95 protein-coding genes, 4 tRNA genes and 5 pseudogenes are annotated in these 115331 nt (G+C 36.0%); 67 read left to right on the top strand and 37 right to left on the bottom strand.

The window, feature by feature from the left end; translation table 11 throughout:
* A pseudogene (locus ACFIJZ_RS04455) lies at nt 1-189 on the top strand (XRE family transcriptional regulator); the annotation flags it as partial.
* Between the two features lie 100 nt (nt 190-289).
* Here ACFIJZ_RS04455 and ACFIJZ_RS04450 read toward each other — a convergent pair.
* Nucleotides 290-365: transfer RNA gene (locus ACFIJZ_RS04450), tRNA-Val, on the bottom strand.
* A gap of 173 nt (nt 366-538) precedes the next feature.
* Here ACFIJZ_RS04450 and ACFIJZ_RS04445 point away from each other — a divergent pair.
* The 24 genes and pseudogenes from ACFIJZ_RS04445 to ACFIJZ_RS04330 all read left to right on the top strand — a co-directional run bounded on the left by ACFIJZ_RS04445 (nt 539) and on the right by ACFIJZ_RS04330 (nt 28825).
* Nucleotides 539-615: transfer RNA gene (locus ACFIJZ_RS04445), tRNA-Asp, on the top strand.
* 298 nt (nt 616-913) lie between these two features.
* A complete protein-coding gene (locus ACFIJZ_RS04440; protein WP_005773599.1) occupies nt 914-1279 on the top strand; it encodes an NADH-quinone oxidoreductase subunit A in 366 nt (121 codons plus the stop codon).
* Nucleotides 1270-1851 carry an NADH-quinone oxidoreductase subunit B family protein gene (locus ACFIJZ_RS04435; RefSeq protein WP_273791282.1) on the top strand — a complete coding sequence of 194 codons (582 nt, stop codon included), beginning with the start codon at nt 1270-1272 and terminating at the stop codon, nt 1849-1851. The genes ACFIJZ_RS04440 and ACFIJZ_RS04435 overlap by 10 nt, the downstream gene beginning before the upstream one ends.
* A gap of 14 nt (nt 1852-1865) precedes the next feature.
* A complete protein-coding gene (locus tag ACFIJZ_RS04430) occupies nt 1866-2477 on the top strand; it encodes an NADH-quinone oxidoreductase subunit C (RefSeq protein WP_273791281.1) in 612 nt (203 codons plus the stop codon).
* 121 nt (nt 2478-2598) lie between these two features.
* The gene (locus tag ACFIJZ_RS04425) at nt 2599-3789 is read left to right on the top strand and encodes an NADH-quinone oxidoreductase subunit D (protein ID WP_273791280.1); all 1191 of its coding nucleotides are present in this window, start codon (nt 2599-2601) and stop codon (nt 3787-3789) included.
* A pseudogene (nuoE, locus tag ACFIJZ_RS04420) lies at nt 3789-4461 on the top strand (NADH-quinone oxidoreductase subunit NuoE). The gene ACFIJZ_RS04425 and the pseudogene nuoE overlap by 1 nt, the downstream one beginning before the upstream one ends.
* Nucleotides 4462-4606: 145 nt before the next feature.
* A complete protein-coding gene (gene nuoF / locus ACFIJZ_RS04415; protein WP_375631156.1) occupies nt 4607-5911 on the top strand; it encodes an NADH-quinone oxidoreductase subunit NuoF in 1305 nt (434 codons plus the stop codon).
* 68 nt (nt 5912-5979) lie between these two features.
* A complete protein-coding gene (nuoG, locus tag ACFIJZ_RS04410; RefSeq protein ID WP_375631155.1) occupies nt 5980-8049 on the top strand; it encodes an NADH-quinone oxidoreductase subunit NuoG in 2070 nt (689 codons plus the stop codon).
* Nucleotides 8050-8076: 27 nt separating this feature from the next.
* Nucleotides 8077-9123, top strand: a complete 1047-nt coding sequence (gene nuoH / locus ACFIJZ_RS04405) for an NADH-quinone oxidoreductase subunit NuoH (RefSeq protein ID WP_375631158.1) — start codon at nt 8077-8079, stop codon at nt 9121-9123.
* Nucleotides 9124-9137: 14 nt separating this feature from the next.
* Entirely contained in the window at nt 9138-9629 is a 492-nt protein-coding gene (gene nuoI, locus ACFIJZ_RS04400) for an NADH-quinone oxidoreductase subunit NuoI (RefSeq protein WP_273723184.1), read from the top strand.
* A 94-nt stretch (nt 9630-9723) separates the two neighbouring features.
* Complete coding sequence (locus ACFIJZ_RS04395) at nt 9724-10344, top strand: NADH-quinone oxidoreductase subunit J (protein ID WP_273791276.1); 621 nt, start codon at nt 9724-9726, stop codon at nt 10342-10344.
* 13 nt (nt 10345-10357) lie between these two features.
* The gene (gene nuoK / locus ACFIJZ_RS04390) at nt 10358-10666 is read left to right on the top strand and encodes an NADH-quinone oxidoreductase subunit NuoK (protein ID WP_273791275.1); all 309 of its coding nucleotides are present in this window, start codon (nt 10358-10360) and stop codon (nt 10664-10666) included.
* 6 nt (nt 10667-10672) lie between these two features.
* A complete protein-coding gene (nuoL, locus tag ACFIJZ_RS04385) occupies nt 10673-12637 on the top strand; it encodes an NADH-quinone oxidoreductase subunit L (RefSeq protein ID WP_375631157.1) in 1965 nt (654 codons plus the stop codon).
* A complete protein-coding gene (locus tag ACFIJZ_RS04380) occupies nt 12637-14106 on the top strand; it encodes an NADH-quinone oxidoreductase subunit M (RefSeq protein WP_273791287.1) in 1470 nt (489 codons plus the stop codon). The genes nuoL and ACFIJZ_RS04380 overlap by 1 nt, the downstream gene beginning before the upstream one ends.
* A 17-nt stretch (nt 14107-14123) precedes the next feature.
* On the top strand, nt 14124-15578 hold the full coding sequence (gene nuoN, locus ACFIJZ_RS04375) for an NADH-quinone oxidoreductase subunit NuoN (RefSeq protein WP_375631154.1): 1455 nt from the start codon (nt 14124-14126) through the stop codon (nt 15576-15578).
* Complete coding sequence (locus tag ACFIJZ_RS04370; RefSeq protein ID WP_375631153.1) at nt 15578-16387, top strand: biotin--[acetyl-CoA-carboxylase] ligase; 810 nt, start codon at nt 15578-15580, stop codon at nt 16385-16387. The genes nuoN and ACFIJZ_RS04370 overlap by 1 nt, the downstream gene beginning before the upstream one ends.
* Before the next feature lie 45 nt (nt 16388-16432).
* A complete protein-coding gene (locus ACFIJZ_RS04365; RefSeq protein WP_273791272.1) occupies nt 16433-18109 on the top strand; it encodes a ribonuclease J in 1677 nt (558 codons plus the stop codon).
* A gap of 202 nt (nt 18110-18311) precedes the next feature.
* A complete protein-coding gene (gene proS / locus ACFIJZ_RS04360; RefSeq protein WP_375631152.1) occupies nt 18312-19637 on the top strand; it encodes a proline--tRNA ligase in 1326 nt (441 codons plus the stop codon).
* 11 nt (nt 19638-19648) lie between these two features.
* The gene (locus tag ACFIJZ_RS04355; protein ID WP_273791270.1) at nt 19649-20917 is read left to right on the top strand and encodes a lipoprotein-releasing ABC transporter permease subunit; all 1269 of its coding nucleotides are present in this window, start codon (nt 19649-19651) and stop codon (nt 20915-20917) included.
* Nucleotides 20917-21597, top strand: coding sequence for an ABC transporter ATP-binding protein (locus ACFIJZ_RS04350; protein WP_273791269.1), 681 nt, complete (start codon nt 20917-20919; stop codon nt 21595-21597). The genes ACFIJZ_RS04355 and ACFIJZ_RS04350 overlap by 1 nt, the downstream gene beginning before the upstream one ends.
* Nucleotides 21598-21662: 65 nt before the next feature.
* Complete coding sequence (locus tag ACFIJZ_RS04345) at nt 21663-21950, top strand: succinate dehydrogenase assembly factor 2 (protein WP_273791268.1); 288 nt, start codon at nt 21663-21665, stop codon at nt 21948-21950.
* A gap of 5 nt (nt 21951-21955) precedes the next feature.
* Nucleotides 21956-25456: a transcription-repair coupling factor gene (mfd, locus tag ACFIJZ_RS04340; RefSeq protein ID WP_375631151.1), complete on the top strand. Its 3501-nt coding sequence runs from the start codon at nt 21956-21958 to the stop codon at nt 25454-25456.
* A 261-nt stretch (nt 25457-25717) separates the two neighbouring features.
* Entirely contained in the window at nt 25718-26557 is an 840-nt protein-coding gene (locus ACFIJZ_RS04335; RefSeq protein WP_375631150.1) for a hypothetical protein, read from the top strand.
* Nucleotides 26558-28213: 1656 nt separating this feature from the next.
* Entirely contained in the window at nt 28214-28825 is a 612-nt protein-coding gene (locus ACFIJZ_RS04330) for an invasion associated locus B family protein (RefSeq protein ID WP_273791265.1), read from the top strand.
* Nucleotides 28826-28912: 87 nt separating this feature from the next.
* Here ACFIJZ_RS04330 and ACFIJZ_RS04325 read toward each other — a convergent pair whose 3' ends face one another.
* Complete coding sequence (locus tag ACFIJZ_RS04325; RefSeq protein WP_375631149.1) at nt 28913-31540, bottom strand: Rne/Rng family ribonuclease; 2628 nt, start codon at nt 31538-31540, stop codon at nt 28913-28915.
* Between the two features lie 586 nt (nt 31541-32126).
* On the opposite strand from ACFIJZ_RS04325, the gene ACFIJZ_RS04320 reads away from it, so the two are divergent.
* The 3 genes from ACFIJZ_RS04320 (at nt 32127) to prfB (ending at nt 37289) form a co-directional block, all read left to right on the top strand.
* Nucleotides 32127-33356 (top strand): N-acetylmuramoyl-L-alanine amidase, encoded by a 1230-nt coding sequence (locus ACFIJZ_RS04320; RefSeq protein WP_273791263.1) that lies wholly within the window; start codon nt 32127-32129, stop codon nt 33354-33356.
* Between the two features lie 168 nt (nt 33357-33524).
* Complete coding sequence (locus ACFIJZ_RS04315; protein WP_375631148.1) at nt 33525-35990, top strand: penicillin-binding protein 1A; 2466 nt, start codon at nt 33525-33527, stop codon at nt 35988-35990.
* Between the two features lie 170 nt (nt 35991-36160).
* Nucleotides 36161-37289, top strand: a protein-coding gene (gene prfB / locus ACFIJZ_RS04310) for a peptide chain release factor 2 (RefSeq protein ID WP_375631147.1) whose coding sequence is annotated in 2 segments (ribosomal slippage) — nt 36161-36229 and nt 36231-37289 — 1128 coding nt in all. Because the reading frame shifts where the segments join, the coding sequence is not laid out codon by codon here.
* 340 nt (nt 37290-37629) lie between these two features.
* Here prfB and ACFIJZ_RS04305 read toward each other — a convergent pair.
* From ACFIJZ_RS04305 to ACFIJZ_RS04295, 3 genes are all read right to left on the bottom strand, one after another.
* A complete protein-coding gene (locus ACFIJZ_RS04305) occupies nt 37630-38115 on the bottom strand; it encodes a peroxiredoxin (protein ID WP_273791260.1) in 486 nt (161 codons plus the stop codon).
* A gap of 179 nt (nt 38116-38294) precedes the next feature.
* Nucleotides 38295-39548: a tyrosine--tRNA ligase gene (tyrS, locus tag ACFIJZ_RS04300; RefSeq protein WP_375631146.1), complete on the bottom strand. Its 1254-nt coding sequence runs from the start codon at nt 39546-39548 to the stop codon at nt 38295-38297.
* A gap of 321 nt (nt 39549-39869) precedes the next feature.
* Nucleotides 39870-40550 carry an alpha/beta hydrolase gene (locus tag ACFIJZ_RS04295; RefSeq protein ID WP_273791258.1) on the bottom strand — a complete coding sequence of 227 codons (681 nt, stop codon included), beginning with the start codon at nt 40548-40550 and terminating at the stop codon, nt 39870-39872.
* A gap of 161 nt (nt 40551-40711) precedes the next feature.
* On the opposite strand from ACFIJZ_RS04295, the gene ACFIJZ_RS04290 reads away from it, so the two are divergent.
* From ACFIJZ_RS04290 to ACFIJZ_RS04250, 9 genes are all read left to right on the top strand, one after another.
* Complete coding sequence (locus ACFIJZ_RS04290; protein WP_375631145.1) at nt 40712-41887, top strand: cysteine desulfurase family protein; 1176 nt, start codon at nt 40712-40714, stop codon at nt 41885-41887.
* A gap of 138 nt (nt 41888-42025) precedes the next feature.
* Nucleotides 42026-43537, top strand: a complete 1512-nt coding sequence (gene sufB / locus ACFIJZ_RS04285; RefSeq protein WP_375631144.1) for a Fe-S cluster assembly protein SufB — start codon at nt 42026-42028, stop codon at nt 43535-43537.
* Nucleotides 43538-43697: 160 nt separating this feature from the next.
* Complete coding sequence (sufC, locus tag ACFIJZ_RS04280) at nt 43698-44453, top strand: Fe-S cluster assembly ATPase SufC (protein WP_273791255.1); 756 nt, start codon at nt 43698-43700, stop codon at nt 44451-44453.
* Nucleotides 44454-44464: 11 nt separating this feature from the next.
* Nucleotides 44465-45727: a Fe-S cluster assembly protein SufD gene (sufD, locus tag ACFIJZ_RS04275; RefSeq protein ID WP_375631143.1), complete on the top strand. Its 1263-nt coding sequence runs from the start codon at nt 44465-44467 to the stop codon at nt 45725-45727.
* A 10-nt stretch (nt 45728-45737) separates the two neighbouring features.
* Nucleotides 45738-46982 (top strand): cysteine desulfurase, encoded by a 1245-nt coding sequence (locus ACFIJZ_RS04270; protein ID WP_273791254.1) that lies wholly within the window; start codon nt 45738-45740, stop codon nt 46980-46982.
* Nucleotides 46975-47376 (top strand): SUF system Fe-S cluster assembly protein, encoded by a 402-nt coding sequence (locus ACFIJZ_RS04265; protein ID WP_273791253.1) that lies wholly within the window; start codon nt 46975-46977, stop codon nt 47374-47376. The genes ACFIJZ_RS04270 and ACFIJZ_RS04265 overlap by 8 nt, the downstream gene beginning before the upstream one ends.
* 85 nt (nt 47377-47461) lie before the next feature.
* Nucleotides 47462-49102, top strand: coding sequence for a site-specific DNA-methyltransferase (locus tag ACFIJZ_RS04260; RefSeq protein ID WP_375631142.1), 1641 nt, complete (start codon nt 47462-47464; stop codon nt 49100-49102).
* Between the two features lie 22 nt (nt 49103-49124).
* Nucleotides 49125-51875, top strand: coding sequence for a DEAD/DEAH box helicase (locus ACFIJZ_RS04255; RefSeq protein WP_375631141.1), 2751 nt, complete (start codon nt 49125-49127; stop codon nt 51873-51875).
* Between the two features lie 376 nt (nt 51876-52251).
* Nucleotides 52252-53190: a COG2958 family protein gene (locus tag ACFIJZ_RS04250; RefSeq protein ID WP_375631140.1), complete on the top strand. Its 939-nt coding sequence runs from the start codon at nt 52252-52254 to the stop codon at nt 53188-53190.
* A gap of 542 nt (nt 53191-53732) precedes the next feature.
* Here ACFIJZ_RS04250 and sodC read toward each other — a convergent pair.
* From sodC to ACFIJZ_RS04230, 4 genes are all read right to left on the bottom strand, one after another.
* Nucleotides 53733-54260, bottom strand: a complete 528-nt coding sequence (gene sodC, locus ACFIJZ_RS04245) for a superoxide dismutase [Cu-Zn] SodC (RefSeq protein WP_375631139.1) — start codon at nt 54258-54260, stop codon at nt 53733-53735.
* Between the two features lie 421 nt (nt 54261-54681).
* Nucleotides 54682-55038, bottom strand: a complete 357-nt coding sequence (locus ACFIJZ_RS04240; protein WP_375631138.1) for a hypothetical protein — start codon at nt 55036-55038, stop codon at nt 54682-54684.
* A complete protein-coding gene (locus ACFIJZ_RS04235; RefSeq protein ID WP_273791056.1) occupies nt 55016-55360 on the bottom strand; it encodes a hypothetical protein in 345 nt (114 codons plus the stop codon). The genes ACFIJZ_RS04240 and ACFIJZ_RS04235 overlap by 23 nt, the downstream gene beginning before the upstream one ends.
* A gap of 426 nt (nt 55361-55786) precedes the next feature.
* Nucleotides 55787-57013 carry a UbiH/UbiF family hydroxylase gene (locus ACFIJZ_RS04230; RefSeq protein ID WP_375631137.1) on the bottom strand — a complete coding sequence of 409 codons (1227 nt, stop codon included), beginning with the start codon at nt 57011-57013 and terminating at the stop codon, nt 55787-55789.
* A 182-nt stretch (nt 57014-57195) separates the two neighbouring features.
* On the opposite strand from ACFIJZ_RS04230, the gene pcsA reads away from it, so the two are divergent.
* The 3 genes from pcsA to ACFIJZ_RS04215 are packed head-to-tail and all read left to right on the top strand — an operon-like array spanning nt 57196 to nt 59491.
* Nucleotides 57196-58008 carry a phosphatidylcholine synthase gene (pcsA, locus tag ACFIJZ_RS04225; protein WP_375631136.1) on the top strand — a complete coding sequence of 271 codons (813 nt, stop codon included), beginning with the start codon at nt 57196-57198 and terminating at the stop codon, nt 58006-58008.
* Between the two features lie 26 nt (nt 58009-58034).
* Nucleotides 58035-59081: an enoyl-CoA hydratase/isomerase family protein gene (locus tag ACFIJZ_RS04220; protein ID WP_375631135.1), complete on the top strand. Its 1047-nt coding sequence runs from the start codon at nt 58035-58037 to the stop codon at nt 59079-59081.
* Nucleotides 59078-59491 (top strand): DUF6163 family protein, encoded by a 414-nt coding sequence (locus tag ACFIJZ_RS04215; RefSeq protein ID WP_375631134.1) that lies wholly within the window; start codon nt 59078-59080, stop codon nt 59489-59491. Before ACFIJZ_RS04220 ends, ACFIJZ_RS04215 begins: the two co-directional genes overlap by 4 nt.
* Nucleotides 59492-59802: 311 nt before the next feature.
* On the opposite strand, the gene ACFIJZ_RS04210 is transcribed toward ACFIJZ_RS04215, so the two are convergent.
* The 8 genes from ACFIJZ_RS04210 to ACFIJZ_RS04175 all read right to left on the bottom strand — a co-directional run bounded on the left by ACFIJZ_RS04210 (nt 59803) and on the right by ACFIJZ_RS04175 (nt 68361).
* Entirely contained in the window at nt 59803-60162 is a 360-nt protein-coding gene (locus ACFIJZ_RS04210) for a hypothetical protein (RefSeq protein ID WP_375613428.1), read from the bottom strand.
* A 109-nt stretch (nt 60163-60271) separates the two neighbouring features.
* On the bottom strand, nt 60272-61081 hold the full coding sequence (locus ACFIJZ_RS04205) for an MBL fold metallo-hydrolase (protein ID WP_375631133.1): 810 nt from the start codon (nt 61079-61081) through the stop codon (nt 60272-60274).
* A 10-nt stretch (nt 61082-61091) separates the two neighbouring features.
* Nucleotides 61092-61865 (bottom strand): TatD family hydrolase, encoded by a 774-nt coding sequence (locus ACFIJZ_RS04200; RefSeq protein WP_375631132.1) that lies wholly within the window; start codon nt 61863-61865, stop codon nt 61092-61094.
* Entirely contained in the window at nt 61855-63414 is a 1560-nt protein-coding gene (gene metG, locus ACFIJZ_RS04195; RefSeq protein WP_375631131.1) for a methionine--tRNA ligase, read from the bottom strand. The genes ACFIJZ_RS04200 and metG overlap by 11 nt, the downstream gene beginning before the upstream one ends.
* A gap of 76 nt (nt 63415-63490) precedes the next feature.
* The gene (locus ACFIJZ_RS04190; protein WP_375631130.1) at nt 63491-64534 is read right to left on the bottom strand and encodes a DNA polymerase III subunit delta'; all 1044 of its coding nucleotides are present in this window, start codon (nt 64532-64534) and stop codon (nt 63491-63493) included.
* A complete protein-coding gene (gene tmk / locus ACFIJZ_RS04185; RefSeq protein ID WP_375631129.1) occupies nt 64531-65175 on the bottom strand; it encodes a dTMP kinase in 645 nt (214 codons plus the stop codon). The genes ACFIJZ_RS04190 and tmk overlap by 4 nt, the downstream gene beginning before the upstream one ends.
* Nucleotides 65176-65203: 28 nt before the next feature.
* The gene (locus ACFIJZ_RS04180) at nt 65204-66367 is read right to left on the bottom strand and encodes a D-alanyl-D-alanine carboxypeptidase family protein (protein WP_375631128.1); all 1164 of its coding nucleotides are present in this window, start codon (nt 66365-66367) and stop codon (nt 65204-65206) included.
* A gap of 1094 nt (nt 66368-67461) precedes the next feature.
* The gene (locus ACFIJZ_RS04175) at nt 67462-68361 is read right to left on the bottom strand and encodes a septal ring lytic transglycosylase RlpA family protein (protein WP_375631127.1); all 900 of its coding nucleotides are present in this window, start codon (nt 68359-68361) and stop codon (nt 67462-67464) included.
* Between the two features lie 277 nt (nt 68362-68638).
* Between ACFIJZ_RS04175 and ACFIJZ_RS04170 the strand changes: the two are divergent.
* Nucleotides 68639-68825: pseudogene (locus tag ACFIJZ_RS04170) on the top strand (hypothetical protein); the annotation flags it as partial.
* Between the two features lie 90 nt (nt 68826-68915).
* On the opposite strand, the gene ACFIJZ_RS04165 reads toward ACFIJZ_RS04170, so the two are convergent.
* Nucleotides 68916-68991, bottom strand: a tRNA-Lys gene (locus ACFIJZ_RS04165).
* Nucleotides 68992-70215: 1224 nt separating this feature from the next.
* Between ACFIJZ_RS04165 and lexA the strand changes: the two genes are divergently transcribed.
* Nucleotides 70216-70920, top strand: coding sequence for a transcriptional repressor LexA (gene lexA / locus ACFIJZ_RS04160; RefSeq protein ID WP_273791042.1), 705 nt, complete (start codon nt 70216-70218; stop codon nt 70918-70920).
* Nucleotides 70921-71380: 460 nt separating this feature from the next.
* Nucleotides 71381-72694, top strand: coding sequence for a 30S ribosomal protein S12 methylthiotransferase RimO (gene rimO / locus ACFIJZ_RS04155; protein WP_375631126.1), 1314 nt, complete (start codon nt 71381-71383; stop codon nt 72692-72694).
* A 531-nt stretch (nt 72695-73225) separates the two neighbouring features.
* Here the strand turns inward: rimO and ttcA are convergent.
* From ttcA to ACFIJZ_RS04135, 4 genes and pseudogenes are all read right to left on the bottom strand, one after another.
* A complete protein-coding gene (gene ttcA / locus ACFIJZ_RS04150; protein ID WP_273791040.1) occupies nt 73226-74101 on the bottom strand; it encodes a tRNA 2-thiocytidine(32) synthetase TtcA in 876 nt (291 codons plus the stop codon).
* Between the two features lie 265 nt (nt 74102-74366).
* Nucleotides 74367-74984 carry a 30S ribosomal protein S4 gene (rpsD, locus tag ACFIJZ_RS04145; RefSeq protein ID WP_273722651.1) on the bottom strand — a complete coding sequence of 206 codons (618 nt, stop codon included), beginning with the start codon at nt 74982-74984 and terminating at the stop codon, nt 74367-74369.
* 170 nt (nt 74985-75154) lie between these two features.
* Nucleotides 75155-75982 (bottom strand): glutamate racemase, encoded by an 828-nt coding sequence (murI, locus tag ACFIJZ_RS04140; protein WP_273791039.1) that lies wholly within the window; start codon nt 75980-75982, stop codon nt 75155-75157.
* A pseudogene (locus tag ACFIJZ_RS04135) lies at nt 75975-76812 on the bottom strand (RNA methyltransferase). The gene murI and the pseudogene ACFIJZ_RS04135 overlap by 8 nt, the downstream one beginning before the upstream one ends.
* 278 nt (nt 76813-77090) lie before the next feature.
* Between ACFIJZ_RS04135 and sfsA the strand changes: the two are divergent.
* From sfsA to radC, 3 genes are read left to right on the top strand one after another with little or no spacing between them, the layout of a single operon-like run.
* Nucleotides 77091-77807 carry a DNA/RNA nuclease SfsA gene (sfsA, locus tag ACFIJZ_RS04130; RefSeq protein ID WP_273791037.1) on the top strand — a complete coding sequence of 239 codons (717 nt, stop codon included), beginning with the start codon at nt 77091-77093 and terminating at the stop codon, nt 77805-77807.
* The gene (map, locus tag ACFIJZ_RS04125) at nt 77800-78630 is read left to right on the top strand and encodes a type I methionyl aminopeptidase (protein ID WP_273791036.1); all 831 of its coding nucleotides are present in this window, start codon (nt 77800-77802) and stop codon (nt 78628-78630) included. Before sfsA ends, map begins: the two co-directional genes overlap by 8 nt.
* Nucleotides 78631-78647: 17 nt before the next feature.
* Complete coding sequence (gene radC / locus ACFIJZ_RS04120) at nt 78648-79442, top strand: DNA repair protein RadC (RefSeq protein WP_273791035.1); 795 nt, start codon at nt 78648-78650, stop codon at nt 79440-79442.
* A 43-nt stretch (nt 79443-79485) separates the two neighbouring features.
* On the opposite strand, the gene ACFIJZ_RS04115 is transcribed toward radC, so the two are convergent.
* The 4 genes from ACFIJZ_RS04115 to ACFIJZ_RS04100 all read right to left on the bottom strand — a co-directional run bounded on the left by ACFIJZ_RS04115 (nt 79486) and on the right by ACFIJZ_RS04100 (nt 82424).
* Nucleotides 79486-79698, bottom strand: coding sequence for a DUF3126 family protein (locus ACFIJZ_RS04115; RefSeq protein WP_375631125.1), 213 nt, complete (start codon nt 79696-79698; stop codon nt 79486-79488).
* A 616-nt stretch (nt 79699-80314) separates the two neighbouring features.
* On the bottom strand, nt 80315-81088 hold the full coding sequence (locus tag ACFIJZ_RS04110) for an alpha/beta fold hydrolase (protein WP_273791033.1): 774 nt from the start codon (nt 81086-81088) through the stop codon (nt 80315-80317).
* Nucleotides 81085-81597 (bottom strand): DUF192 domain-containing protein, encoded by a 513-nt coding sequence (locus ACFIJZ_RS04105; RefSeq protein ID WP_375631124.1) that lies wholly within the window; start codon nt 81595-81597, stop codon nt 81085-81087. The genes ACFIJZ_RS04110 and ACFIJZ_RS04105 overlap by 4 nt, the downstream gene beginning before the upstream one ends.
* Before the next feature lie 251 nt (nt 81598-81848).
* Nucleotides 81849-82424, bottom strand: a complete 576-nt coding sequence (locus tag ACFIJZ_RS04100; RefSeq protein ID WP_273791031.1) for a cold-shock protein — start codon at nt 82422-82424, stop codon at nt 81849-81851.
* Between the two features lie 323 nt (nt 82425-82747).
* On the opposite strand from ACFIJZ_RS04100, the gene ACFIJZ_RS04095 reads away from it, so the two are divergent.
* The 5 genes from ACFIJZ_RS04095 to ACFIJZ_RS04075 all read left to right on the top strand — a co-directional run bounded on the left by ACFIJZ_RS04095 (nt 82748) and on the right by ACFIJZ_RS04075 (nt 87606).
* Entirely contained in the window at nt 82748-83881 is a 1134-nt protein-coding gene (locus ACFIJZ_RS04095; protein WP_273791030.1) for an ABC transporter substrate-binding protein, read from the top strand.
* Between the two features lie 114 nt (nt 83882-83995).
* Complete coding sequence (locus tag ACFIJZ_RS04090; protein ID WP_375631123.1) at nt 83996-85072, top strand: branched-chain amino acid ABC transporter permease; 1077 nt, start codon at nt 83996-83998, stop codon at nt 85070-85072.
* Nucleotides 85072-86130 carry a branched-chain amino acid ABC transporter permease gene (locus ACFIJZ_RS04085; protein ID WP_375631122.1) on the top strand — a complete coding sequence of 353 codons (1059 nt, stop codon included), beginning with the start codon at nt 85072-85074 and terminating at the stop codon, nt 86128-86130. The genes ACFIJZ_RS04090 and ACFIJZ_RS04085 overlap by 1 nt, the downstream gene beginning before the upstream one ends.
* A complete protein-coding gene (locus ACFIJZ_RS04080; protein WP_273791027.1) occupies nt 86127-86909 on the top strand; it encodes an ABC transporter ATP-binding protein in 783 nt (260 codons plus the stop codon). The genes ACFIJZ_RS04085 and ACFIJZ_RS04080 overlap by 4 nt, the downstream gene beginning before the upstream one ends.
* Nucleotides 86896-87606 carry an ABC transporter ATP-binding protein gene (locus ACFIJZ_RS04075; protein ID WP_273791026.1) on the top strand — a complete coding sequence of 237 codons (711 nt, stop codon included), beginning with the start codon at nt 86896-86898 and terminating at the stop codon, nt 87604-87606. The genes ACFIJZ_RS04080 and ACFIJZ_RS04075 overlap by 14 nt, the downstream gene beginning before the upstream one ends.
* A 95-nt stretch (nt 87607-87701) precedes the next feature.
* On the opposite strand, the gene gatA is transcribed toward ACFIJZ_RS04075, so the two are convergent.
* Nucleotides 87702-89186: an Asp-tRNA(Asn)/Glu-tRNA(Gln) amidotransferase subunit GatA gene (gene gatA, locus ACFIJZ_RS04070; RefSeq protein ID WP_375631121.1), complete on the bottom strand. Its 1485-nt coding sequence runs from the start codon at nt 89184-89186 to the stop codon at nt 87702-87704.
* A gap of 31 nt (nt 89187-89217) precedes the next feature.
* Nucleotides 89218-89505, bottom strand: coding sequence for an Asp-tRNA(Asn)/Glu-tRNA(Gln) amidotransferase subunit GatC (gene gatC, locus ACFIJZ_RS04065; RefSeq protein ID WP_273791024.1), 288 nt, complete (start codon nt 89503-89505; stop codon nt 89218-89220).
* A 147-nt stretch (nt 89506-89652) separates the two neighbouring features.
* Here gatC and ruvX point away from each other — a divergent pair, with 147 nt between their 5' ends.
* Entirely contained in the window at nt 89653-90132 is a 480-nt protein-coding gene (gene ruvX, locus ACFIJZ_RS04060) for a Holliday junction resolvase RuvX (protein ID WP_273791023.1), read from the top strand.
* On the opposite strand, the gene ACFIJZ_RS04055 is transcribed toward ruvX, so the two are convergent.
* On the bottom strand, nt 90117-91736 hold the full coding sequence (locus ACFIJZ_RS04055) for an acyl-CoA dehydrogenase family protein (protein ID WP_375631120.1): 1620 nt from the start codon (nt 91734-91736) through the stop codon (nt 90117-90119). The genes ruvX and ACFIJZ_RS04055 overlap by 16 nt on opposite strands.
* 125 nt (nt 91737-91861) lie before the next feature.
* Here ACFIJZ_RS04055 and ACFIJZ_RS04050 point away from each other — a divergent pair, with 125 nt between their 5' ends.
* The 4 genes from ACFIJZ_RS04050 to dprA are packed head-to-tail and all read left to right on the top strand — an operon-like array spanning nt 91862 to nt 95958.
* Nucleotides 91862-92827 (top strand): aspartate carbamoyltransferase catalytic subunit, encoded by a 966-nt coding sequence (locus ACFIJZ_RS04050; protein ID WP_375631119.1) that lies wholly within the window; start codon nt 91862-91864, stop codon nt 92825-92827.
* On the top strand, nt 92824-94125 hold the full coding sequence (locus tag ACFIJZ_RS04045; protein WP_375631118.1) for a dihydroorotase: 1302 nt from the start codon (nt 92824-92826) through the stop codon (nt 94123-94125). The genes ACFIJZ_RS04050 and ACFIJZ_RS04045 overlap by 4 nt, the downstream gene beginning before the upstream one ends.
* Nucleotides 94126-94136: 11 nt before the next feature.
* A complete protein-coding gene (gene plsY / locus ACFIJZ_RS04040) occupies nt 94137-94769 on the top strand; it encodes a glycerol-3-phosphate 1-O-acyltransferase PlsY (protein ID WP_273791019.1) in 633 nt (210 codons plus the stop codon).
* On the top strand, nt 94726-95958 hold the full coding sequence (dprA, locus tag ACFIJZ_RS04035; RefSeq protein ID WP_375631117.1) for a DNA-processing protein DprA: 1233 nt from the start codon (nt 94726-94728) through the stop codon (nt 95956-95958). The genes plsY and dprA overlap by 44 nt, the downstream gene beginning before the upstream one ends.
* On the opposite strand, the gene ACFIJZ_RS04030 is transcribed toward dprA, so the two are convergent.
* Nucleotides 95888-96094: a hypothetical protein gene (locus tag ACFIJZ_RS04030; RefSeq protein WP_005773510.1), complete on the bottom strand. Its 207-nt coding sequence runs from the start codon at nt 96092-96094 to the stop codon at nt 95888-95890. The genes dprA and ACFIJZ_RS04030 overlap by 71 nt on opposite strands.
* 261 nt (nt 96095-96355) lie before the next feature.
* On the opposite strand from ACFIJZ_RS04030, the gene topA reads away from it, so the two are divergent.
* The 7 genes from topA to ACFIJZ_RS03995 all read left to right on the top strand — a co-directional run bounded on the left by topA (nt 96356) and on the right by ACFIJZ_RS03995 (nt 104984).
* Nucleotides 96356-98929 carry a type I DNA topoisomerase gene (gene topA / locus ACFIJZ_RS04025; RefSeq protein ID WP_375631116.1) on the top strand — a complete coding sequence of 858 codons (2574 nt, stop codon included), beginning with the start codon at nt 96356-96358 and terminating at the stop codon, nt 98927-98929.
* Between the two features lie 3 nt (nt 98930-98932).
* On the top strand, nt 98933-101209 hold the full coding sequence (gene rnr, locus ACFIJZ_RS04020; protein WP_375631115.1) for a ribonuclease R: 2277 nt from the start codon (nt 98933-98935) through the stop codon (nt 101207-101209).
* 266 nt (nt 101210-101475) lie between these two features.
* On the top strand, nt 101476-102648 hold the full coding sequence (locus ACFIJZ_RS04015; RefSeq protein ID WP_273791015.1) for an MFS transporter: 1173 nt from the start codon (nt 101476-101478) through the stop codon (nt 102646-102648).
* Nucleotides 102649-102750: 102 nt separating this feature from the next.
* On the top strand, nt 102751-102918 hold the full coding sequence (rpmG, locus tag ACFIJZ_RS04010; protein WP_004864083.1) for a 50S ribosomal protein L33: 168 nt from the start codon (nt 102751-102753) through the stop codon (nt 102916-102918).
* Between the two features lie 331 nt (nt 102919-103249).
* Nucleotides 103250-103813, top strand: a complete 564-nt coding sequence (locus ACFIJZ_RS04005; RefSeq protein WP_375631114.1) for a thermonuclease family protein — start codon at nt 103250-103252, stop codon at nt 103811-103813.
* A gap of 28 nt (nt 103814-103841) precedes the next feature.
* A complete protein-coding gene (locus tag ACFIJZ_RS04000; protein ID WP_375631113.1) occupies nt 103842-104471 on the top strand; it encodes a uracil-DNA glycosylase family protein in 630 nt (209 codons plus the stop codon).
* Between the two features lie 21 nt (nt 104472-104492).
* Nucleotides 104493-104984, top strand: coding sequence for an Lrp/AsnC family transcriptional regulator (locus ACFIJZ_RS03995; protein ID WP_015856433.1), 492 nt, complete (start codon nt 104493-104495; stop codon nt 104982-104984).
* Nucleotides 104985-105010: 26 nt separating this feature from the next.
* Here the strand turns inward: ACFIJZ_RS03995 and cobT are convergent, their stop codons facing one another.
* The 3 genes from cobT to glpD form a co-directional block, all read right to left on the bottom strand.
* Nucleotides 105011-106018, bottom strand: coding sequence for a nicotinate-nucleotide--dimethylbenzimidazole phosphoribosyltransferase (cobT, locus tag ACFIJZ_RS03990; RefSeq protein ID WP_375631112.1), 1008 nt, complete (start codon nt 106016-106018; stop codon nt 105011-105013).
* A 403-nt stretch (nt 106019-106421) separates the two neighbouring features.
* Entirely contained in the window at nt 106422-107402 is a 981-nt protein-coding gene (dusA, locus tag ACFIJZ_RS03985) for a tRNA dihydrouridine(20/20a) synthase DusA (protein WP_375631111.1), read from the bottom strand.
* A 699-nt stretch (nt 107403-108101) separates the two neighbouring features.
* Nucleotides 108102-109631: a glycerol-3-phosphate dehydrogenase gene (glpD, locus tag ACFIJZ_RS03980; protein ID WP_375631110.1), complete on the bottom strand. Its 1530-nt coding sequence runs from the start codon at nt 109629-109631 to the stop codon at nt 108102-108104.
* Between the two features lie 344 nt (nt 109632-109975).
* Between glpD and ACFIJZ_RS03975 the strand changes: the two genes are divergently transcribed.
* The 4 genes from ACFIJZ_RS03975 (at nt 109976) to ACFIJZ_RS03960 (ending at nt 113240) form a co-directional block, all read left to right on the top strand.
* Nucleotides 109976-110848: a DsbA family protein gene (locus tag ACFIJZ_RS03975; RefSeq protein WP_273791009.1), complete on the top strand. Its 873-nt coding sequence runs from the start codon at nt 109976-109978 to the stop codon at nt 110846-110848.
* 242 nt (nt 110849-111090) lie between these two features.
* The gene (accB, locus tag ACFIJZ_RS03970) at nt 111091-111588 is read left to right on the top strand and encodes an acetyl-CoA carboxylase biotin carboxyl carrier protein (RefSeq protein ID WP_375631109.1); all 498 of its coding nucleotides are present in this window, start codon (nt 111091-111093) and stop codon (nt 111586-111588) included.
* 14 nt (nt 111589-111602) lie between these two features.
* A complete protein-coding gene (accC, locus tag ACFIJZ_RS03965) occupies nt 111603-112961 on the top strand; it encodes an acetyl-CoA carboxylase biotin carboxylase subunit (protein ID WP_273791007.1) in 1359 nt (452 codons plus the stop codon).
* Nucleotides 112962-113164: 203 nt separating this feature from the next.
* Nucleotides 113165-113240: transfer RNA gene (locus ACFIJZ_RS03960), tRNA-Thr, on the top strand.
* 99 nt (nt 113241-113339) lie between these two features.
* Here ACFIJZ_RS03960 and ACFIJZ_RS03955 read toward each other — a convergent pair.
* From ACFIJZ_RS03955 to ACFIJZ_RS03940, 4 genes and pseudogenes are all read right to left on the bottom strand, one after another.
* Nucleotides 113340-113543, bottom strand: a complete 204-nt coding sequence (locus tag ACFIJZ_RS03955; protein WP_273790351.1) for an AlpA family transcriptional regulator — start codon at nt 113541-113543, stop codon at nt 113340-113342.
* 72 nt (nt 113544-113615) lie between these two features.
* Nucleotides 113616-114239: a lambda exonuclease family protein gene (locus tag ACFIJZ_RS03950; RefSeq protein WP_375631108.1), complete on the bottom strand. Its 624-nt coding sequence runs from the start codon at nt 114237-114239 to the stop codon at nt 113616-113618.
* A gap of 1 nt (nt 114240) precedes the next feature.
* Entirely contained in the window at nt 114241-115020 is a 780-nt protein-coding gene (locus ACFIJZ_RS03945; RefSeq protein ID WP_375631107.1) for an ERF family protein, read from the bottom strand.
* Between the two features lie 122 nt (nt 115021-115142).
* Nucleotides 115143-115331: pseudogene (locus ACFIJZ_RS03940) on the bottom strand (hypothetical protein); the annotation flags it as partial.

Raw genomic sequence — 115331 nt, 5'->3', positions numbered from 1 at the left:
GAGGTAGCAGAAATTTTGAGAAGAGAATCGGATGCTTGTCGCAAAAGTTTTACAATCAAGACTTCTGATCCGTTGAGATGTGAAGCTGTTGGTGAGTTTGTTAGAAATTTAGAGAATTTTTCACAACAAAACTTAGCAGAATTAAAAGACTTTCTTGAGAAAGTTTGCAAAAAAAGAGGCGTCCTATAGAGACGTGTTGCAAAATCCTATTCCCTAACTTTTATTTACGCGTCCCTCACTTAAAAAAACATATGAAGAATCAACAGCTTAATAGGAATATAAAGCTATATGGTGGGCGATGAGAGACTCGAACTCCCGACATCCTCGGTGTAAACGAGGCGCTCTACCAGCTGAGCTAATCGCCCAATGCAATGATCAGCAATTGAATGGAGACTCTTTAAGGAAAAATTTTTCTAAACGCAAGAATAAAGATGGTATTTGATAATTTTTTTTAAAAATGCATAATCCTTCTTGACATAAACGCGTGAACCCCTTACACGACCGCTTGTACCAAATTAAATTGGTTCGAAAAAAATGCGCGGGTGTAGCTCAGTTGGTTAGAGTGCTGGCCTGTCACGCCGGAGGTCGCGGGTTCGAGCCCCGTCACTCGCGCCATTTCTTGATTCCTTATGAAATTTCCTTTTTTTAAGTATCCATATGCTATAAGTGAGGTGGTGGAGTATTTGATTGGGGGATAAATATGTTTTTTCTTTCTTTTTATATGGTTTATAAGAATAGGGCTTGCGTCTTTCTTTGCTCTGCGTTACCTATGCCGATAAGAAAAGTATCGCTCTGTATGCCTTTGAAGCAGTATGAATAGAGTTAATAGAGCGATTGTTAAATTTGTCTGTTTGGTCTCGCAATATTGAATCATTGTGTTAACTCAGGCATTTCGTTACGATGGAAGAGGGTTATGGCTTATTTATTGAGCTCTTACTTACCAGTCTTGATTTTCATTATTGTGTCAGCGGTTATTGCTGGAGTTTTGTTGATTACACCTTACATTGTAGCATATCGTTCCCCCGATCCTGAAAAGTTATCGGCTTATGAATGTGGGTTTAATTCATTTAGTGATGCACGCATGAAGTTTGATATTCGTTTCTATTTGGTATCAATTTTATTTATTATTTTTGATCTTGAAGTTGCTTTTCTTTTTCCTTGGGCTGTTTCATTCGAATCAATAGGTATGTTTGGCTTTTGGTCGATGATTGTATTTTTAGCGATTTTGACTATTGGATTTATATATGAATGGAAAAAAGGAGCTCTTGAATGGAATTAAGATCTAATAATTCAACGATTACAGCTCCAAAACCAAAAGGAATCATTGATCCAAATACTGGTGGGCTGATAGGATCTGATGATAAGTTTTTTCGTGATATCAATGCTGAATTATCAGATAAGGGTTTTTTAGTTACCTCGGCAGATGCTTTGATTACTTGGGCACGTACCGGTTCTTTAATGTGGATGAGTTTTGGTTTGGCTTGTTGTGCTATCGAAATGATGCAATGCTCAATGCCTCATTATGATAATGAGCGTTTTGGATATGCACCACGAGCTTCACCCCGCCAGTCCGATGTGATGGTGGTTGCTGGTACGCTCACAAATAAGATGGCGCCTGCTTTAAGGAAGGTTTATGATCAGATGCCTGAGCCACGTTATGTGATTTCTATGGGGTCATGTGCAAACGGTGGGGGATATTATCATTATTCCTATTCAGTAGTGCGGGGATGTGATCGTATCGTGCCTGTCGATATATATGTTCCAGGGTGTCCACCTACAGCAGAGGCATTATTATACGGCATATTGTTGTTACAGAAAAAAATCCGTCGTACCGGATCCATAGAGCGATAGAGAGTTTTCTTGTCATGGTGGATGAAACATTGGTTGAACTTGCTGCTTATTTGGAAAATAAGTTAAAAAATAAGCTTGAAGAGACTGTTCTTGCTTTTGGTGAATTGACCATTGTGGCACGTCTTGATGCAATTATCGATGTCTTAATGTTTGTTCGAGATGATTCTCGCTGTCAATTTATTAATCTTACAGACATTAGTGGTGTGGATTATCCTTCTCGCGATAAGCGCTTTGATGTTTCTTACCAATTGTTATCTCCTCGTGAGAATTTACGCTTACGTGTAAAGGTTCGTACTGATGAAAATACTCCTGTTGCTTCAGCTTGTACGGTTTATCCTGGTGCAGAGTGGTATGAACGAGAAACGTATGATATGTATGGGATTTTATTTTCAGGACATCCGGATTTGAGACGGATTTTAACAGATTATGGGTTTGAAGGATATCCTTTACGCAAAGACTTTCCTGTGACAGGATTTGTTGAATGCCGTTATGATAATGAAGCAAAGAGAGTGATTTATGAGCCTGTTGTTTTGCGCCAAGAGATGCGTAATTTTGATTTTCTGTCTCCTTGGGAAGGAGGACAGTATACTTTGCCACGTGATGGAAAAGCAGATGAAAAAAAATAATATTGGTTTTGATAAGGCATTATATTAGAGTACTGTATTTCTTAAATAATTAAATATTTTTTAGCGTGATAGATTTTTTTGATATTTGATATGAAGTTTTTTAAAAAGCAAGGGGTTGATTGTGGCTGAGGTCAATGTTCGAAACTTTAATATCAATTTTGGTCCGCAGCATCCTGCCGCGCATGGGGTTTTGCGCATGGTTCTGGAGTTGGACGGTGAAGTTGTTGAGCGTGTAGATCCACATATTGGGTTGTTGCATCGCGGTACTGAAAAATTAATGGAAACAAAGACTTATCTTCAAGCGGGTCCTTATTTAGATCGTTTGGATTATGTTGCTCCTATGAATCAGGAACATGCCTTTGTTCTTGCTATTGAAAAGTTATTAGATATTAAAGTTCCTAAAAGAGGGCAATTAATACGTGTTTTGTTTTCTGAAATTGGGCGTATTCTTAATCATTTGCTTAATGTAACGACACAGGCAATGGATGTTGGCGCTTTAACACCACCGCTTTGGGGGTTTGAGCAACGTGAAAGGTTGATGATTTTTTATGAGCGTGCCTGTGGTGCTCGTCTTCATGCAAATTATTTTCGTCCCGGTGGCGTGCATCAAGATTTACCAGAATCTTTAGTTGAAGATATTGGTGATTTTATTGATCCATTTCTTGTTTCTCTCGGAAAACTTGATGCGCTTGTGACCCCAAATCGGATTTTTAAGCAGCGTAATGTGGATATTGGCGTTGTAAGTATTGATGAAGCTTGGGCACGCGGTTTTTCTGGGGTTATGATTCGTGGAGCTGGTGTTCCGTGGGATTTGCGTAAAAGTCAGCCTTATGAATGTTACGATGAAATGGAATTCGATATTCCTGTAGGTAAAAATAGCGATTGTTATGATCGCTATCTTATTCGTATGGAAGAAATGCGTCAATCAGCGAAAATCATGCGCCAATGTGTGGAGCGTTTACTGAGTACTGAAAAAAATGGACCGATTTCGAGCTTGGATCGCAAAATCGTACCACCGACGCGGAGTGAAATGAAAAGCTCGATGGAAGCACTGATTCATCACTTTAAACTCTATACGGAAGGTTTTCATACACCTCCTGGAGAAGTATATGTTGCTGTGGAAGCTCCGAAGGGTGAGTTTGGTGTTTATCTTGTTTCTGATGGGACCAATAAGCCTTATCGTGTCAAGTTGCGTGCTCCTGGGTTTGCTCATCTCCAAGCTATGGATTTTTTAACCAGAGGTCATATGTTGGCAGATGCTACAGCTATTTTGGGTTCGATTGATATTGTTTTTGGGGAGGTTGATCGCTAATGTCCGTACGCCGTCTTGCAGATGATGTTTATCAGCCGGCTGAGTTTTCTTTTACAAAAGAAAATCAGATATGGGTACAAAATACCATAAAAAAATATCCTGTAGGGCGTCAGCAGTCTGCTGTAATTCCATTATTAATGCGCGCTCAAGAGCAAGATGGTTGGGTGACACGTGCTGCAATTGAGCATATTGCTCAGATTCTTTCTATGGCTTATATCCGTGTCTTAGAAGTTGCTACTTTTTATACTCAGTTTCAGCTTAAGCCTGTTGGAACAAAAGCGCATATTCAAGTTTGTGGTACAACGCCTTGTATGTTACGTGGTTCTGATGAATTGATTAAAGTTTGTCAGAAAAAAATTCATCATGAACCTTTTGCGACCAATCAGGATGGAACCTTATCATGGGAAGAGGTAGAGTGTCTTGGTGCTTGTGTTAATGCTCCGATGGTTATGATTTTTAAAGATACTTATGAAGATCTTACAGCTGAACGCCTTGAAGAAATTATTGATGCATTTGAAGCAGGTGAAAGTTCTGAGATAGCGGTTGGTCCACAAAATAGTCGTAAATCGTCGGAACCGATTAGTGGTTTAACTTCTCTTATTGATGATGAGAAAGAAAAAAAGATCTCTCAAGTCTTCACCAAAAAAGGATAAGGAAAGAATGGGAACATAATTAAGTATTTTTCTTGAAAAAATATTTTATTATTCTACCCATGATGGCAACATTTAACGAAAAGTAAGAAGTCTTGAAAAGATATTTAAAAATTGCATTTGAGGAAAAGCGGAAAATGCTATGGGTAATAGAAAAAAGGTGAGGTATGCTAGCTGATAAAGATCGTATCTTCACCAATATTTATGGCTTAAAAGACAAATCATTAAAGGCTGCGATGTTGCGTGGGCATTGGAATGGTCTGAAAGAGATGATTGACAAAGGTCGTGATTGGATCATTGACGAAGTGAAGGCATCGGGTTTACGCGGTCGTGGTGGTGCTGGTTTTCCTACTGGAATGAAGTGGTCCTTTATGCCAAAGCAGAATGATGGGCGTCCTCATTATTTGATTGTCAATGCCGATGAATCTGAACCTGGAACTTGTAAAGACCGTGATATTTTACGTCATGACCCCCATACTTTGATTGAAGGATGTGTAATCGCTACTTTTGCTATGGGAGCCAATGTTGCTTTTATTTATATTCGTGGTGAATATATTCGTGAACGTGAAGCGCTTCAAGCTGCCGTTGATGAGTGCTATGATGCGGGGTTACTTGGCAAAAAAACGAAATATGGGCATGCTTGTGATATTGTTATTCATCATGGAGCTGGTGCTTATATTTGTGGTGAAGAAACGGCTCTTCTTGAAAGTCTTGAAGGAAAAAAGGGGCAACCTCGGCTTAAGCCACCATTTCCTGCCAATATGGGGGTTTATGGCTGTCCAACAACAGTAAATAATGTAGAGTCTATTGCCGTTGTTCCAACGATTTTGCGGCGGGGTGCTTCGTGGTTTTCATCAATTGGACGAGCAAATAATGTTGGAACGAAATTATTTATGGTTTCAGGGCATGTTAATGCACCTTGTACATTTGAAGACGCTCTTGGTGTTTCATTCCGTGAATTAATTGAAAAACATACGGGTGGTGTTCGTGGTGGATGGAATAATCTTTTAGCGGTTATTCCAGGGGGGGCTTCTTGTCCAGTCGTTCGTGGTGAGGATATGATCGATGCGATCATGGATTTTGATGGGATGAGAGATGTCGGGTCTTCTTTTGGCACAGGGGGAATGATTGTTATGGATAAATCAACCGATATTATCAAGGCAATTTGGCGTATAGCTGCTTTTTTCAAGCACGAGAGTTGTGGTCAGTGTACACCGTGTCGTGAGGGGACGGGGTGGATGATGCGTCTTTTAGGGCGTATGGTTGAAGGAAGAGCGCAAAAACGCGAGATTGATCTTTTGTTTGAAGTGTCTAAACAGGTTGAAGGACACACTATTTGTGCGCTTGGTGATGCTGCCGCATGGCCTGTACAGGGGTTGATACGTAATTTTCGTCCGGAAATCGAGCGTAGAATTGATGAATACACGCGAAATGTAGTCCAAAGCAAAAATATTGCTTTAGAAGCGGTTTAATAACGGATTTTGTTCTAAGAGCAACCGAATGCAAATTTTAAGTGGGTTATCCGCAGGTTGGATGGGTGATGATAAATATCAAAGTTGATGGCAAAGAGATTGAAGTTCCTGATTACTACACGTTGCTTCAGGCTGCTGAGGCGGCGGGTGTTGAAGTGCCACGTTTTTGTTTTCATGAATCTTTATCAATTGCTGGAAATTGTCGTATGTGTTTAGTTGAGGTTAAGGGTGGTCCTCCAAAACCTCAGGCTTCTTGTGCTATGGGGGTTCGTGATTTACGAGTAGGGCCTAACGGTGAAGCACCTGAAATTTTTACCAATACGGCGATGGTAAAAAAAGCACGTGAAGGTGTTATGGAATTTCTTCTCATTAATCATCCTTTGGATTGTCCAGTGTGTGATCAAGGGGGAGAGTGTGATCTTCAAGATCAAGCAATGCTTTATGGACGAGATTGTTCTCGTTATACAGAAAATAAACGTGCTGTAGAAGATAAATATATTGGACCTCTTGTCAAAACTGTTATGACACGATGTATTCATTGTACACGGTGTGTTCGTTTTACAACGGAAGTTGCAGGTATTTCTGAGCTTGGTTTGATCGGTCGTGGTGAAGATGCTGAAATTACGACGTATCTTGAAAAAGCTATGACATCTGAATTACAGGGAAATGTTATTGATCTTTGTCCAGTGGGAGCTTTAACTTCAAAACCTTATGCGTTTCATGCCCGTCCGTGGGAATTGGTAAAAACGGAATCGATTGATGTGATGGATGCGCTTGGTAGTGCTATCCGTATTGATAGCCGCGGCCGTGAAGTTATGCGGATTATGCCGCGTACGAATGAAGATGTAAATGAGGAATGGATCTCTGATAAAACGCGTTTTATTTGGGATGGATTACGGACTCAGCGGCTTGATAAGCCATATATACGCAAAGATGGAAAGCTTCAACCTGTCAGTTGGACAGAAGCTTTTGCAAAAATTAAAATGGTGATCTCTAAAATTTTTCCAGAAAAAATTGGAGCCATTGCTGGAGATCTTGCTTCTGTTGAAGAAATGTATGCCCTTAAAGCATTATTGAGCTCTTTGGGCTCAACGCTTTTTGATTGTCGTCAAAGAGGGGGGGCTTTATCGCCAGAGTTTGGACGCTCGAGTTATATTTTTAATCCTACAATTGTAGGTATTGAACAGGCTGATGCACTGCTTATTGTGGGATCTAATCCACGTCATGAAGCAGCTGTTTTAAATGCGCGTATTTTAAAGCGCCAACGGATGGGCAATTTTCCTATTGCATTAATTGGAGAGAAAGTCGATTTACGTTATCCTTATTCTTACCTTGGATCTGGGAGTGATACATTAACGACACTTATTCGTGGAGAGGATGTTTTTTTTAATGTCTTAAAAGAAGCGAAGAGGCCCCTTATTCTTATCGGAGAGGGGGCTGTTTCAGGAAATGAAGGTTTATCTGTTTTAAAAAGTCTTGCTAAATTAGCTGATAATATTGGTGCTCTTAGTGAGACATGGAATGGGTTTGGGGTTCTTCATAATGCAGCATCGATTGTTGGAGGGTTAGACATAGGCTTTACTTCTAAGCTTGGGGTTGCAAATATACTTAAAACCTGTGAAGTTCTATTTTTGCTTGGTGCTGATGAAGTAGAATTAGCCAATACAAAAGCTTTTACAGTTTATATTGGGAGCCATGGTGATAATGGTGCACATGCTGCTGATGTTATTTTGCCTGCATCTGCTTACACTGAAAAATCAGGGCTTTATGTGAATACAGAAGGACGTGTTCAAATGACAAATCGGGCTGGTTTTGCTCCAGGTGAAGCAAAAGAAGATTGGGCTATTTTGCGTGCTTTATCGGATATTTTAGGACAAAAACTCCCTTTTGATTCTCTTCCTCAATTAAGGCAATGCTTGTTTAATGATTATCCACACCTTTGTGCTGTTGATGATATAGTGCCTTCTGATATAAGTGGTCTTAAGGCGCTTGGTTCAAAAATGGTTTCTCTCGAGAGTCAAACATTTACTTCTATGGTTAAAGACTTTTATTTAACAAATCCGATAGCACGTGCTTCTGCTGTTATGGCTAAATGTTCATCTCTTGCAAAAAATCGTTCTACGCAAACTGTACTGTAAAGTAAGGGCAAAGGAAAAAGAATAATGATGTATGATTTCTTTATGACTTGGCTGTTGCCATTACTCATTATAATCGGAAAAACACTTCTTCTTTTGGTCGTTCTTTTGATCTTAGTTGCTTACCTTCTTTACGCAGATAGAAAAATTTGGGCTGCGGTACAATTGCGTCGTGGACCAAACGTTGTTGGTCCATGGGGATTGTTACAGTCTTTTGCAGATTTAATTAAATTTGTTGTGAAAGAACCTATTATCCCAGCAGGTGCAAATAAGGGGGTTTTTCTTTTGGCTCCTTTTATTTCAGCGACACTTGCTTTATCAACTTGGGCTGTTATTCCTGTCAATGAGGGTTGGGAGGTTGCGAAGATTAATGTTGGCTTGCTTTATATTTTAGCTATTTCATCTCTTGAAGTTTATGGTGTTATTATGGGGGGATGGGCATCAAATTCAAAATATCCTTTCTTAGGAGCTCTTCGTTCGGCGGCACAAATGGTTTCTTATGAAGTTTCCATTGGTTTTGTGCTTGTGACCGTTATTTTAGTGAGTGGTTCGTTGGATCTTACAACAATTGTTCTTAAACAAAGTCATGGTTTTGGTACAACTCTTGGTCTTCCTTTTAACAGTTTTCTCGATTGGAATTGGTTGGTCCTTTTTCCAATGTTTATTATATTTTTTATTTCTGCGCTTGCAGAGACAAACCGTCCTCCATTCGATTTGGTGGAAGCAGAATCTGAACTTGTTGCTGGTCATATGGTAGAATATTCTTCAACGCCTTACATGCTCTTCTTTTTAGGTGAATATGTTGCGATTGTTTTAATGTGCGCATTAACAACCATTCTATTTTTAGGCGGTTGGCTGCCTCCTTTAGATGTTTGGTGGCTTAATTGGGTTCCTGGTATCATTTGGTTTGTTTTAAAAGTCTGTTTTGTATTTTTTTGGTTTGCTATGGTTAAAGCATTTGTTCCACGTTATCGCTATGATCAGCTCATGCGGCTTGGTTGGAAGGTTTTTCTTCCTCTCTCACTAGCAATGGTTGTGATAACTGCTGCTTTTTTAAAGTTTACGGATTTCGTTTAAGAGGAGATTTTACGATGTCAGGTTTCATTCAGGCGGCAAAGTCACTTCTTCTATTGGAATTTGTGAGTGCTTTTTTCTTAGCTATGCGCCAATTTTTTTCACCAAAGCCCACGATTAATTATCCTTATGAAAAAGGTTTTGTATCTCAGCGTTTTCGCGGTGAGCATGCATTGCGTCGCTATCCAAATGGTGAAGAACGGTGTATTGCTTGTAAATTATGTGAAGCGATTTGTCCTGCTCAAGCGATTACAATTGAAGCTGGGCCACGGCGCAATGATGGTACACGTAGAACTGTCCGTTATGATATCGATATGGTTAAATGTATTTACTGTGGTTTTTGTCAAGAAGCTTGTCCGGTTGAGGCTATTGTCGAAGGTCCAAATTTTGAGTTTGCGACGGAAACACGTGAAGAACTTTATTATGATAAAGAAAAGCTTTTATTGAATGGAGATCGCTGGGAGCGAGAAATTGCTCGAAATATATTGATGGATGCGCCTTATCGTTAAGTGTATCGTTAAATGAGGTGTCGGATATTTTTCCGATAAATTGTAATCTGGTATGAAGTTTATACCAATTGTTTGAATAATTAAGGAGAAGCCTATGCTAACAGATCTAGCGGCGGCATTTTTCTATTTGTTTGCTTTTATTATGCTAACAAGTGCAGTTATTGTTATTACAGCACGCAATCCAGTGCATTCTGTTTTGTTTTTAATCCTCGCATTTTTTAATGCAGCAGCTTTGTTTTTACTTGCAGGGGCAGAGTTTTTAGGGCTTATTCTGCTTGTTGTATATGTTGGAGCTGTCGCTGTTTTATTTTTATTTGTCGTTATGATGCTTGACGTTGATTTTGCTGAGTTAAAGAGTGGAACTCTTCGCTATGCTCCTATTGGAGCTCTTATTGGTGTTATTATCGCTGTAGAATTGATTGTTGTTTTTATGAGTAGCTATTTTTCTCCAATCTTGAGAACGCATGTTACGCAACCAATGCCAGATTTAGCCCAGCGAACAAATACACAAGCATTAGGTGATATTCTCTATACGGATTATGTTTTCTATTTTCAAATTGCTGGAATGATTTTATTGGTTGCAATGATTGGAGCTATTGTTCTAACACTTCGTCATAAATTAGGAGTAAAGCGGCAATCTATTGCGGAGCAAGTTTCTAGAACGGTAGAAAGTGCTATTGAAATCAAACAAGTTGAATCAGGCAAAGGTATATAAGGGGGCTATGTAGATGTATATTGATATTACACATTATCTCACTGTTTCTGCTTTGATGTTTACAATTGGTATTGCTGGAATTTTTCTCAACAGAAAAAACGTGATTATTATCTTGATGTCCATTGAGCTTATATTGCTTTCAGTTAATCTCAATTTTGTTGCATTTTCAGCATTTCTTCATGATCTCGTTGGTCAGGTATTTGCTTTATTTGTCTTAACCGTAGCAGCTGCTGAAGCTGCCATTGGTTTAGCAATTCTGGTCGTTTTTTTCCGTAATCGTGGTTCCATTGCGGTTGAAGATGTTAATGTAATGAAAGGCTAACCAGTGATGTATTATACGATTGTCTTTCTTCCGCTTTTGGGTTTTTTAATTGCTGCACTAGGTGGAAAAACGATAGGAGATCGTGCGAGTGAATTGATAACATGTAGCTTTATGGTTGTTGTTGCCATATTATCGTGGATAGCATTTTTCAGTACTGCACTTGGTCATATTCCAGCGATTGATGTATCGGTATTACATTGGATGACTGTTGGTGACTTAAGCTTTAATTGGGCTTTACATGTTGATGCATTAACAGCTGTCATGCTTATTGTTGTAAACAGTGTTTCGGCATTGGTGCATATTTATTCAATTGGTTATATGCATCATGATCCTTCAAGGTCTCGTTTTTTTTCTTATCTTTCTTTATTTACATTTATGATGCTTATGTTGGTCACATCCAATAATTTGATTCAGATGTTTTTTGGATGGGAAGGTGTCGGACTTGCTTCTTATTTACTCATTGGTTTTTGGTTTCAGCGCGATTCTGCTAATAAGGCCGCAATGAAAGCTTTTGTAGTTAACCGTGTTGGAGACTTTGGTTTTCTCTTAGGAATCTTTAGTATTTTTGTTTTGTTCCAATCGGTTGATTTTGCCTCTATTTTTGCAAAAGCTGCCGACAAGAGCTTTATACAAAATGTGACATTTTTAGATTGGCAATTTGATGGGCAGACGGCAATTACCATTACATGTCTTTTATTATTTATTGGTGCGATGGGAAAATCCGCACAATTTCTTTTACATACTTGGCTGCCTGATGCAATGGAAGGACCAACCCCTGTATCAGCGCTTATTCATGCTGCTACAATGGTAACGGCTGGTGTTTTTATGGTTGCGCGTATGTCGCCAATTTTTGAACTTTCTTCGACTGCTTTGACCGTGATTATTATTGTTGGTGCAACAACAGCGTTTTTTGCAGCAACTGTGGGGTTGGTGCAGAATGATATTAAGCGTGTTATTGCTTATTCTACATGCTCTCAACTTGGTTATATGTTTGTGGCATTAGGTGTTGGAGCTTATGGCGCTGCTGTCTTTCATCTTTTTACGCATGCTTTTTTTAAAGCCTTATTGTTTCTTGGTGCAGGTTCTGTGATTCATGCTGTATCTGATGAACAAGATATGCGAAAAATGGGTGGGTTACGCAAACATATAAAGGTCACCTATTGGATGATGATGGTCGGGACCATTGCCTTGACCGGTGTTGGAATTCCAGGAACACTTTTCGGGACTGCAGGTTTTTTCTCAAAAGATGCGATTATAGAGTCTGCTTTTGCATCTCATAATATTGCTTCAGGATATGCTTTTTATCTTCTTGTTTTTGCTGCCTTTTTAACAAGTTTCTATTCATGGCGGCTTATCTTTATGACATTCCATGGTAAACCACGGGCAACAGTTGATGTGATGCATCATGTTCATGAATCGCCTCCAGTTATGTTGATTCCACTCTTTCTTTTATCTATTGGAGCAATATTTTCTGGTGTCGTTTTCCAACCTTACTTTTTTGGTGAGTTGTATAATGCTTTTTGGAAGGGAGCATTATTTACAAGCAGCCATAATCACATTCTTCATGATGCCCACCATGTCTTTAATTGGGTAAAATGGTCGCCATTTATAGCGATGCTTCTTGGGTTTATCTTAGCTTATTTATTTTATGTTTCTATCCCATCTCTTCCTAAGAAAATGGTTCGTATTATGCCAAGAACATATAACTTTCTTTACCAAAAATGGTATTTCGATCAATTATATAACTTTTTGTTTGTTCGTCCTACCTTTAGAATTGGTTCTTTTCTTTGGAAAGTGGGAGACGGTAAGATTATTGATGGTCTAGGCCCTAATGGTATTGCAGCGCGTGTTGTTGATATTACAAATAGAGTTGTTCGAATGCAAACAGGCTATCTTTACCACTATGCATTTGCAATGCTTATCGGCGTTGCATTGCTCATTACATGGATGATGATCGGGGGCGTAAACTAATGACCGATTGGCCTATTCTTTCTACGGTTACATTTTTGCCGCTTGTTGGTGTGCTTCTGATTTTGTTTATCAAAGATGATAGTGAAGTAGCACGCCATAATATACGTAATGTCGCATTTTTTACGACTCTATTTGTTTTTATTATTTCTTTAATTATTTGGATAGGATTTGATTCTAGCAACCAAAATTTTCAAATGGTTGAAAAATCCAGTTGGTTAGGGGGGGGTATTAGCTATCATATGGGGGTTGATGGTATTTCTATTCTTTTTGTTGTTCTCTCGGCTTTTCTTTTGCCTTTCTGTATTTTAGCAAGTTGGGAGAATGTTAAAGAGAGATTAAAGGCTTATATGATTGCGTTTCTTCTTCTAGAAGTTGCGATTATTGGCGTTTTTTGTGCTCTTGATGCAATGCTATTCTATGTTTTTTTTGAAGGCAGCCTTATTCCAATGTTTATCATTATAGGTGTATGGGGAGGAGCACGTCGTGTTTATGCAAGTATAAAGTTTTTCTTATATACTTTACTTGGTTCAGTGCTTATGCTGGTTGCTCTTATGGTTATGTATTGGGAGGCTGGGACACTTGATATACCAACTTTACTCAATTATCAGTTTCCTGCTCATATGCAAATATGGCTATGGCTTGCATTTTTTGCTTCTTTCGCAGTTAAAATGCCAATGTGGCCAGTTCATACATGGCTCCCTGATGCTCACGTAGAAGCACCGACAGCGGGTTCCGTTATTTTAGCTGGTGTCTTACTCAAATTAGGTGGGTATGGTTTTCTTCGTTTTTCTTTGCCTATGTTTCCTATCGCTTCAGCAGATTTTGCGCCTTTTGTTTTCACATTATCGCTTATCGCTATTATTTATACATCACTGGTTGCACTTGTTCAAAGTGACATCAAAAAACTTATTGCTTATTCTTCAATAGCGCATATGGGGTATGTGACAATGGGTATTTTTGCTGCAAATGAACAGGGGATACAAGGGGCTATTTATCAGATGTTATCCCATGGAATTGTTTCAGCAGCATTGTTTCTTTGTGTTGGGGTTATCTATGATCGCTTACATACGCGTGAAATTTCAGCGTTTGGTGGTTTAGTGAATAATATGCCTAAATATGCTGTTGTTTTCTTAATTTTCACTATGGCAAATGTTGGTTTGCCTGGAAGCTCAGGATTTTTGGGTGAGTTTTTAACCTTAATAGGTGTTTTTCAAGTAAATAAATTGGTTGTTGTTTTAGCAACAACAGGTGTTATCTTATCGGCAGCCTATGCCCTTTATCTTTATCGGCGTGTGGTTTTTGGTTCCTTGGATAAAGAGAATTTAAAAGTATTAATAGATCTTTCTTTAAGAGAAAAATTCCTCCTTTATCCAATGGTTATTCTTACAATATTCTTTGGTATCTATCCAACGCCTATTCTTAAGGCAACGGCGTTTTCCGTAGAAACCCTCATCAATAAACTGCACTAGATAAGGGAAGAATGCACATGCAAACTGAAATAATAGCGCAATTAGTCTTAATTCTTCCGGAGCTTTTAATCGCATTAGGAGCTGTCGTGCTACTTATGATTGGTGTTTATTCCAATACACGTGCTTCTTTAACAGTGACAGGTTTAGCCATGGCACTTCTTGTGGCAACCATTATTATTCTTATAGTTTTTCCGAAAAATGGTTCATTTCAAACCAATGCGCTCGTTATCGATTCCTTTAGTCGTTATATGAAAATTTTAATGCTTATTGGCGCACTCTTTTCTCTTATTATGTCTGTTGGTTTTGCCAATGCACAAAAGTTTAATATATTTGAATTTCCAGTGCTTGTTCTTTTAGCAACCCTTGGAATGATGTTTATGATTTCAGCGGGTAATATGCTGTCGCTTTATATGGGGTTAGAACTGCAATCTTTAGCTTTATATGTTTTAGCAGCGATTAATCGTAATAATGTAAAATCTTCTGAAGCCGGTATAAAATACTTTGTTTTAGGAGCATTATCTTCAGGATTGCTGCTTTATGGTATTTCTTTACTTTATGGTTTTACCGGTCAAATTGGTTTTCACGAAATTGCTCTTGCTTTAAAAGGTAAGAATTTACAATTGGGTGTTATTTTTGGAATTGTTTTTATTTTAGCTGGTTTGGCTTTCAAAATTTCTGCTGTTCCATTCCACATGTGGACACCTGATGTTTATGAAGGAGCGCCAACACCGATTACAGCATTTTTTGCTGGTGCTCCTAAAGTTGCTGCAATGGCTTTAATCATCCGTATTATTGTGGTGACCTTTATTCCCCTAGGGCGTGTTGATAATGTGATGCCTGCATGGCAACAAATTTTGATCTTTATGGCGATTGCATCAATGATACTGGGTGCTTTTGCTGCAATTGGTCAAAATAATATTAAGCGCTTAATGGCTTATTCGTCGATCAGTCATATGGGCTATGCACTTGTTGGTTTATCTGCTGGAGATATGCTAGGAGTAAAAAGTGTTATTCTTTATATGACGATTTATCTTGGAATGACGATTGGTTCATTTGCCTTTATTCTTGGAATGCGCTCTCAGAATGGCAATGTTGAAAATATTTATGATCTTTCAGGGTTAGCAAAGACGAATCCTTTTATGGCTGTTGTGATGACAATACAGCTTTTTTCTTTAGCAAGCATACCTCCTATGGCTGGTTTTTTTGGAAAGTGGTATACATTTTCTGCGGCTGTCCACGCTGGACTTACTCCACTTGCTGTCGTGGGGATGATAGCGTCTGTCGTTGGGGCTTTTTACTATTTGAGAGTCATTAAAATTATGTGGTTTGATGATGCAAAAGCGCATTTTGTTGCTTTATCGAATGAGCTTCAGTTTTGTCTTAGTCTTTCTGTATTCTTTATTTTATTTTACGCGCTTTTTGGAGTTTGGTTCGCTGAGCTAGCAGAAAAAGCAGCAACAGCATTGTTTTAATGAATATGGTTTATACTTTATCAGATTTTGCACAAAAACAGGGATATACTGTTGAAGCGTACGATAGTGTTGATTCAACAAATCTCATTGCGCAACGAAAAGCGAAAACTGGTCATCAAGGTAATCTTTGGATTGTTGCACAAGAACAATCACAGGGAAGAGCAAGAAGAGGGAGGACTTGGTCTAGTCCAAAAGGGAACCTTTATTCTAGTCTTTTATTAATTGATGATATTGTTCATCAAACTGCGGCTCAACTTGGCTTTGTTGCTGGAGTAAGTGTGGCAGAGGCAATAAAACAATTGATAAAAGAGGAAAAGCAGACAAACAATATTGTGAGCTTAAAATGGCCAAACGATATTTTGCTCAAAGGAGAAAAAAGCTCTGGAGTTTTGCTTGAGATTTTAAAATTGTCATCACAACAATATGCCTTGGTTATTGGTATTGGAATAAATGTGAAATATAATTATGAAGATGCACCTTATTCCACTTCAAGCTTAAAGAATATCGGTTTGCATATTGATGCAGAACAATTATTTACGGTTTTGACGGAGTGTTTTTCTAAAAATTACCTTCTTTGGAAACAACCAAAAGGATGTGAAATAATCCGAAAAAAATGGCTTTTATATTCCGCTCACCTTGGAAAACATGTCAAAGTGGTGAATGATGAAAAAGTCATTGAGGGTATTTTTGATGGTCTTGATAGTGATTTTAACTGCATCATAAAGCAAAAAGACGGTCAGACAGCCATTATAACAGCTGGAGATGTTCATTTTGGTTCCGCTGATTCTATTAATGCAGGTCGTTATTGAAAAATTATTTTACCATCAGATACCTTAATGATTTGGGAGATGTTTATGGTTGCAGCCAATAAGAATGAATTTGTTTTTTTACCTCTGGGAGGTGTAGGTGAGATAGGGATGAATTTAGCTGCTTACGGATTTGGTCCCCAAAGTCTTCGTGAATGGCTGCTGGTTGATATGGGGGTTAGTTTTGCTGGTTCTGAATTACCAGGTGTCGATCTTGTTTTGCCTGATATTCGTTTCCTAGAAAGTGAAAAACATAATATACGGGGTCTTGTTTTAACACATGCACATGAAGATCATTATGGGGCCGTTCTTGATTTATGTCCAAAGTTACAAGTGCCAATTTACTGTACGCCTTTTACGGCAGGGTTATTGGAAACTAAAAAACAATTAGATTTTGAATCTCAAAAAATTTTACTCAATATTTTTCAAGCTGGTGATTGTTTTCAGGTAGGTTCCTTTGCTGTAGAGGCTATAGCCGTTAACCATTCAATACCAGAATCTGTATCTTTAGCAATTACAACCTCTTTGGGGACTGTGATTCATACTGGTGATTGGAAAATTGATCATACCCCTTCACTCGGGGCTGTAACCGATGAAAAAAGATTTCGTGCTTTAGGCAAAAAAGGTGTTTTAGCATTACTTTGTGATTCCACAAATGCATGTCGGGATGGTATATCTCCATCAGAGCAGCAAGTTCAAGCCAGTCTTTCTGAGATTATTTCCAAAGCTGAAGGGCGCGTTGCGATAGCAACTTTTTCTTCTAATATTGGTCGGATACGTTCTATTGCTCTTGCAGCTGAAGCTGCTGGACGTAAGGTGCTTGTCATTGGGCGTTCCCTTAAGCGAAGTATTATGGTTGCACAAGAGCTTGGTTATATGAATGGTTTAGCGCCATTTGTAACGGAAGATGATTATGGCTATATCTCGCGAAAAGATCTTGTTTTAATTGTCACTGGGAGCCAAGGTGAGCCATGTGCAGCTTTGGCTAAACTGTCACGTGATGGAATGAAAAATATTGCACTTTCCGCTGGTGATACCGTTATTTATTCATCACGAAGTATTCCAGGAAACGAAAAAGCGATTATTGAGGTACAAAATCGTTTCATTGATTTGGGTATTGAAATTATTACGAATGAAGATGCGCTTGTTCATGTTTCAGGTCATCCACGTCGTTCAGAACTTTTACAGATGTATGATTGGATAAAGCCACAAATACTTGTCCCTGTACATGGGGAAGCAATGCATCTTAAGGCTCAGGCAACTTTAGCACGTCAAGCAGGTATTAAAACTGTTACGGATATCAGAAATGGACATATTTTACGCCTTGCACCAAAGCCTGTAGAAGTTATTGATCAAGTTCCTGTTGGCCGCATCTATAAGGATGGTTGCTTAATTGGAGATGAAGATGAATTAGGGATTCGTGAGCGCCGCAAACTAAGTTATGCTGGTCATGTTACTATTTCTCTCCATATAAATAGTAAGCATGAATTATTAGGGGATATAGGTCTAACAATATTAGGGTTACCTGAAAGTAATGGAAAGGGGAAAAGTTTAAAAGATATTCTTTTAGATATCGTAGAAAATACAGTTTATAATATCCCACGCATGAAACAGAAAAATAATGAACTTATTCGAGAGGCAACACGACGTGCAGTGAGAGCGGCTGTTCATGAAATTTGGCAAAAAAAACCTATCTGTACAGTTTTTTTACATCGGTCAAAATAAAGAACTTTCATATTACGTTATTTAAAAAGAGAAGAGCATTTTTATTTTATTGCTAAATAAGAAAAATAGAGAATAAAGCACAATAAATTTTAAAATGATAAGATCGTTATATTTGCAAGTATTCAGAATGCGGCTATAGATGAATAGAGGGTGTGATAAATTGTTCCGATATGATAGATCTGATTAGGAGTTAATTATTTCAATGCGTCTTTCTCAATATTTCCTTCCACTTTTAAAAGAGAATCCTAAAGAAGCAGAAATTGTTTCTCATCGCTTCATGTTGCGCGCTGGAATGATTCGACAACAAACATCAGGGATTTATTCTTGGCTTCCTTTGGGAAAAAAAGTGCTTGATAAAGTTTGTAAAATTATTCGTGAAGAGCAAGAACGTGCGGGTGCAATAGAAATATTGATGCCTACAATTCAGTCTGCTGATCTTTGGCGTGAAAGCGGTCGTTATGATGATTATGGTTTGGAAATGCTCCGCATTAAAGATCGTCAAAAGCGTGATTTACTTTATGGTCCAACCAATGAAGAGATGGTAACAGATATTTTTCGCTCTTATGTTCGTTCTTATAAAGATCTTCCGCTGAATTTATATCATATTCAATGGAAATTTCGTGATGAAATTCGTCCACGTTTTGGTGTGATGCGAGCACGAGAATTTTTAATGAAAGATGCTTATTCTTTTGATCTTGATTATGAAGGCTCTAAAACATCTTATAATCGTATGTTTGTTGCTTATTTACGCACTTTTTCTCGCCTGGGATTAAAAGCAATTCCTATGCGTGCAGATACAGGTCCAATAGGGGGGGAACTCAGTCATGAATTTATCATTTTGGCTGAAACAGGAGAGAGTGCTATCTTCTGTGATAAACAATTTCTTGAACTTACCGTTCCAGATAGTTCAATCGATTTTAGTGATAAAGCTGTTTTAGATGATATTGTTAAGCAATGGACATCTTTTTATGCAGCAACGGAAGAAATGCATAATGAAGAGGAGTGGGCTAAAGTTTCTGATCATAATCGTCTTTCAGCGCGTGGTATTGAAGTAGGTCATATTTTCCACTTTGGTACTAAATATTCTGCTCCAATGGGAGCAAAAGTTATGGGACAAGATGGAAAAGAGCATGTGGTCTCTATGGGATCTTATGGTATTGGGCCTTCGCGTCTTGTTGCGGCCGCTATTGAAGCTTCTCATGATGAAAATGGTATTATTTGGCCAAAGTCGATGGCACCGTTTGATTTTGGGATTATCAATATGAAACCCGATGATGAAAAATGCACACAGGCATGTGAGTTTCTCTATCAGGGATTAAAGGAGGTTGGTTTTGATCCGTTATTAGATGATAGAAATGAACGTCCTGGATCAAAATTTGCAACAATGGATTTGATTGGTTTGCCAACGCAAGTCATTGTTGGCCCTAACAGCATTGCACAAAATGAAGTTGAAATTAAAGATCGAAAAACAGGAATAAAAAAATCTCTAAAGGTTGAAGATGTGCTCAGCCAACTTTCTATAATTTAATAGGAAATGTTATGAAGAGGCTGAAAAACAAATGCTTTTCATCTTATGAGTGGATGATCGCTTTTCGTTATATGATTCCCAATAAAAAACATGTCGTTGCATCTGTTATTTCAATTATTTCTCTTATTGGGATTATGTTGGGCGTATTTGCTCTGGTTGTTGTTATGGCGGTGATGAATGGCTTTCGTACAGAACTTCTCAATCGTATTCTTGGTATGAATGGGCATCTTATTATTCAAACAGTTGATTCTGGTTTTTCTGATTATAAGACTCTTATTTCTTCTTTAGAAACTACAAATGGTGTGAAGTTTGCTTTACCTGTTATTGAAGGTCAAGCGCTTGTTCAAGGTGAAGTTCAAGGTGGCTCTGGCGCGTTAGTTCGTGGTATGCGCAAACAAGATCTAGAAAAGCTTAAAACAGTCTCTCAAAACATTAAATTAGGATCGATTTCTCGGTTTGATCAAGAAGAAGGTGTTGCAATTGGAAGTGGCTTAGCAGAAAAATTAGGACTGACAGTTGGAAGAGATATTCGTATTATTACTCCAGATGGTGATGAGACTCCTTTTGGCGTTACCCCACGTGTGAAAGCTTATAAAGTCGTTGCTATTTTTGAAGTTGGTATGTCTGAATATGATTCAATATTTATCTTTATGCCTCTCCATGAAGCACAAATGTTTTTTAATTTGGGAGATAAGGTTCAGTCTTTGGAATTATTTCTAAATGATCCTGATGCTGTTGATCAAATAAAACCTGTTGTAGAAAAAGCAGTTGAACAACAGGTCTATTTAATTGATTGGCGTACACGCAATCAGGCTTTTTTTTCAGCCTTACAGATTGAACGAAATGTTATGTTTTTCATTCTTTCTCTGATCGTTCTTGTTGCTGCTTTAAATATTATTTCAGGGCTGATTATGCTTGTAAAAGATAAAAGTCATGATATTGCAATTTTACGCACGATGGGGGCTCAACAGAGTGCAATTTTGCGTATATTTATCATTACAGGAATGATGATTGGTTTTATTGGAACTATATTGGGTTTAGTTTTAGGTGTTATCGCGACCGCGAATATTAATCATATCCAAGATTTTATATCTTGGTTATTTAATGTCGATGTTTTTAATCCTCAACTTTATTTTTTAACAAAATTGCCTGCACAAATTGAGTGGAAACAGACCATCTTGGTTGCTATGATGGCTTTATTCTTGTCGTTTCTTGCTGCTCTCATTCCGGCATGGCGTGCTGCTAAGCTAGACCCCGTACAAGCTTTGAGGTATGAATAATGACAGCTATTTTAGAGCTTGTAGAGATTGAAAGACACTTTTTCGAGAGCCATAAGCCGCTCATTGTTTTAGATAAAGCGAATTTTATTCTTAATCGTGGAGAGCTTGTCGCACTTGTTGCACCATCTGGTGCTGGAAAATCAACACTTCTTCATATTGCTGGATTATTAGAAAAACCAACAGCTGGTGATGTGATGTTACGGGGTGTTTCTTGTGCAAAGCGCTCTGATAGTGAGCGAACAGCTATAAGACGGAATGATATTGGTTTTGTTTATCAATTTCATCATTTACTTCCAGAGTTTACGGCGTTAGAAAATGTCATGATACCGCAAATGATAGCAGGATTAAAAAAATCTATAGCAGAAGATCGTGCGCGCAAATTATTGACGTATCTGCGTGTTTCTCATCGTGCGAACCATCGTCCCTCAGAGTTATCGGGAGGAGAACAACAACGTGTTGCTATTGCACGTGCAGTAGCAAATGGCCCTTCGGTTCTTTTGGCTGATGAACCTACAGGAAATCTTGATCCAGTAACTTCAGCTTATGTCTTTCAAGCTTTATCTATCCTTGTTCGTCAGTCTGGTCTTTCTGCTCTTATTGCAACACATAATTACGCTTTGGCTAAGCAAATGCATCGTCGAATTACACTTAAAGAACAAAAGATTATAGAACTTCCTTAAAGCAAGGTACAAATTTTATACGACTAATTGAATAGTTTATATTACTTTATTCAAGGAGATTTTTTATGACAGTTTTTGTCGTTGACAAAAATCAATTAGATGCTCGTCGTCGTCGATTGATTTTTCGTGCATGGCATCGCGGTATTCGTGAAATGGATCTCATTTTTGGACATTATGTCGATGCTCATATTACTGGGATGAATGATAGAACGCTCTCTGAGCTTGAGTATATTATGTCTTTTGATGATCGTGATTTACTGACATGGATTACTGGAGAAATTTTGCCCCCCTCTGAGGTTGATAGTCCACTTTTTCGTGATATTGCCAATTATCGTACTTGCTTAAGTTATTAATCCAGATGCCTATATTTAAAAAAATTGTTATTCCCAAAAATAATTCTGTTCGTATGATTTTAGATGGCGTTACTGATGGATTTGAAGCCTTTGCGCTTGCTAAATTAAGTTCAGAAATTGCACAAGGTAAACCGCTCCTCTATGTTGTCCGTGACGGAACAAAAATTGTGCATTTACAACAAGTTTTAAATTTTATTGAGCCCAATTTACCCGTACTTCAATTTCCTGCATGGGATTGTTTGCCGTATGATCGTGTGTCACCAGGAATTGCTGTTATGGCTCGTCGACTATCAGCATTGGCACACATAGCAAATTTACGTAAAGATCCACATCCTGCAATTATATTAACAACAGCAAATGCGATTATGCAAAAGCTACCTCCTCGTGAAATGATAGAAGCTCAGCTTATTCACGCACGTGTTGGCCAGCGCAATAACATGGGAAATCTTATTCAATTTCTAGAAACCAATGGTTTTGAACGCGTTACGGTTGTCCGTGATGTTGGTGAGTTTGCTGTAAGAGGAGGAATACTTGATATCTTTTCTCCGATGGATGTTGAACCTTTACGTCTTGATTTTTTTGGAGATACCCTAGAAAGTATCCGCGTATTTGATCCAGAAAGTCAAAGGACAACAGGCCAAAAAACTGAACTTTTATTACAGGCAATGAGTGAGGTTGTTCTTACACCAGAACGCATCAGTCGTTTTAAAAGCAATTATACCCGTACATTTGGTGTATCACAAAAAAATAACATGCTTTATGAAGCAATTTCTCAAGGTCGGCGTTTTGCCGGTATGGAACATTGGCTTCCATTTTTTTATGAAAACCTTGATAGCTTTTTTGACCATTGTGGCAACTTACCGATAGTTTTTGAGCATCTCATAGAAGAAGTCTTCATTGAGCGCTATCGTCTTATTGAAGACTATTATAATGCGCGCAAAGAGCGCGAAAGTGATGAAAAAAATTCTACTTCTTATCATCCAATAGATCCTAGTCTTTTTTATTTAACGCCAGAGCGTGTTTTGGAAGGTGCGCAACAATCTTCGCAGCGTATTGATTTTTCGCCTTTTAATGTTCCACAAAGTTTGGAACAAACTGTTATTCACACCAATGTTAAACAAGGATATGATTTTGTAAAAGAGCGTAATGCGCAGGAAAAAAATGTTTTTTCAAGTGTTATTGATCATATCGCATCTTTACGCACTGCTGGTAAAAAAGTGCTTTTAGCGTGTTGGAGTGAAGGATCTCTCAATCGTTTGCTACAAGTTCTCGACGAGCATGGATTGAAAAAAATAGATGTTGTAAAATCCTTGCAAACTGTCAAAGCAACCCCACGAGATCGCATATTAGCAGCTGTTATCATGATAGAACATGGTTTTGAGGCTGAAGATTTGGCTATTATAGCAGAGCAAGATATCCTTGGCGATCGTTTTATAAGATCACCAAAGCGGCGTAAGAATAATACAAATTTTATTTCTGAAATTTCTGCTTTAAATTCTGGTGATATTATTGTGCATATCGACCACGGTATTGGCCAATTTGTTGGTCTTAAAACCATCAGAACCACTGGAATTTTACGAGATTGCCTTGAAATTAGATATGCTGGAGGTGATTTACTCTTTTTACCTGTTGAAAATATTGAGCTTCTCTCACGTTATGGCTCAGAAGGAACAGAGGTAACTTTAGATAAATTAGGAGGTGTTGCTTGGCAAGCACGTAAAGCTCGGCTTAAAAAACATTTATTGGAAATGGCAGGGCAATTAATCCGTATAGCTGCAGAGCGTATGACTCGTGCTGCGCCTGCTTTACTTCCACCAATTGGACCATTTGATGAGTTTGTTGCTTGCTTTCCCTATGAAGAAACGGAAGATCAAATGAATGCAATTGATGCTGTTTTGGACGATCTAGCCTCAGGTAAGCCGATGGATCGCTTGATATGCGGTGATGTTGGTTTTGGAAAAACTGAAGTAGCTATTCGAAGTGCTTTTGTTGCAGCATTAAATGGATATCAGGTTGCTGTTGTTGTACCGACAACTTTGCTTTCACGTCAACATTACAAAACATTTATTTCGCGTTTTCAAGGATTACCGGTTAAAATTGGACATGCTTCGAGGCTTGTAAAAGCGAAAGAACTTGCACGAGTAAAAAAAGGTGTTTCAGATGGTACAATCGATATTGTCATTGGAACCCATGCATTATTAAGTGGTGCAGTTAATTTTTTACGGTTAGGCCTTCTTATCATTGATGAGGAACAGCATTTTGGTGTCAAACACAAAGAGCGTTTAAAAGAGCTTAAAAGTGATATTCATGTTCTCACACTTTCAGCAACTCCCATACCACGCACTTTAGGGTTAGCTTTATCGGGTGTACGTGAACTTTCATTGATAACAACCCCTCCCATTGATAGAATGGCGGTTCGTACTTTTATTTCACCCTTTGATGCACTTGTTATACGAGAGACCCTGCTTCGAGAATATTATCGTGGTGGACAAAGTTTCTATGTTTGTCCTCGTATTTCTGATCTGGCTTTTGTAGAAGAATATCTCAAAACACATGTGCCAGAACTGAAATTCGTTGTGGCTCATGGACAAATGCCGGCTGGACAACTTGATGATATCATGAATGCATTTTATGATGGACAATATGATGTGCTGCTATCAACAACCATTATTGAATCAGGTCTTGATATTCCAACAGCCAATACCCTAATTGTGCATCGTGCTGAGATGTTTGGTCTTTCTGCCCTTTATCAGTTACGTGGTAGGGTAGGACGTTCAAAACAACGTGCGTATGCTCTCTTTACATTTCCTGCTGGTAAAGTTTTAACAACTGCTGCTGATCGTCGTCTTAAAGTGTTACAATCTCTTGACACCTTAGGGGCCGGTTTTCAATTGGCAAGCCATGACATGGATATCCGCGGTTCAGGAAATTTTTTAGGTGAAGAGCAATCGGGGCATATCAAAGAAGTTGGATTTGAACTCTATCAAAAAATGCTTGAAGAAGCTGTTGCTGAATTAAAAGATGGAGAGCTAAATGAAGATAAGCAATGGTCACCTCAAATTTCTCTTGGTACAACAGTGATGATACCAGAAAGTTTCGTGCCTGACTTATCATTACGTATGGGACTTTATCGTCGTTTAACACAACTTGATGGTTTAGAACAAATTGATGAATTTGCAGCGGAGTTAATTGATCGCTTTGGTCCTTTGCCCCTTGAGGTTCAACATCTTCTTAAAGTCTTTCATATTAAAACATTGTGTCGAAAAGCACATGTAGAAAAATTAGATGTTGGACCAAAGGGGATTGTCATACAGTTTCGTAATAACTATTTTGCAAATAGTGTTGCTCTTGTTCAGTGGGTGGGAAAACAAGGTTCAATGGCAAAAATTCGACCAGATCAAAGTATTGCTCTTATTCGTGATTGGTCCTCAGCGGATGAAAGGCTTGTTGGAGCAGCGAATATTATGACACAGCTTGTCGAAATGGCAGAACAACATTCTGTTTAAAAAATTTCTTTATTGTTTCAGAACTGTTACTCATTTTTATAAAATCATTCTATAAAAACAAACAGTTATTGATTTTGTATAAGAATAAAATTTAAGTTTATAATAAAGAACCCTTTATATATTTATTTGGTTTTTATTATATACGTATTGATATAATTAAGAAAATAGATTAGACGGTTGGACCGCATTAAATAGCACTTTCAATATAATAAGCTAATAAGCTCCTGTAAATTTTTTAGAAAGAATTTAGGTAAAGATAGCATGCTTTCTTCATTACAAAAGTGTCTAACTATCGTTTTTTTATTACTCACTTTAATACATGGCGTAAAAAACGCTTATGCTGAGTTATCTTCTGATGAACAATACCAACATTTAAAAAACAAAAGAAAGAATATTAAAGAGAGCATACAATTTATTGAAGAAAGTATATCTCATTTGGATATTTGGGAAAAAAATATTTCTAAAGCAGAATACTATGAGCGTTTACAGGAACGGAATAAGTTATATAAAAAACTGAAAACTCTGAAGGATGAATATTATAATCTTGGTTCGAAATTACAGGATCTAGCTGAAAAAAAACAAAAAATTATCTCTAGAATACATATAGCGAGAGAGTATGAAGTAGGGGAGTATGAAGAAAAGTTGATTAAAGCAAAAGACTATTTAAAAAAAACTCAAACGTTTAATGAATGGGGAATGAATGAGAAAAGTGGAGGTGATGATGAGATAATGAAAAATTATCTCATGTTTATTATTGCTTGCAATACGTTAGCGGATATATTGCAAAGTGATATAGGTGCTATTTTGCGCAAAGATTTTGATTGGAAAGATAAAGATTTTAGTTGGGCTAAAGGCGCAAATAATTCAATAAGTCCTAGTTTAGTCAGGGATATTAAAGAATTACTAACAGATGGCTCTTATAGTTATGAAAAACAAATATTTGACGATATAAAAAATAGTCTTACAGAAGATAATTGGTTTGTAAAAAGTGCACCTAAGCTTTGTAATACCATTAAAGAAGTACATAATATAATGCTTCCAAACAAGAAAAAGAATATTATAGATCGTATGCGTTTTCATGTTGAAGAATTATTCAATTAAAAATTATTTATTTGATTTATGTTGAATTATATTCAAAATAGAAAAATACTTAATTTTTCGTAACATTATAGTTTAGAAAATTCATAAAAAATAATGCTATGAGAATATCCAATTAAAAATTTACTTATACAAATACAGAGAAATTAAGATAATATACTAAATAATAGTTAAAATATATTTTAATTTTTTGTTTTTAATTATTATTTATAATAAAGTAATCTTATACACATAATATATTATCTGTTATTCTTATCATATAAGACTTAATATATATATATATTAAATAATAAACTCATATATTTTTTTATGTTTTCTTTTTATGCATAATTTTTTGTGCTTGTAGTTTTTTATTTTTATCTGATTAATTATTTTAATGACGATACATCTCATATCATAAATCTTGTTTCATTAATACGATAAGAGAGATTTTTTATAGCTCTAAGTTTTGTTATATAGGAAAACAAAATGATATTTTGAATTCATTTTTTCTTAAAACTTAAATCATTAACGATTTATATCTTTGATGTTGTGAAAGCTGAAAAGAATTTATCATTTTAGAAGCTTCTTTTATTTGAGAAATAACTTAAAATAAATTTATAAAAGCTACATTTTTTATTCACGTTATAAAGCTGAGAGATGATATTTGTACAGAGATGCAATAATAGATGTATAATATATGAGCATAAATTTATTATGGCTTTAGGCACGTGAGATGATTCATAGGGGGGGTCCTTTGTTCAGTAGTTTTATCTATAAAACTAACTCCGCTTGTGATGTACAAGTGGATAAATTTTATTGATTCAATATAAGAGAGGTTTGCGCTATTAAGATCTTTCATACAATATAGAAATAGAAAAAAGATAAATTATTATTATAAATTAATATGTTATTATATTTTAAGAAAGTTTATTATAAATAAAATATTTTCAGCAGTTATAGATTTTCTCTCTAAGAAAATGTGTTGTTTAATTAAGAAAAAAGCACTTCTTTAGTAACGTATTTTTAAACTAAACTTTTTATTTAAACGCTATAGAATATAAAATTTTTATTACAAAAGCGTATCACCATTGTTTTGTAAACAAGGGCAGAAAATTGTTCATTAGCAAAAAGTTCTCTTACAATTATGCAGAAATTTTAGACAATCAGTGGTTTTAATTCATTAAATGTTTCAATAATATCGTAGATGATTTTGTTTTTATGTATCACACGAGGCACATAAGGAAAACAGTAAAATTTATCTGATATTTTGGAGCTTCATGCATTGCAACAACCTGTTGCTAAGGCTCTATAAGCTTAACATGAAGAGTAATAAATGTAAAAAGTTTAATTAGTAAGTTTTTTAGAGTAGTATTAGACTTTATTTTAATTAATATTGCAATATTGATTCGTTTGTGTAATCTTAGTTTAAATGCACAGAGGTATTTTATAGATAGATTATATCAAATACCAATGTGATGAAGAGGGGAATTATATGGGTGTATAAAAATAGAATGGCTCATCGTATTTTTTCTCTAAATTTGACTTTTTTTTTTATATTGAAGTAAAAATAGTAAAATTAATTGTTATTTCATTATAATTTAATAAATTTAAGTTGGAATTACATTTAATATTTTTTTTAAAGTTACTTAAGAGCGCGTTGAAAGGATTAACTTAATCATGTCGCATAAAAATGTTTATTCTGCTGTTTCAGTATTAGTTGGAGCCGCTGCCCTTTTTCTTATAGCTGGTATTTCTGCAAATGCGCAAACTTTATCACAAGGTTGGTACAAAGTTTGCAGTAAGCAGCATGATGTTGATATTTGTAATACAATGAATACTGTATTATCGAATACGGGACAACCTTTAACGGCTTTTAATCTTGTTGAAATAAAAGGGAAGCAAAATGAAAAACGTATAGGTATTCAAGTACCTACTGGGCGTTTTTTGCCAGAAGGTGTTCACATTAAAATCGGTGACGAGTTCTCTAAAAAAATTCCTTATATTATTTGTAATGGACCAAGTTGTATTGCTAATGATGTCTTAGATGATAAGCTTATAGCAGCTATGAAAAGTGGAACAAAAATGGTTGTAACCACAGTTAATTTTCGTGGTTCAGCTAATCCTATTGAATTTTCTCTTAATGGGTTTACAGCAGCCTATACCGGTCCTGGTATGGAGGAAAAAGATTTCCAACAAGAACAAATAAAGCTGCAGCAAGCCATTCAATCAAAGCAAAAAGAAATTGAAGAGCGTATGCGGGCTGAGCAAGAAAAAGCAAAACAAAAGTAATAAACCCACACTATAGAATTGGTTGAAACGTTTTCTATAATTGTTTATTTGAACCGCCACAGTTTTCTGTGGCGGTTTTTTTAATCCTTAATTTTTCGAAAGAATTCTGCGTTTCCACCAACCAATACGTTCAGTTTTGGAAGAATCATTAGGCGTTGATGAAATAACAACGGATTGATTAATTGTTTCTTCAATTTGGGAAGGAGAGGTTTCTACAACTTCCTCCATCTCGATTACAGTTTCTTGCTCTAATATTTTTTGTATTTGCGTCTCTTTAGAAGATGATTTTTTACGTGTTCCACGTGTTGATTTTTTACTCTTTTCAAGAGCTTTATCTTCTACCTCATGAATAGATTTGTCTGCTTTTTTTGTTTTAGCTTTACGCATCGAACTGGTTGTAGGTTTTTCTTCAAGAGATTTTTGTTCTGCAACATTTTGATCATTCTCTAAAGAAAGCTGATTTTCTACTACTTTTGAAGAACGTGTTTTACGTTTTTTAGGTTTAATACTTGTATCAATTTTTTCAGATTCACCCTGTTGTTGTATATCTAGAGCTTGTGTATTATTTGTTGTTTCTTCAAGTTCAAAAGATTTAGTAGGCGAAATACGACGTTTGCGATGCGCTGCTTTAATTTCTGCCAAAGCTTTCTTAGCAAAATCTCCCACTGGTTCTGCGTAAGGAACGCGAATCTGATGAAAACTATTATCTTGATTGCGTCGACCACCACGACGTCCTCGACGACGTCCTCGACGATAAGAATCATCATTCAAAGTATCTTCTTTTTTATGAACGTTGGAGAGAGAATGATCAGTAATTTCACCGTGACGATTTTTGCGCCTACGCTTTTGGTTTGTTTCAATGGGAGAAGGATTTTCAATAGATTCACTCTTTATGAAAACAGAATCTTCAATTTCTTGCTCATTGGCATCTTCCAATGAAGATCGAGAAATGCTCTCTGCTATTGAGCCTTTAGAAATAACAAGATGTTGCGTTCCAATACTATCATCTGCTTCAATACTAATATTAAGCTTAAAACGAGCTTCTAAATTAACAAGAATGTTGCGTTTATGATTTAATACATAAAGCGCTGTTGCTACGGGTGTGCGCACGATAATATTATATTGCGAATTATGAAGAAGATATTCTTCAATTGAGCGCATGACATGTAACGCAATGGATGATTCAGAACGTATATTTCCTGTTCCTGCGCAATGCGGGCAGGGCTGTGTTGTACTTTCTAAAACCGATATGCGAATACGTTGACGACTCATTTCTAAAAGGCCGAAGTGTGAAATATGACCTACTTGAATACGAGCACGATCGTTTTTTAAACAATCTTTTAATTTTTTTTCGACCAGCTTCACATTGCGTTCTTCAAGCATATCAATAAAATCAATCACAATTAAACCAGCAAGGTCACGCAAGCGTAATTGCCGCGCTACTTCTTCAGCAGCTTCAAGGTTAGTTTGTAAGGCTGTCTTTTCGACAGAGAATTCTTTCGTGGAGCGGCCAGAATTTACGTCAATAGCAACAAGTGCTTCTGTTTGATTAATAACAAGATAACCACCAGATTTTAAAGAAACTTGTGGTTGCAACATTTTATCAAGTTGAATTTCAATATTATTTCTTGCGAAAATGGGGGTAGGATCACGGTAAGGTTGCACAACTTTTGCATGACTTGGCATGAGCATACGCATAAAGTCTTTCGCTTCACGATATCCTTGGTCTCCAGAAACAAGAATTTCACTAATGTTCTTATTGTAAAGATCTCGTATAGAACGCTTGATGAGATTGCTTTCTTCATGGACAAGGCATGGCGCCGTTGACTCGAGTGTCAAAGTGCGAATAGTATCCCATAACCGCATAAGATATTCATAATCACGTTTAATTTCAGCTTTTGTTCTATTGGCACCAGCAGTTCGTAAGATAACGCCCATACCTTTTGGAACAGCTAATTCTTTTACGATTTCTTTAAGACGCTTACGGTCTTGTACGTTCGTAATTTTTCGTGAAATGCCACCACCACGTGCTGTGTTGGGCATTAGAACAGAGTAACGACCTGCTAGAGATAAATATGTTGTAAGGGCAGCACCTTTATTACCACGCTCTTCTTTGATAACTTGTACCAACAAAATTTGACGTCGTTTAATGACTTCTTGAATTTTATACTGGCGCCCTTGTTTTCTTTGATAAATTGGGAGCTCTTCACGGATGTCCTCAGCACCGACCATTTCGATCTCATCATCAGAGATATCGGCATTTAATGCTTCTTCTGTATTATCAATTATTGTCGCTTCAGATGTGATGTCACTTTCAATATCGGCTGCAATGACATTGTTTTTTCCATTTTTTTTTGTTCTTCTGGAGCGTTTTTTATTTTTAGTTGCTTCTTCCGTAAAGGTATCTACAGAATTTTCTCCTATAGCTGCTTTTTCCTCTTCTTCAAGAAGAGCAAGTCGATCAGCAATAGGAATTTGATAATAATCAGGATGAATTTCAGAAAATGTTAAAAAACCATGTCGGTTTCCACCATATTCAACAAAAGCTGCTTGGAGAGACGGTTCTACACGCGTAATCCGTGCGAGATAAATATTCCCCTTGAGCTGTTTTCTATGTTCTGATTCAAAATCAAGTTCTTCAATTTTGTTGCCGTGAACAACAACAACACGAGTTTCCTCCGGATGGGAGGCATCTATAAGCATTTTGTTTGACATAAGTTAATATCCTGAAGGCGACATGCACAATTTTATTCAAACGAACGCTATAACTATTCGTAAACATAAAAGGCTGTCTGCCATAAAAGGGAGGTACCAGAAAAACAGGACGGAACACCACGTGCAGAGGCATGACTGCATTTACACCATTTCCCATCATTATTTCCATCTGTTTTTTATGACTCATATTTCTTAAAAGTCTCCGGTAAAATAATCTTTAAAACAGTTCGGATATCCGAACCAACGAATCTTAAGTAATGCAATCCTAATATTATAACATAGAAATTTTTCATCCATAAAAAAGTCTCAACGCATAATAGGCAAAAAACCTCTAAAGACAACTTAATATGAGTTACAGATAATTTAGATGACTATTATCAGCTAGGAAGCATAAATATTCTTTTATGTTGATATCATGCGTTTGGCAAGTAACAATGTAAATCATGTATAATTATAATATCTTTATGACCTTAATTTCGTTTTTGGGTGTTTATTTAGCTTTTATTGAAAAATAGAGAATAAATTGGTGTATCATTTTATATAACCAAGATAAATTATTACAAAGGTAATGTAGAGTATTTTGCTTATGATAAGAGTTTTTTTTACCAAAAAGCTGAAAACAGCTTATGGGGATGTTATTGTGCTCGTCACATACTTTTTATTATCTTTTTTTCTACTCCAAACCAGTGTTCAAGCCGCAGATCCTCTGAGACTTATTAATTTTCGAACCATTGGTGATAGTGTTCATACGCGTATTATTGCGGTTTTTAATTCAAAACCAAATGTTCGTTTACAGATTTTGGACAGGCCAGCACGTTTGGTTATCAATTTACCTACAATTGACTTTTCGATGCAAAATACGCCTTTAAAGAAACGGAATACATTATCCGTTATGCTTTCAGATGTACGTTATGCTTTCTCTGATATACAGACTTCACGCATTATTTTGACAAGTAAAACGGCTTTTGTGGTTGAAAAAAATGTCGTAAAAAAATTAAATAATGGTTTATGGCAGTTGCTGATTGATATTCGTAAAAGTACACAAGAAAAATTTGATGAGACATTAAAAAAACAGCAAAGAAGCAATTTTGATACACAAACACAGTTAATGCCAGCATATAATTTCCGTGTTGTTCTTGATCCTGGTCATGGTGGTATTGATGGTGGTGCACGGGGTGTTACTGGAATTTTAGAAAAAGATGTGACTTTAGACTTTGCGCGTGCATTGCGAGACGAATTACAAAAGGATTCTCATATTACCGTTGCTTTAACACGAGATTCCAATATTTTTTTAAGACTAAGTGAAAGAGTTAAAAAAGCGCAAGAGTTTGATGCTGATCTTTTTATATCTATTCACGCGGATACGATTGATTTACATTCTCTTCGCGGTGCTACAGTGTATACCATATCAGAAAAAGCCTCTGATGCCATTGCAAAATCTTTAGCTGAAAATGAAAATAAAGTTGATTTGCTTGATGGTTTGCCTGCAGATGAAACGCTCGAAGTTACAGATATTTTGATGGATCTTACACGACGTGAAACACATACATTTTCGGTTAATTTTGCAAATAGTGTTATTTCAAGTTTATCAAAGAATCATATTAACTTGATTAATAACCCACATCGGTATGCTAATTTTCAAGTTTTAAGAGCTTCAGATATACCCTCAGTCTTGATAGAGATAGGTTATTTATCCAATAAAGAGGATGAAAAGTTACTAAATGATCCTCATTGGAGAAAACAAATGGCAGCCTCTATTGCTCATTCTATTCGTCAATTTGCTGATTATAGGCAGAAAATGATACAGCCTCTTTAAATTTGTGAGAAAATAGAGTATCAGTATGGGCTTCTAGTGTACCCTAGTATAAATAAAAGATAGAAAACAATTTCTCTTGATCTCAATCTTGTGGTGATATCCACTTGGTGTGTTTGAAGTAACGTATTTTTTCTTTAATTAATTCTTAAGAAAGCGATAGCCGTTTTTATGATAATTTTTTTAAGATATCTTCTTCGTTTTTTTATTGCTATTGGACTTTGTGGTGCAATAACGTGGGGTGTTATGACCAGTGGTCAAGCAAATGCACTCCCTGATTATGAAGTTCTTTCACTTTATGAGCCGCCGGTAATGACCCGCGTCCATGCTTCTGATGGCCGTCTTATGGCAGAGTTTGCAACAAAACATCGCCTCTATTTACCGATTCAATCAATACCAAAGCTTGTTATAAATGCTTTTATTTCGGCTGAAGACAAAAACTTTTATCATCATTTTGGTTTAGATCCTGAAGGACTTTCTCGAGCTTTGATCAATAATATTCGTAATATTGGTTCTGGAAGACGTCCAGAGGGTGCATCAACTATAACGCAACAAGTCGCTAAAAACTTCCTTTTAAGTTCAGAAACAACGTTAGAACGTAAATTTAAGGAAGCTATTTTAGCAATGCGTATTGAGAAAACTTATTCAAAAGATCATATTCTCGAACTTTATCTCAATGAAATTTATCTGGGTCGTGGCACTTATGGTATAGCAGCTGCTTCTTTGACTTATTTCAATAAATCCGTCAATGACCTGACGCTAGAACAATGTGCTTATTTGGCTGCTCTTCCAAAAGGACCAGCAAATTATGATCCATTTAAGAATACACAACGTGCTATTGATCGGCGTAATTGGGTTATAGACCGGATGATTGCAAATGGATATGTAACGCGTGAACAAGGTGAAAAAGCAAAAGCTAAACCTTTAGGAGCGACAATACGTGGGAGTGATAGCTATGTTTTTGCGGCTGATTATTTTACTGAAGAAGTACGGCGTCGTTTAATACATCGCTATGGGGCTAAAACACTTTATGAAGGTGGGCTTTCCATTCGTACAACGCTTGATCCGCATTTACAACTTATTGCGCGACGTGCTTTGCACGATGGATTAATTAGATTTGATCATGCGCAAGGATGGCGTGGAGCTTATGCGCATATTGATGAGAAAAGTGATTGGGGGACAGAACTTGCAAATATCACAGGGCTAAGTGATGTTCCTGAATGGCGTTTAGCTGTTGTTCTTTCTACTAATCCCAACAAAGTAGAGATTGGTTTACAGCCACAGCGCGAAGCTTCAGGTATATTATCAAAAAAACGGGAAATTGCTGTTTTATCTGAAGCTGATTCAAAATGGGCACTCCATGTTGTAAAAGAAAATGGTTATCAAAAAACTGTTCAGAGCTTATCTCATGTTCTGCAAGTTGGGGATGTCATTTTTGTTGAAAAACTACCCAATACAAACAATACTTATCGTTTACAACAAATTCCAAAGGTTGAAGGTGCAATTGTTGCTATGGAACCTCATACAGGGCGCGTTCTTGCTATGGTGGGAGGATTTTCTTTTGCCGCATCTGAATTCAATCGTGCAACCCAAGCTTATCGCCAACCGGGGTCTGCTTTTAAGCCTTTTGTTTATGCAGCAGCTCTTGATAACGGATATACACCAGCATCCGTTGTTTTAGATGGCCCCATTGAAGTTCGTCAATATAATGGTGAAGTTTGGCAACCCAAAAATTATGGAGGTACCTTTGCAGGACCTTCAACGTTGCGTTATGGTATTGAGCGTTCTCGTAATCTTATGACAATACGGCTTGCCAATGATATGGGAATGCCTCTTGTCGCTGAATATGCAGAACGCTTTGGGATCGTAGATAAATTGCAGCCTTATCTTCCCATGGCTTTAGGGGCTGGCGAAACAACAGTATTACGAATGGTTACAGCTTATTCAGTTATTGCCAATGGGGGACGCTCTATTAAACCTTCTCTGATAGACAGAATTCAAGATCGTTATGGGAAGACAATTTATCGTCATGATGATCGTATTTGCGAAAATTGTAATACGCATTCATGGAATAATCAAAGTGAGCCCACATTGATTGATGAAAGAGATCAAGTTCTTGACCCTATGACGGCTTATCAGATTACATCGATGATGGAAGGGGTTGTTCAGCGTGGTACTGCGGCACGTTTACGTTATCTTAATCGACATATTGCTGCTAAAACAGGAACAACCAATGACTCTAAGGATGTCTGGTTTATGGGATTTACTCCTGATATTGTCGTTGGTATTTTTGTCGGTTATGATCAACCAGCTCCGTTAGGATATAATGGAACAGGAAGTTCATTAGCTGCGCCTATTTTTGGTGATTTTATGGCAGATGCTCTTAAAGGGAAGCCAGATGTTCCCTTTAAGATGCCAAAGGGCATGATTTTAATGCCAATTAATCGAAAAACAGGAATGCTTGCCGAAAGAGGAGATCAAGATGTTATTATAGAAGCATTTAAACCAGGGACTGGTCCTGCTGATATATATCAAGTTATTGGGAGTACAAATTCTTTTCAAGAAGGTGTTCCTGCAGTAACGACTTCTCCACAAGTCAACAAAGCACTTGAAAGTGGGACAGGTGGGCTGTATTAATCGAAAAAATCTCCTTTTGCCATGAGTCATGGTTTTTATCTCTTTTTTACAATGTCTGTTCTGTAAATAGAGTGATAGAATTGTACCATTTTCTGATAGCAGCTATTAAATTTGTATAAAATGCTAAGAGACACAACCAAAAAGAGTTTTTAAAAATACGGTGTTAAATTATGCGAGCAGAAATAGAAACATTAGTTGATAAAATCCAGAAAGCAATACAATTGCTAAGGGGGCATCTTTGACTGGGATCAATCACTAAAGCGTCTCGAATATCTTAATCAAAAAGCAGAAGATCCATCATTATGGGATGATGCACAACGAGCACAGGATATGATGCGTGAGCGTCAACGTCTTGATGATTCAATCAATGGTCTTTTATCATTTACAAAAACACTTGAAGAATGCATTGAGCTTATTGCGATGGGCGAAGAAGAAAGTGATGTTGAAATTATCGCTGATGCAGAAAGATCAATACGTAATCTTAAAAATGAGATAGATAAAAGGCAAATTGATGTACTTCTTTCAGGAGAAGCAGATCCGAATGATACCTATTTAGAAGTTCATGCTGGAGCAGGGGGAACAGAAAGCCAAGATTGGGCTTCTATGCTCTTACGTATGTATATGCGCTGGGCTGAACAGCATGAAATGAAGGTTGAAATTTTAGAAATTCATGATGGAGAAGAAGCAGGAATAAAGTCAGCGACTATTCTTGTAAAAGGGCATAATGCTTATGGAATGTTAAAAACAGAATCAGGCGTTCATCGTTTAGTGCGGATTTCTCCATTTGATTCGAATGCAAAGCGCCATACCTCTTTTGCAAGCATTTGGGTTTATCCAGTTATTGATGACAATATTGAAGTTGATGTTTCAGAGGCAGATGTGCGTATTGATACATATCGTGCATCGGGAGCAGGAGGACAACATGTTAACACGACAGATTCTGCTGTTCGCATCACGCATATAAAAACGGGTATTGTTGTTCAATGTCAAACAGAGCGCTCTCAACATAAAAATCGCGCTACGGCTTGGTCGATGTTGCGTGCACGGCTTTATGAAGAAGAGCTTAAAAAAAGAGAAGAAGAAACCAATGCTGCTGAATCTTCTAAAACAGAAATCGGATGGGGACATCAAATTAGATCTTATGTTCTTCAACCCTATCAGCTTGTCAAAGATTTGCGTACAGGAATTGAAAATACGGATCCACAATCCGTACTTAATGGTAATTTAGATGCATTTATAGAGGCAGCACTCGCACGGCGCATTTATAGACAAGACAAAAAAATTGAGGATATTCGTTAATTATATATCCTTCCTTCAAGCCATGTAGATTTTTTCTTAAGCTGTTCGTTTTATTGATGTTGTGATGTTACGATAGTCCTTGATACTTTAAAGGTTTAAAGAGGGATTTTCTTGTTTCTTTCTTCATTTTTTTTCTCACACGCCAATTCTGCTTATGATATTGCAAGTGATAGGAAGAATCTGAAATAAGAAAAATTTGGGATATTCGGGGGACTAATATAAATGTAAAACAATTCATTATCCTTATAAATCAATATATTGTAAAAATTGAATCCGTTGAAAAACTAAAATCAATTAAGGAGGATAACTTTTGCTTTTTAAGGCAAATCAAACACTCAATTTACAAGTTACCATTATGATATAAAAGTGTTGCAGTAGCTAAAACATTTTCAGCATGCCCAGATACGCTTACTTTACGCCATTCTTCTGCTATTATTCCATTTGCATCAATTAAAAAAGTGCTCCGTTCAACTCCCATATATTTGCGTCCATACATGCTTTTCTCAACCCAAACACCATAAGCTTCGAGGGTTGTTTTTTCTTCATCAGAAACCAAGATGACATCAAGTTCATGTTTTACTTTAAATTTATCATGTTTTTTTACATTATCTGGAGAGATTCCAATAACAGAAACACCGATTTCATCAAATTTCATCTTTAATTTTGTGAAATCAAGTGCTTCGCTTGTGCAACCACTAGTGTCATCTTTTGGATAAAAATATAAAACAACAGACTTTCCTTTAAAGTCAGAAAGACATACCATCTCTCCTCCATCGCGCGGCAAATTAAAATCAGGAGCAAGAGCACCTTTCATTGGTCTTGTCATTATTTTCATCTTTCTTGTGTAACAGGTATAAGATATCAGAGTACACAGAAGAAAAGAACTATTCAACTCTCTAGAATATTATTGTTTTGAAGAGACCTTTATTTCCTAACAAAACTCGCCCTATCACAACAATTGAATTGAAAAAACAAGGTTGACAACATAAACAAAACAGCAAAAGATTATACTGGTTTCATCACAACATGTTTTTTCTTACCAAAAGAAAGTTTAACGGTTCCTTCTGCACTGACATCCCCTTCAATAATAAGATGTGTTTCATCCTCAATAATTTGATCATTTACACGGACCCCCCCACCTTGAACGTGTCGGCGTGCCTCACTATTAGATCTAGCGAGTCCTGCTTGTACTAAAAGAGTGAGCAATCCAACACCTTTTTTTAATTCTGAGGCATTAATTTCAACAGTTGGAAGATTTTCTCCTAGAGTTTTTTCTTCAAACGTTTTGCGAGCTGTTTCTGCTGCTGCATCAGCAAGAACACGTCCATGCAACATTGCTGTAATTTCTGTTGCAAGAATTTTTTTTGCTTCGTTAATTTCTGTCCCTTGTAATAGAGAAAGTTTAAGAATCTCATCCATTGGCAATGGAGTATAGAGCTTTAGAAATCGTGTTACATCAGCATCTTCTGTATTGCGCCAGTATTGCCAAAATTGATAAGGTGAAAGCTTATCCGCATTCAGCCATACAGCCCCATTCAATGATTTACCCATTTTGGCACCGGAAGAGGTTGTCAGCAATGGTGATGTTAACGCATATAATTGCGGTGTTCCTAAACGATGCCCTAATTCGATTCCGTTAATAATGTTGCCCCACTGATCAGAGCCCCCCATTTGCATACGCAATCCATAACGTTTATAAAGTTCAACAAAATCATAAGCTTGCAGAATCATATAATTAAACTCTAAGAATGACAAAGAGTGCTCACGCTCAAGTCTGAGTCTAACGGAATCAAATGACAACATACGATTGACAGAAAAATGTTTTCCTACATCACGCAAAAATTCTAAGTAGTTTAAATTGCATAACCATTCCGCGTTATTCACAATACAAGCATCGGTTTCTCGGTCACCGAATGTCAAATAGTTAGCAAATACCTTTTTAATACCATCAATATTTTCAGCAATATCATTTTGTGTCAGAAGGCGTCGCGCTTCATCTTTGAAAGAAGGATCACCAATCAATCCAGTTCCTCCACCCATTAAAGCAATGGGGCGATGACCTGTTTTTTGTAACCAATAAAGCATCATAATCTGAAGAAGACTTCCAGCATGTAAACTCGATGCTGTTGGGTCAAATCCAGTATAAGCGCTTACAGTTTCTTTTGAAAAAAGATCATCTAAGCCTTTTTCATCTGAAATTTGGTGGATAAAACCACGTTCGCTCATAATGTGTAAAAAATCAGATTTAAAGGCAAACACAGATTTAATTTCCTAATTTAAGAGTGCATTATTTTATAGAATAGGCGATTATATAATGAGTTATTAATGCGTTATCTATCATAACTGACACACACCTCACAAGAGAAAGAGACATATTGGTAATGTAAAGATAATAATACAGGTATTATTTCCTTTTTACACTAAAAAAGAGCCTTATCAGTGATAGAAAACAGGTATGCTGTTATTCTCATTTCTATCCTGAAATAAAATTTAGAAAAATTTTAAATGCAAATGGAAAAAATTACTTTGTTATGATCAGAAACGACTTTTGCTAATTTTTTATAAATCTATCGTATTTTCCTAAGTTAGTGAAAGTATTTCAGGAGGAGGAGCGAGAAGTTCATTGGAGATATGGTTATCCAAATAGTGGGCACATCGCTCAATAAGTTCTTCATGACAACCACTGAAAAAGTGATTAGCCTCTTCCAATATTTCTTGTGTGATGATGATACCTTTTTGTGTTTTTAATTTATCGACAAGTATTTGAACATCTTTTGGAGGGGAAACTTTATCGATACCGCCATGAATGATAAGCCCAGAGGAGGGACAAGGTGCAAGAAATGAAAAGTCATAAACATTAGGCTGAGGGGCTACTGAGATAAATCCCTCAATTTCCGGTCGGCGCATTAAAAGCTGCATACCAATCCATGCTCCAAATGAATATCCTGCTACCCAACAATTTTTAGAATCTGGATGTTGTGTTTGCACCCAATCGAGAGCAGCAGCAGCATCTGAAAGTTCTCCTATTCCATAATCAAATTCACCCTGACTACGACCAATACCACGAAAGTTAAAACGTAAAGTTGTAAATCCACGTTGTTGGAACATATAAAAAAGGTCATAGACAATTTTATGATTCATAGTTCCACCAAATTGGGGATGAGGATGCAAAATAATCGCAATGGGTGCATTTTTTTGTTGTGAAGGTTGATAACGTCCTTCGAGCCGACCCGCAGGACCGTTAAAAATAATTTCTGGCATAAAATGCTCCTTAAATGCAATAAAAGGCTTTCATTGATCTTGGTCGACTTTTACCATAGAATCTCTTAAATAATTATTAGATATTCTTTTTTTAGTGCACTTTTCAAGAAAATTGCGCTATTTTTTTAATCAATTCATAAGATTAATGATTGCGATGTAAAATGGTTATAAAACGCCGATATTTTGATCATAACGCAACAACACCACTCAAAAAAGTGGCACGAATAGCGTTACTGGAATCTTTAGAAATATTTGGTAATCCATCATCTGTTCATAAGGAAGGGCGTGCGGCTAAAACTTTGTTGCAAAAGGCTCGTCGGCAAATCGCTGAAAATCTTAAAACAGATCCAGATCACGTGGTATTTACCTCTGGTGCGAGTGAAGCCGCAATGACTTTGTTAACACCCTTTTACAATATGGGGAATGCAAAAGTTAAATTTTCTCGTCTTTACCTTGGAGCGACTGAACATCCCTCTGTGGCAGAGGGAGGACGTTTTTCTAAAGAGTTGATAAGCGTCATTGCTGTTGATCAAGATGGGCTCATACAACAAGATAAATTAACATCACTCTTAACGGTTCATGATAAAACAAAAGGTTTACCTCTTGTTGCTATTCAAGCTGCAAATAGTGAAACGGGTGTTATTCAACCATTAACAGAAATCGCCGCTATTGTTCGGGATTTAGGAGGCACTCTTATTGTTGATTTGACACAATATGTAGATAAAAATTTTGTGGATATTAATCAGCTAGGAGGAGACTTTTTTATATTGTCTGCACATAAAGTTGGCGGTCCGAAAGGAATCGGTGCTTTTGTTTCATGTGGTAATCTTCTCATGCCACACCCTCTTATTACTGGGGGAGGACAAGAAAAAGGTCTCCGTGGAGGAACAGAAGCATTGCCCCTTATTGCTGCTTTTGGGGCAGCGATAACTGATTGCTTCACACAGGAGGAAATAAAACAGTTAATATATTTACGCAATAAATTAGAAAATGGACTACAAAGAATAAGTAAAAATGTTGAGATTTTTGGCAAAAGAGTTCAACGTTTGCCAAATACAACTTACTTTACCGTGAAAAATATAAAAGCTGAAACGATGCAAATTGCTTTTGATTTAGAAGGGTTTTCTTTATCATCCGGCTCTGCTTGTTCTTCGGGAAAAGTAAAACAAAGCAAAGTGTTGGAGGCAATGGGGTATCATGTTCCAAATGGTGCCATTCGCATTTCGCTAGGGCGTGGCACAACTTCTGAAGATATTGATGATTTTCTGTCGTTTTTTTCTCAAATTATAAGCAGGAAAAAAGGGGAAGATTTATCATCAGAAAGTTATAAAAATTAGAATTATTTTAAAAATAAAATAAGTTTGATTGAAATTTTTGCACTTTACCTATAGCCTAGAGATAACTTGCTTACTTTAATCTTGTAAAAAACAAGACTTTAGTTACCGGTTTTTGACGCCAAAAAATGGAGAAAATTTATGCCGGCAGTACAAGAAACGATACGCCAAGTACGTGAAATAGATGTTGACCAATATAAATATGGTTTTGAAACCAATATTGAAACCGATAAAGCTCCAAAAGGCTTAAATGAGGATATTATCAAATTTATTTCCGCTAAAAAACATGAGCCTGAATGGATGCTAACATGGCGCTTAAAGGCTTACCGCCGTTGGCTGACGATGCAAGAGCCTCATTGGGCGCGTCTTGAATATCCTAAAATTGATTTTCAAGAGCTTTATTATTATGCTGCTCCAAAAAATCATACAGGACCAAAATCTTTGGATGAAGTGGATCCTGAGTTATTAGCAACATATGAAAAACTTGGCATTCCCCTTAAAGAACAAGAGATTTTGGCAGGAGTAAGAAAACAGTCTGATCCCTCCACTTTTGATGACAGTATGTCTGTATCGGGGCAGGTGGCTGTTGATGCAGTCTTTGATTCTGTTTCTGTTGTAACAACATTCAAAAAAGAGTTGGCACGCGCCGGTGTGATTTTTTGTTCTATTTCAGAGGCGATTATTGAACATTCTGAGCTTATGAAAGAATATTTAGGAACAGTTGTACCTATAAGTGATAATTATTATGCGGCCTTAAATGCAGCTGTCTTTACAGATGGTTCATTTGTTTATATTCCCAAAGGGGTTCGTTGTCCTATGGAGCTTTCAACTTATTTTAGGATTAATGAACGTAACACTGGCCAATTTGAACGAACATTGATTATCGCCGCTGAAGATTCCTATGTTTCTTATCTTGAAGGGTGTACAGCACCCCAACGTGATGAAAACCAACTTCATGCTGCTGTTGTTGAGCTTATTGCCCTTGAAAATGCAGAGATTAAATATTCTACAGTACAAAATTGGTATCCTGGCGATAGAGATGGAAAGGGTGGTATTTATAATTTTGTGACGAAGCGTGGAGATTGTCGAGGTGATAGCTCTAAAATTTCATGGACACAAGTTGAGACTGGTTCTGCGATTACTTGGAAATATCCATCTTGCTTACTCCGTGGTAATAATGCGCGTGGAGAATTTTATTCTATTGCCGTTGCAAACGGTCATCAACAAATTGATTCCGGTACAAAAATGATTCATTTGGGAAAAAATACTTCCAGTCGCATTATTTCCAAAGGTATTTCTGCAGGTTTTTCAAATAACACGTATCGAGGACAAGTCACAGCTCATCGAAAAGCACAAAATGCGCGTAACTTTACGCAATGTGATAGTTTGTTAATCGGGAATGATTGTGGTGCACATACAGTTCCTTATATTGAAGCAAAAAATGCAACAGCTCAGTTTGAACATGAAGCCACAACATCAAAAATTTCTGATGACCAACTTTTTTATGTTATGCAGAGAGGAATTCCCGAAGAAGAAGCTATCGCATTAATTGTAAATGGTTTTGTAAAAGAGGTCATTCAAAAACTTCCCATGGAATTTGCTGTCGAAGCACAAAAGCTTATTGGTATTAGCCTTGAAGGTAGTGTTGGATAATTTTATTTAATTAGATAAATAGAAGACTTTATGTAAAAAGGCTGTAACAGTAGCATATAATGCTAAAAATGACCTCTATGCTAATTACAAAAGTAGATGGATGCTAAGGCAAAATAATCCGCATCTGTATCTGAAAAAACAGCCAAAACAGGATTAAATTATGTTAGAGATAAAAAATTTGCACGCCCGTATTGCTGAGACCGATACAAAAGTTATTCGTGGTTTAAACTTGACAGTTCAAGATGGAGAAGTTGCCGCTATCATGGGACAAAATGGAGCCGGAAAATCAACTTTGTCTTATTTACTTGCTGGTCGTGATGATTATGAAATAACAGAAGGAGATATTCTCTATAATGGGCAATCACTTTTAGAAATGGATCCAGCAGAACGTGCTGCATATGGTGTTTTTCTTGCATTTCAATATCCAATGGAAATACCAGGGGTAGCAACAATGGAATTTTTAAAAGTTGCGATGAACTCTCAACGCAAAGCACGAGGTCACGAAGAACTTAAAATTCCTGAATTTATAAAATATGTTAAAGAAGTTTCAGCCAAACTTGAAATAGATATGGATATGCTAAAGCGTCCATTAAATGTAGGTTTTTCAGGTGGAGAAAAAAAACGCGCTGAAATTTTACAAATGGCACTTCTTGAACCTAAACTTTGCATTTTAGATGAAACGGATTCTGGTTTAGATATTGATGCACTAAAAATTGTTGCAGATGGTGTTAATAAACTTCGGGATTCAAAACGTTCATTTCTGGTGATTACCCATTATCAACGGCTACTTAATTATATTATTCCTGATACGGTACATGTTCTTTATAAAGGACAAATTATCAAAAGCGGTGATAAATCCTTAGCGCTTTATTTAGAGGAAAATGGGTATGCTGATCTTATCAGGGAAGCGGTTTGAGGTTATTAAATATGAATACACAGCAAAACTTGTTAGCGGTTGAAGAAAATATCCTCAGTAATTTTAATCAGTATGTAAACGACTTACCTGGTGATAAAGCTGTACAGGAAATCCGCAAGAAAACTATTGAGCAGTTTCAAATGACACGGCTTCCTTCCCGTAAAATCGAAAGATGGCATTATACCAATCTGCGTACCTTACTGAAGTCTATTAGCAATTTTTCAAAAGTTCAAGACAATCAATTGGTTGATGCATTGCTTTCAGAAAGTGCTGTTTTCTCCATAAACAATGGAAAAACATCGATAGAGTCAAAGGTAGACAATATTACAGTAAAACGCCTTTCAGACGCATTAGAAGATAATTCTGTGCAGATAAATCAAAACATTTCTGATGAAGATTTTATTGGACAGTTAAATACAGCTTTTGTTACAGATGGTTGGCTTTTTCACATCCCTGAAAATACAAAGTTAAATATACCCATTGAATTACAAAATATACAAATGGGGGGACAATCTCATATTTTTTCGGATATAAAAGTTGATAAAAATAGTCAAGTTATGTTTATTGAACATCAGGTTGGCAATGATAAAGATACCTTTGTCAGTTCAATATTTTCATTAAGTATTGCTGCTGATAGTGATGTTACGTGGATTCTCATTCGCAATCGTGATTTTAATTCTACACAATTTGGTCGATTTTGTGCTGTTCTTGATCAAAGAGCAAAGTTATCACTTTATGTCATTAATATAGGGAGCCAATTAAATCGCCAAGAAATCGATATTGAATTACAGGGAGAAGAATCTAATTTTCAATTACGCGTCATAAATTTATTATCAGGACAAACACATAGTGATCTTACAATGACTGTTCGTCATGTGGAAGAAAAGTCAACATCAACCGAAATTATACGCAATGTGGTTACAGATAAGGCTGTTGGTGTTTTCCAAGGAATAATACGTGTTTCTCAAAAAGCGCAAAAAACAGATGCACGCATGGCTTGTAATAGCCTTATTCTTTCAGATGATGCAGAATTTAATGCAAAGCCTGAACTGGAGATTTTTGCTGATGATGTTGCGTGCGGTCATGGTGCAACAGTTGCTAATATTAATCATGATTATCTTTTTTATCTTATGGCGCGTGGTATCCCATTTAAAACGGCTCGTGCACTTTTGATTAAAGGATTTATCTCTGAGCTCATTGATGACATCAAGCAGGATAAGATTCAAATCGTTTTGGAGAATATCATTAGTAAATGGCTTGAAAAAAATGTTTAAGGTAGAAAAAATGGAAAATAACGTACAAACATTTACTTATAATGTCGAAGAAATTCGGCGTGATTTTCCTATTTTACACCATCAAGTTTATGGAAAGCGATTAGCATATCTTGATAGTAGTGCTTCTGCCCAAAAACCAATGTCAGTACTCAATGCAATGAATAATTATTATCACTATAGTTATGCTAATGTGCATAGGGGAATGTATTTTTTAGCCAATATAGCAACACAATCTTATGAAAATTCTCGTGAAACCGTTCGTGTTTTTCTAAATGCTCAAAAAGCTGAAGAAATTGTTTTTACGAAAAATGCAACAGAAGCTATTAATACTGTTGCTTATGGTTGGGCGATGCCAAAACTCAAAGAAGGTGATGAGATTGTTCTAACGATCATGGAACATCATTCAAATATTATTCCTTGGCATTTTCTCCGTGAACAAAAAGGTGTTAAACTTATTTTTGTTCCTGTCGATGAAAATGGTGTTCTGCACATTGAAGATTTCCAAAAGGCTTTAAGCGAAAAAACGCGGCTTGTTGCTATAACGCATATGTCCAATATATTAGGAACTGTGCCTCCTGTTAAAGAGATTATTAAACTAGCACATCAAAATTCTATTCCGGTTCTTGTTGATGGTTCTCAAGGAGCAGTACATTTAACCGTTGATGTGCAAGATCTCGATTGTGATTGGTATGTCTTTACAGGTCATAAGCTTTATGGTCCCACTGGTATTGGTGTTTTGTATGGTAAAGAAGATAGATTAGAAGAAATGCGTCCTTTTCAAGGGGGAGGGGAAATGATCGAGGAGGTAACAACCGATAAGGTGTTTTATAATGCTCCTCCTTACCGTTTTGAAGCAGGTACCCCTCCTATCGTTGAAGCTATTGGATTAACTGCGGCTATTGATTATATACAAGAGAAAGGTCGTAGCACGATTCATGCCCATGAGAGGTCCCTTTTAGCTTATGCGCAGGAAAAACTTAAAATGGTTGAGTCATTGCGTATTTATGGTCATTCTCCCAATAAAGGAGCTATTATATCATTTACAATTGAAGGAATTCACGCCCATGATATCGCTATGTTTATTGATAGAAAAGGGGTTGCAATACGTGCGGGAACTCATTGTGCACAGCCTTTATTACAGCGCTTTGGTCTAACATCTATTTGCCGCGCATCGTTAGCCATGTATAACACTAAAGAAGATATAGATCAATTGGTAGAAGCATTGCAAGAAACAAGGACATTTTTTAATGGCTGAATTAATTGAAGAGCGTCATTCTACAGAATCTGTTGAAACTGTAAGTGAAAATAAAAAATCTTACATATCAGCAATTCCAGCAGATGAAATTGATCGTATGACGAATGATATTATTGCTGCTCTTAAAACAGTTTATGACCCAGAGATTCCTGCTGATATTTATGAGCTAGGACTGATTTATCGTATTGATATTGAAGATGATCGTTCAGTAAAAATTGAAATGACTCTTACAGCACCGGGATGCCCTGTTGCTGGTGAAATGCCGGGGTGGGTAGAAAATGCAGTCAGTGCAGTTGAAGGGGTTTCGTATGTTGAAGTCACTATGACTTTTGATCCACCATGGACACCTGATTGTATGTCAGAAGAAGCTCAAATTGCTGTCGGATGGTACTAAAAGTATATTGTTAAGAGACTCTAATTTAGCCATTCATGAATAAGCTGTTTACTTTTCACAAGCATTTGAATTTAAGGACGATCGCATGAGTTATAATAAACAAAAACTAGAACTCACTTGGATTGGAAAAGAAAAACGCCCAAAACTAGAGCCTCGTATCTTATTAGAGGATCTTGAAAAATCTTATCACGCTTCGCATCAAATATCATCCCAAGATATTTTTGATAATAAACTTATTTTTGGTGATAATTTGCTCGCGCTCAAAGCGCTTGAGAAAGAATATACGGGGAAGGTAAAATGTATCTATATCGATCCGCCTTATAATACAGGCAATGCCTTTGAACATTATGAAGATGGTTTAGAGCATTCCATATGGCTCAGTCTTATGAGAGACAGGCTAGAATTGTTACATCATTTACTGGCGGATGATGGAAGTATCTGGATATCAATTGATGATGATGAACAAGCCTATCTTAAAGTGATGATGGATGAAATTTTTGGTCGCCAAAATTTCATCAACAATATTATTTGGCAAAAGAAATATGCTCCACAAAATGATACAAAATGGCTTTCCGATAACCATGATTTTATCATGGTTTATGCCAAAGATAAAACGATTTGGCGCCCTCAATTGCTTCCTCGTTCAAACAATATGGATGCGCGCTATAAAAATCCTGATAATGATCCTCGCGGTCCTTGGAAATCTGGAGATTTATCCGTAAAAAGAGTAACACCTAAGGATATTTATGAAATCATCACACCTTCTGGACGCAAGGTAATGCCTCCTAATGGTAGAAGTTGGGCTATGAATAAAAAAAAATTCTTTGAATTATTGAACGATAATCGTATTTGGTTTGGTCCAACAGGAAGTAATGTTCCTTCTATGAAACGTTTTTTATCAGAAGTAAAAAATGGTATGGTTTCAATGACGATTTGGCTCTATACAGAAGTGGGACACAACCAAGATGCCAAAAGAGAAGTCAAAGTTTTTAATTCTGATAATGTCTTTACAACTCCCAAACCTGAGCGGTTAATGGAACGCATCATTCAACTTGCCACTAATCCTGGTGATCTTGTTTTAGATTCTTTTGCGGGTTCCGGCACAACCGGTGCTGTTGCCCATAAAATGGGAAGAAAGTGGATTATGATTGAACTTGGTGAGCATTGTCACACCCACATTATCCCTCGTTTAAAACAAGTCATTGATGGAACTGATCAAGGGGGAATTTCCAAAAGTGTCAATTGGCAAGGTGGCGGTGGATTTCGCTATTATCGCCTTGCACCTTCTCTGTTACAAAAAGATCCATGGGGACAATGGATTATTAGTCGCGAATATAATGCTGCGATGCTTTCAGAAGCAATGTGCAAACATATGGGATTTACCTACTCACCTGATGAAAATCATTATTGGATGCAAGGGTATTCAACCGAAACAGATTATATTTATGTCACAACAAGCGCTATGACCCATGAACAACTCCGTATAATGAGTGAAGAGGTAGGCTCTCATCGCACGTTGCTGGTTTGTGGTACAGCCTTTGATACAAAATCAGCATCCTTTGAAAATCTGACACTCACTAAAATCCCCCGTGCAATATTAGAAAAATGCGAATGGGGAAGGGACGATTACAGTTTAAATGTAGCCAATCTTGAACCAGTGATTGTGGTAAAAGAAAACAACAAAAATAAAGATATTGCGCAAGCAGAATTAGATCTATTTGAATAATATATAAAAAGCGGAGTTTTTCATGAACACTGTTGAAAAAAGGATTTCTGCTCGCTTATCGTTACGTGATCCTCAACGTGAATCTTTAAATATTTTGGTAAAAATCTTAGAAAATATAGAGCTTTCTAAAAATGCTGATTTGGTTGCAGAGTTAGAAGTGATAAAAAATCTTTATCCTTCTGTGCAAGATTTTGAACGAAACTTTCCCTCTTTTTGTTTTGCCTTAGCAACAGGTGTTGGGAAAACGCGACTTATGGGGGCTTTTATTAGCTATCTTTATTTAACAGGTCGTAGCCGACATTTTTTTGTTTTAGCGCCAAATTTGACTATTTATGAAAAGTTAAAACAGGATTTTAGTCCCCAAAGTCCAAAGTATGTTTTCAGTGGAATGAGTGAATTTATTGCCAATAGACCCGTTATTATTACAGGTGAAGATTATGAAAGTGGTAAAGGTATTCGCGTTGATGAACACCATTTTGAAGGACAAAAGCGTTTGTTTGAGAATAGAGATACGGCCTTTATCAATATTTTTAATATTTCTAAAATTAATACAACAGATAATAAAAAAGGCGCACTAAAATCTAGTATTCCGCGAATTAAACGCTTACAAGAAACGATTGGTGAAAGTTATTTTGATTATCTCGCAAATCTTCCTGATTTAGTTTTGTTAATGGATGAAGCACATCGTTATCGAGCTTCTGCTGGTGCGGCAGCAATTAATGAGTTAAAACCTGTTTTAGGAATAGAGCTTACAGCGACACCAAAAACAATAGGTGCAAAACCCGTAGATTTTAAAAATGTTGTCTATAGTTATTCACTTGCAGAGGCTATGAGGGATGGTTTTGTAAAAGAGCCTGCTGTTGCTACACGTAAAGATTTTCAACCTCAAAATTATACATCTGAACAATTAGAACATATCAAATTACAAGATGCAATTCATGCCCATGAAAACGTGAAAGCAGATTTAATTGTCTATGCAAAAGATTATAACAAAAAGTTCGTTAAGCCTTTTATTTTAGTTGTCGCTCAAGATACAAATCATGCACAGAAATTGCGTGATTTATTGGAATCAGATGATTTTTTTGCAGGAGCTTATAAGGGAAAAGTTATAGAGATTCATACAAAACAGTCGAATATAGAAGAAGATCAAAATATTCAAAAGCTGATTGCAATTGAAGATTCTCATAACCCAACAGAAATTGTTATTCACGTTAATAAATTAAAGGAGGGGTGGGATGTTACTAATCTCTATACTATTGTACCGTTGCGTGCATCGGCTTCAGAAATTTTAACAGAGCAAACAATTGGGCGCGGATTGCGTTTGCCTTATGGGTATAGAACAGGCGTGGAAGCTATTGATCGTTTAACAATTATTGCGCATGATCGTTTTCAAGATATTATTGATCGTGCAAACGATCCAAACTCAATTATAAAAAAGCATATTGAGATTGGAAGAGAGGGGGATGTACCCTCTGAAAAGTCAGATATTGTGACGGTTCCATGTCAAGTAGAAGCTTTATTGATGCAAACGATGGTAACACGTAATTCCGATATAAATGGAGCATCTGATTTACAAGGTATCATATTACGTAATCCAGATTCCCCTACATTAACGCCTGAAGAGCGAGATATTGCAGCGATCGCGTGGGATCTTATCAAAGAGAATGATAAATTGCCAAGTTCTCAAATGCTTTGTTCTGCACAGATACAAGAAAAAATTGCTAATAAAGTTATGAATATTAAGCCTTCATCACAAAAGTCTCTTGTATCAAAAGTGGTGACAATTCTGACAAAACAATTAACAGAACTGATAATAGATATTCCAAATATTATACTCATATCTTCGCGTGATGTTACTTATGGTTTTTATGATTTTGATTTAAAAAATCTAGAAAGTTTAAATTTTCAACCTGTTAGTAAAGAACTTTTAATTCGAGAATTGCGTACCCATAAAAGCATTTTTCTTACTTCTAAGAATGAATATGTAAAAGAGCCTTATCTTGAAAACTACATCATTCGTGGTTTGATTGATAATGACTTTGTTGATTATGATAACCATACGCTCTTATTACGAAAATTAGCTAGTCAGATAGTAGAACATTTCCGATCTTATTTACCCAATGATACAGCTGTTGAGAACGTATTAATTCACTATCAGCACAAGCTTACTAGTTTTATTGTTGCGCAATTAAGAGAACATCAATGGGAAACGCAAAAAGATTATGCGGTTAAAGTTACACGAGGTTTTGCAACTTTATCACCTATCCATTATGTGTTACCGCAAGGGACGTCTCCTCTTGATTTTCGTAATATTCCTGCCATTAAAAGTGATATTAAAAAACTTGTATTCAGCGGCTTTAGAAAATGCTGTTATCCTTTACAAAAGTTTGATTCAGTAGAAGGGGAATTACGATTTGCTCAAATATTAGAGGATGATGCACAAGTCTTGAAATGGATGAAACCCGCTCGAGGTTTTTTCAGAATAGAATATGATAAAGGATCGACTTATGAACCGGACTTTGTTGTAGAAACGAAGGATGCCAAATATCTTTGTGAGCCTAAAAAAGCCTCTGAAATGCAAAATCCTATTGTTTTAAAAAAGAGAGAAGCTGCAGTTCAATGGTGTTGTCATGCAACGCGCTATGCGGCGACTTATGGCGATAAAAAATGGTATTATGTTCTTATTCCCCATGATGCTATTAAAGCAAATAGTAGTTTTGAAGGTTTGTGTGCAGAGTTTACCATTTCAGAATCTATACTTGAGAGCTCGTAACTTTTTGCTTCAAAAATAAAACACATAAGTTTTTTAATTGACGGGTGTGAGGTTCAATCAAATGTTTGAATAATTATTTTTAACTTTTTTCTAACGACGTTAAAATAAAAAGAAAAATGTATAGAAAAGTTATACAAGATTATGCTTTTGTATGGGGATTTGTAGCACATTTACAATTTTTTATAAAAGTACAATCTTATTTTCGTTATGTGAAAAGATCTTTGAGTTATAGTCATAAATTAAAAAAATATTTTGATTTTATTGAGTAATTTGATAAATGTTCTTTTTTTAAAAAACTTAAACAGTTTATTGTTCTTTCATTTAAAACGCCTGAATATAATGAAATACCCAGAGGATAAAAGGGGGAGTTTTTCATATGACTTTAAATTTAACAAACACTGTTTTTAATTTTTTAAAGAAAAACCCGACGAAAAAGTTTACAGCTCGAGAAATTGCTCAATGGATATTTGAAAATTACCCAGAGAAATGCCGCCAAAAACAAAAGCATTCAACGGCGATAATCAATCCCCTTAATAGTGATGCAGCTCTTATTCAGCAAATTGTTGCTGAAATAGGATCGCAGCGCCCTCAATTACAAAAGCGTTATTCAGAAATTAAAACCACTGAAGGACGACCGCGACAATATTATTTTACTAAACAAACAGATAGTGCTGAAATTGACGCAATAGAGGACAATGCAAAGAGTAGAACAGAAGGTAGCTCTGTTAAAGAGCATGATCTTTATCCGTTATTATCTAAATTTTTATGGTCAGAGCTTGCAGTTTATAGCAAGCGCATTAATGAGAAATGTTCTCGTAATAAACATGGTGCAGGCGGAAATAAATGGCTTTATCCAGATCTCGTAGGGATGCAAGATTTAAGCAAGGAATGGAATCGTGAAATCAAAGACTGTGTTTTGCAATATTTTGATAAAAAGACAAAGCTTTGGTCTTTTGAAGTAAAAATTCTCATCAATCGTTCAAATTTACGAAAAGCATTTTTTCAAACAGTTAGTAATTCTTCATGGGCTAATTTGAGTTATTTAGTAGCTAGTGAAATTGAAGGAGTTGATACATTAAAAGAGCTTCGGATGCTTTCAAGTTTGCATGGAATTGGATTTATAAGACTTAATAAGGAAAACTCTTCCGAGAGTGAGATCTTAATTCCTGCCAAAGAACGTAGTGATATTGACTGGGATACTGCTAATAGATTAGTGGAGGAAAACAAAGATTTTCTTGATTATATTAAGCTTATTCGTCAATTTTATCAAACTGGTGAGATGCGTTCTCTAGATTGGGATCATATGTATCTATGAGGGGTATTTTTAAAAAGACTCCATTGTTTAAAAGCCCTTTTTTCAGAGTGATGAAAAATTACTCTAACTATTTTGTTTGACTTATTATATTGATATTGTATCAATTAAATTTTTTTCGCGTACCTCATGAGTGGGGTTGAGTCGGGGAAGAGTAAAAATTCTGTTTTAGGCCTGTTCTATTTTGTGCATTGGGCATGATTCCATTAGATACTAGACTTAATGACTATAATTTATTACAAATTTGCTACTTTAGAGAGTGAAATTCGACTTTTTTGCTTTGTTTATATCAAGCATTAAAAATATTACTTTCTCATATTGAAGTCTTCTTACGGAGAATTTACACTACTATTTCTTTAATTTCTACTGCTGTTCATTTTGATTATTATTAAGTTTTTTATTATCCGAAGTAAACATTCAAAAATATTAATTTTATAAAATATTCACACAGTTTACTCAATTTCTTGAAATAGATTTAGAAAATAAATTTTTCTCACATCTTATAGTAAAGGGGTGTACTATCACAGTTTGCCACAATACTCTCTTTATTTTTCAATAATACCGCACGCTAAACGTGCACCACCTCCGCCAAGCGGTAATGGTTCATCTGATTGATTATCAGCCCCTAAATGAATGACTAAAGAGCGCCCTTTAATTTCAGAGATTTTTTTTAATCGTGGAGCAAGAACGCTCATTATGGCATATCCGTGCTTATCAACATAAAGTGCTGGTAAATCACCAAGATGACCATTGACATTATAAGGTCCTAAATGTTTTCCGGTATGTTCCGGATCATAATGTCCACCTGCGCTTCCACCAATTATGCCATCTTTTGTATCACATGAAGGATTCACATGTACATGAAAACCATGCATCCCTTCTGATAAAGTAGATAAATTAGGGATGAAAATCAAACCGTACGTGTTTTCTTCAATTTTAATGCTACCAATAGCCTTTTTGAAATTGTTATCTTCTAATTTATAAATATTTACTTGTGTTGATAGTGCTAATACAGAATTTTTATGAATTAAAAATGCCATAAAAAACAATAATGATAATAATATTTTTTTCATAAAATACCTTTATACTTATTTTAAATAGATTATTATCTATAATTAATAATCTATATTAATAATATATTATATAAGTGTCTTAAATTGAACTTTTACAAAAATAATTTAAATAGAAATATTAGTTATTAGAAAGAGCAAATAAATTAAAGTATGTTTATATATATATTTCTAAACATAACTTTCATTTTTTGATCTATAAAAAATGTAGCTTCCATAGACTGATAATTATATCTCGCTTACATTTCTTCAAGAGATGCTTTAAAAAATCTACTTTTTTGATGTATAATAAAGAATTAAGCAAACAGTTTTAATAAGTTAGATGTTATTTCATTTATAATATGATAATCGTTTCATCAAAAAAAAGAACATATAATTTGTTGATGATTTAATTGTTTTTCATAGAAAAAATGACGAGAAATTTCTATTCATTATGAAATTTATAAGAGAAAGAATTATTATGATTCATATAAATTTCCCATAAAATACAGCATATACCGACACTTCCTCCCATTCCTGATCCTATCAGTGCTCCTATTATTATTCCGGCAGAAAGTGCTACTCCTATACCCATTGCGATAACTGGACCAAATCCTGGAAGAGCAATATAACCATAAGCTGAAAGAATTGCCGCGATAGCTCCTGATATGCTTCCATTTAAACCGCCAATGAAAGCAAATTCTTTAATAGAATGGCAGCACTTTTTTAAATTTTTTTTCTTACGGCTGTAAAAAGAAACGTTGCTGTAAGTTTTAAAATCAATCATATTCTTTTCTTTCATTTTGAATGCTAACTGTTCCTGAATAGTCAACGGATACGAAAAAATGGGACTTTTTAAATTTTACTAAAGCACGCCAGATGCCATTGTCATCTAAACGCAATCGTTTAATATTCTCAAAACCATTTTGCATAAGACAATTTTTAACTTGTGAAGCAGTAAATGAGTTCTGACCTATTTTAGTGACATTTTGAGTAGAGCTATAGGTAAAGGTTTGACAATAAGGAAGGTGAAAAACTTCACTTATTGAAGTAGTGACTATCAACGAGACACATACAATCATTATAAAAAAAGTACTTAATTTCAAAAATTTATTTAGTGTCATCTTGTTACCATTTGTTAAAACAACACTTCATTAACCTCTGTGTTACTAACAGGTTCCAAAGATGATTTTATTTTTAATATTATACTTAATAATAAAAAGATTTTAAAATCCATTGATTAAATAAAACTGTTTTTTATTATTTATTTTCTTATTAAAATTAATATTATAAAATAACTCTTTAAAAACGGTATTATTTTTCATTTTCTTTATAGTGCAAAATTTAACAGATGTGATTTAGCAAGATATCTTTACAATTTAAGTTTTAGTCTATAATTAAGTTTTATCTTATTTCATATCAATATGCTAAATATATATAATAATTTTTTCTTTCCTAGAAAGAACAAAGATATTTTTTGCATCAGTAATATGATATGATTGCAAAATGCAATTTATTATTTTTTATTTTACGTTATTATCCATTATTGTTCAGTAGAGCTGTTTTGATGATTTTGTTGGAGATATTTGCATAATTTCCTTGAATCCATAACCCGGATACATTCCTTCGCGCATAAATAAATTACGTAATGGTGGAAAACTATGTAACAAACCAAGCCCAATGCTTCGTATGATATGAACAGGCAACATATGAGAAAGTAGAGCAGAGTTCAGTGTATGAACAGCTCCACTTCGGATTAATATATCTGGTTTGCGACATTTGTTATAATGTGCAACAATCATTTCAGAGTTAGAATTGGATATTTTATTAGGTAAAATATCAATTAAAGTTTGGACATCACGGAATCCTAAATTCAATCCTTGTGCCCCAATAGGGGGGAAAACATGAGCGGCTTCACCGACTAAAATTGTTCGATTAGCAGCAAAATGACGAGAAAGAAGTCCGAAAAGCGGCCATGCTTGAATTGATGTTTCTAAGCTTAGCTTTCCAAGCATTGATTGCATTTTGTTTTCGATCATTTTTGCAATTGTTTTTGGTTCTGTATTCAATAATTCTTCAGCACGGGAAGGATGAACAACCCATACAAGACTAGATCTTCGTCCTGGTAGTGGAACCTGTGTAAATGGACCGTGTTCTGTATGAAATTCGGTTGATGTATTTTGATGAGAAAACTCATGAGAAAAGTTGAGAACAAGTGCTTTTTGTGGATAATTCCACTGTTTGACACTTATCCCTGCTGCGGCACGTGTAAGAGAGTGACGTCCATCAGCTGCAATAACAAGTGGTGCTTGAATGACTCTACAATCAGCAAGAGTAATACATACATGTTTTTTTGTGTGATGAACAGATTTGGCTGCAGAAACAAATCTTGTAATATTGGGCGTATGTGTAACAGCATCGACTAAAGCACTGTTCAATTTTACATTAGGTATATTATAGCCAAAAGCTTTTTCACCAATTTCAGCAGAAGAAAAATGCACCGTAGGAGCATGCACAATTCTAGAAGTTATATCTATAATTCTCATGGAAGATAAAGCTGCTGCATGTTTTTGAAGATTATCCCAAATATTGAGTTTTTGAAGCATGCGTATTGCAGGCATCATAAGAGCAGTTGTCCGTAACTCATCTGTATGAGCAGGGGGCCCAACAAGAAAAACAGAAAGCCCCTCATGTGCAAGACTCAGCGCCGCTAACATTCCGACAGGGCCTGCACCAATAACAGCAATATCTTTATGCTCTTCCTTTTCAAATATCACAATGACTTGAACCTTTCTCCATTGAGAAAATATTTTAACATTTCCAAATGATCGCTCTCTTTTTATTATATGAAGCTCTTCTATTATAGTATGTAATAAATAATGCGATATAAAAAAGTAACCTTTTTATGATTTTTTAAAATGCTGAGTTATATCATCGGTAAAAAATGGCGTATTGATAGATGGTTGAAGACTTTAAAAACGAGGATAAGAAAAACTTGAAACGTAAACTAACAAAGAAAATCAAAACAAATGCTAAATTATTACGCCATAAAAAAGTAACAATGCCACAAGCAAAGGCCTTTTCTGTTCATTTACTAACAGCTTCGGGATCATTTTTAGCGTTTCTTTCTCTTATATCAGCCTCTCAAAAAGAATGGACAGCTATGTTCTGTTGGCTTGGGCTTGCTCTTCTCGTTGATGGTATAGATGGACCAATTGCACGTAAACTTGATGTTAAATACGTTCTTCCAACATGGTCTGGAGAGCTGTTAGATAATATTATTGATTACGTGACTTATGTCTTAATTCCTGCCTTTGCACTCTATCAAAGTGGTTTTATGGGGGTAGGGTTATCATTTTCATTGAGTGCAATTATTGTTATTTCATCTGCTATTTATTATGCAGATACTAGTATGAAAACCAAAGAAAACTTTTTTAAAGGATTTCCTGTTGTTTGGAATATGATGATTTTTACGCTTTTTGTCGTCAGACCAGGAGAGTGGATTACTTTTATCATTATTGTTTTATCGGCGATTATATCTTTTTTGCCAATTTATTTTATTCATCCAGTAAGAGTCCTTCGTTTACGTAGGGTTAATTTTCCCATTTTTCTCTTATGGTGTTTTTTTGGTATTTCTGCCTTCTTTTATCAACTAGAGGCTCCCTATTGGGTTAAAATAGGAATTTCGGTAACAGGAGTTTATATATATTGTATTGGTGCAATCATGCAAATATTTCCTCAACTTGGGGCAAAAAATATAAAAAAACAATAAAATAGTTGTTTTAAGAAGGGTGTGAGATGCAAATTAATTTTGGAGCAGATGATGATATTTCTTTTACGAAAGAAGGGCGGGCTGGTATTATAAAGCTCACACGTCCTTCAGCATTAAATGCTCTTAATCAACGAATGGTTTCAGCTTTAAAAAAAACTCTCAGAACATGGGAAACAGATGATAATGTTTCTTGTGTCTTAATTGAAGGGGAGGGGCGTGCTTTTTGTGCTGGTGGAGATGTTGTAGAAATCTATCATATGGGGAAAAGTGTTGCTGCTTGTCAATACTTTAGGGATGAATATAGCTTAAATGCTTATATCAAACATTTTTCAAAGCCCTACATTGCTTTCTTAAACGGTATTTGGATGGGAGGAGGGGTCGGTATTTCTCTCTATGGTTCGCATCGAATTGTTACAGAAAATACAGTTTTTGCTATGCCAGAAGGTGCGATTGGATTTTTCCCAGATGTAGGTGCAAGTTTTTTCTTACCATCTCTTCCCAATCATTTTGGCATCTATCTTGCATTAACGGGCGCACGCATAAAGTGGGGAGATTGCTTAAATTTAGGATTAGCAACACACGCCGTTGCTGAAACTGAATTCGATATGATTAGAAAAGCTGTTATTGAGCAAGGAGATCCCACTTTAGCTTTAAACGAGCGAGCAATTACAAAAGACTATGAAACAAGTTATGAAATACGTTGTATTATTAACAGTTGTTTTAGTGCCCATAGCTTAGAAGAATGTCTTGAGTTACTACATAAAAAAAGCAATGAAGATGTTTTATTTGCTAAAGAATGTTATGATATTTTGCAGTCACGTTCTCCGACAAGTTTAAAAGTTATCTGGAAACAAATGAAACAAAATTCATCTCAAACGTTGGAAGATTGTATGAAAATTGAAAACCGCATAGCGCATCATATGATTCATTCACATGATTTTTATGAAGGTATACGTGCTATGTTAATCGATAAGGATAAAAGACCTCAATGGCAGCCAGATAAACTTTCAAATGTGACAGATGAAATGGTAGATTCTTACTTCCAACCTGTTGAACAAGAGTTATTATTGTGAAAAATAATTCTCACAAACAGATTTCAAAAATCAATTTAATCTATAACTGTTACTTACGGTTTTTGGCACTTATTTGCTTAGTTCTAGGTATTTGTTATTGGATACGCCTTGTTGGTGTTTTTCCAGGTATTCTATGGCGTTTTGATCTTATGCCTTGGCAGTGGCAATTTGCATCAGTTATATTGGCTATTCTCTATCCTATTGCCTTAGTTGGACTTTGGATGTATTCACTATGGGGCATCATTGTGTGGTGTATTGCAGCATTGATTGAAGCAATAACAATGTATTATTCCGATTTTATTTATCAGCCATTTGTACCATTATTTCATGGAATATTGTTTTTAGCTTTTATAGCACTACAAATTGTGATGATTTTTTTTAAAAGAGTAAAAAATAAAAAAACATTGTGATTGAAATTTTCGAGCCAGAATAACAGGCTCGATTTTCAATCTTAGCTAATTTAAGTAGCTCATTTTAAAGATTCATTCTTCAAAGCGCTGATGCTAGATATACTATTTCTATAAAGTTCCATAATATATATTATGCGATAATATGATACAGAAGATAAATCCTTTATCCAAAAAGAAAACCCTACTTTAAAACATCATCATAATATTTATATCATACAATTTACTTTTAAAATAAAATTTGGTCTTTAAGGTATATACCTTAAAGACCAAAAATAGTGATAACGAAATTACGTATAATAAAATAAGGAAAATTATTGCATTATTTTACAACGTTTCATACGTGCAAGATCACTCAAAACAGCATTACGGTTATTTAAAGCTGAAATTTCATTACTTTCACTGGATTTAGTATCCATAAAAAACAAAGCAGGTACAAATACAACACTTGCCGCTGCTAAAGCCACGTTTTTATTTCTTGCTTTAGAACGCTCTGCAATTGTATCATTAATCTGACGTTTATTAGCAAAAAACTCCCGTTGAATATCGGCACAACTCATTGATCCGTCATGTAATGTTGTCGTTGCAATATTTTTTTCTAAACGCCCCCCACATGCTGTTAAGGAAACCGCTAAAACCACAATACATACACCCCGCTTAAAATTCTTATACATAAAAGCCTCATTTTTGACATAAAAAACACTAAATATGTCAAAAATGAAATAAAATAAAGGATAAATTTAAAAGTATTTTATTTAACTTAAAATATTGCGCATAATAAGCTTATGCATCTGTTTCAAAAGTAAGACCTTGATATGCAGGTTTTACATAGGATGGAACGTAATTTATAACCTTATTGTAATCCAGCGATCTGTCCATATGTGTGAGTATTGCTTGTTTTGGCTTTAAATATTCTATCCACTGTAATGCTTGATCAACAGAAAAATGACTCGGATGGGATTTAAATTGAAGAGCTTCAATGATGAGAACATCCAAATCCATTAATTTGGATAAAGTTTTTTCAGGAAATTTACTAACATCCGTACAATAGGCAACATTCCCAATCCGAAAACCTAAGGAATGAATGTTTCCGTGGTGTTGTAAATGTGTATTGACGCTTATTTCTCCGCCCTGCCCCTGAATAATAAATTGGCTATCTTCATTGATAAGATGCTCTTTTAAAATGGGAGAATAAGATGAATCTTTTGGAGTTTGAAAACAATATCCGAAAGCACTTTTGAGATGCTCTAGTGTAAATCTGTCGGCATAGATATCTATTAAACATTTTTGTGCAAGTGCATAGCTGCGTAAATCATCAATACCGTGGATATGGTCTGCATGAGAATGCGTGTAAAGAGCAGCATCAAGATGGCTTACACGCGCATCGATCATTTGTGAGCGAAAATCTGGACCTGTATCAATAACGATCGTTGTTTTGCCTCCTGAAGGTTTAATACGTTCAACTAATAAAGAACTTCTGTAGCGTTTATTTTTAGGGTTATTCGGATCACATGTTCCCCAATCACCATTAGGTCTTGGCACTCCTGGAGAAGGACCACAACCTAATATTGTAAATCGGTATTGATCACACATATCTTTTGCCTTATTTCATTTTGCTAAATAAACGAAAAGCATTACGCGTTGTTATTTGAGCTGTTTCTTCAATGCTTAAGCCAATTGTTTCAGCCAAAACAGCTGCTGTATAACATACAAAAGATGGTTCATTTGTTTTGCCCCGATGGGGACTAGGTGCTAAAAATGGAGCATCTGTTTCCACTAACAAATGCTCATGGGGCACAATTTTTGCTATTTCACGGATTTCAAATGCGTTTTTAAAAGTAAGAATACCTGAAAAAGAAATATAACCACCAAGTTCAATTCCAGCACGAGCAAGTTGCATTCCAGACGAATAACAATGAAGGATAAAGGGAAAAGCTCCTTCTTTTGTCTGTTCACGTAATATTTTCTCCATATCGATATCGGCATTGCGTGAATGTATAACAAGAGGAATCTGTGTTTCTCGAGAAGCAATGATATGTTCATGAAAAACTTCCTTTTGCTCTTCTGGAGTAGAATAATCATAATGATAATCAAGCCCCCCTTCCCCAAACGCAACAATTTTAGGGTGATTCGAGAGCTGTATAAGCTCTTCCGCTGTAATATTTTGTTCTTCATGCGCATGATTGGGGTGTGTTCCAACGGAACAAAAGACTTGATCATAGCTTTGCGCAATGGCTAACAGCTTATCTAACTTATAAACATGGGTTGAAATTGTTATCATACGTTTAACGTCAGCATCTAAAGCCCGTTGGATAACATTATCCAAATCTTGTGAAAAATCTTCAAAATCAAGATGACAATGTGTATCAATCAACATGATGAGTATCTTCTTTCTTCAAGATATAACGAGGAAAAATTGGTTCTGGTGGTGGAAGATCAAGCCCTTCTTGAATTTTTGAATGACTTATATGATACAATAACCGATCATCTTCAGCAACCGCAAGGCTATCAAGAAGTTTCGCTGCTGATTGGGGTATGAAAGGCAAAAGCATAATTCCTATTCTCCGCAAGATTTCTACAGTTATATAAAGAACTGTAGAAAATCGCTCTCGATCATTTTTACGTAAACTCCAAGGTTGTTCGTTGGCAAAATAGCGATTGGCATCTGCTACAATTGAAAAAATAGCTGAAAGTGCTAAATGCATACTATAAGAAGACATAGCTTGGTGTACAGTTTCAAGTACTTGAAGAGATTGTTCTAAAAGCTGTTTATCTTGAGCTGAAAATGAAGCTGGTTTCGGGACTTGTGCATTACAATTTTTGGCAATCATAGACAAACAGCGCTGTGCTAAATTACCAAGATCATTAGCAAGATCAGCATTAATACGGTTCACAAGGCTTTCATGACTATAACTACCATCTTGTCCGAATGGCACTTCACGGAGAAGGAAATAACGGACCTGATCAAGACCATAGTGTTCAACCATTTCAAAAGGATCAACGACATTTCCAATAGATTTTGACATTTTTGCACCACGATTAAGTAAAAAACCATGTGCAAAAATATTTTTAGGCAATTCAATTCCAGCAGACATTAAAAATGCCGGCCAATAGACTGCATGAAAACGAATAATATCCTTACCAATAATATGCGTATTTGCAGGCCAAAAATCACGTTTTTTTGAATTTTCATTGAAAAAACCTATTGCTGATAGATAATTTGTAAGCGCATCAACCCAGACATACATCACGTGCTTTGGATTCTCAGGAACAGCAATTCCCCAGTTAAAACTTGCGCGTGAAATAGAGATATCTTTTAAACCTGATTTGATAAAACTTATAATTTCATTACGCCGCTCAAATGGAGCAATAAAATCAGGATGTTTTTCATAATATTCAAGAAGAGCCTTTTCATAATGAGAAAGTTTAAAAAAATAACTTTCTTCTTCATTCCATTCAACTGGAGAGCCTAATTCCTTCTCACGACGGATGTTGTCTGGTCCAACTTCCGTATCTTTTTCTTCATAATAGGCTTCTTGGCGAACCGAATACCACCCCGTATAACGACCGAGATAAATATCGCCATTTGCTTCCATCTTTTTCCAAATTTCTTGACAAGCTTGATAATGGCGTTCTTCTGTCGTACGGATAAAATCATCGTTAGAACAATTTAATACTGCAAGCATTTTTTGAAACACCGCACTATTACGATCTGCAAGCTGCTGAGGTGTCATGCCTAATGCAGCTGCGGTTTGTTGCATCTTGAGACCATGCTCATCTGTACCAGAAAGAAAAAATACATTTTTTCCGTTTAACCGTTGAAAGCGGGCTAAAACATCGCTTGCAATTGCACTATAAGCATGTCCAATATGTGGAGCACCATTAGGATAAAAAATGGGAGTTGTTATGTAATATGTGTCACGCATGTCATACTCGTTGTAAAACGCTATAAATAAAAGATATTATGACATAACGTTTGTTCATCGCATTGTCACGGAAAAACTAATCCTCATGAATGATCTTATGAACTTTAAAAAGCAAGTTAATAACAAACTGCTTTTTATCGAGATTAAATAGTTGTATTTCCTCTATTTCTTGATGAATCTCCTGCCATTTTTCCGCATATTTTTTTGAGAGAAATAAGTCTCCCTTTTCAACGAGCATGATAGCTTTTTTTTGAATTTTATTAAGAATTTCATCACAAAATTGTTGAAATTGGAATGTAGAAGAAACAGATGAAAATGTTTGTGCAAGAGTATGTACAATCATTGCGTTACAAACAGGTTTCTCTAGGAGAGCATCAATTGTTTTAATAATTTCAAAACCGCCATGGCAAACAAGTAAAGCAGCTTTTCGAGGACTTCCTTTAGATTTTTCAATAATCATTTCAATTGTTTTCTCATCAGGTAAATCCTGATTGGCGAAAATATGTGTAATAACTTTTTTCATTTCATCGTTATTCAAGGGACGAAAAGAGATTTTTTGACACCGTGAATGGATTGTTGGAAGCAATTTGCCAGAAGAATGCGCGATAATAACAAATAACGTTTTTGTAGGTGGTTCTTCAAGTATTTTAAGAATTGCATTTGCTGCATTTCTATTCATATCATCTGCAGAATCAACAATAACTATACGCCATCCATTTTCTTGTGATGTTCGGCTTAAAAAATGCATAATATCACGGATATCATCAACGAGTATTCCTGTTTTAAACTTTTGCGTTTTCACATCAAATCGACGTGAAATATACAAAAGACCAGGGTGACTTCCTTGTGTAATTTGGCGCCATGGGGTAGAATAAGGATCGGGTTTCAAGAAAGCACTCTGTTGAAAACTTAAAATGTTCCAAGCAAGATGAAAGGCTAATGTAGCCTTTCCAATCCCATATTCTCCTTCAAATAATAATGCATGATGCAAACGCTCTTCTTTCAGCATTTGTGTCAAAAAATGACGAACATCCTCGTGACCAAAGATAACATTGTTCTGGGATGGTGATAAAATTGTATCAATATCATCATATTGGCGTAAGGTATTTATATTACTCATGAAAGCTGATCCAACAATACCTGATGACAAATATTTTTTATTTGATGAGCAATGGCTTCCACTGAGCCAGTGGCATCAATAACTCGAAATCTATGGGGTTCCTGTTTGGCCAATTGAAGAAAAGCCTGACGCCTTTGTTCTTGAATTTCCAACTGATCTTTTTCAAAATAATCAATTTCTTCTGTTTTGTTTCTTCGCAAATTTGCACGCTTCATACCACACATTGCAGGCATATCTAATAAAAATGTTAAATGAGGCAAAATACCATTGAGCGCAATACACTCTAAAACAGAAAGAAGAGAAGAACTGACGGTATCATTGAGTCCTTGATAAACGCGTGTAGAATCAATAAAGCGGTCACATAAAACGATTTTACCTTTTTGCAAAGAAGGTGCGATAACCTCAGTAACATGGTCGACACGTGCAGCTGTAAACAAAACAGCTTCAATCAACGGTCCATACTGTCGCGCCTGCCCCGACAACAAAATATGCCGGATTGCTTCTGCTCCTGGTGTTCCTCCTGGTTCTCGTGTTGTGACAACATCATAACCTTGGTGTGAGAGAGACTCAGCAAGTAAAGAAATCTGCACCGTTTTCCCTACCCCGTCCCCTCCTTCAAATGTAATAAAATAACCTGACACGTATGATCTTAACCTTATTAGCGCGTAACTACAAATATTTTCGTAACCATCCAATTGTTATTTCATAGAATGCATTTTTTACTTTTGCAAAGAAACTTCCTTCCTGAACATTCATTCCGGCAAAAACTGGTTTTTCCAGAAGAACCTTTTTATCTTCTAAAATTTGAATAACGCCAACTGATTGCCCAGAAACGATGGGAGCTTTCAATGGACCATGATATTTAATTTTTGCTTTAACATTTACTTTTTTTTCATTCGAAAGCATAAAACTTATTGGTGTTTTAACAATGAGTGGAACAAAATTTTGTTTACCACCATAAACAGAAGCACGACCAACCGTTTCTTCTTTTGTAAAAATCGTTTTGAGATCAAAAGCCGTCATTCCCCATTGAAGAATGCGTTCTATTTCTTTTGTATATTTTTTACCATCTTGCAAACCATTGATTGCTAAAAAAAGACGTCGATGATTTTTAGAAATGGTGGCAACCATTGAAAAACCTTCTTTTTCACTGTAGCCAAAACCAAATCCTTCTACACCAATTTCCTTAGAAATAAGAGGATTTTTATTACGTTGAAAAATATTATTCCATGTAAAATGAGGCTCACAATAAAGTGCATAATAGTCCGGATATTCCTGAACAATATGACGTGCTAATATAATCATATCACGCACAGTTACAAATTGTCCCTCTTCGGGTAACCCTGTTGCATTAACAAAATGACTCTGAGATAATCCGATTATTTTTGCGCGCTGATTCATCAACTTTGTGAAATGAGCTTCATCTCCCGATATTCCTTCAGCAAGAATAATAGCAGCATCATTTCCATTCACAATAATTAAACCACGCAACAGATCAGAAACACTGATTTCTGTTTTTATCTTTGCAAACATAGTGGTTGTACCGGAAGGTGCTCCACCCTTGCGCCAAGCATTTTCACTGACCTTAAATTTCTGCGTACTTTTTAATAATCCTTTTTTTAATTGATGAAATACAACTTCTGCTGTCATCAATTTTACTAATGAAGCAGGAAAAAAAGGAATAGCACTTTGTTTTTCATAAAGTATTGTCTCTGTATCATCATCGAGTAATAACAATTGTGAAGCAGAAATTTGAAAATCTTCTGCTTTCCCCCACGTGACAAATACCAATATCCCCCATAAGGTCAATAAGATCCTTAATATTGTGTACATAGCTGCTCCTCCCATCCCAAAGATCAACATAAAAAATCTTATATAGGAAAAAACTTTTTTATTTCCGCAAATTGAGGAATTATTGATGACTCAAGAAAAGATTTTATTTTTATTCAGCGTTAGTAAAAGTAAAATGATGCACTTCTTATATTCCACCTAGATTCAATTTTATGTTTTAAAGCATGAGAGACAAAAAAATTTTTTTATTTGTTGTTTTATATTGATAGTAGATTGATTTATTATGATAAATTATAATCTTTTAACGTGTATCTGATTCAAAATACTGTAAGATTCTTTCGTTATATTTCCTCTCATATTGAATTCAATAAAATCGCTTGCTTACGCATCATAAGTAGGGTTCGTATATAGATAAAAATTATTAAAAAAGAGAGTAAAAATACTTCTTATCAACCTCTCAAGTGTTAAGAATTATCGCATAAAACATTGGGGCTTGCAAAGTGTATGACGGTGTCGGTTTATATCTTCATAAGTGTGAAGATGGTGATATCTAAAGGCGTTACAGTTATGCCATTCACAGGCGCTGTCGTAAAATAGACCTGTAGCGTGTTGAAGTATGTCTCTTTTAAATAAGTTCGCGAATTGGCAATGTAAGCGTATTTTGTTTGAGACGCTCTGTTTTTCGTGAGGGAACTTACTCCATTAAAGAACATGATAAACAAAAGCATGAGGTAATATATAATCTCTTCATAAGATATTACCGTGGATACTTTGGAAAGATGCAAGGCCGAATCAAAATAAAATATTTTTTTACTTGTTAAGCTTTTTGTTCCTCTCAAATTGATTGTACAGTTGTTTTGGAGATTACACAAACAGACTGATACAATAATCTACCTTCGTCTAGCAAAAGCTATTACAGTAAGAAAAGTACGCGCTTTATTAAGCAAGCAATATCATAAAACGACGAATAGACCAGCAATGGAGTAGAAAGGCCGTACTGAATTTATAATAATAGCACCCCATCACGCTTTTTGAAAAGGACAACGCGCTTTAAGATGAAAATCTTACACTAAATCCGTAAGTTCTTACCTTTTTTACTAGAAAATTATATAGATAAAAAATCAATGCATTTTTTCTTAAAACAGTTGTAGCCAATTGACCTTTGTTTTTTTGTTTAGCTTATTTATAGAAGCAACTTGATCAAATGGTATCGGCTTATCAACCATGATAGGACCAATTTCTGGCAATTTAACTGCAACAGTTTTATTACGTTGTTCTTGTTCAACAGCAGCTGCTTTAGCTAATTCTTTTTTGTTTCCTGTATTGCGCTGCTCTTTTAACAAAACAGTTTCTCTTTTTTTCGCAATATTTTCCGACGCTAATGAATATGGGGCAGCATTTCCAGGAGTATAAGAGGACATTAAATATGCACCATCATAATAGCCAACAGGTGCTTCAGCAATATATTCTACTTTAACATCTGCAACACCCCTATCTACATACCCCAGTATTGTCGCAGCTTGCCTTGATAAATCAATGATTCTGTCTTTCATAAAAGGTCCGCGATCATTCACTCTAACAACGATTGAAGATCCATTTTTCAAATTAGTGACACGAGCATAGCTAGGTAAAGGCATTGTAGGATGAGCAGCAGTCAAAAGATTCATGTCATAAATTTCACCGTTGGCAGTTAAACGTCCATGAAAATCTGAACCATACCATGATGCTTCGCCAACACGTTTATAAGTTGGATCACTTTGAGGATAATACCACTTTCCTTTTATTTGATAAGGTTTACCAACAATCGCTCGTCCACGCTTTTTTTCTTCCGATTGATTCTTCTTATTAGATACTTGTTGAGGTAGTACAGAAGTGTTTACGTTAATTGGTTTATTATGATAGGAATCTTTTATTGAAAAATTCATAGTTTGGCTTGCGCAACAAGATACCAGTGACTGAGAAATGACGATCATAGAAAACAATTGAAGTGTTGGTTTAATCATAAAAGTAAATTTCTTTTTTCTATTTGAAGGCATCTATTCAGTCCACTTATTTCTGTTAAGTACTACTGTAAAAACCACGTCACGCTTTTTGTACGCAACGGAAGAATTTACGTTTTTAAATGATTCCCCTCGCGCATATACCACTCTTGAATTGGCCCCTTCTATCAAGAAATTAACGTATTGTTAACCTTTTTATGATCTTCATAAGAAATAAATGTACTATAGTAGATGTTAAAAAGAGTAAAAATTAAATAAATCAACATCTTATAGAAAAGTCATTTCATAATATAAAGTGTGAATAAATGGTGATTTTAGCAACTTGTTTTGCGAATCATGTAATGCAGTGGGTATTAAAAAATCAACCTATAGATTGAGAAAATTAGAAACCACATGTGCTGCCAACGCAGGTACAATCCTATCGTAATCTTAAAGCTCTTTTTTGTTGGACAGGAGACAGCATAGCATCGCTCTATTTCAAAACAGCTGATAGAAAATGACAGGTTATAGAATCAACAAAAAACTTCAAAAAGAATAAAAACAAGAAAGATTCTTAAATTTTTTATAGCCTATTGATATTAATTTAAATTTGGTGAGCGCGCAGGGATTCGAACCCTGGACCTACTGATTAAAAGTCAGTTGCTCTACCAGCTGAGCTACGCGCTCTCATACAAGCTATCTAGTTTGCACACTATCTAATTTGTAGAAAGTGAAGGGAACATACGGTTGACTTTCCATTTGGTCAACACCTTTTGGAGAAAAATATTATTATTTTCTTCAATTATCAATAATTTTTCGTTTTCACCCCTTTACTTCATCATTGTATAAGTACTCTTTAATCTTATTTTTGAAGTTTCAATAAAGGAAAAATTTCACTGCAAAATATTGCATAGATTCGAAGCGTTAAAATTATGAGAAATTACCCCCTTCCCCTCACATGGGTTGTTGAGCATAATGGGTAGAGAAGAAAAAATACCTTTTATTATAATATTATTTTTTATATCTTTATATCTTAGTGTTCAATTTTCAAATATAAATACAGATTTATAAGATAATATATTGATTTATAATAATTTATCATTTTTATCACTTGAGTGATAAGTCTCAAATACTGTAAGCTTATCTCATTTTAAATCTTTTTTATATTGAAACAATAAAAAGCATTTTCTTGACCAATATAAGTGAGAGAATAAAACTATAAAAAAGAAATGAAAATACCTTTTATGCTTCCTTTCAATAATCAAAATTTATCGCAACATTAGGGTTCATGAAAATAGTATATAGCAGTTGACACGTTAGACCTGAAAATGGAACAATGAGCAACAATGGCATTTTGAGAGTATAATTTTATTTATGCTTAATGAATATATAACGAAAGCCAGTTTATCCTATAGAATAAAGTAGATATGAAGCAAAATTTAGTCTCATTGAAAATATCCCGAATGACTATAAATTGTGTTCACTATTAGAGCTGTAGATAATTTTACTAAGAATAAAAAAGCAGAAATAATATGCAGTATGTAAAATGATTTTAAATACCCATAGAGAGTTCTAAATATATAGAATGCCTTCTATTTAACTTTTTTATATCAGAAATTACAAAACATGTAGATATATTTTTAGAAGAAAAGGATAATACTGGTCATAAAATTTGGTGTTAGATAATTCAGTCAGAACTATAAAGTATTTTATACATTATTTAATATTAATGTAGCTATATAGTATATAAATAATAATTTAAATATATCTATAAATAAACATATTTCTTTATTAAACGATAATATCAAAAACAAAGAAAATAATTTTGATTTGGCGATAAAAATTGTAAAAATGTTATATATACATGTATTTTTACTTTACTAATTTTTATTATTTTGATTGGAATATTGAATGCTAACATGTAAACAGTATGAGCTACTCTTGTTTATTCATAACCATATAAAAGAAACTGGTGTTCCTCCTTCTTTTGAAGAAATGAAAAATGCATTAGAACTTTCTTCAAAGTCTGGTATTCATAAGCTCATTATAGCCTTAGAACAAAGAGGTTTTATACGTCGTTTGCCTAATCGTGCTCGTGCTGTGGAGGTAATTCGACTTCCTGAGAAAATAACATTTAACCTTTCTTTAGCACGTAAAATTTCTCCCAGTATAATAGAAAGAAATAAAAGGGAAATATCAAAAAGCTTGAGTCCCTTTGATGAAGAAGAAAAAAAAAATATCACCATTCCTATTATGGGACGTATTTCTGCAAGCGTACCCGCCTCTGCTATACTGCAGCAAATAAACAGCCTTTCTCTTCCACTCGATATGGTCAATACAGGTGAGCACTACGCTTTAGAAGTTAAAGATGATTCTATGATGGAGGCTGGTATCTTTGATAAAGATACGATCATTGTGAAACGTCAAAATACAGCAATAACAGGTGAAATTATTGTTGCGTTTATTGATAAAAAAGAAGCAACATTAAAACGTTATCGACGCAAAGGAGCTTCTATTGCATTAGAAGCTGCAAATCCTCATTATGAAGTACGGACATACGAATCCGAGCGTGTAGAAATACAAGGCAAACTTACCGGACTTATTCGCAAATATTAAAAAATAAACCTTATAGTACGCGATATATATCGCAATAAGAAGCTGTTGAGTATTTTTTTATTGTGCCACACGCAATTGACTTCTTCTCCACAGCCAAAGGATGCCCCCAATTCGGTTTATAAACAATCCAGATCCTTATCGAGCGGATTTCACTTTCCCTTCCCTCCATTGTTCTTCACTTATGCAAGGCTTGGCAAGTAAGCTTTAAAATATTCACCACGTACTTTGAAAAGAACTTGAATGCTTTTAAGAAAGCAGCCTTATATCCTCGTCCTCAATGATGGAATTTTACGATATAATAAGACAAAATTGTATGCATGCATAAAAACACATAAAATTTTGTAGAAAAAAATCAAATAACTTTGTAACAGACTGTATTGCATAGGTATAAAAATAAAGAACATTATTTTTAAGTTAATAAAAACGTAACTGAATCATTCATAGTAATTGTAGGATCATCATGGTAGCACCTCGTATTAGTTTTGTCTCCCTCGGATGCCCAAAAGCACTCGTAGATTCTGAGCGAATTATTACACGCCTTCGCTCCGAAGGGTATGAGATTTCACGTCAACATCAAGGAGCTGATGTCGTTATTGTGAATACCTGTGGTTTTCTTGACTCGGCAAGGAAAGAATCATTAGCCAATATTGATGAAGCTCTTAAAAAAAATGGAAAAGTTATTGTAACAGGGTGTCTTGGTGCTGATCCTGATGCTATTCGCCAAACATATCCTAATGTATTGGCTATTACAAAACCGCAAGCTTATGAAAGCGTTATAGAAGCTGTTCATACAGCAATTCCTCCAATTCATGATCCTTTTCTTGATTTAGTTCCTCCCCAAGGTATTCGTTTAACACCTCGCCATTACGCCTACTTAAAGATTTCTGAAGGATGCTCTAACCAGTGTAGTTTTTGTATCATCCCTACTCTGCGTGGTAATCTCACTTCACGTCCCATCAGCGATGTTCTTCGTGAAGCTGAAAAACTCGTGCAAGCGGGTGTAAAAGAACTTTTGGTTATTTCACAAGATACGAGTGCTTATGGTGTTGATCTTAAATATCTCGAAAATTCTTGGAAAGATCGTACAATCAAAACGAAATTCTTTGATCTTTGTCGCGAACTAGGCGATATGGGTATTTGGGTACGTATGCATTACGTTTATCCTTATCCCCATGTTGATGAAGTTATCGAACTTATGGCTGCAAAAAAAATTCTTCCTTATCTGGATATTCCTTTTCAGCATGCATCACCGGCTGTTTTGCGTCACATGAAGCGTCCCGCACTTATGGAAAAAACAAACCGTAGAATTGAAAAATGGCGGAAAATCTGTCCAGATCTTACTTTGCGATCAACATTTATTGTTGGTTTTCCTGGTGAAACGAATGAAGATTTTAATATACTTCTAGAATGGCTAGAAGAAGCAAAAATTGAACGCGCTGGGTGCTTTAAATATGAAGAAGTAAAAGGAGCTGCCGCAAATGATTTGGGATTAGAAAATATTCCTGAAGAGGTGAAAGAAAACCGCTGGCATCGTTTTATGGCAAAACAACAACAAATTTCTACATATCTTTTAAAGAAAAAAATTGGAAAAAGACTCCAAGTTCTTATTGATGAAAGTCAAGGAAAAGTTGCCAAAGGACGTAGTCAGTACGATGCGCCAGAAATAGATGGTGTTGTCCATATATCATCACGACGCCCACTGCGTGTTGGTGAATTTGTCACCGTTAAAATCGAACAATCGGATGCCTATGACCTTTATGGTATAGCCGTTTAAAAATTTAACTCCTTCTCTGTCCTCAATGATGAAGATTTCTATCAGCATTGGTTTATAAAAGGTCAGCTACTCACAATCGAACTTGATCACTTATGTAACTCACTTCATGAGAATTTACGAGCAATTCTTGCCCTGAGTGTTTGCTATACACTCCCAAAATATCAAGCAGTTATATATTCTCTTAATTTAATGCCTTAAATGACGGTGACGGCGGCGCAACAGAATAAAATAAAATCCACAAGGTTCACCATTTTTAATTAACAAAAGAGCAAATCAACAATCGTACTATTTTCCTATTTTTGATATTGCGACAGTCATTGGTTAGTGAAAGAAATTTTTTTTCAAGAGAGTTTGATGCACACGAGAATTTCCTTTGTGATATGCAGGCAGATGTTTTTTATAGATGCAATATAAGAGAATTTGAAACAAAACAATCTGACGTATCTAAATTAAAAAACAATAAATTATCATTATAAATAAGTATCTTATCTTAAACTCTTTGAACTTATTTTTTTAAATATCTAATTATTATTAACACGTTTTAAAATCAAAGAATTTCTTATCAAGCAAATGACTTGGGCGTACATTTGTTAAAGCGCGAATCATCGTATCTTTACGTCCTGGCATTTGTCTTTCTATATTTTTCAGCATTTCTTTCATGGCATTACGTTGCAAACCATCTTGACTACCGCAAAGATTACAAGGAATAATCGGAAATTGCATTGCTTGAGAAAATTTTTCCATATCTTCCTCAGCAGCATAAACAAGAGGACGTAACACAAAAAGATCTCCTTCATCATTTTTAAGTTTTCCAGGCATGGCAGCTAATCGGCCACCGTGAAACAAATTCATAAAAAATGTTTCTAAAACATCATCACGATGATGACCTAAAACTAATGCAGAACATCCCTCTTCACGTGCAATACGATAGAGATTACCACGTCGTAATCGAGAACAAAGTGAACAATATGTCTGCGACTCTGCCAATTTATCTGTAACAATGGAATAAGTATCCTGATATTCAATACGATATGGAATTTTATAAGAACTTAAAAAGTCTGGAAGAATATGCTTAGGGAATCCTGGTTGCCCTTGATCAAGATTACAGGCAAGAATTTCAACGGATAAAAGACCTCGCCACTTTAAGTCTAAAAGAAGCGCTAATAAACCATAAGAGTCTTTTCCACCCGATAAAGCAACAAGCCATTTTTCTCCTGTAGAGAGCATAGAAAAATCATCCAAAGCTTGTCGCATATGACGTAAAAGTCGTTTGCGTAATTTATTAAATTCTACGCTTGAAGGAGCAACACGAAACATTGGATGACAATTATCTGCTTCGCTTATTAAAGGATCATCTCTCCCTTCGTTTTCTTCTATTACTTGATATTCAACTGGAACATCATTCATAATACCATATCCTGCACAATAAACAGCTCGTTTTGCAAAGATAAAAAAATATTAAAGCAAGCTTACATTTATGTTTTTTGAATTTATAAATTAGATACACAAAAAAGAAATGGAACTATACAAATTTATGACTATAAAACATAGCAATAAACTTAATATAGAACCATTTACAAAAAGAACTTATTAACTTCAAATATTGTAAGAATAACACAATATTTTGAAGTTATCATACTAGAAGAGAGAAACAATTTCTCTTACAGAAAAATTATCGAGAATAAAATTCAACAACCAAATTAGGTTCCATTTGCACAGCATAAGGAACATCTGCAAAAGCAGGAATACGCGTAAAGGTTGCTTTCATTTGTTTATGATCTGCTTCAATATAATCAGGGACATCACGTTCTGCCAATTGCACTGATTCTAACACTAAAACAAGTTGTTTCGATTTTTCCCGAACCTCAATAACATCACCTGGTTTACAACGATAAGATTGAATGTTTGTGCGCCGCCCATTGACATTAACATGACCGTGATTGATAAATTGGCGAGAAGCAAAAATCGTAGGTACGAATTTTGCACGATAAACAACAGCATCCAAACGTGATTCTAACAGACCGATAAGATTTTCGCCAGTATCGCCCCGTCGACGAGCAGCCTCTTCATAGGTTTTATGAAATTGTTTTTCTGAAATATCTCCATAAAACCCTTTCAATTTCTGTTTAGCGCGCAACTGCACCCCATAGTCAGAAAGTTTTCCTTTACGACGCTGTCCATGCTGACCTGGACCATAATCACGACGATTGACAGGAGATTTTGGACGCCCCCAAATATTTTCTCCCATACGACGGTCAATTTTATACTTTGTTGTTTCGCGTTTACTCATCGCATTTCCTTATAAAATAAAACACGAGATCTTAAGATCCCAAGGAAACGCGCCCTCCTCTGCCTTTAAATACTAAAGACTGACAGAATACCTTAACATATCAATATGCAAAGTTATCCACGGGACACGTCAATTAATGCTATTTTCTTGAAAAAATAGCCAGATCATCATTATTGGTCTCGTAACCCAAAGTCAACTCCTTTCATGAGTTTTAAGCCAAATCCTTTAAACAAATTCTCCGTTAAAGAAGTGATATTTTTCGATGTCAACAACGCAAAATCTTGATATTTCTTTATATATTGATGGTGTATTTCTCCCGACAATGGTAATAAAGATCTGATATGTTTGGCGATCGCTTTCGCCGGATCAATCCACTCAACGGACCATAAAGCATGTTCACGAAAGAAATTAATCAAAAAAGGATAATGTGTGCAGGCTAAAACAATAACATCCGTATATTGTCCATTTTTTTCCACAAAACATGGCAGGATTTCTTTTCTTAACTCTTCTGAATCGATAGATTTTCCCCGTAAATAATCTTCAGCAAGTCCAGCTAGCTTTTTACTTCCCACAAGCTGAACATGACACTGTCCAGCAAAAGAGTTAATTAATTCATTTGTATAAGCACGTTTAACTGTTCCTGGAGTCGCTAATACGGAAATAAAACCAGATTTTGTTTGTTCTGCAGCTGATTTAATTGCAGGAACCGTTCCTACAAAAGGGACATGAGGAAAATTCTGTCGTAAATCTGCTATCATCAGTGTAGAAACAGTGTTGCAAGCAATCACACATAAAGCTGGATTGTAGCGTGTTAAAAGATTTGTAAAAATCTTCAAAATACGCTCTTTCAAAATATTTTCTTTCCAATTTCCATAAGGAAATCCTGCATCATCAGCAACATAGATAAATTGCATTTCAGGAATAAGAATACGCGCTTCCCTAAACACTGTTAAACCACCAATACCGCTATCAAAAAAAAGAACAGGTCGTTCATCCATTAGTTTTCACACTTATTTTTAATTTTTTTACGATCACGTTCTTCAGGTGCTCTACTCCCTCGTGGATATTGTGGCGAAAAATGATCCAAAGAAGATATAATGCCTCGCAATAAACGAACCTCAGGTTCACTAAAGTTAGCGCGCGTAAAAACAGAGCGCAAATTTGCAATCATTACTTCTTTGCGTTCTGGGGGTCTAAAATACCCACGGATATTCAAAGCCTCTTCTAACTGAGATAAAAAACCATGAAATATTGTTTTATTTGCAGGTTCCATCTCTGCGGCACGAAATGCCGTATCGCTGACATTCTCTAAACCAGTTTTCATCCATTCGTAAGACATTAAAAGAACCGCTTGCGCAATATTAAGTGACGCAAAAGCAGGATTAACTGGAAAAGTAATAATTTCATCAACAAGGCTGATTTCATCATTTTCTAGTCCCCATCTCTCTCTTCCAAAGACAATACCTGTCTTATGTCCGATACTTTCACGCTGACGTAATACGCTTGCTGCTTCGACAGCACTTTTTACAGTTTTAAATCCACATCTTTCACGTGCTGTTGTGGCAAAAACATAGTGTAAATCTGCAATTGAATTACGCAATGTGTTAAAAATCACAGCATTGTTAATGACATGATCAGCTTTACTTGCAGCAGCTCTAGCTTTTTCATTTGGAAACATTTCTCGAGGTTTGACTAATCGAAGCTTAGAAAGCCCAAAATTCGCCATTGCCCTTGCGACCATACCAATGTTTTCAGGAAGCTGCGGTTCAACTAAAATAATAATGGGACCATTTGTTAAATTTTCACGATTCTTATTCGTTCCTGCCATCAATCTTACCTAGTTTCACTTAAACTATCTCCCTCTCCACTATTTTTTACGAAACCTTTTTCACAATACTCTAATGCTGTTTAATAATAAATTATAGACAATGTTATCTTTTCATTCAAAGATAATAGTTTCTAAACCTAATAATAAATTTTAAAAGCCATTAAAGTGAACAATATCGTAGCGTTTTTTACATCAATTTTATCTACTTTTAATAGGAAACAGCCCCTGCAAATCATAATCTCAGTTGAATTATGAAATCATAAATCCTAAAAAGGGATATGCACTTTATTCCCAAACTTTTTCCTGCAAAGCTTATCCGTCGTTATAAACGTTTCCTTGCAGATGTTCAACAAGATGATCAGCATGTCCTCACCGTGTCTGTACCTAATACAGGATCAATGCTTGGATTAACAGCTTTCAACTCCAATATTTGGCTTTCTTATCATAACGACATCAAACGAAAATATGCCTATCAATTAGAAATTATTGAAGCCGATAATACTTTGGTTGGCATTAATACTTCTTTACCCAATAAGCTTGCGTTAGAGGCAATTCAAAACGGATTACTACCAGAATTAAGTGGATATAAAACAATTTTAAAAGAACAACGCTATGGGACACAATCACGAATTGACTTTCTTTTACAAGATGACATTCTTCCTGATTGTTACCTAGAAGTCAAAAATGTTCATTTTATTCGTCAGAAAGGATTAGCAGAATTTCCTGATAGCGAAACAAAACGTGGTGCACGTCACCTTGATGAGCTCATAGGAGTTGTACAACAAGGAAAACGAGCTGCTATGCTTTATATTATTCAACGAGAAGATTGCACAGCTTTTACAATTTGTCATGATCTTGATCCACTCTATGGACGTAAGTTTGATTTAGCATTAAAATCAGGGGTAGAATGTTATGCTGTAAAGTGTCATGTAAGTGTAGAAGGCATTTTTCCGATTCAGAGAGTAAAAATAGAAAATAGAAGAAACAATGACTGAGTATATCGAATATAATAAAATCCCTTTAAAATTTAATGGAAAAATCCGCATTTTCGATGATTATGCTTTTGCTAAAATGCGTGAAGTTGGTCGTATTGCTGCAGAATGCCTTGATGCGCTTACGGATATTATTAAGCCGGGCGTTACTACGCAAGAAATTGATGATTTTGTATTCGTTTTTGGTGCTAAGCGAGGAGCACTTCCTGCTGATCTAAATTATCATGGATACAGCCATTCATGCTGTACATCTATCAATCACGTTGTCTGCCATGGCATTCCCAATAAAAGACCTTTGCAAGAAGGTGATATTGTAAATGTTGATGTAACCTTTATCCTTGATGGTTGGCATGGGGATTCAAGCCGAATGTATCCTGTTGGAAAAATTAGGCGTGCAGCAGAACGCTTGCTAAAAATAACCTATGAAAGTCTTATGAAAGGAATCGCTGTCGTTAAGCCTGGAGCAACGACAGGTGATATCGGGGCAGCCATTCAACAGTATGCAGAATCTGAACGCTGTTCAATTGTGAGAGATTTTTGCGGACATGGTATCGGCCAGCTTTTTCATGATGCTCCCAATATCCTCCATTATGGAAACCCTGGAGAAGGAGTCGAATTAAAACAAGGTATGATGTTTACAATTGAGCCTATGATTAATCTTGGTAAACCACAAGTTAAGATTTTATCTGACGGTTGGACTGCTGTTACCCGTGACCGTTCTCTGACAGCACAATATGAACATACAATTGGTGTGACAAATGAAGGATATGAAATATTTACGCAATCTCCTAAAAATATTTTTTATATTCCAAATTCGCATACCTAACGCAACGTAGAGATGTTATGGCTAAAAAATTAAATCAAAAGGAAGGTACTCAAAGTAATCACTTTGCATTAACATCGAGTTCTCCACTCACCCCAGTATCAGAAAGAAAAAGTGAAGAGCCTCAGAAAAACGCACAGCTTCATAAACATTATCAAGGACATCGTGAACGTCTTCGGAAGCGCTATTTAAAGTCAAAAGGAAATGCAATTGAAGATTATGAGTATCTTGAATTATTGCTTTTTCGCACAATACCCCGTGCAAACACAAAACCCATAGCTAAAAATTTGATAGCGCGTTTTGGTTCATTAGCTGATGTGTTGGGAGCGGACATTCACCGACTTCAAGAAATTCCAGGATGTGGTCCCGCCACTGCAATTGATTTAAAAATTATTTCAGATGTTGCTGGACGTCTTGCTCGTGCGCAATTGTTTAAACGCGATATTTTTTCATCATGGGATAAAGTTTTAGCTTATTGTAAAGCTGTTATGGCTCACGAAACACGTGAACAATTTCGTATTTTATTTCTTGATAAGAAAAACGGCTTGCTTGCTGATGAGGTGCAACAAACTGGAACCATTGATCATACCCCTGTTTATCCTCGTGAAGTTATTTCTCGCGCTTTAGAGTTATCCGCCTCAGGACTTATCTTAGTCCACAATCACCCTTCTGGCGATTCGACCCCCTCTGATGCAGATATAACAATGACATATAGATTAAAAGATGCAGCAAATGCATTAGGCATTATTATCCATGACCATCTTATTATTGCACGAAATAACCATACGAGCTTTAAAGCGTTAAAACTTATATAAATCTTATGGGTTAAAAAGACTTCATTCAACTATGAATAACAAATCAATTTTCTAAATCAATATCTAATATAGCCATTGAAAAATTATAGGAGAGCTCTTCTTCATCATCATCTCGATAGATAATGCCTAAAAACTCATCTCCCATATAAACCTCACAAGAATCACTCTTTTTAGGCCGTGCTCTGACTTGCAATGCTGAGTTTTGGAATATATTTTTAAAATAATGATCAAGTTTTTTTATTTCATCAGCATTCACTATGCTCTCCTGTTTTTTGAAACGATTAAAATAATTGCGTGTCGCGCAAATAAGACACTCTTATGATTCTGTAAAGTCAGTAAAAAAGCATAATCTGAATATTTACTTAATGTTACATATATTTACAACGTTCTTTATAAATTCATAAAGAACGTTTATAAAAAGAGTCTATCATTATTAAATATACCCGTATAGATTAAAAAATGGCAAAAAAACTGTATATTTTTAATAATTTTACTTTATCTCCAATTTTAGCATCTGTATTTAGAATGCATATTTGTAAGAATAAACTGATCAATAATTTATAATTTTGTTCCTTTTATAAAAAATGTAAATAACAATATTTTTTTATTTAAAACTACATTTTTTAGCAAAAAATATTTATTACATCATTCAAAAATAATTCTTTTTAATAACTTTTAAAGTATAATTATCTAATCTTAGAAGAGTTACATCTCTGAAAAATATACAAAATAAGCTAATAAGAGTTTATTTTTCTTTTCATTCTTTATAAAAACTTATGTCACAAAAGAAAGATTTTTAAATAAGCTTTTTTAATTTATACGAGATAAAAATATTGGGTATTTCTGTAAATTCTAAAAGCTATGAAGAATTCTTATTTTATAGGATAACGAGAAAGAAAATCGATAACACCTTTTTTATAAACTTTATCGCCTACAGCAAGCATATGATCTCGATCAGGAATTGATATAGCTTCACCACAAGGCAACAAAGCTGCCAATGGCTCTGCAGCACCGCCAATTTCATCTAATGAACCAACAGCAACAAGTGCTGGTTGTTTGATTTTGTAAACTTCAGACGCCGTTAACTCCTGTTTTGATGTGATGATACAAGCAGCAAGAGCACGTCTATCGCTTTTCGTTTGATCTGCAAATTTACGGAACATTAAACCGCGTGCATTGGTAATGGTGGAAATATCTTCTGCTAAAAGGGCCTCAGCAACGGGCTCCCAATTTCCTGCTCCCGTCACCATACCAATACCTAAACCACCAAAAATAACACTGTGTACATATGTTGGATGCAAAAGAGCCATAAAAGCACTAATACGAGCCCCCATAGAATATCCCATAACATGAGCTTTAGATAACTCTAAATGCTGTAGTAACTTTACAGCGTCGCCAGCCATAGCTTGAGGTGTATAAAAGACAGGATCATAACTTTTAACTGAATCTCCGTGACCGCGATTATCAAGAGCAATAACACGATATCCTGCTTCAGTGAGAATACGAAACCAACCCGTTGCATACCAATTCACCCGTGCAGAAGATCCAAAACCATGGATCAACAAAATAGGCGCGCCCTGCCCTTCTTCTCGATAAGCAAATCGCAAACCATTATATTCAAAAAAACGAATATCTTCAGCGGTCATTTTTTATTGCACTTTCCACAAAGTACAGGATGAATAACACGTTGCCCTTTTTGTATCTTTTTTTCAGAAACTTCACCAGCGTTAATCTCAAGTGCAAAAGCTGCAGGAACTTCTGATGAAATGGTCTTTGTTGAAAATGGAGAAGTATTTTCAACAATCGATACAATAATTCCCTCAGAGTTTAAAAAAATCATATCTAAAGGTAAAGGGGTATTTGCCATCCACATAAAAATTTTCTGCTCATCTCCCGATTGAGAACTTTTTAGCTGCTTAAAGAGCATTGCACGATCGCGTGGAAAATCAGTTCGATACATTAAACCAGCTGCTGCTTGAGATGGCGTAAAAGCAATCTCTGCCTTATAAAAAACCGGACCTTGCTTTGTATGTATTTCTAAAGGAATCGGATGCACAGGAATCTCTATGGGCTCCTTTGCTACAACAACACGCATATCTAGCATAAAAAGCATCACCAATAAAACAATATGCCCCTTTTTAAAAGGCCTTAACATTCTTGTCTCCACCACAGAAAAATTTTAAATTTTGTTTATAAAATAAAAAGTACCAGAGTTTAAAAGTCAAAAAACAAGAGAATTGCTTCCTTGTTATTTTCTAGTTTCTTTCAACGTAATATGCACAATTTCCTTCATTTGGTTTATAGATTCACGAGAGCTATATTTTCTTTAAAAATATACTTCTATAGCAATTTATGAAACAATAACCTTTAAAAATACAGAAAACATACTGATTTCACTCGTGAAATTTAATGCGTAGCTAAAGGAATGCCTATATCCGGATAAATCTCTGCTGTCATTAAACCTTTTTCTCCTTTACCAAAACGTACAAGAACAACTTGACCGGAACGAAGCTCTGCTAAACCAAAACGGCGCAATGTTTCCATATGAATAAAAATATCTTCCGTTCCTTGCCCACGGCTAAGAAAACCATATCCTTTGTCACGATTAAACCATTTAACAATTGCTCGTTCTAGTCCACTTTCTGGAGTAACAACAACATGAGTACGGGCTGGAACTTCTGATGGATGAATTGCTGAAGAACAATCTATGGATTTCACCTGAACGCACTTTAATCCTCGTTCAGTTTTTTCCACAGCACAAATGACTTTAGCTCCCTCCAAAGCTGTTTGAAAACCATCCCTTCGCATTACTGTAACATGCAATAATATATCGGGGAAATGAGGTAAATCAGGTACAATAAATCCATACCCCTTACTACCATCAAACCACTTAATGACACCACTGATTTCGATAATCTCCCCACAAGCACCTATACTATCCTCAGATGGGGAACAATCCTTTAATGCATCCTTACTCGTCATAATAACGTGATCCTGTAGCTTATAAATTGTACGATATTGATTCTCTAGGTTTAAGTAAACATTGCTCTTGTATCAACACGCAAGCCCCAAGATAAGATTTCCCCACATTGTCGTATCTTCTATGTTCATGTCAGAGAATATCAACATGAATATTTATAAAACTATTTGATTGTACACTTTACATACCTTACAAGAAGTGCCCTACAAAAGAGGTCATATAAAAGTTTTTTTACATAATGATATTTTGATTAATGTGTAACTTGCATGATGAAGAAGTTCAATATAAGGTGAAAAAACGACAATTCAATTAAGGAAAATGCGCAATGCAATTGAAGAAAATCCTTACGATAATCGCAGCATTTATGGCATTTACAGCAAATGTTTATGCGAGTGAACCTATTAAGATTGGTGTTTATCTTCCATTAAGTGGTCAAAATGCATTTGGAGGTCAGCTTGAAATTAGAGGTATAGAATTAGCCCATAAAAAAGTTCCAGAAATTTTAGGACGTAAAGTAGAACTTGTTATTATTGATAATAAGTCTGATAAAGTAGAAGCGGCTAATGCTGTTATGCGTTTAACAGCAAGTGAAAAAGTGAGTGGAATCATTGGTAGCTATGGTTCTTCGCTCTCGTTAGCAGGTGGTGAAATATCTGAAAAGGCAAAGACTCCAACCATTGCAACGTCCTCAACAAGTCCCCTTGTTACACAGGGTAAAAAATATTACTTTCGTGCTTGCTTTATTGATTCCTATCAAGGAGTAGGAATCGCAACTTATGTAAGCCAAACTTTACACGCAAAAAAGGCTGCTATCCTTAAAGATATTTCAAGCGATTATGCTATTGGTCTTGCAAGTTATTTTACGCGTGCTTTCAAAAAATTAGGTGGTGAAGTTATCTCAAATTTAAATTATAATTCTGGAGATCAGGACTTTTCAGCTGTTCTCACGCAAATTATCGCCCAGAAACCTGATATCTTATTCATTCCATCTTACTTTTCTGAAGGTGCTATCATCATGAAACAAGCACGAGAATTAGGGGCTAAGTTTCAAATTATGGGTGGAGATGCTATGGATAATCCAGAAACCATTACGATTGCAGGAAAAGCTGCAGAAGGTTTCTTACATACGACACTTCCCTATAGTGAGGATATGCCAAATATGTCAGTAGCTGCGCAAGAATTCACAAAAGAATGGAAAAAAGCTTACCCTGACAAAGAACCAAATATCAATTCTGTTTTGGGATACACGAGTTATATGATGTTCATGAAGGCTATTGAAAATGCTGGTAGCACTGATCGTGAAAAAATTACTATCGCACTTAGCCAATTAAAAGATTTTCCTACCCCCTTTGGGGATATGTCAATGGATGAAAATCATAATCCTAAAATTCCTATTGGTATCATTAAAATACAGGATGGAAAACGTGTTTATTTAGAAGAAGTTAAACCTGCTTTTTAATTAAAAAGTTGTACTTATTAAAATGCAAGAATTGGTTGAGGATCTTTTTCTCAACCAAAAACTTAGAAATTTCTTATTGTCCTATGTAAATTAACAAATGTGGAAGGATGAGAGATGAGCACTGAAATGTTCATCCAGTACTTTTTTAATGCACTGGCATTGGGATCTCTTTATGGGCTTATTGCTATTGGCTACACCATGGTCTACGGTATACTGAGACTCATTAATTTTGCTCACGGTGATATCTTTATGCTGGGAGCATATTTTGTTTTCTTTTCCACAATTGGCTTTATGCCTGCTTGGGCAGCTTTTCTTCTTTTGTTCCTTGCTGCTCTTGTTTATTATTCGGTCTTTATAGGCTTTAAAAGGCGTCCTCCAATTTATTGGATTGCTACTTTTTTAATTCTTGCGCTAGGATTTGTTTATTATTTTAAAATTTCCCCACAAGATTTTACACCGATTTGGGCTTTAGCTCTCTGTTTTTCCATTTTTATTACAAGTGCTGTGGGTGTTGCTGTTGATCAATTTGCTTATAAACCTCTACGCCATGCTCCGCGTATTTCGGCACTTATCGGTGCAATCGGTGTTTCTTTTTTTATTGAAAATCTTGCTACTGTACTCTTTAGTGGTGTTCCGAAAGGTGTACAACAGCCAGATTTTCTTGTAACACCATTTTTATGGCATCTAGGATCAGGAGCAGATGGTATCATCAGAATTGCTCCCATGTCTTTGATCGTTCCCTTTGTGTCATTAATTCTTATTTTATTACTATTATGGATTATCCATAAAACAAAACCGGGTCTTGCTATGCGCGCAATCTCCCATGATATTGAAACAACACGTTTGATGGGTGTGTCTGTCAATAAAGTTATTGCGTTTACATTTGGAATAGGCTCAGCTCTTGCCGCCATAGCAGGCATTATGTGGTCTTTACGTTATCCTCAAATTCAGCCTTATATGGGTGTTCTTCCTGGTCTCAAAGCATTTATCGCTGCTGTTATCGGAGGTATTGGTTCGATACCAGGTGCAATGTTGGGAGGATTGTTATTAGGGTTTATTGAAATTATGATTATCGCATTTTTTCCCGCGCTATCTGGATATCGAGATGCCTTCGCTTTCATTTTATTGATTCTGATTTTATTGATATTGCCCACAGGATTAATGGGTAAAAGAAGTCAGGAGAAAATCTAATGGCGAAGTCAGCGACAACTGTTTTATCGTGTATAAGTATTTTCGTTTTTATAGGTTTTTTATTTTATGCTGATAGCCATTTTAATGACTATACGCTTCGTATCATAAATCTGATTGCTATTAATGCGATATTGGCAATTTCGCTTAATTTGATTTACGGTTTCACAGGTATGTTTTCTCTTGGACATGCTGGATTTATGGCTATTGGTGCTTATGTTTGCGCAATTTTACTTCTTTCCCCTGAACAAAAAGAAATGATGTGGATTCTTGATCCTATTGCTGAACCATTATACCATTTACAGTTACCTTTTTTTATCGCTGTTGTTGTAAGTGGTTTGTGTGCTGCAGTTGTAGGTTTATTGATTGCTTTACCAATATTGCGTCTTGGTGGTGATTATCTTGGAATTGCAACATTAGGTTTTGCAGAAATTATTCGCATTGTCATTACGAACGCAACATCGCTCACAAATGGCTCTTTGGGAATCAAAGGAATACCTCAAAATGCAACATTATGGTGGAACTACGGTTGGCTAGCATTTACTGTTCTCTTTATTGTCCTCTTACTGCAAAGCAATACTGGTAACGTATTACGTGCTATCCGTGATGATGAAATAGCTGCGAAAACTATGGGAATTAACGCTTTTTTCTACCGTAGTTTTTCTTTTACTGTTGGAGCGTTTTTTGCAGGTATAGGTGGCGCATTAATGGCGGCTCTTATTTCAACCATTGATCCAAAAATGTTTAATTTTCTTTTGACTTTTAATATTTTGATGATTGTTGTTGCTGGTGGTCTCGGTTCAATTACAGGGAGCATTATTGGCAGCATTATTATTACAGTAATGCTTGAATGGCTTCGTATTATTGAAAGTCCATTTGACTTAGGTTTTATACATATTCCAGAAACCCCAGGACTTCGTATGGTTGTTTTTTCTCTTTTATTGCTGGTAATTATCTTGTTTTGGAGAAAAGGGTTAATGGGACAACGAGAATTCTCATGGAATGGAATTTATAGCTTTTTGAAACGCAAAAAGCTTTCTAATACTGAGGGAAAGCTATGAACGACAACATCCTTTCACTCAATAATATTGTAATGCGTTTTGGCGGATTAGTTGCTGTAAATAATGTTAATATGGCAATTAAACGAGGAAGTATTACTGGGTTAATTGGTCCCAATGGTGCTGGAAAAACAACAGTTTTCAATATGATTTCTGGATTTTATGCTCCTACAAGCGGCATCATTCTTTTTGATGAGAAAAAAATTTCTGGAGCGTCTCCTTATATTATCTGTAGAAGCCATATTGCCAGAACATTTCAAAATATTCGTCTTTTTTCAGGGTTAACGGTTTTGCAGAATGTTATGGTAGGAGCGCATGTTCGACAAAAATATCCTTGGTTTTCTTCAGCTCTATTTTTTTCAAAAGCAATGAAAGAAAAGAAGGAAGTTTATAAAAATTCCTTGGAGCTCCTTGAACAGCTACAACTTGATCACCTTGCCAATCAATCGGCAACAGCTTTACCTTATGGTGTGCAACGACGTCTAGAAATTGCACGCGCGTTAGCCACAAAGCCCAAATTGCTTCTTCTTGATGAACCTGTTGCTGGCATGAACCCACAAGAAAGTGAAGATCTTAGAAAATTCATCGCAAAAGTGCAAAAAGACTTTGATCTTACAATTCTTCTTATTGAGCACGATATGAAAGTGGTTATGGGGCTTTGCCAACATATTTTGGTTATGGAATATGGCTGTTGCATTGCCAATGGTACACCAGATGAAATTCGTAATAACCCTAAAGTTATTGAAGCTTATCTTGGCGGAGATGTTTATGGATATTCTTAAAATAAAAAATCTTTACGTTCATTATGGCGCCATTAAAGCTGTCCAAAATCTTTCTATGTCCATAAAGCGGGGCAGTATTGTCACTTTAATTGGAGCCAATGGTGCAGGAAAAAGCAGTATTGTACGTTCTATTACAGGACTTAATCGCTCTGTTTATGGAGAAATTACCTATAATGGCAAATCTATTATTAAAAAATCACCAGAAGAGATTTTGCGATTAGGGATTGCTCTAAGTCCTGAAGGACGACGTATCATGCCCCATCTCACTGTTTTAGAGAATCTTCATCTAGGTGCTTATATTCGTCACGATAAGCAGGGAATTTCCCGTGATATTGAATGGATATTTGACCTTTTTCCGCGCCTACGTGAAAGAGCAAAACAGTTGGGAGGAACAATGTCAGGTGGTGAACAACAGATGGTTGCTGTGGGCCGTGCACTCATGAGCAATCCTGATATGGTCATATTAGATGAACCCTCGTTGGGGTTAGCGCCACTTCTCGTTCGAGAAATTTTTTCTATTATTCGAAAAATTAATGATATGGGAAAAACTGTTCTTCTTATTGAACAAAATGCATTTGCTGCACTTTCCATAGCTGACTATGCTTATATTTTAGAGGTAGGACATATTTTATTTCACGGTGAAGGAAAAACTATGCTCTCTGATTCGCGTGTTAAAGAAGCCTATCTTGGTGGATAAAGACTACGAATTAAGGAAATAGAGCTCATTCCCTCCACCTTCTAAAAAAGCATTTCTCATAAGGATGAGAAATGCTCCTTTGTGAATTTTGACTATTACATCCACCATTTTTCTGCACTGAATATTCCTGCTTCTTGTTCAATAATATGCGCTATCTGAAAAATGACTTCTTCAGAAAAAGGTTTACCAATCAATTGCAATCCTAGAGGTAAACCATTTGATGACAGACCAGCAGGAACAGAAATTCCTGGTAAACCAGCCATATTGACTGGTACCGTAAAAATATCATTAAGATACATTGCTACAGCATCAGTTTTTATTTTTTCATCAGCAATACCAAAAGCAGGTGTTGGTGTTGCTGGTGTCAAAATAGCATCAATGCCTGAAGCAAAACATTGATCAAAATCACGTTTTACGAGTGTTCTTACTTTTTGAGCTCTTAGATAACAGGCATCATAATAACCAGATGAAAGGACATAAGTCCCCACCAAAATACGCCGCTTAACTTCATTACCAAAACCAACAGAACGTGTATTTTCATACATCTCAATGATGTCTTTTCCAGGCATGCGCAAACCAAAACGCACACCATCATAACGCGCTAAATTAGAAGAGGCTTCTGCAGGAGCTATAATGTAATAAGAAGGTAGAGCATATTTTGTATGAGGCAAAGAAATATCCTTAATCTCAGCACCTGCTTCTTTTAACCAATTTATTCCTTTTTGCCAAAGCTCAATAATTTCTGGAGACATTCCATCCACATGATATTCTTTTGGAATACCTATTTTCATTCCTTTGATTGATTGACCAAGATAACTTTCATAATCAGGAACTGGTAAATTGACGGAAGTAGAATCTTTTTCATCAAAAGAGGCCATTGATCTGAGTAAGATAGCACAATCACGAACATCTCTGGCAACAGGTCCAGCTTGATCAAGAGATGAAGCAAACGCGACAACGCCCCATCGCGAACAACGTCCATAAGTTGGCTTTATTCCTACAGTTCCAGTAAAAGCTGCTGGTTGACGTATTGAGCCACCTGTATCTGTTGCTGTTGCCCCAGCACAAATTTGTGCAGCAACAGCGGCAGAAGATCCTCCCGATGAACCACCGGGTACGAGTTTTTCATTCGAGCCTTTTTTTCTCCATGGACTAATAACGGGGCCATAATATGATGTTTCGTTGGATGAGCCCATAGCAAACTCATCCATATTAAGTTTTCCTAACATCACAGCACCGTCTTGCCATAAATTAGCTGTGACAGTTGATTCATAGTGCGGTTTAAAACCATCAAGGATATGTGAACAGGCTTGAGTATGAACACCATAGGTTGCAAAAAGATCTTTAATCCCCAAGGGGATTCCTTCTAAAAGCCCTCCCTGCCCTTTCGCTAAGCGACTGTCTGATTCAGCAGCCATTTTCATTGCCTGTTCTGCTGTTATTGTTACATAAGCATTCAAAATTGGATTAGCTAATTCTATTGCTTGTAAATAAGCTTCCGTTAATTCTGTTGCTTTGAGATTCTTCTTTGTTAAAGCATCACGAGCTTGCGCAATTGTGAGGGTTGTTAAATCAGTCATATTGGTTCTCAAATTTCAAAAATATAAAAAATTACTCAACAATTTTTGAGACAAGAAAAAAATTTTCTTCTGTAACAGGAGCATTGGCTACAATATCTGCTGCTTTATCACCATCTGTAACACTATCTTCACGCATTCGTAGAGTCATTGGCATCACAGATGTTAATGGCTCAATTCCACTGACATCAACTTCATTCAATTGTTCTACAAAACCTAAAATAGCATTGAATTTTTTTGTCACAGGTTCTATCTCATCATCGTGGAGGGCAATCCTTGCTAAATGTGCTATCCGCTTGACTGTCTCTTGATCAACAGACATACTCTTTGCGCCTTTCTGCTTTTTTGTTTATTTATTGATCTTTATTCTGGCTATACAAGGCTGCACTTGTAAGTGCAAGAATATTAGATAACATGAATAAAGAATATAACTATAGATCTGAAACATTAAAAAACGTATTATCCCCTTATGACTGTTATTAATATAGATGAAGTTATAACACATCTTTTGCCTAGACAAACAATAGCAGGCTTAGATTTAGGGACAAAAACTATCGGAATTGCCATTTCTGATATGGGGCTGACTGTCTCAAATCCGCGTCCTGTACTACAGCGAAAAAAATTTACAGAAGATGCTTACACACTTATTAAAATTTTTGACCGTGAAAATGTAGGCGTTATTATCATTGGCTTACCTCTTAACATGAATGGAAGTAGTGGCTCTCGTGTTCAAGCAACCAGAGCTTTTGTGAGCAATATGAAAGCTTATACAAAAATTCCATTTGTTTTTTGGGACGAACGTTTATCAACAATTGCTGCGGAACGGTCTCTTTTAGAAATGAATGTATCGCGCGCTAAAAGAGCAAGCCGTATTGATTCGGCAGCCGCCGCTTTTATATTGCAAGGTGCTCTCAATAGAATTCAACACTTTCATCATATGGAAGGATAGAGGACATTGAGCAAATGCCCTGCATTATATCGTGCGATGAGCATCCCGTAAGAAGATCTCCATTGTCCCCCAAGGCGGCTTTCCATATAGGCATTTGCAACATGTTCTATGTCTGTAGAACGTAATGCTGCTGCTGCTGCTGCATAAGCTACCTGTTCAACAAAAAACCTTCCTGCACCTTCATTTGCTGATGCCATATCACCTGCTGACTTAATGATTTCAATTGCTCGGGGTCCCGCTGGCCCAATATCAAGAGCAATTTTTTCCAACAATTTCTGAAACAATCCCGGTGCTTTTTCAGCAATAAGAATGGCATCCTTTACCAATTGATTAGCAGAACTATTTCTCACAATTCGCGCAGGCCCATTATGCAACATTTGTGATAATGGATTATTCTCTATAAAACTTTCAATACCAAGTTGTGCAATAATTTCACCAATAATAGGCACAACCAATTGACTTACATGATAAGCAATAATAGGTGTCATAATACGGGCAAAAGCGGCTTCAGAACGGTCATTTGCTGCATTGTCAAATGCTCTCGCTAAACGCAAAACCAATGCTTGTGAGGCAGCTATATCTAATGCAATATCTGCAAAAATACGTTCTGTCAGTGGAGGTAACGGCTGATTGGGCATTTTTTTCCGGAAAAAATCTATACCAAATTGAAGAGCCGCTCGTAAAACACCTGCCGATATGACAGATTGATCGAAACGCATCATCGTCTCGATATCTTTAATAACTTTAAGCCCTTCTCCAGCATTTCCCAAAAGCCAGCCATAACTGCCTTGGAAATCGACAACCCCCTCTGGTGTTAAAAGTTCTCCAGAACGCTGAATTAAATGACGAATCGATATAGATCCATTTAATGCGCCATTTTCTTGTATGCGTGGAATAAAAAAACAACTTAAATGACCATTTAAATCTGCACTAACAAGATATCCGTCAGCGGTAGGATTAATAACATTGGTTTTTACAACATTTAAACGATATAGATCACGTTCCATACTTTCATCGAAAGAAATTTTCTTAACACTTGGAAAATTGAAAGCGTATTTTTCAATATCGTCAAATGCACAAGTTAGAGAAGCAGCCTTTTTATGATGAATAGGCTTTGATGAAGAATCATATTGGCGTGATAAAAGTACATTTTGCCATTTTTTGAAGAGCTCAATATCACTAATTAAAACAGCAATAGCTGCACTCGTTATGATAACTTCATTCAAATGTCCTGTTTCTAAACCAGCAGATAAAGCTAAACGAATCGCACGCGCTTGATAGCGTACTCCATTTTCTGAACTCGCATTTTCCCAAAGTGAGGTAACCAAACCTGCTTGTCTAGAATATTGTTGAAGAGCTTGATAGGAAGAATGGATCTCTAATTTTTCCGTTGGTTGCCCCCATTCATCATTATAGCATAATAAAGGCTTATAACGATTCGCTAAGCAAGAAAGTTTCCATGCTTCTCGACTCGCGGCAAAATCCCCTATTTCTTCAAAACTTGCTAACAAAAACTTAGGCAAAGTAGAAGCAATACGAAACATAAGCGTATCGCTAAGAAATGTATTTTTTCGACGAGTATTTTGCGCAGATACAGCACTCATAGGTATATTCCTACATTCAAATCATTCATATCATAGACTATTTGTCTTTTTAGAGTTAAGAAACATTTATCATATTCAAACAAATGCTTGTTTAACCTGTTTAGAGAGAGATAAAGAAGAATGCTATGATTCAAGATAATTTTTTTCCACTTTTCCCTCATCAACATCTTTTAGCTATTAAAGATCTGAGTGTACAAGATCTTAATACATTGCTTGATCGTGCAGAAGCAAATGTTATCCTTTCTAACAAAATTGATAAAATAAAATCTACTTTGCATGGACGGACTCAAATTAATCTCTTTTTTGAAGCCTCTACGCGAACACAATCTTCTTTTGAATTAGCGGGTAAAAGGCTAGGTGCACATGTGATGAGTCTTGCGATCGGCAACTCATCTGTAAAAAAGGGAGAAACATTACTTGATACAGCTACAACTCTCAATGCAATGAAGCCAGATATACTGGTTTTTCGCCATAACAGTGCAGGAGCGGCAGCTTTATTAGCGCAAAAAGTTGATTGTTGTGTTATTAATGCAGGTGATGGTGCTCATGAACATCCAACCCAAGCTTTATTAGATGCTCTAACCATTAAAAGGGCAAAAGGTCGTATTGAAGGATTAACTGTTGCGATTTGCGGAGATATCTTACACTCACGTGTTGCCCGTTCCAATATCTTGTGTCTTAATGCTTTGGGTGCTCGTGTTCGTGCTGTTGCTCCCTCAACACTCTTACCCGCAGAAATCGCTCATATGAGTGTTGAGGTTTTTAACACGATGAAAGAAGGTCTTAAAAATGCTGACGTTATCATGATGTTGCGCTTACAGCATGAACGGATGACAGGCTCTTTTATTCCCTCTACGCGTGAATATTTCCATTATTTTGGCTTACATAAAGAAAATTTAGCCTATGCCAAAAATGATTCTATTATTCTGCATCCTGGCCCATTAAACCGTGGTGTAGAGATTGCATCCGACATAGCAGATGGACCACAAAGTATGATTCATACACAAGTAGAAATGGGAATTGCAGTGCGTATGGCTGTCATGGAGGCTTTATTAGATTCACGCGCAAAGATCAGTGGAGAAAAAAAATGATAAAACCAATTGTTTTTCAAAATGCTCGTATTATTGATCCTTCGCGCACAATCGATGAAATTGGTACAGTTATTGTTGAAAATGGACGAATTATAGCCGCTGGAAAAGAAGCTCTGAATCAGGGATTCCCTGAAGAAGCAGAAGTTATTAACGCACAAAACAAAGCAATTCTCCCTGGACTCGTTGATGCGCGCGTTTTTGTTGGAGAATTAGGGAATGAGCATTGTGAAACAATTGCATCAGCAAGTCAAGCGGCCGCAGCAGGTGGTATTACTTCCTTTCTTATGATGCCAAACACGCATCCAGTTATTGATAATATTGCTCTGATTAAATTTATTACGCATACAGCACAGGAAATCTCATTGGTCAATATTTATCCCGTTGCTTCAATCACACAAGGTTTCAACGGACAAGAAATAACCGAATTTGGTTTGCTCAAAGATGCAGGAGCCGTTGCTTTTAGTGAAGGCAAAAAAACACTTCAAAATTCATCTGTTATGCGGCGTGCAATGACTTATGCACGCGATTTTGATGTTCCATTGATGCATGAAACGCAAGATAAAGATCTTACAGGGCAAGGTGTGATGAATGAAGGACTGCTTGCCAGTTGGCTTGGTCTTTCTGGCATCCCTCGCGAAGCAGAAGTTATTCCACTTGAAAGAGATCTGCGATTAGCAGTATTAACGCAAACACGCTATCATGCCGCTCAAATATCGACAGCACTCTCTGCTGATGCACTTCGTTTAGGTAAAAAACGCAGTGAGAAAATTTCAGCGGGTGTATCTATTAATCATTTATCTTTCAATGAAAATGACATTGGTGAATATCGCACCTCTTTTCGCTTAATGCCCCCATTGCGTACAGAAGAAGACCGTATAGCAATGATTGAAGCAATAAAGGATGGGACTGTAGATGTTATTGTCTCTTCTCATGATCCTCAGAGTATCGACAAAAAACATTTACCATTTAATGACGCGGCAGTTGGCGCTATTGGTATGGAGACCTTATTGAGCGCAGCCTTACGCCTTTATCATGATGATAGCCTATCTCTTCTACGGATAACGGAACTTTTGTCAACGGCGCCTGCAAAGCTCTTTGGACTCAATGCAGGAACACTCAAAAAAGGTGCTCATGCAGACTTTATTGTGGTTGATCTTGAAGAACCATGGGTTGTTTCGAAAGAGAAGCTCTATTCACGTTCAAAAAATACCCCTTTTGATAATGCACGTTTTCAAGGACGTGTGCTCCAGACCTTTGTGAAAGGGAAATCCGTTTTTAAACTTGATCAACAAACTTAATGAGATTCTTAATGAATGAAGCAGAAATATTTTTTCAGTCCACTCCATGGTTTATTTTCCTCATATCTTATCTCATTGGCTCGATTCCATTTGGTCTTCTTTTTACGAGATTGTTCAAAATTGGTGATATAAGAACAATCGGTTCCGGCAATATTGGAGCAACAAATGTTTTACGAACAGGAAATAAAAAGCTTGCTGCTCTAACACTTCTTTGTGATATGTTAAAAGGAACTATCGTTGTTTTGATTATAAAGTTTTTTAGTAATCCGCTAGACAATAGTATACTTGTTTCTCTAGCGGGTTTTTTTACTTTCTTAGGACATCTTTTCCCCGTATGGCTTAAATTTAAAGGTGGCAAAGGTGTTGCTACCTATCTAGGGGTCTGTTTAGGAATCTATTGGCCCGCAGCAATTATTTTTATTATTGTATGGAGTGCGATTTTTCTTCTCATGCGTTATTCTTCATTATCTGCGCTTATTGCTGTTACGATCACACCGATATTTGTTTTTTATTTTTCCGCTTCTTATTTCTATTGTATGCTGATTGTGATGAGCGTATTTGTGTTTATAAAACATTCTGCAAATATCAGTAGATTATTAATTGGGGAAGAAAGTAAGATTGGTACGCAACACGGAGATAAATAAAGGAATCCTGCTTACTGATCGTCAACGTCTAAGTTGGTTACGGTTATTGCGCAGTGAAAATATTGGAGCTGTTAGTTTTCGCAATCTCATTGATCATTATAAAACAGCAGAAAATGCTCTGGCAGCGCTGCCAGAGCTTAGTAGAAAAGGTGGTGGTTCTGTATCTATAAAAATAGCAAGCTTAGAAGATGCAGAAAAAGAAATGCAAGAAGCTGAAAGATTAGATATTCGGTTCATCGGTGTGGGCGAACCAGACTATCCAGCTTTTCTTAAGGTTACAGAAGCCCCTCCGCCGCTTATTGCTATCAAAGGTAATATTTCAATTTTTCAAAAAACTTCTATTGGAATTATAGGTTCTCGAAATGCTTCAGCTGCTGGGAAAAAGCTTACGGCTCAATTTGCGCGTTTTCTCGGAGAAGCAGACTTTGTAACAATTTCTGGGCTCGCTCGTGGAATTGATAGCGTTGCGCATCAAGCAAGTTTAAAAACAGGAACTGTTGCAGTCATGGCTGGAGGAATTGATCATATCTATCCTCCTGAAAATAAAAAGTTGCACGAAGATATTATCGCCAACGGTGGAGCCATCATCAGCGAAATGCCCATTTCTTGGAAGCCGCGTGCTATCGATTTTCCAAGAAGAAACCGTATTATTGCAGCTCTATCACTTGGTCTCTTGGTTGTAGAGGCAGCCCTGCGCTCAGGGTCCTTAATTACCGCACGTCAAGCAGCTGAAATGGGACGGTTAATTTTTGCCATTCCCGGTTCTCCACTTGATCCAAGATCTGTTGGTACAAACAATCTTATCAAAGACGGTGCTCTACTCACCACACATCCTTCTGACATTATAGAAACACTTACGCCATTAATTTCACCGCTTCCAAATTCGCAACTCAATTTTTTTGAGGAACCATCCTCTTTACAACTTGAAAAGGAGAATTTTAATTTAGCAGATGAAAAAAACAGCGGTCTCTCTTCAGCAGATGACAATGCAGCACGTGCAGCAGTTCTCTCCGCTCTTTCAACAACGCCAATCGATTTAGACACACTTAGTATCCACTCAGGTGTTTCACTCCCAGCTCTCTACCTCTTGTTGGTAGAACTCGACCTTGCTGGAAAGCTTATTCGACACTCTGGTGGTTGTGTGTCATTGTCGAATCTTGATCTTCCCCAAGAGCCTCAGCACTATTAATAATGCTTTGCCCTTCTTTGGCAACCATATCCAAAAGCAATGCTAAAAGCGGACTATGCGCCTGACGCGCCATCTGATTCATTTGCTTTGACATGTCTGTAATATATTGGATAACTTTTAAATGATTTATAAACATAATCCTCTATCCTTGAGCATTTCCCCTCCTACCTCTCAATAGACGTCTTAGTATTTCGCCGTATGTTTTTGTAATAACAGTGGAAAATAAATCGTGTAATTCTATATAGGGTGTATTCTAATAATGACAATCATAAGTTGTACAATATTCATGTTTTTTATATGGCTAATATTTTTTTATGTGCTCTTAAGCAATTGGCATTAGCTATTCGCGTAAAAGGCGTTTATAAAAAAATTTTTATTTCAATATTTGGGTAAAATTATGAATATCGTTATCGTTGAATCTCCAGCAAAAGCAAAAACAATTAATAAATATCTTGGATCTCAATACAAAGTTGTCGCATCATTTGGACATGTTCGTGATTTGCCTGCAAAAGATGGTTCTGTTTTACCGGATCAAGATTTTTCTATGAAATGGGATATAGATTCTGCTGCCGCTAAACGTTTAAATGAAATAGCAAAAGCCGTTAAAGAAGCCGATAGCCTTATATTAGCAACAGACCCTGATCGTGAAGGGGAAGCTATTTCATGGCATATTCTGGATGTTCTCCGTCAAAAAAAAGTTTTAAAAGATAAACCTATTAAAAGAGTTGTCTTCAATGCCATCACCAAAAAGTCTGTGCTTGATGCTATGAACAATCCACGTGATATTGATACATCACTTGTAGATGCTTATCTTGCACGTCGCGCTCTTGATTATCTCGTTGGTTTTACACTTTCACCTGTTTTATGGCGGAAACTTCCTGGTGCCCGTTCAGCAGGACGCGTTCAATCGGTTGCTTTGCGTATTATTTGTGATCGTGAATCAGAAATAGAACATTTTATCAAAGAAGATTATTGGTCCATTACAACACAGTTAAAAACCATCCGAAATGATAGTTTCCAAGCAAGATTGACAATGTTTAATCAAAGAAAAATAGGCAAGCTTGATATTCAATCTCAAGAACAAGCAGACCAAATTCGCCTTATGTTGGAGCAAGCCCAATATCATACACTCAGTGTTGAAGCAAAACCTACAAAGAGAAATCCTTTTCCTCCATTTACAACCTCCACACTGCAACAAGCAGCTTCTTCAAAATTAGGATTTTCAGCTTCTCGCACTATGCAAATTGCCCAAAAGCTTTATGAAGGCATTGAAATTAATGGTGAAACGGCAGGGCTTATTACTTATATGCGTACCGATGGTGTGCAAATAGCACCAGAAGCTATTGATTCAGCACGAAAAGTTATTCATGAAACTTTCGGTAAAGACTATATTCCTGAAAAACCACGTTTTTATTCAACAAAGGCAAAAAATGCACAGGAAGCACACGAAGCGATCCGTCCAACAGATTTTCAACGCAATCCTAGTCAAGTCCGTAATTTTCTCGATAGCGATCAAGCAAAGCTCTATGAGCTGATATGGAAGCGTGCTATTGCCAGCCAAATGCGTTCTGCTGACATTGAACGTACAACCGTTGAAATTGAAGCACAGCAAGGAGAAAATCGTGCAAATCTACGAGCAACAGGATCTGTTATTCGCTTTGATGGCTTTATTTCCGTCTACACGGATCAACGAGACGAAGAAAATAATGAAGAAAATGAAACAACACGTTTACCACAAATAAACACTGGTGAAGCACTTACAAAAGAAAAAGTTGAATCCGTACAACATACCACAGAGCCCCCTTCTCGTTATTCTGAAGCTTCATTAATTAAAAAGCTTGAGGAGTTAGGAATTGGTCGTCCTTCGACTTATGCCTCCACATTGGCGACATTGTGTGACCGTGGATATATTGTCATTGATAAACGAAAGCTTATTCCCGATGCTAAGGGACGTATTGTTACGGCCTTTCTTGAAAATTTCTTTAATCGCTATGTAGAATATGGTTTCACAGCAGATCTTGAAGAAAAGCTGGATCTTATATCTGACGGCAAACTTTCTTGGAAAGACGTCTTAAGGGATTTTTGGGATGGATTTAATGCATCTATTAGCAATATCCAAGAACTCCGTATAACCAATGTCCTTGATGTTTTAAATGTAACATTAGCACCTCTCGCCTTTCCTGAACGCGAAGATGGAAGTGATGTGCGTTCCTGTCCTCTTTGTAAAAATGGTCAATTATCATTAAAACTCGGTCGTTATGGTGCTTTTGTTGGCTGTTCCAATTATCCCGAATGTAAATACACACGCCAACTTGGTACAGATACTGGAGAAGATAATGAAGCTGTACGCAATGATGAACCTGTTATACTTGGTATTGACCCTGAAACAGGAAAAGATATCTCTCTTCGCAATGGCCGGTTTGGACCCTATATTCAACTTGGTGAAAGCAAAGAAGTTAAGCGTGCAGGACTACCAAAAGAGTGGCAGGCAGAAAATGTAACCCTTGATAAAGCCTTGGCTTTACTATCCCTTCCCCGTGAAATTGGCATTCATCCTGAAACTGGAAAAATAATCACGGCTACGATTGGACGATATGGTCCCTATCTTAGCCATAACGGAAAATCTGCGCGCCTTCTTCATGCAGATGAAGTTTTTGATATTGGTATCAATCGCGCTGTTACAGTATTGGCAGAACAACAAGAAAACAAAACCAAGCAAAGCAGAACAACACCTGAAGCATTGGCAACATTAGGAGAGCATCCAGAAGGAGGAACCATTACCGTGCGCAACGGGCGTTATGGTCCTTATGTCAATTGGGGTAAAATTAATGCAACATTGCCAAAAGATAAAGATCCCATTAGTGTAACACTTCCAGAGGCACTAGAACTTATATCGGTTAAAGCATCGAGTAAAAAAACAACTTCAAAAAGAGCTTCTTCTAAAACAAAAGCAAAAATAAAAGAGACATAAATTTTGGCTAAAGGTGAAAAAAACATAAAATATCTCTCTTCATTCAAGGGGAAAACTTTTCCCAATAAGGAAGCAATCCTTTCCTTTATAATTGAGAATCCTAACCACTCAAGTAAACGAGAAATCGCTAAAGCTTTTAACTTAAAAGGCGATTCTCGTATCTGGCTTAGAGATATGTTACGTGAGTTAAAGGATCAAAATCTCATATCTAAACACCACAAAAGAGCAATAAACAAAGGAAAATTACCCCCTGTTTCTTTAGTAAAAATTAGCGGACGTGATAAAGATGGAAGTTTTATTGCACAACCTCTTGAATGGGAAGATTCTCCAAAGCCCAATATTGAAATACACTCTTTTCATCACATAACAGGAAGTAATATTGGTGTTGGAGATCATATTCTTGTAAAAGTTTTTCGAAATAAAAATTCTGAAAGCTCAAGCCATCCTTATACGGGACGAATTATTCGTAAAATTGATGTATCTCCCAAAAGCGCATTTGCTATTGTACGAAAATTGGAAAATAATCAATGGCGCCTTGATCCTATAGACCGCAAAACCAATGAACTCATTGTTGAAATGTCTCCAGAAATGAAGATTCAAATTGGTGATCTCGTTGAAGTCGAAATAAAAAAAAATACTGGTTACGGATTAAAGAGCGCAAAAATAAAGAATGTTTTAGGGCACATTAAGAGTGAGAAAACACTCTCAATGATAGCGCTTCTTTCGAAAGGAATTCCTTATATTTTTCCTGAAAGTGTTCTTGAGCAAGCCAAACATATCAAAGCTGCCAATATGGATAATCGTGAAGATTGGCGACAATTACCCTTTATTACAATTGATCCACCAGATGCAAAAGACCATGATGATGCAGTTTATGCAACCAAGGATAAAGACCCAGCAAATAATGATGGTTGGATTATTATTGTGGCCATTGCAGATGTTTCTTACTATATCAAAACAGGAAGCGCTTTAGATAAAGAAGCATTGAAACGTGGAAATTCTGTTTATTTTCCCGATACCGTTGTGCCAATGTTACCTGAACGCCTTTCTCATGATTTATGTTCTCTTCGTGAAGGAAAAGAAAGACCAGCTTTAGCCGTTCGTATGATTTTTGATGCAAACGGTAATAAACGAAAACATAGTTTTCATCGTATTATGATTCGTGTAAGAGCCAAACTTTCTTATCAAGAAGTACAATTGGCAATTGAAGGTAATATAAATGAAAAAATAACCCCTCTTTTTGAGAGCATTTTGCACCCCTTATGGGAAGCCTATGCATGCCTTAAAGCTGCGAGAAATCGTCGCCAACCACTAGAATTAGAAATTGCAGAAAAAAAGATTATTCTTGATCAAAATGGATGCATAAAAGATGTTGTGAGTGAAACACAATTAGAAGCGCATCGTTTAATTGAAGAGTTTATGATACAAGCTAATATTGCAGCTTCTGAAACATTAAAACAACATCACCAGCCGCTCATTTATCGTATTCATGAAAAACCTTCTCTTGCTAAGCAAGAAATACTTCGGAGCTTTCTTCAAAGTTTGGGGATACCACTCTCCCGCGGAAGCGAACTTACCTCAGCGCGCCTTAATAGAATTTTAGAAAAGGTCGCTCATACTCAACAACAAGAACTAGTCAATCAAGTTATTTTGCGTTCACAATCACAAGCAGAGTACAACCCTAAAAATAGTGGCCATTTTGGTTTGAATTTGCAGAACTATACACATTTTACATCACCAATCCGTCGTTATGCTGATCTCATTATTCATCGAGCACTCATTAAAGCTCTCAAATTAGGAAATGATCAATTAACAGATACACAAGAACAAAATCTTGCAGAAATTGCTACGCAAGTTTCTTTATACGAACGCCGTGCAATGATGGCTGAAAGAGAAACGATTGATCGGCTTGTTGCTCACTATTTAACGAATAAAATCGGTCGTATTTTTACAGGCCGCATTTCCGGAGTTACAAAAGCAGGTCTTTTTATCTCACTTGATAAACTCAATACAGATGGTTTTGTCCATATTTCTACACTTAAAAATGATTATTATCATTTTGATGAAGCACAACATGTTCTTGTAGGACAGCGTAGCCATAAAGGCTATCAGCTCAGTGATGTTGTAGAAGTAAAACTTATAACGGTACAACCTTTTGCTGGCGCTTTATGCTTTGAACTGTTAACAAAACCTCGTCCAATAAAATTTTCACCGACATCCTACCATAAAAACAAATTAAAAAAACAAAAGTATACTTTTTATGGGAAAAGAAAAAATTAAGCTTCTTGCCCTCCATTGAATATAATATGAATAATAAATTCAATTTAAGAAATGACTTATATTATATAATATTTATATGTACAATCTTCTTTCTTTAGTATACAAGAGGATAAATTTTATTGTTAAGTCTATAATAACCATATAAAAATCTTGCAGTTTTTTATACTTAGAAAATGAGAGAAACTGCAAAGGATAGTTTTGGCTCCCTTTCATTTCAGCTCATCTTTTCATTGTTTAAATAAACAAGAGTACCTTAAGCCATTCTCATGAAAAAAAAACCTTTTGACTCTCAAAATAATTCTTTGCGTGCAATTATTGCCGCTATTGCAACTATTGGCACTGTTGGAACAGCATTGGCAATGGGAACACAACTTGTCTCTCTTCTTATGGCAGAGAAAGGACTTTCCAACAGTACAATCGGCTATAGTGGAACAGTTGGTGGAATCGCCACAATTATTGCAGCTATTTTTACGTCTCGAATTGCCTTATGCTTAGGAATCGCTCAAACAATATTGCTTATGATGGCGATAGGATCTTTAAGTTTTTTAGGATTCTATTTTTTTGATCCCATATGGATTTGGTTTATTTTAAAGTTTATATTACATTTCAGCATGACAGTTATGTTTATCCTATCAGAGTTTTGGATCAACAGTTATGCTCCCCCCAAAAAACGCGGTTTGATCCTTTCTATTTATGCTATTGTCTTAGGATTAGGGTTTATAATAGGTCTAACGCTGCTAGCAAAAGTGGGAACACAAGGATTTATTCCTTTTGCTGTTGGATATAGCCTTATTATACTTGCTACTATACCAATTCTTACCGCTTGGAAATTAAGTCCAGAATTTCAAAAAAATCAATATATGCCATTTTTTCGTTATCTTTTTCACGTTCCAAGTGCAATGATGGCGGTCCTTGTTTACGGGGCCATTCAAATGGGCGTATTAACTCTTATAATACCCTTTAGTTTGTCCATTGGTTATAATGAGAATGAAGCAGCACATTTTATGGCAACCCTTGCACTTGGGAATATTTTCCTCTTAATTCCTATCAGCATTATAAGCGACTACGCCAAAGATCGACGCTACCCGCTGATGAGTTGCGCTATTTTAGGTTTTATAGGAACTTTTATAGTACCATGGATTCTTCAATATCCATGGATTCTGATGCTTGATTTGTTTTTTCTGGGTGGTGTATCAGCGAGCCTTTATACAATTAGTCTTGCACATTTAGGAGCCCGTCTCAAGGGGCAAGAGCTTGCTGCTGCTAATTCTGCTTTTATTTTTTGTTATGGAATTGGTATGCTCATCGGACCGACCTTTATCGGAAAATCCATGGATATCTTTAAACCCTTTGGTTTTTCAATAGCCATGGCTGTTTTTTTCGGTTTATATGTCATTTTGGTGTTTGTCCAACTTATGAGAAAATTAATCAGCTCTTGACTTTTTTGAGAACATCCGTAGTGTTGCCGGAAAATCTGATGATGTCGGAAATAAGTTTTGACAGAAATAATATTTTTTCAGTATAAATAGGGTATTTACATTATGGCTAAAGCAGCAACCATTAAGATCAAGCTTTTATCAACTGCAGATACTGGTTTTTTCTATGTAACAAAGAAAAACAGCCGTACAATGACAGATAAAATGAGCAAGCGTAAATATGATCCAGTTGTAAAAAAGCACGTTGAATTTAAAGAAACAAAAATTAAATAAATAAAATTATTATTAAATTGATAGATTTTATACTCCAAAAGAAATGTTGGAGTATTGCTCTTCAAAGTTATTTTTTGAGGGGTGTTTTTTTATTTCCTTAAGTTTAAAAAGTTTACTTTAAACTTTGTATGTTTTGTACGGATTTGGATAAGTTGATTTATTATTTAAGTTGCTTACATATATTCTGTATGAGTATTTGATTATTGTGATATCTAATGAAAATTTTGTCATTAAAACGAAACACTGTTTCGTCATATGAATAAAGTTTCTCGGGTCAATTATAAACAATACTAAAATAGAGTTATAATAATGTTAGCAGTTTCTTTATTTCATGAAAAAATCTTTTTCTCATTTTAATCTAAGAAGCTTTAATCTAAAAGTTATCGGTTTCAGTATTTTTGTCGCTGCTAGCATTCTTATCATTATGTCAACTTATTTTAAGAAAACTCAGCTGTTGCCTCAAAAAGAAAAATTTTCTTCTCAAAACACTGTTGAAGGAAATGCATTAATCATTGATGGCGATACCATTATGATTTCTTCAATTAAGATTCGACTAGCTGGAATTGATGCTCCTGAACTCCACCAATTTTGTGGAAAAAAGGAAGCGCGCTACCCTTGTGGGCTTGAGGCAAAAAAATATTTAGAACAACTATTAAAAAATCAAACTGTTACATGTCACTGGAAAAAAACAGATAAATATCGCCGTATTCTTGCAACATGTAAAACAAAACAAGTTAGCAATATCAACGCAACACTTGTACATAATGGTTGGGCTGTAAATTATTATGAATATCCTAAAGAAGAGCAAGAAGCTAGAAAGAAAAAGAAAGGAATATGGGCATCAAGTTTTCAACGACCAAAAGAATGGCGCAAAGCAAATCCTCGCACAGAATAAGAAAAATATTTTTTAATTTTATTTACCAATGAAACAATGTAGCCAAATTATCAAACTTGAAAAAGAGATCTATTCCTGTCGTGTTTGCGTCCAACAACCCCATTATTTTCCTCCTCTTCCTCATGAACCAAACCCGGTCGTTTATTTATCCGATACCGCTTCGATTGCAATTGCAGGCCAAGCACCAGGGTTGCGTGTCCATGAAACTTCTATCCCTTTTAATGATCGTTCTGGCGAAAAATTGCGTAATTGGCTGGGTGTCACGAAAGAAGAATTTTATAATAGATCTCTTTTTGCTATTGTTCCTATGGGATTTTGTTTTCCAGGCTATGACAAAAATAAAGCTGATTTACCACCAAGACGTGAATGTCGAGAAATATGGCATGAAAAGATATTTCAAGCCATGCCTCAAATAAAGCTTGTTATTGCTATTGGCAGTTATGCGCAAAAGTGGCACATTACAGAATTAAAATATAAAACCGTTTCTGCAACTGTTGGTGATTGGAGAAATATTCTTTCCATTCCCCAACCTCGAGGCTATAATGTTATGCCTTTGCCTCATCCATCATGGCGAAATACTTCTTGGTTACAGAAAAATCCATGGTTTAATGATGAGCTTATTGTATATCTGCGTTGTTTAGTGCGTAAATTTTTATAAATTAAAATATTGAGAATAAATATGGACCGTCTTGACCGAAAAATTTTACATCTTTTGCAAGAAAATGCGACACTTTCTGTTGCTGATATTGCTAAAAAAGTGGGACTTTCGACCACTCCTTGCTGGCGTAGAATTCAAAAACTTGAAGAAGATGGCGTCATTCAGCGTCGTGTTGCTGTTCTTTCTCCTGAAAAAGTAAACGCACACGTCACTGTTTTTGTGTCTATTCGCACAAACACACATAGTCATGAATGGTTTAAGCGTTTTTCAAAAATTGTGCAAGAATTCCGTGAAGTCATTGAATTTTATCGAATGAGTGGAGATATTGACTATTTATTGCGTGTTGTTGTGCCCAACATTGAAGCTTATGATCTTTTTTATAAAAAATTAATTTCTAAAATTGATATCCGTGATGTCTCATCTTCTTTCGCAATGGAACAGATTAAATATACAACGGAACTTCCACTTAATTATATTAAATTACACGACAAGACGCATGAACAAAACTCTTAAGATTTTTATATCCGTCTCATGATCTTTTAGGCATTCAAACTTTCTTGTTGAAAAACGACCGTTTGTGCATGTGTTAAAACAGCAGCTTTGACAATACCAGCTGCCATAGCTGCTCCTGCCCCTTCACCAAGACGCATCCCCAAATCTAGAAGTGGTTCTTTGCCAATTTTTTTTAAAAGTTTACGATGAGCTGTCTCAGAAGAAACATGTCCAACAAGGGTATGATCAAGAGCTTTTGGATGCATTTTATAAAGGACCGCTGCAGCTGCTGTTGCCACAAAACCATCTAAAATAACAGGTATTTTTTCTATTCTTGCTGCTAAAATAGCACCAACCATAGCAGCAATTTCACGTCCTCCTAAGCGACGCATTATCTCAAAAGGATCATTAAAATAATCCTTATGCAAAGAAATGGCTGTTTTAACCGCTGCAATTTTACGCTGATAAAAATCACCTTCTGATTCCATAGCATTTTCTGTCCATTCTTCCACTTCCCCTCCAAACAATGCTAAGCATAAAGCTGAAGCTATTGCTGTGTTTCCAATTCCCATTTCTCCAATACATAAAAGATCTGTTCCACCCGCAATGGATTCCATTCCAAATGCCATTGTAGCAGCCGCACTCCGCTCATCCATTGCGGCATCCTTCGTAATATTCATTGTTGGATATTCCAATGCTAAATCAAATATTTTTAATCCAAGATCATAAGCAATACAAATTTGATTGATAGCAGCTCCACCAGAGGCAAAATTTTCTACCATTTTTTGTGTCATAGATTGTGGAAATGGTGTAATATTCTCCTCTACAATACCATGATTTCCAGAAAAAATAGCGACCAAAGGTCTCGTTACGATAGGTTTTTCTGTACCCCTCCACCCCGCATACCAAACAGCAATATCTCCTAGTTTTCCTAATGTTCCTTGCTCTTTTGTTAAGTCTTTTTGCCGTTTTTTTGCCAAAATTATAGAAAACTCATCAGCAACAGGTAAATTTGTAAGCAAAGCACGAAAATCATCAAATGGACTAGCGGTCATAAGGATACCTTTTAAAATCTACAATGTTTATGAAAATCCCGTCATATATACAGGATATGAATAATTTATTGTTTTTTTAACAGTGCTTTAAAAATGTTAAATACTATGAAAGCAATAATTTCTACATTCTATTTTCAACCCTAATAACAAACGTGTAAGATTCAAAATGTTATTAATATCTTATGATTACCTTTACAGTGATACCCTTAACCTATTTTTTATTTAATAGGCATAATCAGCATGCCGTTTAATATATACTAATATATACATTCCAACAATTCTTATGCATAATAAAAGTTATAAACTTTCAAAAACTTATAAAATTGAAGAGATCAAAATTATCGCAAAGACATCCAAACGCAAAGGATCTCAACTTTAATATATGTTAATTATTAGGCTATTATTAAATGAGAGCATAAAAAGCTTCTTTTAAAATACATATATCTGCATTTGGTTTTGTCGCATCATTTGATAATATTTGCCTCCATCGACGTGCCCCACCCCGCCCATGAAATAAACCAATCATGTGACGTGTCACATGAGAAAGCCGCCCCCCCGATGCAATATGTCGAGCTGCATAATCACACATAACCTCAATAAGATCACTCTCACTCAGATTATTTTGCGTCTCACCATAGAGTTCAAAATCAATATGTTTTAACAAAGCTGGATTATGATAAACTTGGCGACCAACCATGACAGCATCACAGAAAGTTAAGTGTTCTTTGATCTCATCAATCGATTTAATTCCACCATTTATCCCAATGAATTTATGAGGATATTTACGTTTTAATTTGTAAACTCTTTCATAATTAAGGGGCGGAATATTACGGTTTTCTTTCGGACTCAATCCTTGCAGCCATGCCTTGCGTGCATGTATCCAGAGCGCATCACATCCAGCATTCCAAACCTGATTAGCCAAAAGATCTAACGCTAACTCTTCATCTTGTTCGTCCACTCCAATCCGACATTTGACAGTTACAGGTATAGTAACCTCTCGTTTCATCGCTTCCACGGCATTTGCCACAATGTCTGGATGTAACATCAAACAAGCCCCAAAGACACCTGCTTGAACACGATTTGATGGGCACCCGACATTAAGATTTATTTCGTTGTAGCCAAAATCCTCAGCAATTCGTGCAGCTTCTGCTAACTTTTTCGGATCAGCCCCCCCTAGTTGTAATGCAACTGGACATTCTTTATCGCTAAAAGCCAACAATTGTTCGCGAACACCATGAATGACAGCATCTGCTACCATCATTTCCGTATAAAGGAGAGCTTTTTTCGTTAAAAGACGATAAAAAAACCTGCAATGTCGGTCTGTCCAGTCCAACATTGGTGCTACTGCAAATTTTATAGTCGATGGAAGGTTGTAAAATATCATGAGGGTATTACTCTCATGTCCCTATAGCTCTCTCTTTATACATAGAAAAATACTTATTTTAGTTTACAGAAAATTTTATTCTCTTATACTATCATGAGTATAATAACAGTTCATTATTTTCAATTGATATCAAGGTTTACTACAATCAATCATGATAAAACACAATTTTGCATTTCTCATAGATTAGTGTTCAGGTATATAAACATGAAAAAAGAAGATTTTCACCATAATATAAAAAACTCATTTACAAGTTCTTCTTACGCTCATCAAGCCTCCATCCTTACATGATTTAGCACAGCATTTAAGATAATAAATGCTAAACTAACACATTATACAATTTTTTATAATAGATTTAATTTTCTTTAGATTTTTTTTAACTTATTGTGCAAATAAATGCTACAGAAAGTATCTTTATCTTCTCCTAAAGAAAGAATAAAAATCCTTATTTCACATGAATCTAATTATAAATCATTTTTTTTCAATGAGTTATTCTTGGTAACATTCTTGAATTTCACTTTATAAGATAGACAAATTTCATCCTAAATATTCTATCTAATTTTGCCATTTTATGATTCTTGCAAAAAAACTAAAATCAGGGTATAGACAGCCATTGCCTTTTTAATATCTATGACTGATATCAGTATCTCTTTAAGGAAAATATTTTACAATATTGCAGATAAAATCTGTAAAATGAAATGATCATAAAAGTTGTTCAATCTCTTGTTGGCTTTGCATATAGGAAGAAAGAGTACCAACCTCTTGTTCATTAAATAGGAGACCCAGTTTTGAACGACGCCATAACACATCTTCACATACTTTAGCCCATTCTTTTTCCATCAACCATTTTACTTCTACTTCATAAAGCCCATGTCCAAAATTTTTTCCTTTATTTGCCTTACCATGTGCAAAGATCACCAATGCTTCCGTACCGTAGGAGCGTGCAAGCCTGCGATGTGTAAAAGCATCTAAATCTGGCATCAAAAGAGCAATCCTATTTTCGATTGTATCTAATTTGTTATAGGGAAAATCACCCCCAGGAAGCACTGCCTTAGCCGTCCATGATGCTCCCTTTTTACCAAGCTCTTTTTCAACAAATTTCATCGCATCTTCAGCCAACTTACGATAAGTTGTAATCTTTCCACCATAAAGATTAAGAATCTTTGGTGTTGTTCCTGTTCCCATTTCTTTTAAAACATAATCGCGCGTAATTTCTTGTGCTTTTGAAGCTCCATCATCATAGAGTGGACGAACTCCAGAGTAAGACCAGACAATCGTTTCAGGCAACACTGGTTGTATGAAATATTCACTGGCTGCTGCACAAATATAATCAATTTCTGTCTCAGTAATATGAACGTCAGCCGGATCTCCTTGATAATTACAATCTGTTGTTCCAAGCAAGGTAAACTCTTCTTGATACGGAATAGCAAATATAATACGCCCATCACCATTTTGAAAAATATAAGCACGATCATGAGTATAAAGCTTGGGAACCAAAATATGAGAACCTCTAACAAGCCGTACTGGTGGATGTTCTTTACAATCTAATATGCTTGCCAAAACATGATCAATCCAAGGTCCTGTCATATTCGCGACATAAGAAGCTGTGACACTATATTCTTTGCTACTTAACTTGTCTTGAAGAAAGATACGCCATTTATTGTCTTCTTTTTTTAAAGAGAGAACTTCTGTTCGTACTTTTATATCAGCTCCCCTCTTTTCTGCATCACGCGCATTGCCAATAACTAAACGCGCATCATCTACTCTTGCATCAGAATATTCAAAACCTCTCTGATATTCTTTCTTCAGTGTAGAGCAAAATTTTTGTGAAAAATTAATCGTTTTACTGCGCCACAATTTCTGATTCCAATTCCCTAAATAATCATAAATAAAAAGTCCAAAACGCAACATCCAAGCAGGGCGCAATTCTTTATGATAAGGAAGGAGAAAACGCAAAGGACGCACAATATGTGGAGCCATGCGTAAAATGATCTCGCGTTCTTTCAATGCTTCACGAACAAGTTTGAACTCATAGTGTTCAAGATAACGAAGCCCACCATGAATAAGCTTTGTTGACGCACTTGAGGTCCCAGATGCAAGATCGTTCATTTCAGCCAATCCCACTTTAAAACCGCGTCCTGCTGCATCTCTTGCCAATCCACACCCGTTTATCCCTCCCCCAATGATAAACAGCTCATAATGTGTTGTGGTTTTCATAATTTCACTTTTCATTATTTAATTTTTTTCTCAGTACTCAATAAAGCAACAGGAAAAAATAATACAAGTGTTCTTCATTGTATTATCAACGTACTTTTTCCTAAAATAAACACGCACAAAAAGCTTTTGATACCCTTATACATCAAAACAACATTTGACAAATTAAAGAGATTTTTTTTATCTTTTACAAAACATAATCCTTGCCAAACCAAGGTTCATCATATGAAATCTTTTTAGAGAAAAATTGATGTTTTTTCTCATTCTTAAAGATACACTATAGCTAAATGCTTTATTGCACATAGAGAGCGCTTTTCCTATAGTTCACTCAATGACATCCTAGAAAATGTGAAGGTATACAGATGAATTATCACTCTCAAAACTCGAAAATAACACTTCTTTCAAAAATTTTAGTCCCAGTTATGTCGAGTATTTTAATATTTTTACCTTCTTTATCAAACGCAACATCACACTCAAAAACAGCAAATAATTTAAGCTTAGAAAAGCTTAAAACACAACTTTTGGAAGATTCTAGCTTTCTATCTAAGCTTAAAGAAAAAATGATACCACATACTGATTCTCATCATATTCAACAAATTGTCAGAGAGTACCTCCTTACTCATCCAGAAATTATGATTGAAATGCAGCTTATTCTTCAAGATAAGCTGGAAAAACAGAATGAATACGAAAACCAAAAACAAACTTCTGTCATTCATTTGTTAGAAAAAGAAATTTTTCATTCTCCTCATGACGCTGTTTTGGGAAACCCAAATGGTAAAAGAGTGCTTGTCAATTTTTTTGATTACAACTGTGGATATTGTAAAATTTCCTATTCAAATATAGAAGACTTGATAAAAGAATACCCAGATTTAAAGGTTATTATCAAGGATTTACCAATTTTAAGCTCTGATTCTATGGCAGCCCATACTGTTGCCTACGCATTTCGAAAACAATTTCCAGAGAAATATCCTCAGTTTCACAAAACGCTTTTAATGTATCAGGGTCGTGCAAATGAAGCTAAAGCTATTAAAGTAGCTGTTTCATTAGGAGCAGATGAAAAAAAACTACGTAATGCAATAAAAGATCCCACTCTGCAAAACGCTTTTAAAGAAAATATTCAAATTGCCTCTACACTTCATATTACGGGAACACCTTCTTACATCATTGGTAATAAAATATTCATTGGCGCAGCCAAACAAGATATTCTAAAACAAGCGATAGACAATACACAGTGAATTCCTGATCCATTTTAGAAAGAATACTGTAAATGAGGTAATTTTATGCTTTCTCTTTTTTGACAACAGGCTTATAAGTGCAATTTTGCGTAAAGCAGATACGAGTTTTAAATTGCAAAGTATAATAATTTAAAGGAAATAAAAATCTTTAAAGCCTCAAAAGATGTCATCCCTAATCTAGAGATATTCGGTCATAAAATGAGATAATGACGATCTTCATTGATCAAGGAGTTAGAAATAAAATGACAACAAAAAAAATGGATTCGGCAAAAACCGCAATTGATACGAAAATTATTCGTGATCTTGCTGAAATTTTGAATGATACAAATTTAACGAACATTGAAGTTGAACAAGGGGAGCTTCGTATTTGTGTCTCACGCCAAAATACCTTAATTTCTTCTGAGCAAGCAATCTATGCTCCTGTTTCTACTCCTACTTTTTCTGTAACATCTTCTCCAGTTCCAACAGTTGAATCTCCTATACAATCTATCCAAGAAGATAAATCAAAAAACACAATAACCTCTCCCATGGTTGGAACAGCTTATCTTGCACCTTCACCAGGCGCGCAACCTTTTGTAGAAGTAGGACAAAATGTTTCTGAAGGGGAGACATTACTTATTATTGAAGCCATGAAAACAATGAATCAAATTTCATCACCACGCTCAGGCACAGTAACCACTGTTCTTGTCAAAGATGGTCAACCTGTTGAATTTGGTGAACCACTTATTATTGTTGAATAAAGCGAGGGGCAACCATGATTCGAAAAATCCTCATTGCTAATCGGGGAGAAATTGCTCTTCGCGTTTTACGTGCATGTAAAGAACTTGGCATAAAAACCGTGGCTGTTCACTCTACCGCTGATGCAGATGCAATGCATGTTCGTCTTGCTGACGAAAGTGTTTGTATTGGACCTCCTCCCGCTCGCGATTCTTATTTGAGTATTCAGCAAATTATTGCTGCTTGTGAAATTACAGGAGCTGATGCTGTTCATCCAGGTTATGGCTTTCTTTCTGAAAATGCAAAATTTGCGGATGTTCTAGAAGCCCATGATATTACATTCATCGGTCCAACAGCTACTCATATCCGAATCATGGGCGATAAAATCGAAGCAAAGAAAACCGCCCAAAAACTTGGTATTCCTGTAGTTCCCGGTTCAGATGGGGCCGTCACTGAAGAATCAGATGCTTTACGCACGGCTCGTGAAATTGGTTATCCAGTTATTATCAAAGCTTCTGCCGGTGGTGGTGGACGTGGTATGAAGGTTGTTCATTCTGAACAAGAATTTTCTATAGCTCTCAAAACAACACGTTCAGAAGCGAAAGCTGCTTTTGGTGATGACGCTGTTTACATAGAAAAATATTTAGAAAAACCCCGTCATATTGAAATTCAAGTCATAGGTGATGGTGCGGGAAATGCTATTCATTTAGGAGAACGCGATTGTTCACTTCAACGACGGCATCAAAAAGTATGGGAAGAAGCTACATCACCTGCACTTAATGAAACAGAACGGAAAAAAATTGGAAGTATTGTTGCAAATGCCTGTGCCAAACTTGGATATCGTGGAGCTGGTACTATTGAATTTCTTTATGAAAATGGCGAATTTTATTTTATTGAAATGAATACACGTTTACAAGTAGAACATCCTGTAACTGAAGCAATTACAGGTATAGATTTAGTCCATGAACAAATCCATATTGCATCAGGCTGTAAGCTTTCAGTGACACAAGATGAAGTCTGTTTTTCTGGTCATGCCATTGAATGCCGTATTAATGCAGAAGATCCTATTAACTTTACGCCATCACCTGGAACCATTACACATTTTCATACACCTGGAGGTTTAGGGATTCGTGTTGATTCAGGCGCTTATTCAGGTTATCGTATCCCTCCTTACTATGATAGCATGATTGGAAAGCTGATTGTTCATGGACGTACCCGTTTAGAATGTATGATGCGTTTACGGCGTGCTTTAGATGAATTTGTCGTCGATGGGATAAAAACTACACTACCTCTTTTTCGCGATCTTATTAATAATCAAGATGTTGCTGATGGTAATTATAATATTCACTGGCTTGAAAAATACCTTTCTCATCAATCAAAGTCTTCAGATTCGTAATTTGATAGCAAAATAGTGCATTCTTATAAAAGATTCTATAAGATATCAACATAAGGATAGTGCCAACCTTGCTGTAAAAAGTAGTAAAAGAGGAAATAAGTTAGTTATTTTTATTTATTATATAGTTTTCACTTAATATGCACAAAATTTGATAATTTTCTGTTTTCCTTTTTGTGAGTTTGTGCTAATCCCTACATGGTTACGCCCTTATAGCTCAGTTGGTAGAGCACCTGATTTGTAATCAGGGGGTCGGGAGTTCGAGTCTCTCTGGGGGCACCATTTTATATCTTTAATATATTGAAATATATAGATTTTTTCTTTAAATAGCCATTTTCAGACCACCTTTTAGACCACCTTCTACAGTTTATATAATTTTACCTAATTTGTTCTTATTTGCTCCTTATTTTTCTTTGGAGTGAAGTCTAAGATCTCTTTTTTTCTCCATCTCACTGCTCTCCCTAGCTTATATGGCTCCGGAAACAACCCCTGAAGCACCCAATTGCGAATCGTTGTTGTGGATACACTAAAAAGCTGTGCACACTCACGTGTCGTTACATATCTATCTCCATCATCAAATATCATCTCATTACCTTTCTCTTTTTTATGTTAATTAAATGGGCGGGGGTGCTGGGAGGAGAGAGCACCCCCATAGGTTTAAGCAGCTTTTGTCAAAATCTTTTGCATCTCTTGTTCTATTTCCCCTAAAAATATTTCGACAGCTTTATTAATCTCTTCAATGTGTTCCTCATCGCGGAGGATGCGTTTGATTTTCATTCTCAAACCAGTAGATTTGCCTACAAAGTTTGAATTATAGCTCATGAAATCACACCACTTTCGTCCAGTGCATGCCATTTGGAATTGCATTTGTGCGTGATATTCTGGTTTGATTTCGTCATACATAAAAAAACGCAAATGCGTGGTTGATTGTGGACATTTGACTTCGATTAAACCGTCCTCTCCAATCAACCCATCAGGACTAGCCCCCGCCATTTCCATTTTTGGGTGGGGGATAAACCCACATCTTGTGACATTGGTGTCATAAATGAATTCATATTCTCTCAAGGCATTCTCTTCATGTTTAATGCCCCATTGCATAGCAGGTGTTGTATAAGATTGGCTTATTTCCCCTATTAAGCGTTCTGTCATGAGTTTCGTTTTGTAATCTTCATATTTGCTTGTAGGCAAACCTTTAGCTGTCTTACTGAGTACGTTGTAAACATTAGATGCGGTGACTTTTCCTAAGCGCGCTTGAAACCATTCTGCTGTTCTTTGTTCCATCTCACACCGCCGTTTGTTGCTCTTGTGGTGGTAAGGATTGTTGTGCTTTATTCATTTGTGAACGTTGCTTTTTTTTCAAAGAAAACAAAGCGATTTGTGCGTGTTTATAAGACATATCTGTTAGATTTTTTGCTCCTACGAAAGAGATAAGCTTACTTTCTTCAGATTGTATTTTTTTAATTAATTCTTTGATTTCATTCATTTGTTCAGGAGATATACCTGCAAGAAGCGTGTTGCCATCTGTATCGTCTTCTTTTCTTGCAACATTAAGAAGCATGCCTAAGAGATATCTACGTGCGTAGGTGAGAGTAGAACCACCCGCTTGTATGTTATTTTTGCTCCCTGTAGCATCAAAAGGAAATGTTCCTTCTGTTGATATTTCATTGCCCGATATATGCTTTAAAGTCATTTCTACAGTTATGTCATTTGAACTCTGGTCTTTGATACGAGAAAACAAGGCAAAGTGATGTGTTGCAAGAGGTCCTTTGATAGCATCAATATATTTATCAAGCGTGGTACAGAGGCTTTTAGTATGTGTATTAATGGCGTTTTGTTCGATATTTTTGTATTCCATTTGCATAGCCGAAAGATCACGGACAAAGTTTTGGCGCTCTTGTCGTTTTATCTCTTGTTCTCGCAATTCAAGAAGACGCTTGAGACGATCCATATCGACATCATTTTCTAAAGCTCTTTCTAAAAGAAGCTCCATAGCTGTAGGTTTGATTTCACAATCGTTCGTTGTTTCCACTAATTCCGTTTGTGTGGTACTTAGTTCACTCATCTTGATTTCCTCCTATTTGAGCGCAATTCTCCTGTGGCGTGAATCACGCATGTTTTAAAAAGTTGTTTGTGTGGTTAGAAACGGCTTATAGAGACACTATAAGATTAGTAGTCGGTATTTTTTCATCTGGTTTGTTCTCTAGTTGAGGTGAGGTCAATATTATCAACATACCCATAAGCACCTGCATCATTGGCAATGTATATAGCATCGCAGTTACCAAAAACACGTACATCGCCGTAAACTTCTATATATCCATAAAAATGTATACCCTCGTAAACTTCTGCATTACCAAAAACTTGAACATTATCAGA

Origin of the sequence: Bartonella sp. CL70QHWL (assembly GCF_042194855.1) — a bacterium.
Classification (GTDB): domain Bacteria; phylum Pseudomonadota; class Alphaproteobacteria; order Rhizobiales; family Rhizobiaceae; genus Bartonella.
The sequence above is the reverse complement of the archived record's forward strand: the minus strand, read 5'-3'. Positions and strand labels throughout refer to the sequence as shown.

Bases quoted from the DNA above. Each gene is read 5' to 3' on its own strand.
- ACFIJZ_RS04440 (WP_005773599.1), top strand. From the start codon at position 914: ATGGCTTATTTATTGAGCTCTTACTTACCAGTCTTGATTTTCATTATT.
- ACFIJZ_RS04435 (WP_273791282.1), top strand. From the start codon at position 1,270: ATGGAATTAAGATCTAATAATTCAACGATTACAGCTCCAAAACCAAAA.
- ACFIJZ_RS04430 (WP_273791281.1), top strand. From the start codon at position 1,866: ATGGTGGATGAAACATTGGTTGAACTTGCTGCTTATTTGGAAAATAAG.
- nuoF (WP_375631156.1), top strand. From the start codon at position 4,607: ATGCTAGCTGATAAAGATCGTATCTTCACCAATATTTATGGCTTAAAA.
- nuoG (WP_375631155.1), top strand. From the start codon at position 5,980: ATGATAAATATCAAAGTTGATGGCAAAGAGATTGAAGTTCCTGATTAC.
- nuoH (WP_375631158.1), top strand. From the start codon at position 8,077: ATGTATGATTTCTTTATGACTTGGCTGTTGCCATTACTCATTATAATC.
- nuoI (WP_273723184.1), top strand. From the start codon at position 9,138: ATGTCAGGTTTCATTCAGGCGGCAAAGTCACTTCTTCTATTGGAATTT.
- ACFIJZ_RS04395 (WP_273791276.1), top strand. From the start codon at position 9,724: ATGCTAACAGATCTAGCGGCGGCATTTTTCTATTTGTTTGCTTTTATT.
- nuoK (WP_273791275.1), top strand. From the start codon at position 10,358: ATGTATATTGATATTACACATTATCTCACTGTTTCTGCTTTGATGTTT.
- nuoL (WP_375631157.1), top strand. From the start codon at position 10,673: ATGTATTATACGATTGTCTTTCTTCCGCTTTTGGGTTTTTTAATTGCT.
- ACFIJZ_RS04380 (WP_273791287.1), top strand. From the start codon at position 12,637: ATGACCGATTGGCCTATTCTTTCTACGGTTACATTTTTGCCGCTTGTT.
- nuoN (WP_375631154.1), top strand. From the start codon at position 14,124: ATGCAAACTGAAATAATAGCGCAATTAGTCTTAATTCTTCCGGAGCTT.
- ACFIJZ_RS04370 (WP_375631153.1), top strand. From the start codon at position 15,578: ATGAATATGGTTTATACTTTATCAGATTTTGCACAAAAACAGGGATAT.
- ACFIJZ_RS04365 (WP_273791272.1), top strand. From the start codon at position 16,433: ATGGTTGCAGCCAATAAGAATGAATTTGTTTTTTTACCTCTGGGAGGT.
- proS (WP_375631152.1), top strand. From the start codon at position 18,312: ATGCGTCTTTCTCAATATTTCCTTCCACTTTTAAAAGAGAATCCTAAA.
- ACFIJZ_RS04355 (WP_273791270.1), top strand. From the start codon at position 19,649: ATGAAGAGGCTGAAAAACAAATGCTTTTCATCTTATGAGTGGATGATC.
- ACFIJZ_RS04350 (WP_273791269.1), top strand. From the start codon at position 20,917: ATGACAGCTATTTTAGAGCTTGTAGAGATTGAAAGACACTTTTTCGAG.
- ACFIJZ_RS04345 (WP_273791268.1), top strand. From the start codon at position 21,663: ATGACAGTTTTTGTCGTTGACAAAAATCAATTAGATGCTCGTCGTCGT.
- mfd (WP_375631151.1), top strand. From the start codon at position 21,956: ATGCCTATATTTAAAAAAATTGTTATTCCCAAAAATAATTCTGTTCGT.
- ACFIJZ_RS04335 (WP_375631150.1), top strand. From the start codon at position 25,718: ATGCTTTCTTCATTACAAAAGTGTCTAACTATCGTTTTTTTATTACTC.
- ACFIJZ_RS04330 (WP_273791265.1), top strand. From the start codon at position 28,214: ATGTCGCATAAAAATGTTTATTCTGCTGTTTCAGTATTAGTTGGAGCC.
- ACFIJZ_RS04325 (WP_375631149.1), bottom strand. From the start codon at position 31,540: ATGTCAAACAAAATGCTTATAGATGCCTCCCATCCGGAGGAAACTCGT.
- ACFIJZ_RS04320 (WP_273791263.1), top strand. From the start codon at position 32,127: ATGATAAGAGTTTTTTTTACCAAAAAGCTGAAAACAGCTTATGGGGAT.
- ACFIJZ_RS04315 (WP_375631148.1), top strand. From the start codon at position 33,525: ATGATAATTTTTTTAAGATATCTTCTTCGTTTTTTTATTGCTATTGGA.
- ACFIJZ_RS04305 (WP_273791260.1), bottom strand. From the start codon at position 38,115: ATGACAAGACCAATGAAAGGTGCTCTTGCTCCTGATTTTAATTTGCCG.
- ACFIJZ_RS04295 (WP_273791258.1), bottom strand. From the start codon at position 40,550: ATGCCAGAAATTATTTTTAACGGTCCTGCGGGTCGGCTCGAAGGACGT.
- ACFIJZ_RS04290 (WP_375631145.1), top strand. From the start codon at position 40,712: ATGGTTATAAAACGCCGATATTTTGATCATAACGCAACAACACCACTC.
- sufB (WP_375631144.1), top strand. From the start codon at position 42,026: ATGCCGGCAGTACAAGAAACGATACGCCAAGTACGTGAAATAGATGTT.
- sufC (WP_273791255.1), top strand. From the start codon at position 43,698: ATGTTAGAGATAAAAAATTTGCACGCCCGTATTGCTGAGACCGATACA.
- sufD (WP_375631143.1), top strand. From the start codon at position 44,465: ATGAATACACAGCAAAACTTGTTAGCGGTTGAAGAAAATATCCTCAGT.
- ACFIJZ_RS04270 (WP_273791254.1), top strand. From the start codon at position 45,738: ATGGAAAATAACGTACAAACATTTACTTATAATGTCGAAGAAATTCGG.
- ACFIJZ_RS04265 (WP_273791253.1), top strand. From the start codon at position 46,975: ATGGCTGAATTAATTGAAGAGCGTCATTCTACAGAATCTGTTGAAACT.
- ACFIJZ_RS04260 (WP_375631142.1), top strand. From the start codon at position 47,462: ATGAGTTATAATAAACAAAAACTAGAACTCACTTGGATTGGAAAAGAA.
- ACFIJZ_RS04255 (WP_375631141.1), top strand. From the start codon at position 49,125: ATGAACACTGTTGAAAAAAGGATTTCTGCTCGCTTATCGTTACGTGAT.
- ACFIJZ_RS04250 (WP_375631140.1), top strand. From the start codon at position 52,252: ATGACTTTAAATTTAACAAACACTGTTTTTAATTTTTTAAAGAAAAAC.
- sodC (WP_375631139.1), bottom strand. From the start codon at position 54,260: ATGAAAAAAATATTATTATCATTATTGTTTTTTATGGCATTTTTAATT.
- ACFIJZ_RS04240 (WP_375631138.1), bottom strand. From the start codon at position 55,038: ATGAAAGAAAAGAATATGATTGATTTTAAAACTTACAGCAACGTTTCT.
- ACFIJZ_RS04235 (WP_273791056.1), bottom strand. From the start codon at position 55,360: ATGACACTAAATAAATTTTTGAAATTAAGTACTTTTTTTATAATGATT.
- pcsA (WP_375631136.1), top strand. From the start codon at position 57,196: ATGGTTGAAGACTTTAAAAACGAGGATAAGAAAAACTTGAAACGTAAA.
- ACFIJZ_RS04220 (WP_375631135.1), top strand. From the start codon at position 58,035: ATGCAAATTAATTTTGGAGCAGATGATGATATTTCTTTTACGAAAGAA.
- ACFIJZ_RS04210 (WP_375613428.1), bottom strand. From the start codon at position 60,162: ATGTATAAGAATTTTAAGCGGGGTGTATGTATTGTGGTTTTAGCGGTT.
- ACFIJZ_RS04205 (WP_375631133.1), bottom strand. From the start codon at position 61,081: ATGTGTGATCAATACCGATTTACAATATTAGGTTGTGGTCCTTCTCCA.
- ACFIJZ_RS04200 (WP_375631132.1), bottom strand. From the start codon at position 61,865: ATGTTGATTGATACACATTGTCATCTTGATTTTGAAGATTTTTCACAA.
- metG (WP_375631131.1), bottom strand. From the start codon at position 63,414: ATGCGTGACACATATTACATAACAACTCCCATTTTTTATCCTAATGGT.
- ACFIJZ_RS04190 (WP_375631130.1), bottom strand. From the start codon at position 64,534: ATGAGTAATATAAATACCTTACGCCAATATGATGATATTGATACAATT.
- ACFIJZ_RS04180 (WP_375631128.1), bottom strand. From the start codon at position 66,367: ATGTACACAATATTAAGGATCTTATTGACCTTATGGGGGATATTGGTA.
- ACFIJZ_RS04175 (WP_375631127.1), bottom strand. From the start codon at position 68,361: ATGCCTTCAAATAGAAAAAAGAAATTTACTTTTATGATTAAACCAACA.
- lexA (WP_273791042.1), top strand. From the start codon at position 70,216: ATGCTAACATGTAAACAGTATGAGCTACTCTTGTTTATTCATAACCAT.
- rimO (WP_375631126.1), top strand. From the start codon at position 71,381: ATGGTAGCACCTCGTATTAGTTTTGTCTCCCTCGGATGCCCAAAAGCA.
- ttcA (WP_273791040.1), bottom strand. From the start codon at position 74,101: ATGAATGATGTTCCAGTTGAATATCAAGTAATAGAAGAAAACGAAGGG.
- rpsD (WP_273722651.1), bottom strand. From the start codon at position 74,984: ATGAGTAAACGCGAAACAACAAAGTATAAAATTGACCGTCGTATGGGA.
- murI (WP_273791039.1), bottom strand. From the start codon at position 75,982: ATGGATGAACGACCTGTTCTTTTTTTTGATAGCGGTATTGGTGGTTTA.
- sfsA (WP_273791037.1), top strand. From the start codon at position 77,091: ATGCACTTTATTCCCAAACTTTTTCCTGCAAAGCTTATCCGTCGTTAT.
- map (WP_273791036.1), top strand. From the start codon at position 77,800: ATGACTGAGTATATCGAATATAATAAAATCCCTTTAAAATTTAATGGA.
- radC (WP_273791035.1), top strand. From the start codon at position 78,648: ATGGCTAAAAAATTAAATCAAAAGGAAGGTACTCAAAGTAATCACTTT.
- ACFIJZ_RS04110 (WP_273791033.1), bottom strand. From the start codon at position 81,088: ATGACCGCTGAAGATATTCGTTTTTTTGAATATAATGGTTTGCGATTT.
- ACFIJZ_RS04105 (WP_375631124.1), bottom strand. From the start codon at position 81,597: ATGTTAAGGCCTTTTAAAAAGGGGCATATTGTTTTATTGGTGATGCTT.
- ACFIJZ_RS04100 (WP_273791031.1), bottom strand. From the start codon at position 82,424: ATGACGAGTAAGGATGCATTAAAGGATTGTTCCCCATCTGAGGATAGT.
- ACFIJZ_RS04095 (WP_273791030.1), top strand. From the start codon at position 82,748: ATGCAATTGAAGAAAATCCTTACGATAATCGCAGCATTTATGGCATTT.
- ACFIJZ_RS04090 (WP_375631123.1), top strand. From the start codon at position 83,996: ATGAGCACTGAAATGTTCATCCAGTACTTTTTTAATGCACTGGCATTG.
- ACFIJZ_RS04085 (WP_375631122.1), top strand. From the start codon at position 85,072: ATGGCGAAGTCAGCGACAACTGTTTTATCGTGTATAAGTATTTTCGTT.
- ACFIJZ_RS04080 (WP_273791027.1), top strand. From the start codon at position 86,127: ATGAACGACAACATCCTTTCACTCAATAATATTGTAATGCGTTTTGGC.
- ACFIJZ_RS04075 (WP_273791026.1), top strand. From the start codon at position 86,896: ATGGATATTCTTAAAATAAAAAATCTTTACGTTCATTATGGCGCCATT.
- gatA (WP_375631121.1), bottom strand. From the start codon at position 89,186: ATGACTGATTTAACAACCCTCACAATTGCGCAAGCTCGTGATGCTTTA.
- gatC (WP_273791024.1), bottom strand. From the start codon at position 89,505: ATGTCTGTTGATCAAGAGACAGTCAAGCGGATAGCACATTTAGCAAGG.
- ruvX (WP_273791023.1), top strand. From the start codon at position 89,653: ATGACTGTTATTAATATAGATGAAGTTATAACACATCTTTTGCCTAGA.
- ACFIJZ_RS04055 (WP_375631120.1), bottom strand. From the start codon at position 91,736: ATGAGTGCTGTATCTGCGCAAAATACTCGTCGAAAAAATACATTTCTT.
- ACFIJZ_RS04050 (WP_375631119.1), top strand. From the start codon at position 91,862: ATGATTCAAGATAATTTTTTTCCACTTTTCCCTCATCAACATCTTTTA.
- ACFIJZ_RS04045 (WP_375631118.1), top strand. From the start codon at position 92,824: ATGATAAAACCAATTGTTTTTCAAAATGCTCGTATTATTGATCCTTCG.
- plsY (WP_273791019.1), top strand. From the start codon at position 94,137: ATGAATGAAGCAGAAATATTTTTTCAGTCCACTCCATGGTTTATTTTC.
- ACFIJZ_RS04030 (WP_005773510.1), bottom strand. From the start codon at position 96,094: ATGTTTATAAATCATTTAAAAGTTATCCAATATATTACAGACATGTCA.
- topA (WP_375631116.1), top strand. From the start codon at position 96,356: ATGAATATCGTTATCGTTGAATCTCCAGCAAAAGCAAAAACAATTAAT.
- ACFIJZ_RS04015 (WP_273791015.1), top strand. From the start codon at position 101,476: ATGAAAAAAAAACCTTTTGACTCTCAAAATAATTCTTTGCGTGCAATT.
- rpmG (WP_004864083.1), top strand. From the start codon at position 102,751: ATGGCTAAAGCAGCAACCATTAAGATCAAGCTTTTATCAACTGCAGAT.
- ACFIJZ_RS04005 (WP_375631114.1), top strand. From the start codon at position 103,250: ATGAAAAAATCTTTTTCTCATTTTAATCTAAGAAGCTTTAATCTAAAA.
- ACFIJZ_RS04000 (WP_375631113.1), top strand. From the start codon at position 103,842: ATGAAACAATGTAGCCAAATTATCAAACTTGAAAAAGAGATCTATTCC.
- ACFIJZ_RS03995 (WP_015856433.1), top strand. From the start codon at position 104,493: ATGGACCGTCTTGACCGAAAAATTTTACATCTTTTGCAAGAAAATGCG.
- cobT (WP_375631112.1), bottom strand. From the start codon at position 106,018: ATGACCGCTAGTCCATTTGATGATTTTCGTGCTTTGCTTACAAATTTA.
- dusA (WP_375631111.1), bottom strand. From the start codon at position 107,402: ATGATATTTTACAACCTTCCATCGACTATAAAATTTGCAGTAGCACCA.
- glpD (WP_375631110.1), bottom strand. From the start codon at position 109,631: ATGAAAAGTGAAATTATGAAAACCACAACACATTATGAGCTGTTTATC.
- ACFIJZ_RS03975 (WP_273791009.1), top strand. From the start codon at position 109,976: ATGAATTATCACTCTCAAAACTCGAAAATAACACTTCTTTCAAAAATT.
- accB (WP_375631109.1), top strand. From the start codon at position 111,091: ATGACAACAAAAAAAATGGATTCGGCAAAAACCGCAATTGATACGAAA.
- accC (WP_273791007.1), top strand. From the start codon at position 111,603: ATGATTCGAAAAATCCTCATTGCTAATCGGGGAGAAATTGCTCTTCGC.
- ACFIJZ_RS03955 (WP_273790351.1), bottom strand. From the start codon at position 113,543: ATGATATTTGATGATGGAGATAGATATGTAACGACACGTGAGTGTGCA.
- ACFIJZ_RS03950 (WP_375631108.1), bottom strand. From the start codon at position 114,239: ATGGAACAAAGAACAGCAGAATGGTTTCAAGCGCGCTTAGGAAAAGTC.
- ACFIJZ_RS03945 (WP_375631107.1), bottom strand. From the start codon at position 115,020: ATGAGTGAACTAAGTACCACACAAACGGAATTAGTGGAAACAACGAAC.